Source organism: Devosia sp. Z6_126, from assembly GCF_058133495.1.
The window spans coordinates 895,806-1,006,017 of the sequence record NZ_JBYUNO010000002.1; the positions used below are offsets into that span (position 1 = coordinate 895,806).

The 110,212-nt window shown below is 64.3% G+C and carries 115 protein-coding genes, 1 pseudogene and 1 riboswitch (1 of these 117 running past the window's edge); of the genes and pseudogenes, 44 read left to right on the top strand and 72 right to left on the bottom strand.

Going from position 1 to position 110,212, the window contains the following annotated elements; genetic code table 11:
- The 5 genes from AC3YOG_RS11380 to ccmI form a co-directional block, all read right to left on the bottom strand.
- Positions 1-1,201, bottom strand: partial view of a Do family serine endopeptidase gene (locus AC3YOG_RS11380; protein ID WP_489935141.1) — the 5' portion only. The gene continues 335 nt to the left of window position 1, outside the view; 1,201 of the gene's 1,536 nt are visible here — the first part of the coding sequence; the start codon lies at positions 1,199-1,201; its stop codon lies beyond the left edge, outside the window.
- 112 nt (positions 1,202-1,313) lie between these two features.
- Positions 1,314-1,784, bottom strand: coding sequence for a cytochrome c-type biogenesis protein (locus AC3YOG_RS11385; RefSeq protein ID WP_489935142.1), 471 nt, complete (start codon positions 1,782-1,784; stop codon positions 1,314-1,316).
- Positions 1,781-3,754, bottom strand: coding sequence for a heme lyase CcmF/NrfE family subunit (locus AC3YOG_RS11390; protein WP_489935143.1), 1,974 nt, complete (start codon positions 3,752-3,754; stop codon positions 1,781-1,783). The genes AC3YOG_RS11385 and AC3YOG_RS11390 overlap by 4 nt, the downstream gene beginning before the upstream one ends.
- Entirely contained in the window at positions 3,754-4,233 is a 480-nt protein-coding gene (ccmE, locus tag AC3YOG_RS11395; RefSeq protein WP_489935144.1) for a cytochrome c maturation protein CcmE, read from the bottom strand. Before ccmE ends, AC3YOG_RS11390 begins: the two co-directional genes overlap by 1 nt.
- Positions 4,230-5,315: a c-type cytochrome biogenesis protein CcmI gene (gene ccmI, locus AC3YOG_RS11400; protein ID WP_489935145.1), complete on the bottom strand. Its 1,086-nt coding sequence runs from the start codon at positions 5,313-5,315 to the stop codon at positions 4,230-4,232. The genes ccmE and ccmI overlap by 4 nt, the downstream gene beginning before the upstream one ends.
- Positions 5,316-5,444: 129 nt before the next feature.
- On the opposite strand from ccmI, the gene AC3YOG_RS11405 reads away from it, so the two are divergent.
- Both AC3YOG_RS11405 and AC3YOG_RS11410 read left to right on the top strand, forming a co-directional pair.
- A complete protein-coding gene (locus AC3YOG_RS11405; RefSeq protein WP_489935146.1) occupies positions 5,445-6,527 on the top strand; it encodes an FAD-binding oxidoreductase/lyase in 1,083 nt (360 codons plus the stop codon).
- On the top strand, positions 6,524-8,581 hold the full coding sequence (locus tag AC3YOG_RS11410; protein ID WP_489935147.1) for an FAD-dependent oxidoreductase: 2,058 nt from the start codon (positions 6,524-6,526) through the stop codon (positions 8,579-8,581). Before AC3YOG_RS11405 ends, AC3YOG_RS11410 begins: the two co-directional genes overlap by 4 nt.
- Here the strand turns inward: AC3YOG_RS11410 and AC3YOG_RS11415 are convergent.
- The 11 genes from AC3YOG_RS11415 to AC3YOG_RS11465 all read right to left on the bottom strand — a co-directional run bounded on the left by AC3YOG_RS11415 (position 8,543) and on the right by AC3YOG_RS11465 (position 15,758).
- Positions 8,543-9,754: a hypothetical protein gene (locus AC3YOG_RS11415; protein ID WP_489935148.1), complete on the bottom strand. Its 1,212-nt coding sequence runs from the start codon at positions 9,752-9,754 to the stop codon at positions 8,543-8,545. The two genes, AC3YOG_RS11410 and AC3YOG_RS11415, sit on opposite strands and share 39 nt — an antisense overlap.
- A 77-nt stretch (positions 9,755-9,831) precedes the next feature.
- On the bottom strand, positions 9,832-10,311 hold the full coding sequence (locus AC3YOG_RS11420) for an RT0821/Lpp0805 family surface protein (RefSeq protein ID WP_489890314.1): 480 nt from the start codon (positions 10,309-10,311) through the stop codon (positions 9,832-9,834).
- A 58-nt stretch (positions 10,312-10,369) separates the two neighbouring features.
- Positions 10,370-11,761, bottom strand: coding sequence for a sensor histidine kinase (locus AC3YOG_RS11425; RefSeq protein ID WP_489935149.1), 1,392 nt, complete (start codon positions 11,759-11,761; stop codon positions 10,370-10,372).
- A 3-nt stretch (positions 11,762-11,764) separates the two neighbouring features.
- The gene (locus AC3YOG_RS11430) at positions 11,765-12,424 is read right to left on the bottom strand and encodes a response regulator transcription factor (RefSeq protein ID WP_127752377.1); all 660 of its coding nucleotides are present in this window, start codon (positions 12,422-12,424) and stop codon (positions 11,765-11,767) included.
- A gap of 21 nt (positions 12,425-12,445) precedes the next feature.
- Complete coding sequence (locus tag AC3YOG_RS11435; RefSeq protein WP_489935150.1) at positions 12,446-12,736, bottom strand: PepSY domain-containing protein; 291 nt, start codon at positions 12,734-12,736, stop codon at positions 12,446-12,448.
- A 154-nt stretch (positions 12,737-12,890) separates the two neighbouring features.
- The gene (locus AC3YOG_RS11440) at positions 12,891-13,076 is read right to left on the bottom strand and encodes a hypothetical protein (protein ID WP_489935151.1); all 186 of its coding nucleotides are present in this window, start codon (positions 13,074-13,076) and stop codon (positions 12,891-12,893) included.
- Positions 13,077-13,234: 158 nt separating this feature from the next.
- Positions 13,235-13,567, bottom strand: a complete 333-nt coding sequence (locus tag AC3YOG_RS11445) for a hypothetical protein (RefSeq protein ID WP_489935152.1) — start codon at positions 13,565-13,567, stop codon at positions 13,235-13,237.
- 72 nt (positions 13,568-13,639) lie between these two features.
- Complete coding sequence (locus AC3YOG_RS11450) at positions 13,640-13,762, bottom strand: hypothetical protein (RefSeq protein ID WP_282567733.1); 123 nt, start codon at positions 13,760-13,762, stop codon at positions 13,640-13,642.
- A complete protein-coding gene (locus AC3YOG_RS11455; protein WP_172122753.1) occupies positions 13,759-13,989 on the bottom strand; it encodes a hypothetical protein in 231 nt (76 codons plus the stop codon). Before AC3YOG_RS11455 ends, AC3YOG_RS11450 begins: the two co-directional genes overlap by 4 nt.
- 100 nt (positions 13,990-14,089) lie before the next feature.
- Entirely contained in the window at positions 14,090-15,346 is a 1,257-nt protein-coding gene (locus AC3YOG_RS11460; RefSeq protein ID WP_489935153.1) for a DNA-packaging protein, read from the bottom strand.
- Complete coding sequence (locus AC3YOG_RS11465; protein WP_172122751.1) at positions 15,327-15,758, bottom strand: hypothetical protein; 432 nt, start codon at positions 15,756-15,758, stop codon at positions 15,327-15,329. Before AC3YOG_RS11465 ends, AC3YOG_RS11460 begins: the two co-directional genes overlap by 20 nt.
- 99 nt (positions 15,759-15,857) lie before the next feature.
- Between AC3YOG_RS11465 and AC3YOG_RS11470 the strand changes: the two genes are divergently transcribed.
- Entirely contained in the window at positions 15,858-16,100 is a 243-nt protein-coding gene (locus tag AC3YOG_RS11470) for a KTSC domain-containing protein (RefSeq protein ID WP_489935154.1), read from the top strand.
- Between the two features lie 109 nt (positions 16,101-16,209).
- On the opposite strand, the gene AC3YOG_RS11475 is transcribed toward AC3YOG_RS11470, so the two are convergent.
- The 3 genes from AC3YOG_RS11475 to AC3YOG_RS11485 form a co-directional block, all read right to left on the bottom strand.
- Positions 16,210-17,475 carry an Hsp70 family protein gene (locus AC3YOG_RS11475; RefSeq protein WP_489935155.1) on the bottom strand — a complete coding sequence of 422 codons (1,266 nt, stop codon included), beginning with the start codon at positions 17,473-17,475 and terminating at the stop codon, positions 16,210-16,212.
- Between the two features lie 84 nt (positions 17,476-17,559).
- The gene (locus tag AC3YOG_RS11480; RefSeq protein WP_489935156.1) at positions 17,560-18,180 is read right to left on the bottom strand and encodes a GGDEF domain-containing protein; all 621 of its coding nucleotides are present in this window, start codon (positions 18,178-18,180) and stop codon (positions 17,560-17,562) included.
- 83 nt (positions 18,181-18,263) lie between these two features.
- Positions 18,264-18,719: a YcgN family cysteine cluster protein gene (locus AC3YOG_RS11485; RefSeq protein WP_489935157.1), complete on the bottom strand. Its 456-nt coding sequence runs from the start codon at positions 18,717-18,719 to the stop codon at positions 18,264-18,266.
- 133 nt (positions 18,720-18,852) lie between these two features.
- Here AC3YOG_RS11485 and AC3YOG_RS11490 point away from each other — a divergent pair, with 133 nt between their 5' ends.
- From AC3YOG_RS11490 to AC3YOG_RS11500, 3 genes are all read left to right on the top strand, one after another.
- Positions 18,853-21,012 carry a transglycosylase domain-containing protein gene (locus AC3YOG_RS11490; RefSeq protein ID WP_127752368.1) on the top strand — a complete coding sequence of 720 codons (2,160 nt, stop codon included), beginning with the start codon at positions 18,853-18,855 and terminating at the stop codon, positions 21,010-21,012.
- A 145-nt stretch (positions 21,013-21,157) separates the two neighbouring features.
- On the top strand, positions 21,158-21,733 hold the full coding sequence (locus AC3YOG_RS11495; protein WP_489935158.1) for a DUF1214 domain-containing protein: 576 nt from the start codon (positions 21,158-21,160) through the stop codon (positions 21,731-21,733).
- The gene (locus AC3YOG_RS11500) at positions 21,730-22,284 is read left to right on the top strand and encodes a DUF1254 domain-containing protein (protein ID WP_489935159.1); all 555 of its coding nucleotides are present in this window, start codon (positions 21,730-21,732) and stop codon (positions 22,282-22,284) included. The genes AC3YOG_RS11495 and AC3YOG_RS11500 overlap by 4 nt, the downstream gene beginning before the upstream one ends.
- 6 nt (positions 22,285-22,290) lie before the next feature.
- Here AC3YOG_RS11500 and AC3YOG_RS11505 read toward each other — a convergent pair whose 3' ends face one another.
- Both AC3YOG_RS11505 and AC3YOG_RS11510 read right to left on the bottom strand, forming a co-directional pair.
- The gene (locus tag AC3YOG_RS11505; protein ID WP_489935160.1) at positions 22,291-23,115 is read right to left on the bottom strand and encodes a hypothetical protein; all 825 of its coding nucleotides are present in this window, start codon (positions 23,113-23,115) and stop codon (positions 22,291-22,293) included.
- Positions 23,108-23,278: a hypothetical protein gene (locus tag AC3YOG_RS11510; protein WP_164854748.1), complete on the bottom strand. Its 171-nt coding sequence runs from the start codon at positions 23,276-23,278 to the stop codon at positions 23,108-23,110. Before AC3YOG_RS11510 ends, AC3YOG_RS11505 begins: the two co-directional genes overlap by 8 nt.
- A 192-nt stretch (positions 23,279-23,470) precedes the next feature.
- Between AC3YOG_RS11510 and AC3YOG_RS11515 the strand changes: the two genes are divergently transcribed.
- Positions 23,471-24,601 carry a DUF2336 domain-containing protein gene (locus AC3YOG_RS11515; protein WP_489935161.1) on the top strand — a complete coding sequence of 377 codons (1,131 nt, stop codon included), beginning with the start codon at positions 23,471-23,473 and terminating at the stop codon, positions 24,599-24,601.
- Here AC3YOG_RS11515 and AC3YOG_RS11520 read toward each other — a convergent pair.
- From AC3YOG_RS11520 to AC3YOG_RS11530, 3 genes are read right to left on the bottom strand one after another with little or no spacing between them, the layout of a single operon-like run.
- Positions 24,598-24,933 carry a DUF1491 family protein gene (locus AC3YOG_RS11520; RefSeq protein ID WP_127752363.1) on the bottom strand — a complete coding sequence of 112 codons (336 nt, stop codon included), beginning with the start codon at positions 24,931-24,933 and terminating at the stop codon, positions 24,598-24,600. The two genes, AC3YOG_RS11515 and AC3YOG_RS11520, sit on opposite strands and share 4 nt — an antisense overlap.
- Positions 24,934-26,097, bottom strand: a complete 1,164-nt coding sequence (locus tag AC3YOG_RS11525) for a peptidoglycan-binding domain-containing protein (RefSeq protein ID WP_489935162.1) — start codon at positions 26,095-26,097, stop codon at positions 24,934-24,936. It abuts the gene before it with no gap.
- Entirely contained in the window at positions 26,094-27,869 is a 1,776-nt protein-coding gene (locus AC3YOG_RS11530) for a PAS domain-containing sensor histidine kinase (protein WP_489935163.1), read from the bottom strand. The genes AC3YOG_RS11525 and AC3YOG_RS11530 overlap by 4 nt, the downstream gene beginning before the upstream one ends.
- Positions 27,870-28,202: 333 nt before the next feature.
- Between AC3YOG_RS11530 and AC3YOG_RS11535 the strand changes: the two genes are divergently transcribed.
- Both AC3YOG_RS11535 and AC3YOG_RS11540 read left to right on the top strand, forming a co-directional pair.
- Complete coding sequence (locus AC3YOG_RS11535; RefSeq protein ID WP_489935164.1) at positions 28,203-28,499, top strand: hypothetical protein; 297 nt, start codon at positions 28,203-28,205, stop codon at positions 28,497-28,499.
- Between the two features lie 46 nt (positions 28,500-28,545).
- Entirely contained in the window at positions 28,546-28,977 is a 432-nt protein-coding gene (locus tag AC3YOG_RS11540; protein ID WP_489935165.1) for a SufE family protein, read from the top strand.
- Here the strand turns inward: AC3YOG_RS11540 and AC3YOG_RS11545 are convergent.
- The 10 genes and pseudogenes from AC3YOG_RS11545 to mbhE all read right to left on the bottom strand — a co-directional run.
- Positions 28,974-29,459 (bottom strand): annotated as a pseudogene (locus AC3YOG_RS11545) (DUF6456 domain-containing protein); the annotation flags it as partial. The gene AC3YOG_RS11540 and the pseudogene AC3YOG_RS11545 overlap by 4 nt on opposite strands.
- Positions 29,460-29,496: 37 nt before the next feature.
- The gene (locus AC3YOG_RS11550; RefSeq protein WP_489935166.1) at positions 29,497-29,895 is read right to left on the bottom strand and encodes a helix-turn-helix domain-containing protein; all 399 of its coding nucleotides are present in this window, start codon (positions 29,893-29,895) and stop codon (positions 29,497-29,499) included.
- Positions 29,896-30,049: 154 nt separating this feature from the next.
- On the bottom strand, positions 30,050-30,475 hold the full coding sequence (locus tag AC3YOG_RS11555) for a Ros/MucR family transcriptional regulator (protein ID WP_127752356.1): 426 nt from the start codon (positions 30,473-30,475) through the stop codon (positions 30,050-30,052).
- A gap of 152 nt (positions 30,476-30,627) precedes the next feature.
- Positions 30,628-30,951, bottom strand: a complete 324-nt coding sequence (gene mnhG / locus AC3YOG_RS11560; protein ID WP_489935167.1) for a monovalent cation/H(+) antiporter subunit G — start codon at positions 30,949-30,951, stop codon at positions 30,628-30,630.
- Positions 30,948-31,262, bottom strand: coding sequence for a cation:proton antiporter (locus AC3YOG_RS11565; protein ID WP_489935168.1), 315 nt, complete (start codon positions 31,260-31,262; stop codon positions 30,948-30,950). Before AC3YOG_RS11565 ends, mnhG begins: the two co-directional genes overlap by 4 nt.
- Positions 31,259-31,738, bottom strand: coding sequence for a Na+/H+ antiporter subunit E (locus AC3YOG_RS11570; protein ID WP_489935169.1), 480 nt, complete (start codon positions 31,736-31,738; stop codon positions 31,259-31,261). Before AC3YOG_RS11570 ends, AC3YOG_RS11565 begins: the two co-directional genes overlap by 4 nt.
- Complete coding sequence (locus tag AC3YOG_RS11575; protein WP_489935170.1) at positions 31,735-33,321, bottom strand: proton-conducting transporter transmembrane domain-containing protein; 1,587 nt, start codon at positions 33,319-33,321, stop codon at positions 31,735-31,737. Before AC3YOG_RS11575 ends, AC3YOG_RS11570 begins: the two co-directional genes overlap by 4 nt.
- Before the next feature lies 1 nt (position 33,322).
- Positions 33,323-33,700: a Na+/H+ antiporter subunit C gene (locus tag AC3YOG_RS11580; protein WP_489935171.1), complete on the bottom strand. Its 378-nt coding sequence runs from the start codon at positions 33,698-33,700 to the stop codon at positions 33,323-33,325.
- Positions 33,700-34,125, bottom strand: a complete 426-nt coding sequence (locus tag AC3YOG_RS11585; RefSeq protein WP_127752350.1) for a Na+/H+ antiporter subunit B — start codon at positions 34,123-34,125, stop codon at positions 33,700-33,702. The genes AC3YOG_RS11580 and AC3YOG_RS11585 overlap by 1 nt, the downstream gene beginning before the upstream one ends.
- Positions 34,122-36,443, bottom strand: coding sequence for a hydrogen gas-evolving membrane-bound hydrogenase subunit E (mbhE, locus tag AC3YOG_RS11590; RefSeq protein WP_489935276.1), 2,322 nt, complete (start codon positions 36,441-36,443; stop codon positions 34,122-34,124). The genes AC3YOG_RS11585 and mbhE overlap by 4 nt, the downstream gene beginning before the upstream one ends.
- A 320-nt stretch (positions 36,444-36,763) precedes the next feature.
- Between mbhE and AC3YOG_RS11595 the strand changes: the two genes are divergently transcribed.
- From AC3YOG_RS11595 to AC3YOG_RS11605, 3 genes are all read left to right on the top strand, one after another.
- On the top strand, positions 36,764-38,866 hold the full coding sequence (locus AC3YOG_RS11595) for a S9 family peptidase (RefSeq protein ID WP_489935172.1): 2,103 nt from the start codon (positions 36,764-36,766) through the stop codon (positions 38,864-38,866).
- Positions 38,867-38,938: 72 nt separating this feature from the next.
- Positions 38,939-39,541, top strand: a complete 603-nt coding sequence (locus tag AC3YOG_RS11600; RefSeq protein ID WP_489935173.1) for a superoxide dismutase — start codon at positions 38,939-38,941, stop codon at positions 39,539-39,541.
- Between the two features lie 183 nt (positions 39,542-39,724).
- Positions 39,725-40,279, top strand: a complete 555-nt coding sequence (locus AC3YOG_RS11605) for a response regulator (RefSeq protein ID WP_172122728.1) — start codon at positions 39,725-39,727, stop codon at positions 40,277-40,279.
- Here the strand turns inward: AC3YOG_RS11605 and AC3YOG_RS11610 are convergent.
- The 9 genes from AC3YOG_RS11610 to osmF all read right to left on the bottom strand — a co-directional run bounded on the left by AC3YOG_RS11610 (position 40,276) and on the right by osmF (position 47,940).
- A complete protein-coding gene (locus AC3YOG_RS11610; RefSeq protein WP_127752346.1) occupies positions 40,276-40,836 on the bottom strand; it encodes an LOG family protein in 561 nt (186 codons plus the stop codon). The genes AC3YOG_RS11605 and AC3YOG_RS11610 overlap by 4 nt on opposite strands.
- A 2-nt stretch (positions 40,837-40,838) precedes the next feature.
- Positions 40,839-42,299, bottom strand: a complete 1,461-nt coding sequence (locus AC3YOG_RS11615; protein ID WP_489935174.1) for a helicase HerA-like domain-containing protein — start codon at positions 42,297-42,299, stop codon at positions 40,839-40,841.
- Positions 42,300-42,368: 69 nt separating this feature from the next.
- On the bottom strand, positions 42,369-43,376 hold the full coding sequence (locus AC3YOG_RS11620) for an asparaginase (protein ID WP_489935175.1): 1,008 nt from the start codon (positions 43,374-43,376) through the stop codon (positions 42,369-42,371).
- Positions 43,377-43,428: 52 nt separating this feature from the next.
- Complete coding sequence (locus AC3YOG_RS11625; protein WP_489935176.1) at positions 43,429-43,635, bottom strand: hypothetical protein; 207 nt, start codon at positions 43,633-43,635, stop codon at positions 43,429-43,431.
- 116 nt (positions 43,636-43,751) lie between these two features.
- A complete protein-coding gene (locus tag AC3YOG_RS11630) occupies positions 43,752-44,084 on the bottom strand; it encodes a TfoX/Sxy family protein (RefSeq protein WP_489935177.1) in 333 nt (110 codons plus the stop codon).
- Between the two features lie 3 nt (positions 44,085-44,087).
- On the bottom strand, positions 44,088-44,843 hold the full coding sequence (locus tag AC3YOG_RS11635) for an ABC transporter permease (RefSeq protein ID WP_489890280.1): 756 nt from the start codon (positions 44,841-44,843) through the stop codon (positions 44,088-44,090).
- A complete protein-coding gene (locus tag AC3YOG_RS11640; protein WP_127752340.1) occupies positions 44,840-45,775 on the bottom strand; it encodes an ABC transporter ATP-binding protein in 936 nt (311 codons plus the stop codon). The genes AC3YOG_RS11635 and AC3YOG_RS11640 overlap by 4 nt, the downstream gene beginning before the upstream one ends.
- Positions 45,772-46,962: an ABC transporter permease gene (locus AC3YOG_RS11645; RefSeq protein WP_489935178.1), complete on the bottom strand. Its 1,191-nt coding sequence runs from the start codon at positions 46,960-46,962 to the stop codon at positions 45,772-45,774. Before AC3YOG_RS11645 ends, AC3YOG_RS11640 begins: the two co-directional genes overlap by 4 nt.
- Positions 46,963-47,028: 66 nt before the next feature.
- The gene (osmF, locus tag AC3YOG_RS11650; RefSeq protein ID WP_127752338.1) at positions 47,029-47,940 is read right to left on the bottom strand and encodes a glycine betaine ABC transporter substrate-binding protein OsmF; all 912 of its coding nucleotides are present in this window, start codon (positions 47,938-47,940) and stop codon (positions 47,029-47,031) included.
- A 313-nt stretch (positions 47,941-48,253) separates the two neighbouring features.
- On the opposite strand from osmF, the gene AC3YOG_RS11655 reads away from it, so the two are divergent.
- Positions 48,254-49,525, top strand: a complete 1,272-nt coding sequence (locus AC3YOG_RS11655; RefSeq protein WP_127752337.1) for a DUF3422 domain-containing protein — start codon at positions 48,254-48,256, stop codon at positions 49,523-49,525.
- A 9-nt stretch (positions 49,526-49,534) separates the two neighbouring features.
- Here the strand turns inward: AC3YOG_RS11655 and rhaM are convergent, their stop codons facing one another.
- The 6 genes from rhaM to AC3YOG_RS11685 form a co-directional block, all read right to left on the bottom strand.
- A complete protein-coding gene (rhaM, locus tag AC3YOG_RS11660; protein WP_489890275.1) occupies positions 49,535-49,858 on the bottom strand; it encodes an L-rhamnose mutarotase in 324 nt (107 codons plus the stop codon).
- Positions 49,858-50,853: an ABC transporter permease gene (locus AC3YOG_RS11665; protein ID WP_489935179.1), complete on the bottom strand. Its 996-nt coding sequence runs from the start codon at positions 50,851-50,853 to the stop codon at positions 49,858-49,860. Before AC3YOG_RS11665 ends, rhaM begins: the two co-directional genes overlap by 1 nt.
- Positions 50,854-50,954: 101 nt before the next feature.
- On the bottom strand, positions 50,955-51,929 hold the full coding sequence (locus tag AC3YOG_RS11670) for an ABC transporter permease (RefSeq protein ID WP_489890274.1): 975 nt from the start codon (positions 51,927-51,929) through the stop codon (positions 50,955-50,957).
- Entirely contained in the window at positions 51,926-53,434 is a 1,509-nt protein-coding gene (locus AC3YOG_RS11675) for a sugar ABC transporter ATP-binding protein (protein WP_489935180.1), read from the bottom strand. The genes AC3YOG_RS11670 and AC3YOG_RS11675 overlap by 4 nt, the downstream gene beginning before the upstream one ends.
- 209 nt (positions 53,435-53,643) lie before the next feature.
- Positions 53,644-54,630 (bottom strand): rhamnose ABC transporter substrate-binding protein, encoded by a 987-nt coding sequence (gene rhaS, locus AC3YOG_RS11680; protein WP_127752332.1) that lies wholly within the window; start codon positions 54,628-54,630, stop codon positions 53,644-53,646.
- A gap of 46 nt (positions 54,631-54,676) precedes the next feature.
- A complete protein-coding gene (locus tag AC3YOG_RS11685) occupies positions 54,677-55,483 on the bottom strand; it encodes a DeoR/GlpR family DNA-binding transcription regulator (RefSeq protein ID WP_489890272.1) in 807 nt (268 codons plus the stop codon).
- A 175-nt stretch (positions 55,484-55,658) separates the two neighbouring features.
- On the opposite strand from AC3YOG_RS11685, the gene AC3YOG_RS11690 reads away from it, so the two are divergent.
- A complete protein-coding gene (locus AC3YOG_RS11690) occupies positions 55,659-57,758 on the top strand; it encodes a bifunctional rhamnulose-1-phosphate aldolase/short-chain dehydrogenase (protein ID WP_489935181.1) in 2,100 nt (699 codons plus the stop codon).
- A gap of 98 nt (positions 57,759-57,856) precedes the next feature.
- Positions 57,857-59,146, top strand: coding sequence for an L-rhamnose catabolism isomerase (gene rhaI, locus AC3YOG_RS11695; protein WP_489935182.1), 1,290 nt, complete (start codon positions 57,857-57,859; stop codon positions 59,144-59,146).
- On the opposite strand, the gene AC3YOG_RS11700 is transcribed toward rhaI, so the two are convergent.
- The gene (locus AC3YOG_RS11700) at positions 59,143-60,042 is read right to left on the bottom strand and encodes a LysR substrate-binding domain-containing protein (RefSeq protein WP_489935183.1); all 900 of its coding nucleotides are present in this window, start codon (positions 60,040-60,042) and stop codon (positions 59,143-59,145) included. The genes rhaI and AC3YOG_RS11700 overlap by 4 nt on opposite strands.
- A 117-nt stretch (positions 60,043-60,159) precedes the next feature.
- Between AC3YOG_RS11700 and AC3YOG_RS11705 the strand changes: the two genes are divergently transcribed.
- Positions 60,160-60,345: a hypothetical protein gene (locus tag AC3YOG_RS11705; RefSeq protein ID WP_489935184.1), complete on the top strand. Its 186-nt coding sequence runs from the start codon at positions 60,160-60,162 to the stop codon at positions 60,343-60,345.
- A gap of 41 nt (positions 60,346-60,386) precedes the next feature.
- On the top strand, positions 60,387-60,860 hold the full coding sequence (gene ybaK, locus AC3YOG_RS11710) for a Cys-tRNA(Pro) deacylase (protein WP_489935185.1): 474 nt from the start codon (positions 60,387-60,389) through the stop codon (positions 60,858-60,860).
- 63 nt (positions 60,861-60,923) lie between these two features.
- Here ybaK and AC3YOG_RS11715 read toward each other — a convergent pair whose 3' ends face one another.
- Entirely contained in the window at positions 60,924-61,067 is a 144-nt protein-coding gene (locus tag AC3YOG_RS11715) for a DUF1127 domain-containing protein (RefSeq protein WP_127752325.1), read from the bottom strand.
- Positions 61,068-61,277: 210 nt separating this feature from the next.
- Here AC3YOG_RS11715 and AC3YOG_RS11720 point away from each other — a divergent pair, with 210 nt between their 5' ends.
- The 3 genes from AC3YOG_RS11720 to AC3YOG_RS11730 are packed head-to-tail and all read left to right on the top strand — an operon-like array spanning position 61,278 to position 64,157.
- Positions 61,278-63,551 carry a heavy metal translocating P-type ATPase gene (locus AC3YOG_RS11720; protein WP_489935186.1) on the top strand — a complete coding sequence of 758 codons (2,274 nt, stop codon included), beginning with the start codon at positions 61,278-61,280 and terminating at the stop codon, positions 63,549-63,551.
- The gene (gene cueR / locus AC3YOG_RS11725) at positions 63,548-63,955 is read left to right on the top strand and encodes a Cu(I)-responsive transcriptional regulator (protein WP_127752323.1); all 408 of its coding nucleotides are present in this window, start codon (positions 63,548-63,550) and stop codon (positions 63,953-63,955) included. The genes AC3YOG_RS11720 and cueR overlap by 4 nt, the downstream gene beginning before the upstream one ends.
- Before the next feature lies 1 nt (position 63,956).
- Complete coding sequence (locus AC3YOG_RS11730) at positions 63,957-64,157, top strand: heavy-metal-associated domain-containing protein (RefSeq protein ID WP_489935187.1); 201 nt, start codon at positions 63,957-63,959, stop codon at positions 64,155-64,157.
- Positions 64,158-64,203: 46 nt separating this feature from the next.
- Here AC3YOG_RS11730 and copM read toward each other — a convergent pair whose 3' ends face one another.
- Positions 64,204-64,560, bottom strand: coding sequence for a CopM family metallochaperone (copM, locus tag AC3YOG_RS11735; RefSeq protein WP_489935188.1), 357 nt, complete (start codon positions 64,558-64,560; stop codon positions 64,204-64,206).
- Positions 64,561-64,698: 138 nt separating this feature from the next.
- Here copM and cobF point away from each other — a divergent pair, with 138 nt between their 5' ends.
- From cobF to treY, 10 genes are all read left to right on the top strand, one after another.
- Positions 64,699-65,436 (top strand): precorrin-6A synthase (deacetylating), encoded by a 738-nt coding sequence (gene cobF / locus AC3YOG_RS11740; protein ID WP_489935189.1) that lies wholly within the window; start codon positions 64,699-64,701, stop codon positions 65,434-65,436.
- Between the two features lie 63 nt (positions 65,437-65,499).
- Entirely contained in the window at positions 65,500-66,819 is a 1,320-nt protein-coding gene (gene cobG / locus AC3YOG_RS11745) for a precorrin-3B synthase (protein ID WP_489935190.1), read from the top strand.
- Positions 66,816-67,448, top strand: a complete 633-nt coding sequence (locus AC3YOG_RS11750; RefSeq protein WP_489935191.1) for a precorrin-8X methylmutase — start codon at positions 66,816-66,818, stop codon at positions 67,446-67,448. The genes cobG and AC3YOG_RS11750 overlap by 4 nt, the downstream gene beginning before the upstream one ends.
- On the top strand, positions 67,445-68,170 hold the full coding sequence (locus AC3YOG_RS11755) for a precorrin-2 C(20)-methyltransferase (RefSeq protein WP_489935192.1): 726 nt from the start codon (positions 67,445-67,447) through the stop codon (positions 68,168-68,170). The genes AC3YOG_RS11750 and AC3YOG_RS11755 overlap by 4 nt, the downstream gene beginning before the upstream one ends.
- Entirely contained in the window at positions 68,167-68,928 is a 762-nt protein-coding gene (locus AC3YOG_RS11760; RefSeq protein ID WP_489890260.1) for a precorrin-3B C(17)-methyltransferase, read from the top strand. The genes AC3YOG_RS11755 and AC3YOG_RS11760 overlap by 4 nt, the downstream gene beginning before the upstream one ends.
- A complete protein-coding gene (cbiE, locus tag AC3YOG_RS11765; protein ID WP_489935193.1) occupies positions 68,925-70,130 on the top strand; it encodes a precorrin-6y C5,15-methyltransferase (decarboxylating) subunit CbiE in 1,206 nt (401 codons plus the stop codon). The genes AC3YOG_RS11760 and cbiE overlap by 4 nt, the downstream gene beginning before the upstream one ends.
- Positions 70,127-70,897, top strand: a complete 771-nt coding sequence (cobM, locus tag AC3YOG_RS11770) for a precorrin-4 C(11)-methyltransferase (protein WP_489935194.1) — start codon at positions 70,127-70,129, stop codon at positions 70,895-70,897. The genes cbiE and cobM overlap by 4 nt, the downstream gene beginning before the upstream one ends.
- A gap of 5 nt (positions 70,898-70,902) precedes the next feature.
- Positions 70,903-71,745, top strand: a complete 843-nt coding sequence (locus AC3YOG_RS11775) for a TIGR02587 family membrane protein (RefSeq protein ID WP_489935195.1) — start codon at positions 70,903-70,905, stop codon at positions 71,743-71,745.
- Positions 71,746-71,757: 12 nt separating this feature from the next.
- A complete protein-coding gene (locus AC3YOG_RS11780; RefSeq protein WP_489935196.1) occupies positions 71,758-72,171 on the top strand; it encodes a hypothetical protein in 414 nt (137 codons plus the stop codon).
- Positions 72,172-72,274: 103 nt separating this feature from the next.
- The gene (treY, locus tag AC3YOG_RS11785) at positions 72,275-74,794 is read left to right on the top strand and encodes a malto-oligosyltrehalose synthase (RefSeq protein ID WP_489935197.1); all 2,520 of its coding nucleotides are present in this window, start codon (positions 72,275-72,277) and stop codon (positions 74,792-74,794) included.
- Here treY and AC3YOG_RS11790 read toward each other — a convergent pair.
- The 5 genes from AC3YOG_RS11790 to AC3YOG_RS11810 all read right to left on the bottom strand — a co-directional run bounded on the left by AC3YOG_RS11790 (position 74,791) and on the right by AC3YOG_RS11810 (position 80,852).
- A complete protein-coding gene (locus AC3YOG_RS11790; RefSeq protein WP_489935198.1) occupies positions 74,791-77,133 on the bottom strand; it encodes an EAL domain-containing protein in 2,343 nt (780 codons plus the stop codon). The two genes, treY and AC3YOG_RS11790, sit on opposite strands and share 4 nt — an antisense overlap.
- 128 nt (positions 77,134-77,261) lie before the next feature.
- Complete coding sequence (locus AC3YOG_RS11795; protein ID WP_489935199.1) at positions 77,262-77,738, bottom strand: glycosyltransferase; 477 nt, start codon at positions 77,736-77,738, stop codon at positions 77,262-77,264.
- Positions 77,735-78,196: a glucuronosyltransferase gene (locus AC3YOG_RS11800; RefSeq protein ID WP_489935200.1), complete on the bottom strand. Its 462-nt coding sequence runs from the start codon at positions 78,194-78,196 to the stop codon at positions 77,735-77,737. The genes AC3YOG_RS11795 and AC3YOG_RS11800 overlap by 4 nt, the downstream gene beginning before the upstream one ends.
- Positions 78,193-79,314, bottom strand: a complete 1,122-nt coding sequence (locus AC3YOG_RS11805) for a glycosyltransferase family 4 protein (RefSeq protein ID WP_489935201.1) — start codon at positions 79,312-79,314, stop codon at positions 78,193-78,195. The genes AC3YOG_RS11800 and AC3YOG_RS11805 overlap by 4 nt, the downstream gene beginning before the upstream one ends.
- A gap of 230 nt (positions 79,315-79,544) precedes the next feature.
- Positions 79,545-80,852 (bottom strand): O-antigen ligase family protein, encoded by a 1,308-nt coding sequence (locus AC3YOG_RS11810; RefSeq protein WP_489935202.1) that lies wholly within the window; start codon positions 80,850-80,852, stop codon positions 79,545-79,547.
- 153 nt (positions 80,853-81,005) lie between these two features.
- On the opposite strand from AC3YOG_RS11810, the gene AC3YOG_RS11815 reads away from it, so the two are divergent.
- Both AC3YOG_RS11815 and AC3YOG_RS11820 read left to right on the top strand, forming a co-directional pair.
- Positions 81,006-82,274 carry a polysaccharide biosynthesis protein gene (locus AC3YOG_RS11815; protein ID WP_489935203.1) on the top strand — a complete coding sequence of 423 codons (1,269 nt, stop codon included), beginning with the start codon at positions 81,006-81,008 and terminating at the stop codon, positions 82,272-82,274.
- Between the two features lie 86 nt (positions 82,275-82,360).
- Positions 82,361-83,290, top strand: coding sequence for a glycosyltransferase family 2 protein (locus AC3YOG_RS11820; protein WP_489935204.1), 930 nt, complete (start codon positions 82,361-82,363; stop codon positions 83,288-83,290).
- Between the two features lie 23 nt (positions 83,291-83,313).
- Here the strand turns inward: AC3YOG_RS11820 and AC3YOG_RS11825 are convergent, their stop codons facing one another.
- Positions 83,314-85,044, bottom strand: a complete 1,731-nt coding sequence (locus AC3YOG_RS11825; protein WP_489935205.1) for a hypothetical protein — start codon at positions 85,042-85,044, stop codon at positions 83,314-83,316.
- Positions 85,044-85,307 (bottom strand): spike base protein, RCAP_Rcc01079 family, encoded by a 264-nt coding sequence (locus tag AC3YOG_RS11830; protein WP_127752302.1) that lies wholly within the window; start codon positions 85,305-85,307, stop codon positions 85,044-85,046. The genes AC3YOG_RS11825 and AC3YOG_RS11830 overlap by 1 nt, the downstream gene beginning before the upstream one ends.
- Positions 85,308-85,426: 119 nt before the next feature.
- On the opposite strand from AC3YOG_RS11830, the gene AC3YOG_RS11835 reads away from it, so the two are divergent.
- The 4 genes from AC3YOG_RS11835 (at position 85,427) to AC3YOG_RS11850 (ending at position 90,993) form a co-directional block, all read left to right on the top strand.
- Positions 85,427-87,334 carry an acyltransferase family protein gene (locus AC3YOG_RS11835; RefSeq protein ID WP_489935206.1) on the top strand — a complete coding sequence of 636 codons (1,908 nt, stop codon included), beginning with the start codon at positions 85,427-85,429 and terminating at the stop codon, positions 87,332-87,334.
- Between the two features lie 192 nt (positions 87,335-87,526).
- Positions 87,527-88,879 carry a M16 family metallopeptidase gene (locus AC3YOG_RS11840; protein ID WP_489935207.1) on the top strand — a complete coding sequence of 451 codons (1,353 nt, stop codon included), beginning with the start codon at positions 87,527-87,529 and terminating at the stop codon, positions 88,877-88,879.
- Positions 88,876-90,249, top strand: coding sequence for a M16 family metallopeptidase (locus tag AC3YOG_RS11845; RefSeq protein WP_489935208.1), 1,374 nt, complete (start codon positions 88,876-88,878; stop codon positions 90,247-90,249). Before AC3YOG_RS11840 ends, AC3YOG_RS11845 begins: the two co-directional genes overlap by 4 nt.
- A gap of 132 nt (positions 90,250-90,381) precedes the next feature.
- Positions 90,382-90,993 (top strand): LysE family translocator, encoded by a 612-nt coding sequence (locus AC3YOG_RS11850; RefSeq protein WP_489935209.1) that lies wholly within the window; start codon positions 90,382-90,384, stop codon positions 90,991-90,993.
- A 67-nt stretch (positions 90,994-91,060) separates the two neighbouring features.
- Here AC3YOG_RS11850 and gdhA read toward each other — a convergent pair whose 3' ends face one another.
- The 4 genes from gdhA to coxB form a co-directional block, all read right to left on the bottom strand.
- On the bottom strand, positions 91,061-92,416 hold the full coding sequence (gene gdhA, locus AC3YOG_RS11855; protein WP_489935210.1) for an NADP-specific glutamate dehydrogenase: 1,356 nt from the start codon (positions 92,414-92,416) through the stop codon (positions 91,061-91,063).
- Between the two features lie 109 nt (positions 92,417-92,525).
- Positions 92,526-92,834, bottom strand: coding sequence for a hypothetical protein (locus tag AC3YOG_RS11860; protein WP_489935211.1), 309 nt, complete (start codon positions 92,832-92,834; stop codon positions 92,526-92,528).
- Positions 92,831-95,347, bottom strand: coding sequence for a cytochrome c oxidase subunit I (ctaD, locus tag AC3YOG_RS11865; RefSeq protein WP_489935212.1), 2,517 nt, complete (start codon positions 95,345-95,347; stop codon positions 92,831-92,833). The genes AC3YOG_RS11860 and ctaD overlap by 4 nt, the downstream gene beginning before the upstream one ends.
- The gene (gene coxB, locus AC3YOG_RS11870) at positions 95,344-96,009 is read right to left on the bottom strand and encodes a cytochrome c oxidase subunit II (RefSeq protein ID WP_489935213.1); all 666 of its coding nucleotides are present in this window, start codon (positions 96,007-96,009) and stop codon (positions 95,344-95,346) included. Before coxB ends, ctaD begins: the two co-directional genes overlap by 4 nt.
- Before the next feature lie 12 nt (positions 96,010-96,021).
- Between coxB and AC3YOG_RS11875 the strand changes: the two genes are divergently transcribed.
- Positions 96,022-96,573 carry a DUF2231 domain-containing protein gene (locus AC3YOG_RS11875; protein ID WP_489935214.1) on the top strand — a complete coding sequence of 184 codons (552 nt, stop codon included), beginning with the start codon at positions 96,022-96,024 and terminating at the stop codon, positions 96,571-96,573.
- Here AC3YOG_RS11875 and AC3YOG_RS11880 read toward each other — a convergent pair.
- Together AC3YOG_RS11880 and AC3YOG_RS11885 are read right to left on the bottom strand one after the other, a co-directional pair.
- On the bottom strand, positions 96,554-97,066 hold the full coding sequence (locus tag AC3YOG_RS11880; RefSeq protein ID WP_489935215.1) for a CopD family protein: 513 nt from the start codon (positions 97,064-97,066) through the stop codon (positions 96,554-96,556). The two genes, AC3YOG_RS11875 and AC3YOG_RS11880, sit on opposite strands and share 20 nt — an antisense overlap.
- Entirely contained in the window at positions 97,063-97,818 is a 756-nt protein-coding gene (locus AC3YOG_RS11885; RefSeq protein ID WP_489935216.1) for a cytochrome c oxidase assembly protein, read from the bottom strand. Before AC3YOG_RS11885 ends, AC3YOG_RS11880 begins: the two co-directional genes overlap by 4 nt.
- A gap of 373 nt (positions 97,819-98,191) precedes the next feature.
- On the opposite strand from AC3YOG_RS11885, the gene AC3YOG_RS11890 reads away from it, so the two are divergent.
- Together AC3YOG_RS11890 and AC3YOG_RS11895 are read left to right on the top strand one after the other, a co-directional pair.
- Positions 98,192-98,368: a hypothetical protein gene (locus tag AC3YOG_RS11890; protein ID WP_489890238.1), complete on the top strand. Its 177-nt coding sequence runs from the start codon at positions 98,192-98,194 to the stop codon at positions 98,366-98,368.
- 60 nt (positions 98,369-98,428) lie between these two features.
- Positions 98,429-98,659: a hypothetical protein gene (locus tag AC3YOG_RS11895; RefSeq protein WP_172122677.1), complete on the top strand. Its 231-nt coding sequence runs from the start codon at positions 98,429-98,431 to the stop codon at positions 98,657-98,659.
- Between the two features lies 1 nt (position 98,660).
- On the opposite strand, the gene AC3YOG_RS11900 is transcribed toward AC3YOG_RS11895, so the two are convergent.
- The 6 genes from AC3YOG_RS11900 to AC3YOG_RS11925 form a co-directional block, all read right to left on the bottom strand.
- Positions 98,661-99,965: an LLM class flavin-dependent oxidoreductase gene (locus AC3YOG_RS11900; protein ID WP_489935217.1), complete on the bottom strand. Its 1,305-nt coding sequence runs from the start codon at positions 99,963-99,965 to the stop codon at positions 98,661-98,663.
- Positions 99,962-100,969 carry an ABC transporter substrate-binding protein gene (locus AC3YOG_RS11905; protein WP_489935218.1) on the bottom strand — a complete coding sequence of 336 codons (1,008 nt, stop codon included), beginning with the start codon at positions 100,967-100,969 and terminating at the stop codon, positions 99,962-99,964. Before AC3YOG_RS11905 ends, AC3YOG_RS11900 begins: the two co-directional genes overlap by 4 nt.
- A 2-nt stretch (positions 100,970-100,971) precedes the next feature.
- Complete coding sequence (locus tag AC3YOG_RS11910; protein WP_489935219.1) at positions 100,972-101,721, bottom strand: ABC transporter ATP-binding protein; 750 nt, start codon at positions 101,719-101,721, stop codon at positions 100,972-100,974.
- Positions 101,718-102,515: an ABC transporter permease gene (locus AC3YOG_RS11915; protein ID WP_489935220.1), complete on the bottom strand. Its 798-nt coding sequence runs from the start codon at positions 102,513-102,515 to the stop codon at positions 101,718-101,720. Before AC3YOG_RS11915 ends, AC3YOG_RS11910 begins: the two co-directional genes overlap by 4 nt.
- Before the next feature lie 14 nt (positions 102,516-102,529).
- Positions 102,530-103,138: a YkoF family thiamine/hydroxymethylpyrimidine-binding protein gene (locus AC3YOG_RS11920; RefSeq protein ID WP_489935221.1), complete on the bottom strand. Its 609-nt coding sequence runs from the start codon at positions 103,136-103,138 to the stop codon at positions 102,530-102,532.
- Positions 103,129-103,241: riboswitch (TPP riboswitch) on the bottom strand. It overlaps the preceding gene by 10 nt.
- A 65-nt stretch (positions 103,242-103,306) precedes the next feature.
- Positions 103,307-104,263, bottom strand: a complete 957-nt coding sequence (locus tag AC3YOG_RS11925; protein ID WP_489935222.1) for an AraC family transcriptional regulator — start codon at positions 104,261-104,263, stop codon at positions 103,307-103,309.
- A gap of 110 nt (positions 104,264-104,373) precedes the next feature.
- On the opposite strand from AC3YOG_RS11925, the gene AC3YOG_RS11930 reads away from it, so the two are divergent.
- From AC3YOG_RS11930 to AC3YOG_RS11940, 3 genes are all read left to right on the top strand, one after another.
- Entirely contained in the window at positions 104,374-105,246 is an 873-nt protein-coding gene (locus tag AC3YOG_RS11930) for an NmrA family NAD(P)-binding protein (RefSeq protein WP_489935223.1), read from the top strand.
- 74 nt (positions 105,247-105,320) lie between these two features.
- The gene (locus AC3YOG_RS11935; RefSeq protein WP_172122669.1) at positions 105,321-106,094 is read left to right on the top strand and encodes a TSUP family transporter; all 774 of its coding nucleotides are present in this window, start codon (positions 105,321-105,323) and stop codon (positions 106,092-106,094) included.
- Between the two features lie 151 nt (positions 106,095-106,245).
- The gene (locus AC3YOG_RS11940) at positions 106,246-108,012 is read left to right on the top strand and encodes a DUF6022 family protein (protein WP_489935224.1); all 1,767 of its coding nucleotides are present in this window, start codon (positions 106,246-106,248) and stop codon (positions 108,010-108,012) included.
- A 12-nt stretch (positions 108,013-108,024) separates the two neighbouring features.
- On the opposite strand, the gene AC3YOG_RS11945 is transcribed toward AC3YOG_RS11940, so the two are convergent.
- Positions 108,025-108,897 (bottom strand): LysR family transcriptional regulator, encoded by an 873-nt coding sequence (locus tag AC3YOG_RS11945; protein WP_489935225.1) that lies wholly within the window; start codon positions 108,895-108,897, stop codon positions 108,025-108,027.
- A gap of 222 nt (positions 108,898-109,119) precedes the next feature.
- Between AC3YOG_RS11945 and AC3YOG_RS11950 the strand changes: the two genes are divergently transcribed.
- Together AC3YOG_RS11950 and AC3YOG_RS11955 are read left to right on the top strand one after the other, a co-directional pair.
- Positions 109,120-109,206 (top strand): hypothetical protein, encoded by an 87-nt coding sequence (locus tag AC3YOG_RS11950; protein ID WP_489935277.1) that lies wholly within the window; start codon positions 109,120-109,122, stop codon positions 109,204-109,206.
- A 9-nt stretch (positions 109,207-109,215) separates the two neighbouring features.
- Positions 109,216-110,211 (top strand): aldo/keto reductase, encoded by a 996-nt coding sequence (locus AC3YOG_RS11955; RefSeq protein ID WP_489935226.1) that lies wholly within the window; start codon positions 109,216-109,218, stop codon positions 110,209-110,211.
- Position 110,212: the final 1 nt, after the last annotated feature.

A 110,212-nucleotide genomic window follows, 5' to 3' on the forward strand; every position in this document is an offset into this window, starting at 1 on the left:
TCTCGAGCTGGACGGAAAGCTTGGTTTCAGCGCCATCGCGCCAAATCGTCAGCTCAACCGTGGAGTCCGGAGCCTTGCCCGCAATCGTGCGGCTCAGGTCCAGTGCGTCGTCGATGGGCTCACCATCCACCTGGATGATGATGTCGCCCGAGCGAACGCCTGCCGGGGCGGCTGGACCATCGGGAGCGGCATCACGCACGATCGCCCCGGCAGCATTGGGCAGGCCCACGCTGTCGGCGATATCCTTGGTCACGTCCTGAATGGACACGCCCAGATAACCGCGGGTCACCGAACCGTCCTCGATCAGTTGGCCGACAATGGTCTTGACCGTGGCTGCGGGAATGGCAAAGGCGATGCCGACATTGCCGCCATTGGGCGAGTAGATGGCGGTGTTGACGCCCACCACTTCGCCCCTGGTGTTAAAGGCAGGTCCGCCCGAGTTGCCGGTGTTGACGGCCGCGTCGATCTGCAGGAAATCGCCATAACCGGAGCCGCCGATATTGCGGCCCGAACCGGAGATCACGCCAACGGTCACGGTGCCGCCCAGACCAAAGGGATTGCCGACAGCAACCACCCAGTCGCCAACGCGGCTCGGCTCGCCTTCGAAGTTCACGAAGGGCAGGTCCGTACCCTCGATCTTGAGCACGGCAAGGTCGGTGCGCTCATCGGTGCCGACGATCTCGGCCGTTTGCTCGGTGCCGTCATCGAAAACGACGGTCACCTTGGTGGCATTTTCGACCACGTGATTGTTGGTAACGACATAGCCGTCACCCGAGATCACAAAGCCAGAACCCGCCGCCATATAGGGCCGCGGCCTCGGCATGTTTTCGGAGCCCTGCCCTCGACCATCAGACCCGAAGCGGTCGCTGAACTGGTCGAAGAAGTCACGGAATGGATGCCCTTCTGGCAGGTCCGGCATGTTGAAATTGAACTGACCGCCCCGCTGAGCTGCCTGGCCAGCCGCTTCGGCCTCAACCAGAATCGAAACCACCGCTGGCTTGACCGCTTCCACCAGGTCGGCAAAGCCCTGCTGCGGCTGCTCCACGGGTGGTACGATGATTTGTGCACTGTTCTGAACCTGGGCATTAGCTGCCTGGCCGGTCATCACGAAAGCGGTGGATACGCCGCCGACAGCTACCGTCAGTGCCAGGGCCGAGGCCCCGAGCCAACGCCGCGTCCGAGTAAGAATAGTTGAGCGCATTGGGATTCGTCTCCTTGGAAAGGCCGTTTCATAAGCCCGTGCGATACATATGGAATGCACCGCCTTTCGGCGACGTTGCGCTCGGATTAAACTTTCGTAAGGTGAGAGCTCGCTAACGCTCAGCTTTGGACTGCCGCAGCCGCTCCAGTGCTGCCACTTCGTCATCACTAAGATCGCCGCCCTGCCCTGCACCCCGGTGTCCGCGAGCGGCAAGCCAGACTCCGGCCGTGCCCACCAGCAGCAACAGCGGCCCGGCTGCCCACAACAGCAGCGTATGGGCGCCAAAGCGCGGGGCCAGTAGCACATATTCACCATAGCGATCGACAACGAACTGCCGCACCGCCTCGTCGCTGTCCCCCGCCACCAGCCGCTCACGCACGAGAAGCCGCAGGTCCCGGGCGAGGTCGGCGTCGCTGTCGTCAATGGATTGGTTCTGGCATACGAGGCACCGCAGGCCCGCCGAGATGTCGCGGGCCCGGCTCTCCAACGCCTGGTCGGGTAGAATCTCATCCGGCCCTACCGCAGCTGCGGGCAGTGCCAGCAGCAATCCACACAGCACCATGAGCACACGCACCCAACTCATTCGGCTGGCTCCGGCACTGCCTTGGCAGTACGGCGTGGAGCCCCGATGCGCTGGCGGCGATCGGACAAGGACAAGACCCCTGCCCCAGCCATCAGCACGGCCCCCAGCCAGATCAGGGTGATATAAGGCTTGTGCCAGATCCGAACCACATGCGTGTTGTCCAGCGGCTCACCCAGCTGCAGATAGAGCTGGGAGAACCCATAAGTGCCGATCGCCGCTTCCGTGGTGGTCATACCACTGGCGCTGTAGATGCGCCGTTCGGCCACCAGCGGACGGGTGCCACCATTGGGTGCCGTGATGGTGAAATGCCCCTGCTCGGCGCGGTAGTTTGGACCCGCTAGCTCGGCGAACTCGTCGAACCCGACCTTATAGCCGGACAGTTCGGCGGTTTCGCCCGGGTCAAGGGTGGTGACGAGTTCCGTCTGCCAAGCGGATGTCGCCACGATACCCAGCACGGTCACGCCAACCCCGAAATGCGCGATGGCTGTTGACCAGGCAGAACGCGGCAGTCCTACCAGTCGCCGCACGCTTTCGCGCAGCGGGATGCGTCCGATCCGCCCGCGGTCGACCAGCTCGGCGACGGCCCCGAAAGCCACCCAGAAGCCAAGCAGCAGCCCAAGCGGGGCTAGCGAGATGGAGCGGCCGCTCAGGGAAGCAACCAGGATGGTGACGAAAATCGCTAGTGCCCCGGCGCCCAGCAAGCGCTGTGCGGCGTTCACCACATCGGCCCGTTTCCAGGCCAGCAGCGGCCCGAAAGGCAGGATCAGCAGGAGCGGCGACATCAATGCACCAAAGGTCAGGTTGAAGAAGGGGGCACCCACGGAAATGGTTGTGCCGCCAAGCGCATCAAGCACCAATGGATAAAGCGTGCCGACGAGAATGGCACCCACTGCCGTGGCAAGGAACAGATTGTTGAGGATCAGCGCGCCTTCGCGACTGACCGGCGCAAACAGCCCACCTTGGCGCAGCGTCGAAGCGCGCAGCGCAAAGAGCGTGAATGCGGCACCGATCACAAGAGCCAGCAGCGTCAGGATCACCAGCCCCCGGGTGGGATCGCTGGCAAAGGTATGCACCGATGTCAGAATGCCCGAGCGCACCAGGAAGGTGCCAAGCAGTGACAGGGAAAAGGTGATGATGGACAAAAAGATCGTCCATATTTTGAGCGCGTTGCGCTTCTCCATCACCAGCGCGGAATGCAGCAGCGCGGTGCCAGCGAGCCAGGGCATGAAGCTGGCATTTTCCACCGGGTCCCAAAACCACCAGCCACCCCAACCCAGCTCGTAATAGGCCCAGTAGGAGCCCATGGCGATGCCCAAGGTCAAAAAGGTCCAGCTGAGCATGGTCCAGGGCCGCACCCAGCGGGCCCAGGCCTGGTCAATGCGGCCCGAAATCAACGCCGCAACCGCAAAGGAAAAGCAGATCGAAAAGCCGACATAGCCAGCGTAGAGCAGCGGCGGATGAATGGCGAGCCCGATATCCTGCAGCACCGGGTTGAGGTCGCGGCCCTGCAACGGCGCCGACACCATCCGCGCGAAGGGGTTGGAGGTAAAGAGCGTAAAGCCCCCGAAGGCGGCGGCCAACAGACTTTGCGTAGCCAGCACCAGCGCCAGTAGGTCGGGCGGCAACCCCCGGCCGAAGGCAGCGACGAGAGCGCCAAACAGCACAAGGATCAGGATCCAGAGGACCATGGAGCCTTCATGATTGCCCCATACCCCTGAAATCTTGAACAAGAGCGGCTTGAGCGAATGGGAGTTGTTGACCGCCAGTGCCAGCGAGAAATCGGAGCTGACGAAGGCTTGGATCAGGGCTGCGAAGGCCACTGCCACCAGCACGAACTGCAGCACTGCCCCCTGGCTCAACACCAGCGCCAGCCGCTCTCCGCCCGGACGCAACGCAAAGCCCCCCACCGCCGAAACGGTGGCGATGGCAAAGGCAAGTATTAGCGCGAAATGTCCGAGTTCAATCGCCATCAGTTTGCGACCGCTGGTTCGGGCCGCCACTCGCCCCGTTTTTTGAGCGCTTCGACCACTTCCTTGGGAACATAATTCTCGTCGTGCTTGGCTAGAACATTGCTGGCCTTGAAGGTGCCGTCGGGTCCAAGGCTGCCCTCGGCGACCACTCCCTGCCCTTCCCGGAACAGATCGGGCAAGATGCCAGTATAGTTGGCGGCAATCTCGTTCTGGTTATCGGTTACCACAAAGCTATTGTTCTGTCCGTCCCGCACCCAACTGCCTTCCTTGACTAGACCACCCACGCGGATCGCCTGGCCGGGCTGCACCTGCCGGGCAACAATATCGGACGGCGCATAAAAAAAGACGATCTGGTCGCGCAATGCGACCAGCACCAAGGTGGTTGCGAGCGCGACCACAACAGCCAGCCCCCCAATCACCGCGAGGCGCTTCTGCTTGCGACTCCAGCCTTTTTTGCGCAGGGTTGCGGACACTGTCATCGCGTGGCTCCCGGTGTTGTCAGCCCGGCATCCAGGGCAATGGTATCGAGTTCGCCACGATCAAAGGCTTGCGGATAAGCCGCTACGGCCGCGTCATAGGCGCTCTGAGCCGCCTCGCGGTCCTCCAGCACCAGATAGGCGCGCACCAACTGCGTCCACTCTTCGGGCGAACCGCCATCGGCGTTCAGTCGCGCGGCCAGGCCGGAAACCATTTGCCCGATCATCTCCGATTGAGCGGCCTCGGCCGGAGCTTGTCCGCCGTTCAACGCTACTGCCAGCCCCTGCTGGGCCGCCGGCAGCCACCCTTCGCCGCCTTGGGACAATGCAAGCGCTTCGCGCCAAGCCGCGACAGCTTCCTCGTACTTGGCCGTGCGGGTGAGTTCGGCCGCAAGATAAAGGCGCGAAAGCACATGGTTGGGATCGCTCGCCGCGGCCGCTCGCAGCAGTTGCATCGATTCTGCCGACCCCGCGCCGTCAGCCTGCAGGATCAGCACCTCGGCTAGCTTGGTTTGCACATCGGGCGTTGCTCCGCCTAACTCAAGAACGCGCCGATAGGCCCGCTCCGCATCCTCCAACCGGCCAAGATCAACATAGGCAGGCGCAATCACGGTCCAGCCCCGCAGATCGTCGGGCCGCTGGGCGAGTTGTGCTTCAATGCGCGCGACTGCAGCGTTGATATCGACTGGCTCCGCCACCGGCGCAGCGCGCCCAGCCAGTGGCTGGCTCGGCAGGTTGGGGCTCCCTAGAAATCCATAGGTCCCCAGCGAAATTGCAGCGATTGCCCCGAGCCCGAGCAACAAGGGAGTGCGGGTCAGCTCGCCCCTGCCAGCTGCAGGGCGGCGCGCCTCGTTCTCTGCACGCAGCACTTCTCGCGCCAGTTCCGCCCTGGCGCCTGCCGCTTCGGCAGCGCCGAGCAGACCGGAAGCCTCATCGGCCTCGATGCGCGCCAGAACTGTAGCAAAGTGTGAATCGGCTGCGGCGAATTGGGGCCGCGTCGCGTTGACCCTGTAACCTGCCCCTGCGTAAAACAGCGCAGCGCAGGCAATGGCAGTAACGGCAGTGGCGATGAACCAGAAAAGCATGGGCCCTGGATGCTTGGCGCCGGCACGCGGCACGGGAGAGTCATCTATAAGCGCACTGTGGGGAAAAACCACCAAAACACGCAGGCTTGAGGGGGACGGTTTGCCACAGGCCCTGGTCGGTGACCGCCAATGATCGCTACACAATTCGACATTGCCATCGTGGGCTCGACCCCTTTGGCCATGCTGTTGGCCGGCCTGCTGGCGGGTCAACATGGGCGCCGCGTGATCCAGGTCGGCGAACGACAGTCCGGCCTGCGCCTGCCGCGGGGCTTTGACCTTTCGGCGGGTGCTCTGACCCGGCCAGAAACATGGGCGCTGCTCGACCAAACCGCGCCTGAAACCCTTCGGACGATCAGCAAGGCAGCCGGGCGCGAAAGCTGGTCGCGCGCCAATCCTCTGTTCATCAGCGAGGAGCCCGAAGGAGTAGCGGCGCTCGACCACATCCGGCACATAGCGCAGGGTTTTGGCCACGAGGTCGAGCCGGTGCCCCTTTCGAGCTTGCGTGGCAGCCAGCAAGGCTGGATCTTGCGCGACGTCGCCCTGCTGCACCGGCCGGCGTTGCAGCCGGGCCTTGCGAGTTGGGGGGCAGCGCAAGGGGTGACTTATCTTGAGGCATCGCTCGCCCATATCTCCGTTGACGGGGATGGCGGAGGCACCCTGTGGAGCGAGGAGTGGCAGGCGCGGGCGAATCATCTTGTCCTTGCCGATGATGAAGCCATTTTGGGCAATGTGCCGCCTGCCGAGCTTGCGACCTTCGCGGCTTTGCGTCCGCGCGCTACCCTGCTGCTCCGGGCGCTGCCGCAACTTGCGGCGCCGCTGGTGCTTCAACTGGATCGAGACATGGTTGTGGTGCAAACAGCCGGTGGGGGCGTTTCGGGAGTAGGCGACGGCGGGGTTGATGAGCTTGCCCCGTCCCTGCGCCAGGTCACCGGCCCACAATCGGGCTGGGTACAGGTAGGCCAGGCCCGCTACCATGCTGTCGCTGGCCCCGATAGTGCTCCGCTGCTCGGTCGCATCAGCCAAACCGGACCCACCATCCTGGCAGGGCTTGGCACGGCGGGTGCGTTCCTCGCTCCGGCGTTCGCGCGCTGGCTAGCTGGCGTGGCGAGGCCCCAGGAAGCAAGCTGGATCGAGGCCCGCACCCCGGCGCGCTCGACGCAAAGCTCGGTGGTGACGGAGTTTGGTGTTGCTGCATTGGAGGCGACGTCTTGAGCCAACATCCCAACAGGCTCGACCCTGCAGGCGGCCACAGTTTTGCCGGCACCCAGATCGATCGAAGCCGCCCTGTGCAGTTCCAGCTCAACGGATATGAGGTGGAGGGCTTTGAAGGCGACACCGTGCTCAGCGCGGCCCTCGCGAGTGGCATTGAGGGGCTAGGCCGCTTTGGCGGACGCCCTTTGGGGCTTGGCCCGCGCTTTGCTCCTGCCGTTTCGGTTATCAGTTCCACGGGCTCGCGCGGGCCGGCCGTGCCGATGCAGCAGGCGCCTGCGGTCAGTGGTGCCGAGATGGTCACCGATCCCGCAGGGCCCTCAGGCACGTCACCGCTCGGCAGGGTTCGTCGCCTGCTCGGCCCTTCCCGCTCGCTGGACCTGCAGCTGGATCGCCTGGACGCCTTGCCCGAACCTTGGCGCAATCAGGGTCCCACGCCTGCTGCCCCGTCTGATCTCCTTGTGGTGGGCGGTGGGGTCGCGGGGATGACGGCGGCACTGACGGGCCTGGTTCTGGGCCTTGGCGTCACGTTGTTGGAATCATCGCCTTGTCTTGGCGGTTCGGCGCGCCTGTTTGGCACGCAAGAGGGCGAGGAAACTCCCGACGAGAGCATTTCCCGGCTTGTCGCGGCCATTCAGCAAACCGGCAAAATCCGCATTGTCACCCGCGCCCAAGCCTTTGCCGCAGCACCGGGCCTGGTACGGGCGCATGTGGTGGTGGAGGATGGGGGAAGTTGGACCAGCCATGTGCTGGATTTTGCGGCTCCGCACATCGTGCTGGCCACCGGAACGATAGAACGCCTGCCGATCTTTCCGGGCAACCGGCTGCCTGGCGTCATGACAACGCTTGACGCGTTTGAACTTGCGCACCGCTACGGGGTTTGGCCGGGCCAGTCGGCCCTGGTGGCAACCGTCAGCAATGCAGCTTATCGCTTGGCCATGCTGGCCAGCGATGCCGGTATAACAGTGCGCCGCACGCTTGACGCGCGCCCGCAGCCGCAATCGCGCTTCATCGAATTCTGCAAGGCCTATGGCATCACCATGGCGCCGGGCACCCTGCTCGGGAGCATTGAGCCGGGCGAACGCGAGCGCGGTTTGCGCGCGGTGCCCCAACTCGCCCTTGGCGACTTGGGCCGGCAAGAGGCTCCTTTTGTCGTTGACCGCGTACTGGTCTGTGGCGGCTTCCAACCAGATCTGGGCCTTTGGCACATGGCGGGCGGGGCCAGCACCTGGGATGGAACCAGCGCGCGCCTCGTGCCCAAGGGCACCTTGCCCGGCATCGCGCTTGCAGGTGCGGCAGGCGCATATCTCAGCCGGCAGGCTTGCATGATGAGTGGCGCCGATGCTGTTTATGCGCTGACCGGGCAGCAGCGCCCCAAGGTGGAAGAGCGCCTGATCGACCCCTTGTATGAAACCCCCGATGCGCCAACGCCTATCTCGCTGCAAGCCGCAGCCCTGCCGGACAAGGCTTTCTTGAGCGAAAGTGGGCTGCATGTGGTTGCGCCTGCCGCTGACTCCGCTACCGAAAATTTGCGAGGCTGGCTCCTGCATCGTCCCCGCTCTAAGGGGAGCTTGGCCGATGCCCAGTCTCTTGGCGTGGCGGAAGTCGCGGCCGCGGTTCAGCTCGGAACAATTCCAGCCGAAAGCGCCGGCCACGTCGCCCAAGAGCGCGCGGCGGTGATTCTTTTGGGGGACGCCACACCAGCAGTGCCACCTGGTCGGCAGAGCCAGGCTGGACTTGTACCACCATTCCTTGCCGGGCGCTTTGGCAACGACCCCAAGCTCTGGCTAGTGGCGCCGGGCGAAGCTCGGGCGCTGGATCGGGGCGCCTTGATCCATCTCGCCTCGGACCGGAGCGATCCGCGGAACGCCATCGGCGTTGTCGTGGCCGCACTCGATGGTGGCGCCATCGCCCTGATCGGCAAGCCGGGGGCGCAAGTCGGTGAGTGGGCCAGCCTGCGCGATCATGGCGGGGCCATCCCCATCCGCCTTGTCGCGCCCTATCGCGACGACATGGATCTAGCTGCGGCGCTCGGCCGTGGCACGGGCGCGGCGTAGCGTTTCGGCATAGGCAGGATTGAAACGCACCTGCGCCATGGTGATGGCGCCATCCAGCCGCGCGGCAATGATGGGGTTATGCGGATCTGTCTGCAGCAGTTCAAGATTGTGCTTGCAGTGCAGCTCAAGCGCTTCGCCCGATTGCGCCCAAACCTGATCGAAAAGCGCGTTGACCGCCAGCGACTCCCGACAGGCGCGGATTGCGGCGACGAGATAGATCCCGTTGATCGCCGCCAGCATGCGATCGGCGTCCAGACGATCCGCCCCCGACCGGGCGCGTCGCAGGGCGGAATTCAGGTCCGGCACCACGTCGCGCAGCCGGTCTTCGACCCGCTCGGATGCCAGCTTGACAATGCCGTTCAGCATCCCGCTCCAGCGACTGGCCCGGGCAAATTCGATATTGGCTGTTAAGGCCCGGAGCAAGCGGTGGTAGCGCTCAAGACGCTGACACGCCAGATCCATGTCGGCGAACCCGCTTTGCGGCTGCAGGCCCAGCGCCTGCTGCTGGGCATGGGCGAGCGAGGCTTCCACCAGCGGGGCAAACCCCGCCTGGCTGAGACGCGCCTCTCCTGCCCCGCCCGCGGCCTTGATCGCCGCCAACACCATTCGCGCTGGATTGCTGACCCCGGTTAGGATGGCGTGAAACAGCAGCGCCGCAAGCGGCGGATCGGCGAGCGGCAGCGCCCCAAGGGCCCTCCCCATCGCCCCATCATCGCTGATGGCGTTGATCGCCTGACCTAGCGCGTGCGCCTTGCCGAGCAGCGGCCAGCCCCGCAAGCCTGTCAGCACCAGGGGCAGCGCCGCCAAACCAGCCTCGCCGCCCAACCGCGCTCCAAGGCGCCGGGCCGCTTCGGGGTCGCGCGCCGCTGCCGTCATCGCAGCGCGGATGCGGTCAGCTACCACAGCCACTACCGCCTGGAACTCGTCAGCTCCGTAGGGCTGTCCATCAAGCGCAGCGAGCGGGATCAGGTCGGGACAAATGTCGCGAACAACAAAGCGCCATATCGTGCTGGCGTCTTGCCGCGCAATGCAACTTGATGAGGCAAAGGCCAGCCGATGCTCAACCAGTACCGGATCGAGCAGGCCGCCAAAAACGGGCGCCGGCATGACCGCGTCGCCGCCCAATCGCGATGGCGGGGCCGTGGGGTCGGTGCGCAAAGCAGCTTGGGCCATGAAACGGGCGTGCATTGGAGGAATGACCCTCCAATGCTAACCCCGTTCGGTAAACAATCCCTGTTGCACCGACGCGATCAGGCCGCGCCGCGCTCGACGACCCAGTTACCGTTCTGCTCGCGGCAGGCTGTGCCCTTGCGGGTATAGTCCTGCCCGCCGATCTTGACGGAGTGAGTGAAGTCGCGGCAATCGAGGTTGTTGACCCGCACATAGGGGCCTACGCTCACCGCACCGGTTGCACCCTTGTCGCCTGCCCACTGGCGCGGTGCGCCGGGGCGCCCGAACTGTAGCGCATAGAACTGGGCGCTGTTGGCTTCTGCCGAATCCTTTGAAGACATCAGGGCCAGCGCTGCCGGATCCACAAAGCCATTGGCAATGCTGGTGGTTAGCATCGCCTGCTGGGTAGTCTGCGCCGGGCTTGGCGTGGTTGGCGCGGCGATTACTGGCGCTTGGACAACGGGGGCTGTTTGCACCGCCTGGGTCGTGGTTCCGGTGCTTGAACAAGCGGCAAGGCTCGACAGCAATAACGGCAGTGCCAGGAATGCTAAACGGTTCATCTGCGGGCTCTCGCGAAGGGTGTAAGTGCTTGTTGGGACGCAATGTGGCGGAAATGCGTCAGCCTTTGGCGGCACTCGAGGAGCGCACCGTCGGCAAGCGCAGTTCTGCCAGCAACCCGCCCAGCGCCGAACGCTTGAGCTGCAGGCTGCCGCCATACACATCAACCAGTTCCTTGACGATATCCAGCCCTAGCCCGCTTCCCGGCGTCTTCTCGTCCAATCTGACGCCGCGGCGCAACACTTTCTGAGCATCCTCCTCGGACAGGCCGGGGCCGTTGTCCTCGATGCGGATCAACAGGCTTGTAGCGGTGTCACCCTGCTCGCTGGCCAGCCGAACCCGCACCTGCCCCTTTGACCACTTGCAGGCATTATCCAGCAGATTGCCCGTGATCTCCTCGAGATCGGCTTCGTCGCCGCGGAACCACGGGACTGCCCCACCGGGCGGATCGTAGCGTACATCGATATTGGGGTGGATCTTGCCCATCACCCGCGTCAACCGCAACAGGACGGCCGCCGGGTCGGCCCGCTTGCCAACCACCGAGGTGCGCGCCGCCAGTCGCGCCCGGTCGAGATAAGTGGCCACGAGGCCGCTCATCTTGTCGGTTTGGGCGAGCACCACGTCGGCCAGCGTGCCTTGGCGAGTTTCGGCCTCGTTGCGCAACACGGCGATAGGGGTCTTGAGCCCGTGCGCTAGGTTGCCCACCTGATTGCGGGCGCGCTCGATAATCTGCGTATTGGAGCGCAGCAATTCGTTGACCTCTTCGGCCAGGGGCGCGATTTCCACCGGATAGGTGCCGGTCACCGCTCCGCTCTCTCCAGAGCGCACGGCCTCGATCGACTGGCTCAGGCGCGCAATCGGGCGCATGGCAATGCGCGCCACAATGGCGCTCATGATCGCCAGCATTACGCCAACGGCCCCCAGCACCACAAAGGCCTGGCCGCGAAATTCATCCACCAGCTGCAGGATTTCGCTGAGATTGCCGGTCACCACCACCTGGTAAGTGGTCGGGGCAAGCGTAATCGTGCGCTCCACCACCCGCATATTGGTGCCAAAGGCGTCATCCATCACTGCCGTGCGGCGGCCCAGCGCATCGGGCGGGCCCATCATCACGGGCAGATCAATACCCACGACCGAGGTCGAGAGATTGTACAGGGTGCCGTTGGCATCGCGAATTACCCAGTACCAGCCCGAGCGGGGCCGATCAAAGCGGGGATCGGCCAAAGAAATGGCGTTGCTGGTCGGATCACCTGATTCCAGCAAGGCGCCGGCCAGGCTTTCCAGATGGAAATCGAGCGTGTCCGATAGGCTAGTGTCGAGCGCGCGCGAATACAGATCGGACAGCAAAAAGCCCGTCGCGACCAGCGCCACGACCAGCCAGCCGGCCGACAGCCAGAACAAGGACGCCGTTATCGAGCCCTTGCGCTTCAGCGTTGCCGCAGCCGTGCTCACCCACTAGTCCTCGGCGATCTGATAACCCAGTCCTCGCACGGTCTGGATGCAATCCTCCGGCAGCTTCTTGCGCAGCCGCCCCACAAACACTTCGATGGTGTTGCTGTCGCGGTCGAAGTCCTGATCATAGAGGTGCTCGGTCAATTCGGTACGCGAGATCACCTTGCCTTTGTGGTGCATCAGATAGCTCAGCAGCCGCAATTCATGGCTGGTGAGCTTGACCGCCTGCCCATCCACAGTTACCCGCCCTGAACGTACATCGAGACGCACGGGGCCGGCGGTGATTTCGTTGGAGGCCAGCCCGGCCGCCCGGCGCACCAGCGCTCGCAGCCGTGCCAGCACCTCTTCCATATGGAAGGGCTTGGCCACATAGTCGTCGGCACCCGCATCGATGCCCTGCACCTTGTCGCTCCAGCGATCGCGCGCCGTCAGCAGCAATACCGGCATGGTCTTGCCCCCGCGCCGCCAGCTTTCCAGCACCGAGAGCCCGTCCATCTGTGGCAGGCCGATATCGAGCACCACGGCGTCGTAGGGCTCGGTATCGCCGAGATAATGACCTTCCTCGCCGTCAAAGGCGACATCCACCGCATAGCCTGCGTCGGTCAGCGCTTCCTTGAGCTGGCGATTGAGACTGGTGTCGTCCTCGACCACTAAAATTCGCATGGATTGCCCCTAATGCTGCCGTTACTGCGCTGATACAACCAGGTTCTGCGCGGCGCCATCGGGACTGAGCACACCGATGACATAAACCAGCTTGCCGCCCTGGTCGCAGACCTGCACACTCAGGATTTCGGCATTACGGTCCACCCCGGCCGAGGCGAGCACGGCATTGAGCGACATGATCTGCCCGCTCGACACCGCCTCCTGGATCTCGCGCTTATCAAGGCACGCCTGGGCGCTGGCCGGACCCACCCAGGCAAGCGCAAGCACAACAGCTAAAGCAAGGGCGGCGGACATGGGTGGTTTGGGACTCATGGTTCTCATAACGCCACCTTAAAAACATATAACTGAATGTCACATGAATAGGTCAGCGGTGCCTTGGTTCAATACCTTGCCGATGTTCTGACCCATCGTCCCAATATTAGCGGCGTGGCTGCCGGTGTCCGGGCCCGCCACGCCGCAACGGGCATTAGGTTGATGCGGCATTGGCCTTGAGGCCGCGACGCAACAACAGCACGGCGATCGCCTCCATCATCAAATGGCCCGCCGAACTGCCTTGCAGCGTCGGAACCTCGAGCCCCAGCGCCTGCGCCAGCCCGGTCAGCAGCATGATTGCCGCCACGATATAGGTCTTGTAGCCACTGAGAAACGTCATGCTCGTGCTCCGGTTTTTAGCGGGAATGGGGGCAGCCGGGCTCCAATCGAGCGCCGTCTGCCGGATAGCGGCGACGCGGGCGGTCCAGCCCTTGCCGAACACGCGGAAGGTCGACAGCTCCTACAGGAAGTGGAGGCGGCGGCCGCAAGGGCCGTAGACTAGTCTGGCGACACCGGCGCGCGCCAGCCGCTGGCCGAGTACCGCCCATTGGGCCGCCCGAGCAATCGGGCCAGCGGATGGTCGTTGAGCTTTTGCCCGCCCTCGCTCACCACCAGCGGCACGCGATTGGCCGCTTCGGCGATCAACCGAATGCAGCGATAGACGACGGGATTGCGGGCAAAACCCTGGTTGACGAGGCTGCCAAAGCCGCGCCCGCTCCAATTGGCGGCCCCAAGCTGGCTGAAACTGAGCATGGTGTGCCCACCGCTTTCCTTGCGTTCAGGAGGCGTGTTTGTGCGCCCGCCGGCGAGGCGGTTGAACCAGTTGGCCATCGGATGTCCTTGAAAACAGAAAACCCCGAAGCGGGGCTCCGGGGTCGGCTTAGATCTGCGGTAGTTGGTGGTTTATTTGGTCGGGCGCGGCTCGTGCATGTCTGCATCGCGGCCATGCAGCCAATAGGCCACGCCGCCCATGCCCGCGACCAGCGCCGGCAAGATCAGGAATGCAAAAACTTCCAGAAATGTCATGGCTTCAACCGTCCCAAAGTTAGCCTCGCCACAATATGTAGTATCGCTGCCGCAGAAAGCCAACTGATCGTGCCCAGAACAAACGCCCAACTGGCCATCGCTGTTCCGGTCGCACCATAAACGATCGCCGCCACGGGCGCAAATACGCCGACCGTCAGGCATGCGGTGGATGCCCGATCCATGGCATTGGCGAGCAGTTTCGTCCGCTCGTTGAAGATCAAACTCAAGGCGATTCCTCCCCTTACCCAGATTGCCCGAACGGGGCGGCGACGCAATCACAGCGTCGTGCCTCCCCCGCGGGCTGGCTAATGGTCCGCAACAATCAACCTACAAACCGCGTATCCGTGGCCGCACCCTTTCGGCGAGCAGCAATTCGGTGAGCGCCCACACCAGCGCATCCACCCGATCGGGCGAATGGCCGTTGCTGCGCCCATCGGCGCCAAAGGCACACATCTCGTCCTCAAGCGCGTCCAGCCGCTTGGCATGGCTGACCAGCCCCCGGCCATAGAGTGCGGCCACGGGTTCCGCGCGCAGCCACTTACCCCGGCTCGCGCGCACTTCGCGCACCGGCACCAGGGGGTCGACCTGCGCCAGCACCGAGCGCACGAGATCGCCGCCCTGGTTGACCTCAACCAGGATGGCGTCGGCTCGGCTGGCTTCGTAGGCCGCCACGGCCCGCCGGGCCCAGACCAAGGGCGCCGCAGCCTTCACCGTATGGTCCGCCAACACCACCGCCCCCTCGCCCACCTGCCCCGCCACCACGATGCCGCATGCATCGGAGCGGGCGGTACCGGTCACCGGCGGATCCACCGCCACGATCACGCGGCTGGGTGGCTGTCCGTCAAAGGGGCGAAACATGCTCCGTTGCCACAGCGCATCGGGCAGATCCTCGATCATCTCCCCATCGAGCTCCTGGCGCCCCAGTACCGAGCCTTCGTAGCGCCCCACCACCGCGCTCAGGAATTGCGGGGCCAGATGCGGCGCATTCTCGGCCGTGCGCATCCGCGTCACCACCGTGAGCGGATCGGCCAGCAGGCGTTTCAACAGCCGCGTCGGCTTGGGTGTGGTTGTCGCCAATTGGCGCGGCCAGTCGCCCAGCCGCAAGCCGAACTGCAGCATGTCCCAGGCCGCTTCCGCATCGGGCCATTTGGCAATTTCATCGCACCAGGCCGCTGCCCATTGCGGCCCGCGAAACCGATCGGGATCGGAGGCCGACATCAGATGCGCCTCGCTGCCATTGGGCCAGATGAGCACCGTGCCCTTGAGCACCGGCCGCTCGGCCCGGGCATGCACCGCAAGGAGCCCGCTTTCCCCCTTTACCATCACCGCCATGGCCTCGGTGATGGTTTCACCCACCAGCGCAATGGGAGACACCCCGCTTTGCGCCAGTTGCTTGACCCATTCGGCGCCGGCCCGCGTCTTGCCCGAACCGCGCCCGCCCAGCAGCAGCCAGGTGGTCCATTCGCCGTCGGGCGGCAATTGCGCCATCCGCGCCCAGGCTGGCCAATCCAGCAACAGCTTCATTGTCGAAACGTCGCCCAGCTTGGCCGCGGCTTTTTGCAGCTCAGCCTTTGGTGAGAGCATCGATGCGCTTGGCCAGCTTGCGTCTGAGGTCCTGCATTTCGCGCGTTTCGGCGTCGTCCACCTTGCCGGCGCGTTCGGCCTTTTGCATGGCGATCAGTTCCTTGAGGTTCTTGGCGAGGCCGCCCAGCACATTGACTTCCTTGTCCACGCCGCCACCCATGCTTTGCTCCAGTCCGTCCAGTTGGGCTTCCAGCAGCGCCAGAAGCTTGTTGATCAGGATATTGCGGTCGGTCACCTCACCATCGGGTCGCTCCCAGCGCGACTTCCAGGCCCGCTCCAGCAGCTGCGCCATGGGCACGCCATGCTTGCGGCAGATCGCGTTGCGGGTGAGCGCCAGTTCCTCGTAATCGATCCGCACCGCCGGCCAGTCGATCTCGAGGCCCGGCAGGGCTGCCGTGCTTGGTTCATCCATCAATGACTCATTTGTGAATCGATCTTAACTTTTGTGCGGAACGGCTTGAATCCTCGCTGGATTCACTCGGGCGGAACACACAGGCCCCGGGAGGCTCCGATGTCGTCCGCCATTCGCCATATCCATTACAAACCCGAACTGAGGGAGCTATCGGTGTGGTTCGGCCCCGAGGGACGGCGCCATAAATATGCCGATGTGCCGCCCGAGGTATTCACCGCCTTTGCCGAGGCCCCCTCGCGCGGCAAATTCTTCAACAGCCAGATCCGCGGCCATTACCCCGCGGCCCTCGTGGACCCCAGCGAAAAGCGGATGCGGCGCTGGCAGGCGATCCGCTCGGCCTGAAAGCCTTGCTGCCGCCCCCCGTTCAACCCACTTTTCTGATCATGGCATAACCATACCATCCCAGCGTCACGCGGGGATAAGTTGTTTGGCCGGAGCTATCGAAAAGACTTCAGCGAGCCGGACCGAACCGGCGCGCCGCATCGAGCGCAAGGCCCAGCCCGACGCTGCCCAGCACATTGGTGCGCACCAGTTCGGCCTGCGGAAACAGCGCTTCGAGCCTTCCGGCAATGGCGGGCACCTGGGTGGAGCCGCCGGTGAGGATCAGGCTGTCGATGGCCTCGGCCTCCACGCCGGCCTGGCGCAGCACTTCGGCGATCGCCCGCTCCAGCCGCTCGCCCGAGCCTGCGAGAATGTCGAACAGCTCGCGGCTGCCGATATCGGTTTCGATGCTCCCGTCGCGCACGGGAAAGCTGAACCGCGTTTCGGGTTCGCTCGAGAGCGCAATCTTGGCCGCTTCCACCGCCCCCACCAATTGGTGCCCCAGTCGATCCTCGACTACCCCGATCAGCGCTTCGACCTTTTCGGGCTCGCGCGCTTCGCGGGCGGTGCCGCGCAGGTCGCGCAGGCTTTGGGTGGTGTAAAGTCGGTTGATCCGGTGCCAGGTGGCCAGCTCATGATAGGGCGCCACCGGCAGAAAGCGCTTGCCATCCTTGGTCTGCGTGCCCAGCCCCAGATGCGGCATCACCTTGGCGACGGCCAGCAGGCGGTCGAAATCGGTGCCGCCCAGATGCACGCCGCCGGTCGCCAGAATGTCGTCGCCCCGCTCGGCCCGCCGCGCCCGTTCGGGCCCGACCCGCACCAGCGAAAAGTCCGAAGTACCGCCGCCCAGATCGACGATCAGCGCCAGCTGCTCGCGCGCCACGCCCCGCTCAAAATCGAGGGCGGCGGCAATGGGCTCGAACTGAAACGCGATCTCGGCAAAACCCTGTGCGCGTGCCGCGGCTTCCAGCTGGTCCTGCGCTTGGCGGTCCGCCACCGGATCGTCATCAACGAACTGCACCGGTCGGCCCAGCACCACCTGCTCGACAGGTTCCCCCAGCGCCAGTTCGGCGCGCCGCTTGAGCTCGGCGATGAAGATCCCAAGGATCTCGTCGAACCCCATGCTGCGAGCCTTGATGCGCGTCTTTTCCGCAAAGAGACTGGTGCCCAGCACGCTCTTGAGCGAGCGCATCAGCCGCCCTTCGGCGCCCGACACATATTGCGCCACTGCCGCCCGGCCGAACTGCACCGGCTCGTCGTCGAACGGGAAGAACAGCACGCTGGGGATGGTTTCGTTGGCGCCTTCCAGCGACAACAGATGCGGCACGCCGTCCGCATCCACCCGCGCAAAAGTCGAGTTGGACGTGCCAAAGTCGAGGCCGCAAGCGTGTATCATGGAAAAGGTAACCGAAAGCCGAGCGCGAGGGGAAAAGCGGGGACGGTTTCCTTAAGGGCTTCGTGGGCTGAGGGGAACCCTCCCCTATGCCGCACGCCGGTTGGTCGCACGCAACTCGGCCACCCCAATTCGCGCCAGGCCTCCGCGTTGCGCCTTATGCAAGCCGTTGGCGGCCCGGCGCAGCACTTCGCTTGCCGGCCAATGCTCGGGCGCCGCACTCACCAGCCCGACGCTGGTGGTCACCACGCCGGCATGGCTTTCCTTGTGACTCAACCGGCAGGCGCGCACGGCACCAACCAGATGACGCGCCAGCTTGCGCGCCGCGCGCCGCTCAACGCCGGGCAGCAGCACCAGAAATTCATTGGGTCCAAAGCGGAGGAAAGCAATCTCGCCATGCGGCAAGGCGGAGCTGATTGCCTCGCCCACCAGCAAGGCACAGTTTTCGGCGGCTGCGGGGCCATAAGCGGCCAGAAAATCGTCCTTGCGGTCAATCGCCAGCAGGAGCAGGCTCACCGGCCCGCCTGCACGCTGTGCGGAGCGCCAGGCCCAGTGCAGGGCCGCCTCAGCCTGCTGGTCGACCGCCGGGCGGGACAAAGTGACGAGCTTGCTGCCTTGTTTCGTCGAGGCTTGCGTCAGGCTCTCGAGGGCCGCGCGCACGCGTTCCCAGTAAAACCCTGTATCCCCGCCAGAAAGAAGGTCTGTCATGCCCGGCTCCGTACCAGTTGAACTGCCGCCTTGTTGCACCAGTCATGGTTAAGGCAGCGTCAGCCAGTATGGTGAACGGAGCGTTAAAGGCTTTCCGGCGGCTCCCATTCGGGCCAGTCCACCGCATGCTCTTCCCACTCGTCGGGCGCCACCGAGCGCTCGTCAAAAGTGCGCCCCTTTACCGAAACCCCGACATCCACCACGGTCTGCGGATCGCCCGAGACCAGCGGATGCCACCAGGCCAGCCCCTTGCCCTCGGCCAGCCGCCGATAAGCGCAGGTCGTGGGGATCCACTTGATCTCGGTCACATTGGTCGGGGTCAGCTTGATGCAATCGGGGACGATGGCCTGCCGGCCGGGATAATTGGTGCAGGCGCAGCTGTCGCCATCGAGCAGCTGGCAGCGCACATCGGAGGTTATCAACAGCCCGCTGTCTTCATCCTCGAGCTTGATCAAACAGCAACGACCGCACCCGTCGCAGAGCGCTTCCCACTCGGCGTCGTTCATTTCTGCGAGCGTTTTTTCTTCCCAGAAGGCCATGCGATCCTAGTGCTTGGTTGAGCGTGTTGCGGGTTTGCCCTTGCGGGCGCGGCGACGCAATCATATTCCAGCGATTGTGTTGCCTTGCGGTGCAAAGGCGGACAACACTGCGTGAGCCAGCTGGGGTTGCCTCTTGTCCGATCCATTCTACACCAAGCAGAAGCGTCGCACCAAGGGTGGCATGCTCGCCGCCGATGCTTGGCTGGATTCCTCGCTTTATGAATTCTGGCATTGGCTGGGGCGCGGCTATACGCGCTTTCAGGACTTCATGTCCATTTTCCATGTCGCGGGCATCAAGCGCTTCTTTGTCGAGATCCTTTCGGACGCCTTCAGCTTCGGGGCCATCGGCGCCGTCCTGATGACGGCCCTAGCGCTGCCGGCCTTCAATGCCACCGCTTCGGGTGAATACAACAAGGCCGAGGACTACTCGGTGATCTTCCAGGACCGTTTCGGCAACGAAATCGGTCGCCGCGGCATCCGCTCGGACGATTCCGTGGCTCTCGCTGATATGCCGGACTATCTGATCAAGGCGACCCTCGCGACCGAGGACCGGCGCTTTTACGAGCATTTCGGCATCGATATCGTGGGCACACTGCGCGCCCTGGTCAGCAATGCCGCGGGCGAAAACTCCACCCAGGGCGGCTCGTCCATCACCCAGCAGCTCGCCAAGAACCTGTTCCTGTCCTCTGAGCGCACCCTCGAGCGCAAGATCATCGAGGCCTATCTCGCCCTCTGGCTCGAGTGGCACTATACCAAGGACGAGATCCTCAAGCTTTATTTCGACCGCGCCTATATGGGCGGCGGCAATTTCGGCGTCACCGCCGCCTCCGAATACTATTTCGGCAAGCGGGTGCAGGATATCACCCTCGCCGAAGCGGCCATGCTCTCGGGCATGTTCAAGGCCCCTACCCGCTATGCCCCGCATGTGGATTTGGCCGCCGCACGCGGTCGCGCCAATCTGGTGCTGACCAATCTCGTGGCCTCCAGTTTCCTGACCGAAGGCCAGGTCACCGCGGCCCGTCGCCACCCCGCCGCGCCGATCGATCGCAGCGAGGACATCAACTCGCCCAATTACTTCCTCGATTGGGCCTTCGAAGAAGCCAAGCGCCTGATCGAAGCGTCCAACCACACCTCCAACAATTTCATCGTCCGCACCACGATCGACACCACCTTGCAGAAATACGCCGAAGAAGCGGTGACTTCGGTGGTGCGCGAAAATGGCGAGCAATATGACGTTGATCAGGCCGCCATGGTCGTTACCGACACCAATGGCGCCATTCGCGCCATGGTGGGCGGCACCGATTACGGCAAGTCACAGTTCAACCGCGCCATTGTCTCCACCCGCCAGCCCGGCTCGGCCTACAAGATCTTTGTTTATGCCGAGGCCTTCGAGCAGCTGGGCCTGACGCCCAAGGACACGATCACCGACCGCCCCGTCTGCATCGGCGACTGGTGCCCGCAGAACTATGGCCGCAACTACAAGGGCAATGTGTCCCTGGAATCGGCCTTTGCCCAGTCGCTCAACACGGTGCCGGTGACGTTATCGATCAAGACCGGGCGCGAGCCTATTGCCGACCTGTCCCACCGCATGGGCCTGCGTGCCGATTACCCCGTGACCCGTTCGCTGGCCCTGGGCGTGGCCTCGGTTTCCGTGCTCGACATGACCTCCTCTTATGCGGTGCTGGCCAGCGGCGGGCTCAAGACCCCCGCCTATGGCATCACCCGTATGTCGACACTGACCGGCGAGGTCGTGTTCGAGGCCGATCCCGAAGCGCCGCGCGAACGCATCTTGAGCGAAACCACGGCGGCCAACATGAACCACATGATGCGCACCGTGGTCACTGGCGGCACGGGCCGTCGCGCCGATGTGCCCGGCGTTCCCGCCGTTGGCAAGTCGGGCACTACATCCTCCTATCGCGATGCCTGGTTCTGCGGCTTTACCGGCAATTTCGTTGCCGCTGTCTGGTTCGGCAATGACGACTACCGGCCCACCAATGACCTCACCGGCGGCACCCTGCCCGCCATGGCCTGGCAGAAATTCATGGCCTATGCCCACACCAATATCGAGGTGCTGCCGGTATTTGGCGTCGATTTCACGCCCGAAAACGTGGTGATCGCGGATGCCGACGCCGCGCTCGAAGAGCCGCCCGAGCAGCGCCCCCCGAGCCTCACGCCCGAAGCTGCGCGCAAGCTGATCGACATGGCCGACCGGCTGGGCTCGACCCTGCGGGCCAACCAGCCCGTCACGGACCAGGCAGCCGCGCCAGCGACTGTTCCCACCCAGGCGCTGTAGCGGACGGGTGCCGGCAATCAAATGCCGGGAACGCGACACTATGCGCTTTCGCCGCCCCGGCCTCATTGCTATAGCCATGCAGGTCCTTCGACCCGCACAGGTTCAGCCGTCCATGCCGTCACGTCCCGTTCCGAGCCGCTGACCCGTGCGCTTTGTGTTTCGCTTGCTGCTGTTGTGCGTCATCGCCCTGGGGGTTGGCTTTGGGCTGAGCTATTACGCCTTGACCGATGGGCGCATGTTCACCGTCAGCCAGCTCGGCCCCTGGACGGCCTGGCCCGATGTGGGCTCGCCCAACCCCAATCCCTATACCAGAGCCCATTTGACCCGCGAAGCGGCCCTGCAGCTTGGCCAGGCAGAAGGCCTCCACTTCGTCGCCAATGTCGACAGCGCCGGCGAGCCCTTGTGGCGCAACTGCAGCTATCTCATTGAAGGACGCACGCCGCAGGCGACGTTCTGGACCCTCGTGGCGACCGACCCCGCCGGCATCAATGTTGCCGTGCCCGATGGCCCGCTGGCGCTGCGCTCCACCGGTATCGTGCGCGAAAATGACGGCTCGTTCCGCATCCATGTCGGCACCACGCTTGCCCCTGGCAACTGGCTGGAACTTGCGGGCGAAGGACCGTTCACCCTGGGGCTGACGCTCTACGACACTGCCGTGTTCACCGGCTTTGGTGCCACCGGCGATACCATGCCCGCGATCCAGCGGGGGACATGCACATGATCCGCACCCTGATCTGGGCCATAGCGGGCGTGCTACTGGGGGGCATCATCCATATCGTGGTGATCCTGTCCCTGCCGCTTGTCGCCGAGGAAACCTTGTGGACGCGGCTCCAAGCGCTGGGCGCCGAAAACCGCATCGTCATCCTGCCCCCGGTCGTTGCCGGCCAGCCCAATCCGCTCGAACTCGATCCCGAGCTGGTTTACGGCATCTGCCGCATCGATCTGGCTGACGGCCCCGCCTATATGAGCGGCCTGCTGCCCGACGCCTTCTGGTCGCTGGCCATTTTCAATTCCGCTGGTGTCGTGACCTATGCCACCACCAATCGCGATGGCATCGGGCAAACGCTCGAATTGGGCGTCTTCAATGCCGCCCAAACACGCCTCCTTGCCCAGCAGCAGCTCGATATCGCCGAAGGGCTGCTGGTGGTTGAAGCCAGCTCCGACCAGCTCTTCGTCGTTATTCGCCTCGCCCCACCCCATGGCGTGATGCGGCCGCGCTTTGAAGCCGAGCTCGCCAAGGTGCAGTGCGGCAATCGCGGCACGCCGTCCTAGGCTGGCCTATTTGGGCAGCACCACTTCCCGGTCGATATGCTGGGTCTGGTAGCGCGAGGGGATCGTGCCTTGGCTGCGGCCGACAATCAGCGCTCCGGCGCCCCCGCAGAAATCCCAGCGTTTGGCCCGGCTGACAAAGTCCGCCATCCGGCGCAGCACCGCATCCACTTCCACTGATTGCTCATGGGGCGTTTCCACCAGCAACTGGTTGAGGGCGAAATTGTAGGATTGGAAGCGGTAATCGAGCGCGCGCACGAACCAGTCGATCCGCGCCGTGTTCTCGGCCTTGCGCGCCGCCACATCGGCCCGCTCCCCCGCCCCGACACTGCTCAAGGTCGCCGCAGCAATCGCGCGCTGGCGATCCACCTCGATCACCGCGCAGATCGCGAGGAATGTGCCGGGCACCGTATCCAGATCGGCCTCGATATGCCGGCCCACCGTGCTGTAGCGCACGCGCGATGATTGGTACTCGGTCCGGCGCAGCCAATTGTAATAGCGATCGATGTCGAACCGGGTATCGAGGTCCACCGCGATGCGCGTGCGCTGCAGCTCGGTGGCATAATCGAAGAACCAGTCCTTGGCATGGGGCGCCACGAGGAACCGCCAGACGCGGTTATGCATCTCGGTTTCCTGGTCCGTAAGGTTGAAGCTGGAGACCGGCTCGTCACGCGCGTCGGCCAAAACCTTGCCCGCTTCGGGCAGCAGCACGTCATGGGTATAGCTTGGGCGCGCCCGACCAAAATCGCCCGTGGGCCTCGGCGCACAGCCTCCCAGCAGCGCGGCAACCAACAGGCAGGACCAACCAAATTTGCCGATGGCGCTGCTAGCCACGACGGCGCTTGGGCCGGGACGGATCGCGCAGGTCCGCCGGCGGGCAGGTGGTGCCGCGTTCATAGCGCACGCCGGTAAACAGCAAAATCTGGGCGTTACCGCAGGGTTTGCCCGCCGCCGCCGCTGGTCGTTCGCGCAGTTCGAATTTGACGAGCTTTCCCAAGCTAGCCTCCAATATGTTCGGCTCCCCCGTCCCTAGCGGGGGCAGCATGCACGGCTGAATCTGTGTCGGCGAAACGCCCCTCGCGCCTGGGCCCACTTAGCGAACATCATGGTTAATAGTCCGCTAACGAATTGGGGGCAAAAGTGGAAACACGCCCGATTTGTGCGCAGCAGCAGTTGACGGTCCGCGAACATGCTTGGCTTCCAGCCCTACGAAACCTTTCAGCTCCTGGTCGAAAACGGCGGCATCGAGCGCACCAATACGCTGCTGATTGCCGCCTGCGACGCTTATGCCCGCCGCGGCAAGCCCACCCCGGTTGAACTGGACCAGTTCGAGGCGCTGGCAAGCCGCCTTTTCCCCGCAGCCAGCCCCCAGGCGCGCGCCAAGGGCGCCGCCATCCTGGGCAAGGCCGATCTCCTGTCCCCTGCCCTTGAGCGGCTCGTGACGGCCCATATCGGGGACGACCTGCAGGCCTTTCTCGAAGCGGTGCCGGCGCTGTCCGAAGACACCATTCTCGAGATTATCGCGGACGGGGATGTCGGCGCCGCCGCCATCCTTGCGGGCCGGGACGATCTGTCCAATGCCGCGCTCGCCAAGCTTTTTGGCCTCAATTCGCGCAAGGTCTACCGCGCCCTCGCCGCCAACGCGGCCATCGTGCCGCGCGGCGCTTATCTCAGCGCCCTGGCCCGTTCGGCGCAAATGGACCATGTGGTCGCCCAAACCCTCGCCAAGCGCGAGGATTTTGATGCTGGCCTTTTGGCGCCGGCCTTCTTTGATCTGTCGGACGATGACCGCATCAAGGTCATCCAGTCCTTTGCCAACCGACCCACTCCGCTGGCGCCGATCAAGAAGACCATCGAGCAGATCTCCGTCGCCAACCAGGAACTGACCCGGGCGCTGATGAAGCTGTTTTCCGAAAACCGCCGCCCGGAAGTGACGCGCCTGCTCAGCCAGATCACCGGGCTCGATGAAGTGCGCTGCGGCCAGATCGCCCATGACGTCACGGGCGCCTCGCTGTTCGTGATCCTGCGTGCCTTCGGCTGCTCGGCCTATGAGGGTCTCAAAGTGCTCATCCACGCCACCAGCCACGACAGCGATCGCTCGCGCGCCCTGGGTGATTTTGCCACCCTTTTCAGCACCGTGCCGGCCGACGCCATGGCTTATCTGATGAGTGCCTGGCGCGGTGAAGTGAACCTGCTCGAGCTCAACAGGCCACAATACCAGCCGCAATCGCAGCGCCGCTTGCTGTCGGCCAGCCAATCGTCAGCAGTCAACGGCGCCGTCGAAAGCGCCGCGCGCCTCGGCATTAAGCGGGCAAGCTAGGGGACGATCTCGATCCCGGGATCATCGCCACGCAGATCAAGGCTCAACACCCACAGATCGGGATCGAACCGAGCTTCCTGGGCGATGCGCTCGCGGATCTTGGCGGGCTCCACGCGGCTGAAGCGGCGCTGAAACACCAGCCCGGCCTCGTCGCCTCTGCTGGCCATGGGCGCGGGGGTAAACAGCGAGCCGGTGCCATCGAGATGATCCACCTCGATGAACACCTGCCCGGCAATTGGGTCGCCCCTGCGCGACACTACGCAGATATGGCCCAGATCATTGTGCCGGCGCACAAAGGCTCCACACCATAGATCGCTGCGCAGCGGTCCCACTTAGATCGAAGCGCCCGCTTCTTGCAGCAGGCCGAGCAGGTCGGGATTGACCTGTCCGGTCACGCGGTAATTGTGGAAATTCTCGAATTCGCGGATGGCCTTGGCCGTTTCGGCGCCAGGGTGCCCGTCGATCGGGGCATGGAAAAACCCAAGGCTCGCGAGACCGCGCTGGATCTGGCTCACCAGCTGCTTGTTGTTGGCTGGTGGCAGGCTCGTGGCCGCCATCACCTGGTCGGCTGGGTCGCTGCCAGCCAAAGCCGATTGCGCAGGCGGTGCGATCTCTTCGAGCGAAGCGACCTGGATCGGCTCGGGCATGGGCTGGGCGGGCGGGGCCTGCACGGGAGCGGCGGCCGCCACCTGTGCGGGTGCGGCAACGGCGGTGGGCGCAGGCTGGCTGCCGCCATCGGCGGCGGCAACGATGGAATCGATGCTTTGCGCGGCGGCGGTCACCACCGGATCGGCCTTGCGCGTCACCGGCGCAACAGGCGCCAGCGGCGGCAAGCCGGTTTGCGCCTGCGGCTGTGCCGCAGCAACCTGCACAGGGGCCACCGGCGCCGGCGCGGGCGCGGGCTGCACCTGCGCCGCCGGCTGCACCTTGGGGGCCACGCCGTTGCTGTCGGATTGGAGAATGGCCTCGATCACCGCGCGGGTCATGGCGCCGGTCGGCGTCATGCCGTTGCGTTCTTCAAAGGCGCGAATCGCCCGGGCCGTGCGCGGGCCATAGTAGCCGTCGACCATTCCGTCAAAGAGCTTGAGTTCAACCAGCCGCTTTTGCAGCTCGAACACTTCGGCATTGCCCACCGGCTGGTCGGGCACTTGGGGCGCGGCCACCGGCTTGGACACGGTGCCCGTGGTTTGCGGCACCGATTCGGGTATGGCCTGCAGTTGTGGTTCGGCTCGTGCTGCGACTGGCACCGGCACGGGCACCGCCTCGGCCAGCTCGCCGCCCGCTTCGCCAAAGAACGGCGCAGGATGATGCTTGGTCTGGAAGTAAAGCGCATTGCTGGCCGCCAGCGCCGTCAGGGTGACCAGCGCCAGCAGGCCTGTCGAGGCCAGCGGAGCGCGCATATAGCGAGAAAGTGTCCAGAGCCCCGCGCGACCCAAACTGGTCGCCACGGCGCTGCCCGCCAGGAGAGGCAGGCGCGAGATGGTCGTTGCCGTCATTGCGCTTTTCTTTTTTCGTCTTGCCATGAACTGATTGGGGAAGAGACCGGCTCACGATGGAGGGGCGTTACGGCGGCAGTGTCCTCTACCTTTATTGCCGGACCGTTTACCGGCAGCAAGACCGTAACGGTTGTCCCCGCTCCAATTTCGGAAAGTGCCCGCAGCGTGCCTTCATGCAATTCCACCAAGCCCTTGACGATGGAGAGCCCCAGCCCCGTGCCCTCATAGCGACGGGTCAGCCCTTCATGGGCCTGGAAGAAGGCTTCGCCCAGCCGGCTCAGGGCCTCGGGCGCCATGCCGACCCCGGTGTCACTGACCGACAGGTTGAGGCACTGGCCCTGGCGCTTGAGCGATACGGTGACGGTGCCGCCGTCATGGCTGAACTTGATGGCGTTCGACAGCAGGTTCAGCAGGATCTGCCGGCAGGCGCGCTCATCGCCAACCAGGGCCGGAAGCTTGGGCGCAATATCGGCGACGATCTTGATGCCCCGCTGGCGCGCCGATGCTTCCACCATTTGCATGCAGGGCTCGATGATATCGGCCGCCACGAAGGGCTCGGTCTGCAGCTCGAACTTGCCCGCCTCAAGCTTGCTCATGTCGAGCAGCATGCGCACCACTTCGAGCAGATGCCGCGCGCCCTGGTGGATCAGGCCGGCATATTCGCGATGTGTAGGCGACAATTCGCCGCCGATACCACTGGTCATCATTTCGGAAAAACCAACCACGGCATTGAGCGGCGTGCGCAGCTCATGGCCGATCGTGGCAAGGAAACGCGACTTGGCGGTGGAGGCTTCCTCGGCGATTCGCTGGGCTTCGCGCATGGCCACTTCATTGTCCTTGCGAGCCGTGATGTCGCGGAACAGCGCCACAACTTCATAGCCGCCTTCGCTAGGCAAATCCTCGCGCACCGGCGAAAAGCTGGCTTCCACCCAGATATAGCGAGGCAGCTTGGTGCCACCGACCGGATCGTCCTGGCGCATGCGCACTTCCACGACGCGCGACTTGCCGGCCTTGTTGGCGTCGGAAAATGCCGTGAGGTAGATCGGGCGGTCCAGCACATGAAGCCGTTCGCTCAGCGAAGCGCCGCTCAGTTCATAGCGCCGGCATCCAAACAGCGTTTCCGAGGAGCGCGAAGCGAGCAGCACGTCGCCCTCGCTCGAAAAGCGAATCACCGAATCACGCACATGCTCGATCAGGTGCCGGTAAGCAGTGACCTGGGCCTTGTCGTAAACCTCGAATGCCGCCCCGATGCCGTGGGCGGTATAGGCAACCATCCCGGCGCAAGTGATGAAGGCGAGGCCCGAAACGATCCCCAGCATGGTTTGAGGCACATCGGCGCCACCAAAGCCGGCCACTGAAGCCGCCATCCCGCAAGCCAGCACGCCGGCCAGCAACAGCCAGCTCAGCTTGCGCAGCGAAGAGCGCGCCAGCAGCGAAGCATGGACCGGGGCGATCAAGGCAATGGTGAGCCCCGTATCGACCAGCATCGGGTCGACCAGGGTCAGGATCAGACCAGCGCCCAGAATGCCGAATACCTGGCCGGCAGCGGCCTGCTCATATTGGCGGCTGGCATGGAAGGCCAAGGTTGCCATGCCAATGCCGAGGCCGATCGCGGCCACAACAAAGGGGAGCGCCTGCCCACCGACCAGCCAGAACACGGCGAAGGGCATGGCCAGCACCGAGGCCAGCAGCAGCAGCCGGGCATTGTCGCCAATGGTCTTGCGGCGCAGCATTTCCGGGCGGTGCCCGGATCCGGCAACGGCCAGGCTCATCTCTTTGCTTGCGCCGAAAGAGTAGAGGCTACGCATATACTTACACTCGCACTTAAGGTCCCGGGGAAGGGTACCGGGACACCGCGCCGGGGCAGTTAGCCACTGGCTTGGATACTGACTGCACCCTGCAACCCAAGAGCTAAGAGCGCCTTAAATGACCGGTGTGACGCGGAGCTTTGGCGCCGATCCGGGGCGGCTTTCTCCCGGTAGCGTAAACAAGGTGTGTGCATGGGAAATCTGTTAAGCAGCATTTGCATCAAAGCTTATCGATCACCCCGGCTGTGGTTTAATGGCGCGCGGAGGCAGGCCCTTCGGGCAACCGCGGAAAACATGATGTTCTTGCTGCGCTCAATGTTCTGGCTGTGTCTGGCCTATATGGTGATCAAGCCCGGTGCCGATCTCGCGCGCATGGGCTCGGACCTGTCGGCCACGGCTGCTGCGGCCGGTCGCCAGGCCGCCTCGCACGGCGTCGCACAAATCACCTGCACCAGCCTTGAATGCGCCGGCGGCAAGGCACTGCTGTCGGGGGCCCTCGCGGCTTCTGCACCAGCAACGCCACCCGCGCTGGCCCCTGCCCCGTCGATGGCCGACGCCGTGCCCCTGCCGCGGCCACGCCCGCGCCGCAGCTAGCGCATTGCATCTGGAAAAGGCGCTTGCGGTGCCCTAGTTAAAAGGCATGAGCGAGCCACAAGCCTTCCAGGACATTGCCGAAAACCTTTCCTTCCTTGACGACTGGGAGGATCGGCTGAATTACGTCATCGAGCTTGGCCAAGCCCTGCCCCCCATGCCGGACGCCGACAAGACCCCGGAAAACAAGGTCAAGGGTTGCGCGTCCAATGTGTGGCTGGTGTCGGAGGCCAATCGCGCGGGCGATTCTGCCACCATGACCTTCAAGGGTCAGTCCGACGCCATCATCACCAAGGGTTTGGTGGCGATCCTGATCGCGCTTTATTCGGGCCGTCCAGCCGCTGAGGTCGCGCAAACCGATGCGGTCTCCTGGTTCGAAAAGATCGGGCTGAGCGAGCATCTGGGGATGCAGCGCTCCAATGGGCTCGTTGCCATGGTCAACCGCATCCGCTCCGAAGGGCGGGCGCTGAGCGCACGCTAGCGCGCCGGCGTATCCTCCTCCTCCTCCCCGATCAACGGCAGCCTTTCCGCTAGCCATCCCCGCGCCCGACTTTGCTCCGGCCCGCTGGCACTGCCCGACAAGCCCCACAACCGCGCGAGCTGCTCGAGCCCAATTCGCAACACCAGCTTGGCGCTGCGCCGCGGCCATTGCCGCTCGGTTTCCACCGTTTGCAGCCCCTTGCTGAAGCCGCACACATCGATCACCACGCCCCAGCAATCGCCCGGCATGGCCGCGGCGATCTGCCCGAGGCGCTTGCGTGCGTCCGCGGCCGCATCGGACATCTCGAGCGCGGCGTTGCCCCCACCCCTGCCCCCTCCCACCCGCGCCGGATCATAGGACATGGTCAAGCGCGGGGTGAGCCGCGCGCGGTCCACCAGCCGCATCAGCCGCTCGGCGGCCAGCAGGTGATGAGCCTGGAGAAAGGCTTCGCCATCCTTGCCCGCACCCAGCCGCTGCAGGGGATGGTCCGCCGATCGAGGTGCGCCGGCCTAGCCTGGCTTAGTGCTCATGAGCGGACGCTCCCACCACCAGCCCGGCGATTCGCTGCTCGAGGTCGCAGACCTCGTCGTCGAAACGCGGATCATCGCGCAGATCTTCGATCAACGCACAGGCATACGAGACTGTTGTCCTATCGCGCCCGAACACCGCGCCCACTTGGGTCAGGCTGCGCCCTAGGCTTACATGCGCCAGGTACATGGCCAATTGCCGGGCCCGCGCCGCAGCGAACCGACAGCGCGAGCGGCTGGTAAGCAGTTCGTCTGGCACGTTTTTCCGCCGCGCCACCAAGGCAATCACCTGCTCGCACGCGGGGTCGGGCCGGCCTTGAGTTCGTTGTGCTGTTTGCCCTGACATCTTGCAACCTCCGCGCATCAAGGACTTTATTCCTAGATACTGCATCGGTAAAGCCCGGGCGGGGATAAGTTGGGGCGCACAAACCCCACAAAGTCAAACGGCCGCTCCAGGAGCGGCCGTTTGAGGGGCAGATCATAGCCGCCGTCCTGAATCGCTCGTGAGCGATGCGAACGCGACCAGTCGTAGCGGTTAGCTGGGCTTAGACAGCCTTGCGGCCGAGCCCGTTATCTTTGGCGAGCTTGGAGCGGGTCGCAGAATAGTTCGGCGCGACCATTGGGTAATCTGCAGGCAAACCCCACTTCTCGCGATATTCTTCGGGAGACATATTGTAGTGGGTACGCAGATGGCGCTTGAGCGACTTGAACTTCTTGCCGTCTTCAAGACAAATAATGTAGTCAGGCGCCACAGACTTGCGGACCGACACAGCAGGCTTAAGTTCTTCGGGCGGGGGCGCGGGTACTTCGTTGCTCTGCAACAAGCGCAGGGCACCATGAACTTCCGAGATCAATTTCGTCAGATCAGTAGGACTCACGGCATTATGACTGACGTAAGCCGATACGATATCTGAACTGAGTTCGATTAGATCCGTCTCGTAGCCGCTCGCCGCCTCAGCGGTATCGTTCATTTGTTAACCTTTCTGTTATTGTTTTTGGGTGAGCCTAACTCACCGCCGTACTGTTTACTTATGCGTCTTTAGACGGCGGCGCAATGATACCTACCGCCTAACTGTTGCGACAATTTGGGCGGTCTCAAGGCCTCGGAGCAATTACTACCATACTACTCCGGGGGAGGACTGACCTGCTGCCCGCTTTCCTCGGCGGGCTGGTAGGTGACGCGCGCCAGCAAATGGGCCGCAACCGGGGTGGTCAGCAACAGGAACAGGATGCCCAGGATGGCCCGCAGCGCCACTGCCGCATCCTGGCTCACCAGCGCCACGGCCAGCAGCAGCAAGCCACCACTAACCGCCCCCGCCTTGGAGGCGGCATGCATGCGGGTCAGCAGATCGGGAAAGCGCAGCACGCCGATCGTGGCGAGGAGGCTGAACACCGCCCCCACCAGCATCAGCAACGCCGCAAGATAAAGCGCCAGCTCAACAATCATGGCTCGCTCTCCACCGCGGCGATGGTGGTGGCCTTGCGGCGGGCCAGCAGATAGCGCGCCAGGGCGATGGTTGCCAGAAAGCCCAGCAGCCCCAGAGCGATAGCGATATCGAGATACAGCATCAGCCCGGTGCGGATGGCAATGATGCTGACAAAGCCCAGCGCCACCACCGTCAAGAGATCAAGCGCCAGCACCCGATCGGCCAGGGTCGGCCCGATGATGATCCGCACCACCGACAACAACAAGGCTGCAGCCTGCAGCACCAGCGCCGCCGTAGTGGCATGGGCCAGGAACTCGGTTGCCGGCATCATTGGAACACCTTGCGGATGCGCGCTTCAAAGCCCGAAGCGATATCGTCGATCACTGCCTGCGGGTCGGATACCGACAGCGCATGCACATAGAGATGGCTGCGGTCGGGCGACAGATCGATGCTCAGCGTGCCCGGCGTCAGGGTGATGAGATTGGCCAGAAGGGTGATCTCGGCATCGCTCTTTACCTTGAGCGGCACCGCAACCACCGCCGGGCGGAGCGCCGATTTCAGGTCAGGCGTCAGCACCAGAATGGCCACGCGGATGGCGCTGAGATTGAGTTCATACACGAACAGGACCGCCAGCGAGACGATCCGCCGCAGGCGCTTGAGCGCGCGGGGCGGCGCCACCGAGTCGCGCAGCAGGAACATGGCGCCCGCGGCAATCACGGCGCCAAACACCAGATTGGCGCCACTGAAATTGCCGGTTATGGCCAGCCAAAGCAGCGCCAGGACGATCACCAGCAGTGGCAGCTTCATGGTGCTTCTCCCGCGAGTTCCACCGCCGCGATATAGCGCTGCGGATCAATCATGTCGGCGACCCCGACCCGCGCGGCGTCGAGCAGCGGATTGGGCCAAAGCCCGGCTGCGACGACGAGCAGCACCAGGGCACCGGTGGCTCCAAAGGTCAGCAGGCTCGAGCGGCGAGGCACGATCACAAGCGGCGCATTCTGGTGCTCGGAACCCGCCCCTTCCCAGCCGCCGCGCCAGAACACATGCGCCCACATCCGGGTGCCCGCAATAAGCGTCAGCACCGCATTGCCCAGCAGGGCAAGCATCAACAGCAGCCGCGCCGGATCAACTCCGCCCTCGAACCCCGCCGTTGCGGCTTGCAGCAGCAGCAATTTGGGCCAGAAGCCCAGCAGCGGCGGCACGCCGGCAACGGCCAGCACCAGCAAGAAGAACAGGATCGACATGGGGGTCGAGGCTGCATAAAGCCCACCCATTTGGCGCGTATCGGTTTGCCCGGTACGGCGCTCGATCATGCCCGCCACGAGGTACAGTCCCGTGAGGGTGAAGATGGCGTGGAAGATATAAAGCCCGGCACCGGCAATGCCTTCGGGGGTTGGCATGGCGATGCCGGCCAGCACCGCGCCAATGCCACCGATCAGCATGAAGCCGATGGCGCGGCGCAGATTGGTTTCAGCGATCGCCCCGAGCGGCCCCAAGATCAGGCTCGCGATCGCCGCGGTGGCAAGCAAGGGCTGCAGCAAGCCATAGCTGCCCGGCAGCAGTACGATCATGGTGCGCAACAGGGCAAAAACGCCCACCTTGGTCAACAAGCCGCCCAGCAGCGCCGAAACGGCGGCCGAGGGCGCATGATAGGACGCCGGCAGCCAGGCATTGACCGGAAAGGCCGCGCCCTTGATGGCGAAGGCCAGCATCAGCAAGGCCGCCACCGCTGTCATCGCCGCCGGGTTCGCCCCCGGGGCCGAGCCGATGATGTCGGCCATGTTGAGCGTGCCCAAGAGGCCATGCAGCAGGCCGAGCGCGAGCAGGAAAAAGCTCGCCGCCATGATGTTAAGAAAGCCGTATTTCACTGCGGCGTCGAGCTGCAGCGGCTTGCCGCCCAGCACCAGCAGCCCGAAGGACGCGATCAGCATCACCTCGAACCACACATAAAGATTGAACAGGTCCCCGGTCAGGAACGAACCCGTCACTCCGCCAAGCAGCAACAGCACCAGAGCGTGAAAGCCATCGCGAGCGCCTTCGCCGGGATCCCGCTCCGCTTCGGCATAAACCAGCACGATCAGGGCGACAATTGCGGCTGCGAGGGCAAAGCCGGCACCAAGCAGGTCGGCGGTAAAACTGATGCCAAATGGGGGCTGCCAGCCACCCATGGTCATGCTGACCGGCCCTTCGCGCAGGATGCGCGCGATCAAGGCGATCTCGCAGACGATGATGCCGATCACCACCAGCATGGCGGCAATCGCCGGTGCGCCGGGTGCCCGGCGCAGCACAAGCAGGAATGCCGAGCCCATCAGCGCCAGCACGAGGGGCAGCACCACCAGCCATTCGCTGGCCGGCGTCATCCCGATCATCAGGGAAAAAGGCTCTGCCATCTCAATAACTCAACGGCGGCTGGGGCGCCCCGGGCGGCTCGGCCAGGCGCATGGTGTTGGTGTTGTCCGCGTCCAGCGTCTGATAGGCGCGGAAGGCCAGCACGAGAAGAAAGCTGAACATGGCAAAGCTGATGACGATGGCGGTCAGGATCAGCGCCTGGGGCAGCGGGTTGGCAATCGGCCCGACCGGCACATCGAGGCCGGGCGGCACGATGGGCGCCACTTCGCGGGTCAGCCGGCCGGCGGTGAAGATCAACAGGTTGATGCCGTTCCCCAGCACGGTCAGGCCCAGCAGCATGCGGATCACCGATTGGGACAGCAGCAGATAAACGCCGCAACCGGTGAAAACGCCAACAAGCACGGCAAGAAAGAAATTCATCAGAGGTCCTCCTCCCGACCGGCTTCCAGCGCCAGGGCGATGGCCGAAACACTGCCAAAAACCACCAGATACACGCCGATATCAAAGAACATCGGGGTGGAAAGAGCCACGGACGATTCCCCCAGGTTGAGCTCGTACCAGATGCTGGTCATGAAGGGTGAGCCGGTAAACAGCGACAGCACGCCCGTGCCCGCGGCAAGCAGAACCCCAGCGCCCGCCAGCGCCAGCGGATCGATCCGCATGGCGCGCCGCACCCGATCCACGCCCGCAGCCATGCCATAAATGGCGATGGCAGACGCCGCGATCAGCCCACCGATAAAGCCGCCACCCGGCTCGTTATGCCCGCGCAGGCAAATAAACACCGAAAACACCAGCATGACGGCAATCACCACCGGGGCGGTGGTGCGGAAGATAACGGTGTTCATGCCTCGCCCTCCAGGCCGTCTTCAACGGGTTTGGCGGCCCGGCGCTTGGCGCCGCTGCCGGCCTTGGCCGTGCCGCGGATCAGCGCCAGAATGGCAATACCGGTCGCCATCAGCACCGAGATTTCGCCCAGCGTATCAAAGCCGCGATAATCGACCAGGATCACGTTGACGATGTTGTGCCCATGCGCAATCGGCACGCTCGTGGCGGTGAAGAAATCGCTGAGCGTGGGGTCGAGCGTGCCGGTCAGCACCAACAGCAGCGTCAGGCTCACGCCAACAGCGCAGGCGAGCGCCACCGCGCCATCGCGCAGCGCCTCCCCGAGCGGGCGGTGATCGCGCTCATCGAGCCGCAGCCGCGTCATCACGAGGGTGAGGATCACGACCGAAAGCACTTCCACCATGAACTGGGTAAAGGCCAGATCCGGCGCGCCGAACAGCAGATAAAGGAGCGCTACGGCCGTGCCCTGGATGCCCAGCGCCAGGATGGCGACCAGCCGACTGGGGGCGAGCAGCACCGCACCCAGCCCGGTCACCGCCAGCGCCAGCACCACCCATTCATGCAGATAGGGCATGGTCGGCTGCAGATTGGCGGGCCAATTGCCCTGCGCCCATGAACCCAGAACATCGAGCCCACCCAGGCCGATCACCGGCACCAGCAATACGAGGGCCAGGCTGGCAAACACGACCAGCAGGTAAACCTCAAGCCGGCCGTGATGCAGGAAGCGGGTGACGTCGGCCGCGAAGCGGATCAGGCCGAACATGGCGTGGTCGAACACATGGTCGGCGGTCCAGCCCATCGCCCGCCCGCCGCGCCGCAGCACGGTGCGGATGGTGGCGGCCTGCCAATACACGGCGACGCCCAGTCCCCAGGTCAGGATGGACAACCACACGATGGGGCTGCGCAGATCGATGGCGAGCCCCAGATGGCTCAGCGCCGGTTCGCCCAGGATAGTGCTCGCCGCGGGTGCGACGATGTCATGGCCCAGCCATTCCACCGCCACTGCGCCCAAAATGGCCACCCCGCCCAGCAGAATGGGGCCAGCCAGCATGGCAATGGGTGCCTCATGGGGCGATTTGGGCGTGGGCAGCAGCGGCCCGAGAAACGGCTTGATCATCACCACCATGGCGACGCCGGCCAGCAGTGCATTGCCCAGGATCAGCACCACCAACACCAGCAGCGAGTCGAGCCGTGGGGTGAACAGGGCCAGATACATTTCTTCCTTGCCGAAAAAGCCCAGCGTCAGCGGCAGGCCGATCATGGACAGGGCCGCCAGCGCCGCGCCGATAAAGCTCACCGGCATCTGGTCGGCAAGGCCACCTAGCGCGGGCAGATTTCGGGTGCCGGTGCCATGGTCCACCGCGCCCGCCACCATGAAGAGGCCCGCCTTGTAGCAGGCATGGGCGAGGAAATAGATCACCATGGCCGAGATCGCCGCCTCGTTGCCGATGCCGATCAACAGCACCAGCAGCCCAAGCGACGCGATCGTGGACTGGGCCAGCATCTGCTTGAGATCGGTTTGCCGCAAGGCGCCAAAAGCGCCCCAAAGCAGGGTCACGCCACCAAAAACGATCAGCAGCAAGGTCCAGATCGGGGTCTCGCCCAAGGTCGGGGACAGGCGCGCCAGAAGATAAACGCCGGCCTGCACCATGGTTGCCGAATGCAGGAAAGCCGACACCGGAGTGGGCGCTTCCATGGCATTGGGGAGCCAGAAGTGGAACGGAAACTGCGCCGATTTGGTGAAGGCGGCAAGGAGGATACAGCCCAGGATCGCGCCATAAAGCCCATCCGCGCGAATATCCGTTCCGGCCAGCGCGCTCAGCTCCCAGCTGCCCGTCGCCTGCCACAGCAGCAGCACGCCGATCAGCAGCGCCAGCCCGCCAATATTGGTGATCACCAGTGCCTGGATGGCCGCCCGCCGCGCCGCCTCGCGCCGATGATCGAACCCGATCAAAAGGAACGAGGTGACCGAGGTCAACTCCCAGAAGGCAAACAGCGCCAGCGTGGAATCCGCGAGCACCACGCCGAGCATGGCCGACATGAAAACAAGGATAAAGGCGAGAAAGCGCCCTTGATGGGGATGCCCGTTGAGATAAGCGCCGGAATACAGCACCACCAGCGTGCCCACCGCCGCAATGGTGAGGCTGAACAACAGGCTCAGCCCATCCAGCGCAAAGGACAGGCGCAGCCCCAGGGTCGGCACCCAGTCAAAGCCTTGGCGCAGTGGCAGACCGGCCGCCACGGCTTCGAGCCCGCCCAACAGCAGCACGAACACGCCGGCAGGCACCAGGGCCAGCAGCCAGCCGGCCGCCCCCCCCATCCAGCGCACGAGCAGCGGCGCCAGGAGTGCGGCCAGGGCGGGCGCCCCAACTGCCAGATACAAGCTTGCCGGTGTCCAGAACTCCAAGTGTCCGCCCCAGTTGAGTGCCGATTCCGGCGGTTTGTTTGGGCGGCGACCTTAGCGGATGGACTTGCTGGGACAAGTTAAAATCACGGGAGCGTGACAATTGGCCCTGCAGAGTTGCTGCAGCTTTGCCGTTGCGCTCTGGAAATCACCGGGCGGGAGCCCTACCTTGCCTTCATCTCCCCGCGAAGGCAGCCGCCACCTTGGCCGATGCTTTCGCCCCATCTGGAATTTTCATGCCCAAGCTTTCCCCACCTGTCGCCGCCCGCAAGCCCTTCTTCGCCACGCACCACAATGACCGGCGCGAGGACCCCTATCACTGGCTGCGCGCGCCCAATTGGCAGGAGGTGATGCAGCAGCCCGAAACGCTGGATGGGGAAATCCGCGACTATCTCGAGGCCGAGAACAGCTTTTTCGAGGCGGAATTCGGCGGCCCCACCGCAGATCTGCAGGAGGCGATTTATCGCGAGATCCGCGGCCGCATCAAGGAAGACGACAGCGGCATCCCCTCCCCCGATGGCCCCTTCGCCTATAATTCGCGCATGCTCGAGGGCAAGCAATATCCGCAGGTCGTGCGCACCCCGCGCGATGGCGGGCCCGAAACCGTGCTCCTCGACTGCAATATCGAGGCAGGCGACGGCTATTTTGGCTTTGCCGGGGCCGAGCACGACCCCTCCCACCGCTATCTCGCCTGGGCCGCCGACCGCGCCGGCTCGGAATATTACGACATCGTGGTGCGCGATCTCGATACGGGCACGGACAGCCCGGAAGTGATTGCCGAAACCGCCGGTTCCTATGTCTGGAACAACGACAGCACGGCCATCTTTTATACCGAATACGACGACAATCACCGCCCCTTCCGCGTGCGCGAACATCGCATCGGCACGCCCCAGGAGAGCGATCGCATTGTTTTCGAGGAAAGCGATCCCGGCTTTTTCGTCGGGGTCGGGCGCACCTTGTCGGGCAAGTTCATCGTCGTTGATGCCCATGACCACCAGACCTCCGAAGTCTGGCTGCTCGACGCGAGCGGCACGGGCGAACTCCGCTGCGTTGCCCCGCGCGTAACCGAGCGCGAATATGACGTCGATGAGCGAGACGGCGTGCTTTACATCCGCACCAATGCCGATGGCGCGGAAGACTTCAAGATCGTCACCGCCCCCGCCGACAATCCGGGCCCGGAGAACTGGACCGATCTCGTGCCCCACCAGCAGGGCGTGCTGATCCTCGATACCACCGTCATCCGCAATCACCTGCTGCGCCTCGAGCGCTTCGAGGGTCTGCCCCGCATCATCGTCCGCGACCTGCGCACCTCAGCCGAGGACACCGTTGGCTTCGACGAAGAAGCCTATTCGCTGGGCATGTCGGTGGGCTACGAGTTCGACACCTCGACCTTCCGCCTCACCTATTCCTCGCCGACGACGCCCTCGCGCACCTATGACCTCGATCTCGAGACCGGCGAGCGCACGCTCCTTAAGGAGCAGGAAGTGCCCTCGGGCCACAACCCCGCCGATTACGTGACGCGGCGCCTGTTTGCCACCGCCCCCGATGGCGAGCAGGTCCCGGTCACCGTCCTTTATCGCCAGGGCACCCCGCTCGATGGCACTGCCCCGGCCCTGCTTTACGGCTATGGCGCCTATGGCATGTCCATGCCCGCTGCCTTTTCCGTATCCGCCCTGTCGCTGGTGGATCGCGGCTTCATTCACGCCACCGCCCATATCCGGGGCGGCATGGAAAAGGGCTATCGCTGGTATGCCCAGGGCCGGCGCGAGCACAAGACCAATACCTTCACCGATTTTATTGCCGCCGCCGAAATGCTGATCGCGCAAGGCTATACCGCCAAGGGCCGGATCGTCGCGCAGGGCGGCTCGGCCGGCGGCATGCTGATGGGCGCCGTCGCCAATATGCGGCCCGATCTGTGGGGCGGAATCCTCGCGCAGGTCCCCTTTGTCGATGTGCTCAACACCATGCTCGATGGCACCCTCCCCCTCACCCCGCCCGAATGGCCCGAATGGGGCAATCCGCTGCTTTCGGCCGACGATTATCGCCGCATTGCCAGCTACGCGCCCTATGAGCAGGTCGCGGCCCAGGATTATCCGCCCATCTTTGCCCTGGCGGGCCTCACCGATCCGCGTGTGACCTATTGGGAGCCCGCCAAATGGGTTGCCAAATTGCGTGCAACCAAAACCGGCGCGGCGCCGCTTTACCTCAAGACCAATATGGGCGCAGGGCATGGCGGCGCTTCGGGACGGTTCGACCGTATCAAGGAGACCGCCATGTGCTATGCCTTTGCGCTCGATTGCGTAGGGCTGGCGCAATCAACTCAATCAGCGCAGGGCTGATTGCAGCAATGCCGGCAAGCTCTTATAGGCTTGGACCCGGCCCGGACTTATCGATTCAACAGGAGGCTACTCATGGCTTTTGAACTGCCCGAACTGCCCTATTCCAAGGACGCGCTTGGCCCCTATATGTCGGCCGAAACGCTGGAGTTTCACCACGACAAGCACCACCAGGCTTATGTGACCAACGGCAACAAGCTGCTGGAAGGCTCGGGGCTGGAAGGCAAGAGCCTCGAGGAAATCGTGCAGGCGAGCTTTGGCACCAATCAGGGCCTCTTCAACAATGCCGGCCAGCACTACAACCACGTGCATTTCTGGCAGTGGATGAAGCCCAATGGCGGCGGCAACAAGCTGCCCGGCACGCTGCAGGCAGCCATCGACTCCGATCTGGGCGGTTTTGACAAGTTCCGCGCCGATTTCATCAATGCCGGCACCACCCAGTTCGGATCGGGCTGGGCGTGGCTATCGGTGAATAACGGCAAGCTCGAAGTCACCAAAACCGCCAATGGCGAGTCCCCGCTGGTGCATGGCGGCAAGCCGATCCTGGGCGTCGATGTGTGGGAACACTCCTATTACATCGACTACCGCAATGCCCGCCCGAAATATCTCGAAGCCTGGTTCGATAACCTCGTGAACTGGGAACATGTCGAGCAGATGTTCACCGAAGCGCGCGGCTGATCGCTTCCGCTTCCAGCCAATGGGCCCGTCGCTTGATTGCGGCGGGCCTTTTGCTTTGGGCCGCGCCCCGCCCCCAAGCCTTCATCTGTGCTTTCCACAAGAAATGCTGTGGGCGCTGCGGCTTTGCTTCGCCCGACTCAATGTCACCTGCTAACCCTTTGTTTACCATTAGGGGTTGTGTGCGTGTCTTCATCAGGCAAACTTGTCGCTGTTTTTGCAGCCAATGACGCGCTGTCATCCCTGCTGGCGATGGTTCTGGCTGGTGACCTGCGGCTGCGCGTGCGCCAGTTCGATTGCGAAGCCGCGCTCTTTGCTTATATGCGCCTTGCCCCCATTGATGTCTTGATCGTCGATTTCGATCGGGAAGGCCGCCCCGCCTATGAAATGGTGGAAGCGATCCGGCTCGACCTCACCATTCTCTGCCGCGAGGTGCCGGTGATCGCGCTCACCCGTGCCATCACCCCGCCCATGCGCCATCAGGCCATCAGCGCCGGCATTGATGAAGTGGTGATCAAGCCAATGTCGCCCCGCCATCTGCTGCAGCGGGTGCAGGCCCGCCTGCGGGCCGCCGCCGGCACCGGTTATAGCCCCGTGCCTGTTTACCGCGGCCCGGAGCGCCGTAAAAACCTGCCCGGCATCTCGCCCCAGCCGCTTTTTAACCGGCGCGCTTCGGACAATGTGGTGCAGCTGTTTCCCAAGCGAGCGCAGCCCAGCGCGCCCCAGCTCTCGCCGAACTAGCGCTCGCCCACCAGCCGGCTCGCCCGCGTCCAGACATCCTCGACCGAGTCGGAAAACTGCAGCAGGCGATCATGGCCCTGCAGGCTGTGCGAGAGCACATCGGCCGCATAACCGCGCACCACGTCAAAGGCCTTGTGCCGGTTGAGCATGACCACGGGCCGCACCAGTCCCTTTTCCTTGGCGGCGGACCAGGTGGTGAAAAGGGCCGAAATCGAAGCCAGCGACCCCGGCAGCGCCACGAAGGCATCGGCAAGCGCCCCGACCCGGGCCGCCCGTTCGCTGCGATCGGCAATGATCTCAAGCGGCACGCCGTCAAGCGCTGGCGGCAGCACAATGGTGTCGTCCCCAATGATCTGCACCCGCCCGCCAGCAGCGCGCGCCGCGGTGATCAGCGGCACCGGCAGTACGCCTTGCTCGGCCAGGCACACGATCGCGGCGCCCCGGCGGGCAAACAGGCTTCCCGCCTGGCTCATGATGCTCGAGCGCTCGGGATCGCCCGGCCCCCGGTCAGACGCGAAAACCGCCAATGTCACTGTGGGGGAAACCGAATCCGCCATCATCACCATCCCCGCTTCAGGCTGCCAAGCACGCCGCGCACCAGCGCACTGCCCAGCCGGTTGGCCACGGTGCGGGCCAGTGAATTCATCGCCGCTTCCGCCGGAGTCTGGCGCGACGAACGGCGCGGTGCCTGCGTTTCCTTGCGCTCTCGCTCGGCGCCCGCCTCATCTTGGCGGCGCTCGGCCTTGCGCGCCAAAACTTCAAAGGCTGAATCCCGGTCGATCACCGCATCATAGAGCCCCCCGACCGGCGAATCGGCAATCACGGCCTGCCGCTCGGCCGGGGTCAGCGGACCGATGCGGCCGCTTGGCGGGCGGATCATGGTGCGCCCAACCATTGAAGGAACGCCCTTTTCGCCTAGCGTCGAGACCAGCGCTTCGCCGGTCCCCAGCTGGGTAATGGCTTCCTCGGTGGAAAAAGCCGGGTTGGCCCGGAAAGTTTCGGCTGCTACGCGCACCGCCTTTTGCTCGCGCGGCGTATAGGCGCGTAGCGCGTGCTGCACCCGGTTGCCCAGTTGCGCCAGCACCGCTTCGGGAATATCGGCAGGGTTCTGGGTCACGAAATACACGCCCACGCCCTTGGACCGGATCAGCTTGACCACCTGCTCCACCTTGTCGATCAGCGCCTTTGGCGCGTCATCGAACAACAAATGCGCTTCATCGAAAAAGAACACCAGCCGGGGCTTTTCCGGGTCGCCCACTTCGGGCAGTTCCTCGAACAGCTCCGACAGCAGCCACAACAGGAACGTGGAATAAAGGCGCGGCGAGCGCATCAGCTCGTCGGCGGCCAGCACCGACACAAAGCCACAGCCGTCGCGGTCGGTCCGCATCAAATCGGCAATTTCGAGCGCGCGCTCGCCGAAAAAGCTCTCGGCCCCTTGCTGCTCGAGCACCAGCAGGTCGCGCTGGATCGCGCCGATACTGGCCGAGCTCACATTGCCATAGCGCAGCGAGATCTCCTTGCTGCGCTGCCCGAGATCAGTCAGCAGCGCGCGCAAATCCTTGAGGTCGAGCAGCAACAGGCCTTCATCATCGGCCACCTTGAAGGCGATGTTGAGCACGCCTTCCTGGGTGTCGTTGAGATCGAGGAGGCGGCTCAGCAGCAGCGGCCCGATCTCGGAAATCGTGGTCCGGACGGGATGGCCCTGCTTGCCGAACAGGTCCCAGAAAATCGTGGGCGAGCCCTCGAACACCAGCCCGCCGGGCAGCCCGATCTTGTCCGCCCGCTCGATCAGCGCCGGCTTGGCCTCGCCCGCAACGGCGAGCCCCGATAGATCGCCCTTGATGTCGGCGCAGAACACCGGCACCCCGGCGCGCGAAAATCCTTCCGCCAGCACCTGGAGGGTCACCGTCTTGCCGGTGCCCGTCGCCCCGGTGATCAGCCCATGCCGATTGGCATAGCGCAGCGCCAGGGTTTCTGGCTGCGTGCTGGCCCCGAGAAAGATTTGATCACTGTCGCGCATCGGCCTCGCCTTGACTAAGGTGGGTCCTTATAGCGGTGCGCCGGCGGCAGGGACAAGCCGCGCCATGGTTTAAGCCAGGGGACCGGCCGGGCGCAGCCACCCCACCTGAGCACCCCGGACGCTGTTGATCGGCCGGTTGGCAATGGATTGCAGCACGGCCAGTTGGTCGGCCTCGGGATCGGAATAGTTCAGCAACAGGCCTGCCAGCATGGATTGCGACGCGGCCATGTTGCCGTCATCGCATTTGAGGGCATAGCCCCAGCCCTTGTCGCGAATGGCGCCGCACTGCACCCCTTCGGCGCCGATCTTTTGCATCACCCGCCCGCCAAAAGCGGCCATGATGCGGGTATCGGCATGGCCCGTTCCCGCCACCAGCAGCGGATACTGCGTGGCCGCATCAAACAGCCGCCGCGCGCCCGCCGCCATGTCGGGCGTCAGACCCCGCCCCGTCGCCATGACGGCAAATCCACGGGCAAAGGCGCGCAAGGGCGCGGCAAAAGTGGGGATGGAACAGCCGTCGGTGCCGCAGCGCTCTTCGCTCAGCGGCTCGCCGATCACCATTTCGATGGCATCGCGTACCGCGCGCTGCACCTGGTGCTCGCGCTCCACATAGCCCTTGGTCGGCACGCCCATGGCAAGCGCCACGCTCAACATGCCGCCATGCTTGCCCGAACAATTATTGTGCAGTGCTGGGGGCTTGAGCCCCGCCTGGCGCAGCGCCTCGCGCGCCGCCGGGTTGGTGGGCGGATGGGCGCCGCATTCCAGGTCATCCACCGACAGCCCCAGTCGCTCCAGCAGATGGGCGACGCCTTCCACATGCGGCTCCTCGCCATGGTGAGAAGCGCAGGCCAGCGCCAGCTCCTGAGGGGTGTGATGGAACTCGCCAATGGCGTCGCTGCCAAAGATGGCCAGCGCCTGCATGGATTTGATGGCGGAGCGGGGAAAGATGGGAAAGTCGATATCGCCGGCCGAGGCGATCACCGTGCCATTGGCATCCACCACGGCAAAGGCGCCGCGATGGCGGTTCTCGATCCAGTTGCCGCGGGTGGTTTCGGCAAGAACGGGATTGGCATCCATCGCAACGCACTCCAACTGACCACTTCTTGCGAATAGCCGCCAGCCGGAAATGTCAATGCCAGAGGCCGGGAGGCGCCAGCGGCTGCGTCGGGACCTGCAGCGTTGGCGCGCTCGGCAGCGCCACCGGTTCGCCGGCAAGATCGGTCACCTGCACTGGCTCACTGGCCGCATTGGCCGGCTGAATCACAAAGCCCGCTGCCGCGGTTACGACCAAGCCGCACAGCGTCGCGATCAACACCTTTTCCTGTCGCTTGTTCATGGTGGTTCGGCTTTCAACTGGCTGGACATGAGCACTTTAGCGCAGACCATTGAACTCATGATTAAAACCCCGTTCAGCTGGGGTTCATCTTTGTGGCTGCGGAGTGGCAAAAACCCTCAGCTTTTGGGCGGTAGCGCGCCCACGAAAGTAACCGCCGCATCGAGCAGGCGCCGCCGCAATTGCTCGTCGGCACAGGCCCCGATGCCCGCCCGCACCCAGCCCGGCATCGGCTTGCCAGACATCACCACCACAGCAATATCAGGCTCTTGCAGCGCCCAGGCATCATTGCCCTTGCCCAGCCGCACCATCAGCCCCTCGCCGGTGGCCGCACACAACATGTGCCCATCGAGTAGCCAGACCAGCCCGCCAAACATGGCTTTCTCACTCAACCCCGGCAGCGGTCCGAGATCGTCGAGCACCCGCTGCTCCAATTCGTGATCGCGCGCCATCCTTCACCCCTCCGCCCGGCCCGCCTGCCCCGTCCGCACCATCAGCATCCGCTCGAGCGCCGAAAGCCCATCATAAATCAGCACCGCAAGAACAGCGACGATCAGCCCGCCCTGCAGCACGAAGGCAGTATTACCCGTTAATAGGCCGGCGATGATAACTTCGCCCAACGTGCGCGCCGCCACGGTCGAGCCGATGGTCGCTGTCGAGAGCGAAATCACTGTCGAGAGCCGAATGCCCGCGAGGATCACCGGCAGCGCCAGCGGCAGCTCGACCTTCATGAGCCGCTGCCAGCCCGTCATCCCCATGCCCTTGGCCGCATCGGTCACCGCGGCGGGCAGATTGGTGAGACCCGTGAGGGTATTTTCGAAGATGGGCAGCAGCCCATACAAAAACAGCGCCAGCAGCGTCGGCGCCGTGCCGAAACTGTTAAGCGCCGGCACCGCCAGCGCCAGCACCGCCACCGGCGGAAAGGTCTGGCCGATATTGGCCAGCGAACGGCAAAGCGGCAGGAACTCGGCCCCGAACGGGCGGGTCACCACGATCGCTAGCCCGGCCGCCGCAATGGTGGCGGCTATGGTGGCCGCCAGCACGATCGCCAGATGGTTGAACGTGATGTCGAGCAGACCGCCTTGGTTGTAGATCGCCGGCTGCCCCGGCTTGGTGAACAGCGCAAAAAACGGGCTGAACAGCTCAGGCTGGATCAAAAACAGCACCAGCACCGCCAGCGCCAGCAGCCGCACCCCATTGCCCGCTGTCATTGCGGTCGCGCCGCCAGCCGCGACAGCGCCTCGCGCGTCACCTGCCCCACGATCTGCCCGTCCCGGCGCACCGGCAGCGCCGCCCGCCCCGACCATAGCAATTCAGCCAAGGCGTCCCGCAGCGAAGCGCCCGCCTCGATCGGCTCGCCCGTTCCGGTGCCGGGCTCGAGATGATCGCCCACCCGCTCAAGCGACAGCAGGCGGAACGGGCGCTCGCTGGTGCCGATCAGCTCGGCTACAAAGGGGCTCGCGGGACGGGCGATGATTTCGGCGGGCGCGGCGCATTGCAACAGCTGGCCCTTGTCCATCACCGCGATCGTGTCGCCCAGGTGAATGGCTTCTTCCATGTCATGGGTCACGAGCACGATCGTGGTCTTGAACCGCCGCTGGATCGCCAGCAGATCCTCCTGCGCCTTGGCGCGGATCAGGGGATCAAGCGCGCCATAGGGCTCGTCCATCAGCAAGATATTGGGCTCAGCCGCCAGCGCCCGCGCCACCCCGATGCGCTGTTGCTGGCCACCCGACAGTTCATGGGGCAGCCGGTCGCGATATTGGCCGGGATCAAGCTGGAACAGCTCGAGCAATTCGTCGACCCGCGCGTTGCGGCGCGCCTTGTCCCAGCCGAGGAGCTTGGGCACGGTGGCGATGTTCTGCGCCACCGTGCGGTGAGGAAACAGCCCATGCCCCTGGATGGCGTAGCCCATGCGCCGGCGCAGCTGATAGGCCTCGATGCTGCGCGTATCCTCGCCATCGATGCGGATCGTGCCGGCGCTGGGCTCCACCAGCCGGTTGATCATGCGCAGCAGCGTCGTCTTGCCCGAGCCCGACGTGCCCACGATCACGCAGATCGTGCGCGGCGCCACGGTCAGCGTCACCGCATCCACCACCGCAGTGCCGTCATAAATCTTGGAAACATTGTCGATCTCGATCATGCCGGCCGCCCCCGCCCCCCGCTCATTTCGATCAGCGCGTCGAGCACCACTGCCGCCGCAAAGGCCAGCGCCACGGTTGGAATGGCGCCCAGCAGCACCAGGTCCATGGCGGTTTGCCCGATGCCCTGGAACACAAAGACGCCAAAGCCCCCGCCCCCGATCAGCGCGGCGATAGTCGCAAGGCCGATATTTTGCACCAGCACAATGCGGATCCCGGTCAGAATAACCGGGAAAGCCAGCGGAAACTGAATACCGAGCAGGCGCTGCCTTACCGTCATGCCCATGCCGCGCGCTGCATCCACCGCCGCCGGTGGCACGCCGACCAGCCCCACCACGGTGTTGGAAACGATGGGCAGCAGCGCATAGGCAAACAGCGCCACCAGCGCCGGCGCCGCACCAATGCCCGAAATCCCCAGCCGCGCCGCTCCTGGCACTGTTGCCGCCACCCAGGCGAGCGGCGCAATCAGGAGGCCAAAAAGCGCGATGGATGGAATGGTCTGGATGATGTTGAGCACGCCCAGCACGCCCGCGCGCAGCGGCTTGACCTTGAAGCACAGGACGCCCAGCGGCACGCCCACGGCAATCGCTGCCGCCACCGACCCAAAAGCCAGCGCCAGATGCGTGCGCCCCTCGTTCCAGAAGGCGGCGGCGCGGGTGCTGTATTCCTTGAGCAATGCCAGATCGTTCCAGGCCCCCGACCACAGCCACGCCGCCATCGCCAAGGCCACGCCGGCGAGCACGGCGATGCGCAGCCAGGGCTGGAGCCGCAATCGCGTCAGGCAATCGGCCAGCAGCAGGGCAAAAGCAAACACCAGCAGCCAGAACCCGGCACCCGGGGACACCCGGGCAAAAGTGTTCTCCGGCGGCGTCAGAAACTCCGCCGAGCGCCCGATCATCACCGCCAGCGCTACCAGCGCCAGCGTCGCCGCTCCCAGCTTGATCCGGCGCGGCAGGCGCAGCAATGCCGCGACGATCCCGCCCACCAGCACAGTGAGCAGCAACGCACCCTCGGCGGGCGGCAGGGCCTCGAGAATCCCGCGCGCCTCGCCCGGCACGATGCGATTGGCGCGAAACAGCGCGAACGGCAAAACCGTCCCCGCCGCGGCGATCGCCGCGATGAGAACGCCAAGCTTGTCGAGGCCGAGCCAAATGGGCCGGCGCGCTGGAGCGGCAGTGGCAGTGCTCATGCGGCTCCCTTGCGCCATGGCAGGCCAGAAGTGGGGTGCATGCGCATCCCCACTTCCCGCACGGGCCTAGTTCAGGAACCCGCCCTGGGTCAGGAAGTCGGTGGCCACCGCAGATGCGGCTTCACCACCCACCTGCACGCGGCCATTGAGCTCCTGCAGCGTTTCGAGCGTCAGCGCTTCAAACACCGGCGTCAGCAGTTCCTCGATCTGCGGATACTCGGTCAGAACTTCCTCGCGGATGATCGGGGCGGGCTGATAAACGGGCTGCACGCCCTTATCGTCTTCCAGCACCACCAGGCCCGAAGGCGCGATGCCCCCATCGGTGCCATAAACCATGGCAGCGTTGACGCCATTGGTCTGCTGGGCTGCCGCCGCGATCGTGGCCGCCGTGTCACCGCCCGAGAGGGTAATCAGCTGGTCAGGCGACAGGGTAAAGCCATAGACCTCCTGGAACTTGGGCAGAGCTGCGGGCGAGTTGACGAATTCGGCCGAAGCGGCGAGCTTGACCTCGCCACCACCAGCCACCCATTCCCCGAACTCGGAGAAGGTTTTGAGGTTATTGGCTTCCGCCAAATCGCCCCGCAGCGCCACCGCCCAGGTATTGTTGGCCGGCGACGGGCTCAGCCAGACGATCTTGTTGGCGTCATAGTCGAGCTTTTTGACCTCGGCATAGGCCTTGGCCGCATCGTTCCAGAGCGCGGGATCGGTCCCCTCGAAGAAATAGGCGCCATTGCCGGTATATTCGGGATAGATGTCGATTTCGCCGGCAATGATGGCTTCGCGCACGATCGGCGTGCCGCCCAGCTGCGTGCGATCTTCCACGGCAATGTCGTTATTCTGCAGCACCTGGAGAATGATGTTCCCCAGCACGCCCCCTTCGGTGTCGATCTTGGAGGACACCACCACCTGCGCCTGGGCGGCGGTGATGGAAACAGCAAGCGCGGCGGCGGCGCTCAGGAGTTTGACGGCAAGACGCATGGCGATTCTCCGTGTGTGCGGGCGCTCGACCCATTCGGGTTAACCTAGCGCGCCTGCGAAAATGAGCTAGGGCGAAATTGCGGCAAGGGAAACAGCTCGGAAAAACTCACCCAATCTTCCTCGTATCCGGGCAAAACCGAGCGCAAGCGAAATCACGGCTCTGCGCCGGGCTTCTAACCCATGATAAGCGCTACCCCCGCCCTCGCGTTCCCGCCTCTTCGACCAAAGTAGCGCGCCCGAACGCCTCATTGCCAAGCGCGGCCGGGTAGCGCCACATGGCCGACCGGCATTCGGGCCGGGCCGGAGCCCTTTTATGGTTCAAACCACCATTGCTGATCACCCCTACCGCGACGCTATCATGGCGGAGGTCCATGCCCGTCCCGTCGAGATCGTGCCGGAGACCTGCCGATTGCGCCGCCTCGTCGTGGTGATGCCGCCCGTGGCCGGCGCCATGCTGGCCGTGTTCGAGCGCTTCGCTGCGTTTTGCGCCGAACAAGACCTGCCGCTGCCCCAGCCCGATACGCGCCAGCACAGCTTTGGCGGCGCCGGACGGCAGGTCACCTGGGAGTTTCACACCGAGTTCGTCACCGTCACGTGGCGCAGCGAGCTGGATGACAACGACAATCGTCCCGATGGGCTTGGCCTTGAGGTTCTGGCCGATGGGCTCCTGATCGGGGCGATGCGGCTCGATGTCATTGCCGAAACCACGATCCCCGACCGCCTGGTGCCCGGGTTCAGTCTGCCCAGCCTGTGCCTCGCCAATGTGGAAGCGGGTAAAGCCCAGATCGCCACCGATTTCGTGCCCGATGCGGACCGCTTCACCCGGTTCGAGCTGGCGGCCGGCGGGCTGACGCCGCTGCGCCGCTCCATCATCGTGCGCCGCATTCTCGAGATCGAAACCTATCGCACCATGGCCCTGCTCGGCCTGCCGCTGGCGCGCAGCACCGCCCCGGAATTGCGGCGTATCGAAACCGAACTCACCGCGCTGATGGAAGAGCTTTCCGAGGCGACTACGCCCGCTGCGGTCCAGGCGGCCCTTGATGCCCTCCATGCGCTTTCAGTGCGCTCCAGCCAGATGTCGGAACGCCTCGGCTATCGCTTTGCCGCCGGACACGCTTATGGCGACATTTTGCGCGTGCGGGTGCAGGGCATCCGGGAATCGGGCACCGATCGCGGCTCGACCCTGGGCAGCTATATCGGCAACCGCGTCGATCCGGGTCTCGCCACTTGCGCGGCGATGGAAAAGCGCCTCGCCGTACTGTCGGCCAAGCTCGAACGCGCCATCGGGCTGCTCAATGTGCGCATCGGCGTCGACATGCAGGTGCAAAACGCCGCCGTGCTCGACAACATCGCCCAGACCTCGCGCAGCCAGTTCCTGCTGCAGCGCACGGTGGAAGGGCTGTCGACCATCGCCATCAGCTACTACCTTTTGGGCATCCTGAGCTATCTCCTCGCCGGGCCGCTCGAGGAATTGCACCTGCACAAGACCATGGCGCTCTCCATCGCAGCGCCCTTCGTCGTGCTCGCGGTCTGGCTAATGGCGCGGGCCGTCCGCAAAGCCCACGCGCCCGCGTCCCTCCACTAGGGCGCGCGGCTACTCCATCCAGAACATGGGCTTGAGGTCGACCGAAACCGGCTCGTTCCGTTCATTGGTGGCCATCACATCGGCCATATGGGCCCACCAGCGCTGCATCACCGGATGGTCGGGCAGCGCGTCCATGGTGTGATCCTTGCGCCGCCACAGCACGCCAAAGAGGATGTTGGTTTCCTCATCGAGATGGATGGAATAATCGCGCACGCCGGCCTGCTTGAGCAGGTCAACCAGTTCGGGAAAAATCTCGTCATGCCGCTTTTTGTATTCGGCCGCCATGCCGGGATTGAGCTGCATCTTGAAGGCGTGTTTTTCCCAGTCGCTCATTAGCTGCGCGTTCTCCACAGGCGGAACAGGATGGGCAGCGCGATCACCACGATCAGCAGCGTGCCGATAAAGATCGACATGACGATGCCCGGAACATTGAGCAGCCCAAGCCCGAAGGTCACCAGCCCCATGATTACGGCGGCCAGTACGACGCCAATAATCGAGCCGCCGCCGCCCAGGATATTGACCCCGCCCAGCACCACCATGGTGATGGCCTCGAGCTCGAAGCCTTCGGCAATGGATGGCCGGGTGGAGCCCAGCCGCGCCGTCAGCAGCACGGCGGCAATGCCGCTCATCAGCCCGGTCAGGCAAAACAGCACGAACTTGATGCGATCCACCCGCACGCCGGTAAAGCGGGCCGCCACGGCATTGTTGCCGATGGCATAGATCTGGCGCCCGAACACGGTGCGATGCAGCATGAACCAGAAGATCACTGCCGCCACAACAAACAGCACCAGTTCAAACGAGATCACCCACCACACATAGCCCTGCCCGAAAAAGCTGAAGCTGGCCGGGTAACCCTTGAAGCTGCCATCGCCCAGGATGATGAAGGCGATGCCGCGGAAAAGGCTCATCGTGCCGATGGTAACGACGATCGAGGGCAGTTTGAGCCCGGTCACCAGCGCCCCATTGAAGGCGCCGCACAAAAGCCCCACCCCAACCCCGATCGCGACCAGCCGGGGCGTGTCCACGCCCCATTGCAGCGCCAGGCCCATCAGCGTCGAGGCCAGGGCAATGATCGCCGCCACCGACAGATCGATCTCGCCCGAAATGATCAGCAGCGCCATGGCCAGCGCAATCAGCGCCTTTTCGGTGAAGTTGAAGGTCAGGTCCGACAGCGACCATTCATTAAGAAAGTAAGGCGAAGCCAATGAATTGGCGATGAAAATCCCCACCGCCACCAGCACCAGCAGCGACTCCCAGCTCAGCAGCGCCGAGCGCAAGGGATGGTCTAGCCGGTCCGGCAATTGGCGGGTTGTTACGGTGTCGGTCATCTCATAGCTTCCGATAGTTGCAGGTCCAGAGACCCACTGCACCCCCCCATCCCGACCCTCCCCCAGGGGGGAGGGAGCGCCAGAACCCGACATGGAAGCCATCACGCCTCCGCCTTTCGCAAGATCACCCGACCTGCCGAGCGCTCGCCCCGGGCATTGAGCACCACGGCCAACAGGATCGCGCCACCGGAGATCGCCATCTGCCAGAACGGGGAAATATTGATCACCGGCAGCGCATTGTTGATCACGCCCAAGAACAACGCCCCCAGCAACGTGCCGCCCACGGTGCCGATGCCACCGGCAATCGACACGCCGCCGATCACGCAAGCCGCGATGATCGTCAGCTCATAGCCGCTCGCGACCTCCGTCGAGGCGATCACATAGCGCGACACCCAGAGATAACCGCACAGCCCGGCAACCGCGCCGGCAATGGTGAAGGCGAGGAACTTGGTGCGCCCCACATCGATCCCGGTATAAACCGCCGCGGTCGGATTGACCCCGATGGCATAGATTGCGCGCCCGAGGGGGGTGCGCGTCATCAGCACGTAAAACAGCGCCGCCACCGCAATGGCGATCCAGCTCAGCACCGGCAGCCCCAGCACCACGGCGCGCTGCAGATTGATGAAATCGGGGCTCATCTGGGCGGCATTGACCCAAGCCCCGCCCGAAAGCACGAACACCAGCCCGCGAAAGATCGTCAGCGTCCCCAGCGTCACGACGATGGAGGGGATATTGAGCTTCCACACCAGGAGCCCATTCACCCCGCCCAAAACTGCACCCACAAGTAGGCACATCGCCATCACCGCGGGGATCGGCACCCCCGGAAACGCGGCATTGAACATGGCCGCGATCATGCCGGTCAGCGCCAAATTGGCGGCCTGCGACAGGTCGATGGAGCGGGTCAGGATCACCGCCATCTGCCCGAGCGCCAGCATGATCAGGATGGAGGTGTCGTTGAAAATGGTCAGCAGATTGCCCGGCAGGGCAAAGCGGGGAAAGCGCAGCGTCACCAGCACAATCACCAGCACGATCGCGCCGGCCAGCCAGATCTCGCGCTGCTTGGCGATGCTCCTCATGCCGCCGCTTCCTCTGGCGCGATCCCAGCCGCAAGGCGCACCAGGGTTTCGGGCTGCAGCCCCTTGTTGTCGAGCACGGCCACCACCCGCCCTTCGCGCATCACCACAATGCGGTCGCTCATCCCCAGCACCTCAGGCAGCTCGGACGACACCATGATCACGCTCAGCCCGCCGCTCACCAGCTCGCCCATGAAGCCATGCACCGCGGCCTTGGAGCCGATATCGATGCCCTTGGTGGGCTCGTCGAGAATGATCACCCGTGGCCCGGTCGCGAGCCATTTGGCGATCACCACCTTTTGCTGGTTGCCGCCCGAAAGGGTCGACACATCCTGGCTGAGCGAGGAGGCGCGCAGATCGAGCCGCCCGGTGAACGAGCGCGCCAGCGCAAATTCTTGTGCCAGCTGCAGCACATGGCTCTTGCTCGTGCGGCGCAGCGAGGGCAGTGACACATTCTGGAAAATGGGCAGGTTGGTGATCACCCCCTGCCGCCCGCGTTCCTCGGGCACATAAACAATGCCCGCTTCCACCGCATCGGCGGCCGAGCGCGGCTTGATCGGCTTGCCATCCAGGGTCAGCGTACCGCCCGACAGCGCCGTCATGCCGAACACCGCCTGCATCACCTCACTGCGCCCCGCGCCCACGAGGCCATAAAACCCGAGGATTTCGCCGCGGCGCAGGCTGAACGACACATCCTCGAACTCGGTGGGGTGCGACAGCCCCCTCGCCTCGAGCACCACCTCGCCGATCTCGGGCGTGCGGGCGGGAAAGATCTGGTCCACCGCCCGCCCCACCATCATCTGCACGATCTGGTTCTGGCTGGTGTCGCGGATCAGCCCCTTGCCCACCATTTCGCCATCGCGGAACACGGTGAAGCGGTCGGCAATGCGATAGATCTCGTCAAATTTGTGGGAGATGAAGAGGATCGCCTTGCCGTCTTCCTTGAGCAGCTCGATGAGCACATAAAGCTCCTCGATCTCCTTTTGGCTGAGCGCGGCGGTGGGCTCATCCATGATCACCACCTGCGCGTCGATCGACAGCGCCCGCGCCACCGCCACCAGGTGCTTTTTGGCGATTCCCAGTTCCTTGAGCTTGAGATCGGGTTCGATCCCTGCCGCCATGGCATCGAGCGTTGCCTTGGCCTCACCGCGCATGGTGCGCCAGTCGATCAGCCCCAGCCGCGTGCGCGGCGCATGGCCCAGATAGATGTTTTCAGCCACGGTCAGCTCGTCGAACAACACCGTTTCCTGGTGAATCGCCGTCACCCCCGCGGCAAAGGCCGCATGGGCCGTGGACAGCACCACCGGCTTGCCGGCAATGGCAATTCCCCCCCCATCGGGCTGGTAGATTCCGGTCAGGATCTTGACCAGGGTGGATTTGCCCGCCCCGTTCTCCCCAATCAGCGCCGTCACCTCGCCCGGATAAAGCTCCAGCGCCACGCCATTAAGCGCCCGCACGCCGGGAAAGCTCTTGCCGATGCCGGAAAGGGTCAGGATGGGCTGCGTCATCTACGTTCCCGATGGTGGCGCCGGGGGTACCCGCCATACGCGGAACCACCGGCTTTGAGCTTCCCTCCCCCTTGAGGGGAGGGATCGAGGGAGGGGGTCGGCTGGTGATCACTGAAGGACCCCACCCCGGCCCTCCCCTCAAGGGGGAGGGAGGGCAGACTGCAGCCACCCTGCCCTTGACGCGTGCTATCGCCCTGCGCGCATGGAGCTCAATAGATCTTGGAGAACTCTTCGATATTGGTCTTGTCGAACTGGAACGGCACAGCCATCGCCGCCGCGTTGGTGTCGTCGAGCGTGACTTCCCCGACCCGGCCGATGGAGAATGTTTCGCCCGGCGCCGCTTCCTTGCCATCGATCAGCTGGTCGGCCAGCATCACCGCCGAATAGCCCAGATCGATGGGGTTCCACAGCGCCACGGCCTGGGACGCGCCATTGTCGATGAACTGCTTGAATTCGGAGGGCAGCGCGAGGCCCGTCACATTGATCTTGCCGATCAGGTTCTGGTCGGTCACCACCTGGGCCGCCGCGACAACACCCACCGTAGTGGGGGCAATAATGGCCTTGAGGTCGGGATGGGCGGCGATCAGGCCCTTGGCTTCCTCGGTGGATTTGACCGAGTCATCATCGCCGTAAACCGTCGCGACGAGATTGATATTGGGGAATTTCTCGGGCAGTGCCGCCTTGGCCGCCTCGATCCAGGCATTCTGGTTGGTGGCGGTGGATGCGGCCGACAGGATCGCTACATCGCCGCCCTCGGGCAGGTGATCAGCGGCCAGCTTGATGATGGTTTCGCCGATCAGCGCGGTGTCGGACGGGTTGAGGTGGATCTGGCGGCCTTCCTCGGCAACGCCTGAGTCAAAGCTCACCACCTTGATGCCGCGCTGCATGGCGCGCTGCAGTGCCGGCACCAACGCGTCGGGGTCATTGGCCGAGATGGCAATCGCGTCGACCTGCTGGGCGATCAGCGAATTGACCACTTCGATCTGCGCTTCGGCCGTGGCGGCGGTTGGGCCGGTATAGATCACCTCGACATCGCCCAATTCGGCGGCCGCTTCCTGCGCGCCTTTGTTGGCGGCATCGAAAAAGCCGTTGCCCAGCGACTTGACCACCAGCGCAATGCGCGTCTGGGCATAGGCTGGTGCGGCGAGCAGCACGGCGACAGCCGTGGATGCGGCCAGGATCTTGATCAGTTTCATGCGGTATTCCCTCCCTGGAATGCTTTGATATCAGCTAGTTGTTGGCTCAGGCCCTGCTGGATTGCGCTTGGACCTGAGTAGTTGTTTCGGCCACGATCAACCGCACGCCTGCCGTTTCGAGCATCTGGCGGTCTTCGTCACGGATGCCGCTGTCGGTGATCACCGCGGCGATCTTGTTGAGTTCACACAGGATCAGGCTCGAGCGGCCCGAAAACTTCGATGAATCGGCGAGCACGATCAGCTCCTCGGCCTGCCCGATCAGGGCCAGTTCCGATTGCACGACCATCGGGTCGGCTTCCATCAGCCCGTGCTCGCCAATTCCCTGGCAGCCGATAAACATGCGCTTGGCGTAGAAATGCGAAGCCACCACCCCGCCAAAGGGCGACAGGATCACGTTCTGATCGCGATAGATGGTGCCGCCCGGAATTACCACGCTGTTGCGCGAATTGTGGATCAGGTGTTCGGCGATGGCGAAGCTGTTGGTGAACACGGTCAGCCGCTTGCCCGTCAGATGATGCACCATCTGATAGGTCGTGGTGCCGCCATTGATGATGATCGGCTCGCCGTCGCGGCAAAGCTGGGCTGCTGCCCGGGCGATTGCCTGCTTTTGGGCGATGTTGAGCGTTTCATTGACCGAGAAGGGCCGCCCCATCAGCGCGCCTTCCTCGGGCGGGTTCACCGCTTCCGCGCCACCCCGCACCCGTCGCAACTGCCCGCTCAGATGGAGCGCCGCAATGTCCCGGCGGATCGTGGCTTCGGAAGCGCCGGTGACGTCGCAGAGTTCAGCCACGCTCACGAAGGAACGCGTCCGCAGCGCTGCTCCGATCACTCTATGGCGCTCTGTTTCATGCACGGCAGCACTCCTCCCTTCAGCATTCCTTGCGTGCTTTTCAATCAGTGTCAATCATTGACCCACCTGAATTACTCAACATTGCGCAGTTCTGCTTGCTGCTGATCGTTTGTGATTGACAGCGCATTTCAATCATGGCCAGTTCGCCAGGAGTTTTGCCCAATCTGAGAGGAACCCCATGTCCGCCCCCGCCCCCAAGCGCCTCCAGAATTTATGGGATGATGCTAAGGCCGCCGCCATGAGCGAGCCCGAGCGGCTGGTTTACCGCTCCAACATTTTGGGCAGCGACAAGCGGGTCACCAATTATGGCGGCGGCAATACCTCCTCCAAGATCATGCAAAAGGATCCCCTCACCGGCGAGATGGTCGAGGTGCTTTGGGTCAAGGGCTCGGGCGGGGACAGCGCCTCGATCAAGCTCGATGGCTTTGCCACCTTGTATATGGACAAGCTGCGCGCTCTCAAGAACCTCTACCGCGGGGTCGACTTCGAAGACGAGATGGTGGGCTATCTCCCCCAGGCCACCTTCAACCTCAACCCGCGCGCCGCCTCGATCGACACCCCGCTCCACGCCTATGTGAACCATCCCTTTGTGGATCACATGCACCCCGACGCCATCATCGCCATCGCGGCTTCGAAAAACTCGCGCGAACTGACGCGCCAGATTTTCGGCGACACGATCGGCTGGTTGCCCTGGAAAAAGCCGGGCTTCGAGCTTGGCCTCTGGCTGGGCAAGTTCTGCGAAGAAAATCCCAATGCCAAGGGAGTGATCCTCGAATCCCACGGCCTCTTCACTTGGGGCGACACCCCTCGGGAATGCTACGAAACCACGATCGGCATCATCAACCAGGCCATCGAATGGTTCGAAGCGCAAACCGCGGGCAAGACCATCTTTGGTGGCGCGGCCGTCCAGGCTCTGCCGTCCGAACAGCGCCGCGCCATCGCCGCCCGCCTGATGCCGAAAATCCGCGGCTTCATCTCCGAAGACAGCCATAAGCTCGGCCATTTCGACGATTCCCCGGCCGTGCTGGAATTCGTCAACTCCAACAATCTGCGCCCGCTCGCGGCGCTGGGCACCTCCTGCCCCGACCATTTTCTGCGCACCAAAATTCGGCCTCTGGTGATCGATTTCGATCCTACCAACCCCGATATCGACGCCGTTATCGCCGGCCTTGGCGACCAGATCGCCGCCTATCGCGCCGACTACGCCGCTTATTACGAGCGCTGCAAGCACGACAATTCTCCGGCGATGCGCGACCCCAATGCCGTGGTCTATCTGATGCCGGGCGTCGGCATGTTCACCTTCGCCAAGGACAAGGCGACCGCCCGCATTTCGGGCGAGTTCTATGTCAACGCGATCAACGTCATGCGCGGCGCCTCGACCGTCTCGGAATACCAAGGCCTGCCCGAGCAGGAGGCCTTCGACATCGAATATTGGCTCTTGGAAGAAGCCAAGCTGCAGCGCCTGCCCAAGCCCAAGTCGCTGGCCGGCAAAATCGCCCTCGTCACCGGTGGCGCCGGCGGCATCGGCAAGGCCACTGCCGCCCGGCTGCTGCGCGAAGGCGCCTGCGTCGTCCTCGCCGATATCGACCAGGCCGCGCTAGACGCCGCCACCGCCGAACTGTCGGGCGCGTTCGGCGCCGACTTTGTACGCCCCGTCAACATCAACGTCACGCGCGAGGAACAAGTCATCTCCGGCTTCGCCCATGCCGTGGTGGAGTTCGGCGGCCTCGATATCCTCGTCTCCAATGCCGGCCTCGCCTCCTCCGCGCCGATCGAGGACACGACGCTCGAGCTCTGGAACCGCAACATGGACATCCTGTCCACCGGCTATTTCCTCGTCTCGCGCGAAGCCTTCCGCCTGTTCCGCGCACAGGCGATCGGCGGCAATGTGGTCTTTGTCGCCTCCAAGAACGGCCTTGCCGCGTCCCCCAATGCAGCGGCCTATTGCACCGCGAAAGCCGCAGAAATCCACCTCGCCCGTTGCCTAGCCCTCGAGGGCGCTGAAGCGCAGATCCGCGTCAATGTCGTCAATCCCGACGCCGTGTTGCGCGGCTCGAAAATCTGGGTCGGCGAATGGCTCGAACAGCGCGCCTCAACCTACAAGACCGACAAGGAGGGCTTGGAGGACATGTATCGCCAGCGCTCGCTGCTCAAACGCTCCGTGTTCCCCGAGGACATCGCCGAAGCCATCTATTTCTTTGCCAGCGAAGCCTCGGCCAAATCCACCGGCAACATCCTCAATGTCGACGCCGGCAACGCCCAGTCCTTCACGCGCTGATTCACGCAGAACAAAAACAACAAAACACGCGGCTCCTGCCCTTCCCTCCCCCTTGAGGGGAGGGACCGAGGGAGGGGGTCGCAGGGGAGGCACAACAAATGACCGATCACATCATCGACCCCACCGCAATCGAAGCCGACAATGCCCGCTGCCAAGCCGATCTGCGCGCAGACTACGACTCGCTGGGCGAGCGGCTCGACCGGCGGGGCATAGCGATCGAAGCGATCAAACAAAAGGTCGCCGGTTTCAACATTGCCGTGCCCTCCTGGGGCGTCGGCACCGGCGGCACCCGCTTTGCCCGCTTCCCCGGCCAGGGCGAGCCGCGCGACATCTTTGACAAGCTCGAAGACTGCGCCGTCATTGCCCAGCTGACCCGGGCCACCCGCACCGTTTCACTCCATATCCCCTGGGACAAGGCCGATCCCAACCGCCTCAAGCAGGCTGCCTCGCGCTTCGGCCTCGGCTTTGATGCGATGAACTCCAACACCTTTTCGGACGCCCGCGGCCAGCTGCAAAGCTACAAGTTCGGCTCGCTCTCCGCCGCCGACCCGGCCACCCGGCAGCAGGCCATCGAGCACAACATCGAATGCATCGAGATCGGCCAGACCCTGGGGTCCAAGGCCCTCACCGTCTGGATCGGCGACGGCTCCAACTTCCCCGGCCAGGTCAATTTCGCCACCCAGTTCGAGCATTATCTCGATGCCATGAAGGCGATCTATGCCGCCCTTCCCGCTGACTGGCGCGTCTACACCGAACACAAGATGTATGAGCCAGCCTTTTATTCGACGGTCGTGCAGGATTGGGGCACCAACTACCTCATCGCCACCGAGCTCGGCGACAAGGCCTTCTGCCTTGTCGATCTCGGCCACCATGCGCCCAACACCAATATCGAAATGATCGTTTCGCGCCTCGCCCAGTTCGGCAAGCTCGGGGGCTTTCACTTCAACGACAGCAAATATGGCGACGACGACCTCGATGCCGGCTCGATCGATCCCTACCGCCTGTTCCTCGTCTTCAACGAGCTGGTGGATGCCGAAGCGCGCTACCCCGACTTCCACCCCGCCCATATGCTCGACCAGTCGCACAACGTCACCGACCCCATCGAATCGCTGATGCTCTCGGCGGCTGATGTGCAGCGCGCCTATGCGCAGGCGCTCCTCGTCGATCGCGCCGCGCTCGCAGCAGCGCAGCAGGGCAATGACGCGTTGGGCGCCACCCAGGCCCTGCGCCTCGCCTATCGCACCGATGTGGAGCCGATCCTGGCCATGGCCCGCCTAGAAGGGGGCGGCGCCATCGACCTGCTCGGCGCCTACCGGACCTCTGGCTATCGCGCCAAGGTTGCCGCCATCCGCCCGGCGGTGGAAGGCGGCTCGGGCGGCATCGTCTAGCTCTGCTCGAGCGCCCGCAGCGGCGCGGTCGCCTCGAGGATCCAGTCGCGAAAGGCGCGGATCTTGGGGTTGTTGCGCCGCGCTTCGGGGTAGACGAGATAGTAGTAGTGCCCGTCCCAGCCCACGGTCGAAAAGGGCTGCACCATGCGGCCGGCGCGGATTTCCTCGGGGTAGAACTGGGGCGTCAGCATGGCGACGCCCCGCCCGGCCATCACGGCCACCGCTTCCATGGATTGAAAGCCCAGCCGGGCAAAGGGTCGCTCGGGCGCGGGCGGCACCGCCACCCCTGCCCGCTTGAACCAGGCCGCGACCCACGGGTCATCGGGGGTAATCTGGGGCACGCGCAGCAGATCGGCGGGTTCGCGCACCCCATATTCCTCCACCAGCCGCGGATGCAGCATCGGGGCATATTCCACCTTGGTCAGCCCATGCGCCACCAGTCCCGCCGCCACCCGCCCCGTGGCGCGGATCGCCACATCGATCTCCGTGCCGGCAAAATCGATGATCTCGGGCGCGCTTTCGATTCGCACCGCAATATCGGGATGCCCGACCTGAAAGAGCCCGAGATTGGCCGCCAGCCACTGGCTGGCGAAAGTGGGCACCGCGCTGATCGCGAGCGTCGCATCGGCTCGCCCGCCCAGTTCGGCAAAAGCCGCCCGCAGCACCGCAAAGCCCTTGGCCACTTCAGGCGCCAGCTGCGCCCCGGTTTGGCTGAGCTCGATCCGGCGCGGCTTGCGCAGGAATAGGGGCGTGCCCACCCGCTCCTCGAGAATGCGGATCTGGTAGCTTACGGCGGCCTGGGTCATGCCCAGTTCCTCGGCCGCACGGGTAAAGCTCAAATGGCGCGCCACGGCCTCGAAGGCGCGGATCGCCGGCAGTGGTGGCAAGGGGCTCATGCATCAAACCTCCTTATGGAAGCCTTGGCAGCTTTAGTTGGAAGCGCGCCGGCCTGCCAGCAATAATCGCGGCTATCCCGATCACCCCGGAGGCAGCCGCATAAGGCTGGTTATGCCATGAGTGTTGTTTCAAGCTGCGAAGGAGCGCGCGATCCCGCCCCACGTCGCCCGTGGAACCCGCTGCGCAACTGGCTGATCCGCCGCCACAGGCGCCGCGTCACCCTCGATTTGCTGCATGCCTCGCCCCATCTGCTGCGCGACATCGGCGCCGAAACCATTCTGGGCGATCATTGTCCGCGCTAGGCCCGCTTGCCAGCCAATATGGGAGCGGTAAACTCGGCTCCATGTCCAAGACCACGCCTGCCACCACAGCCCTTCTCAAAGCGGGCATCCCCTTTGAGCTCGCGACCTATGCTTACGATCCTGATGCCGAGCGGGTGGGGCTGCAGGCTGCCGAAGCCATGGGCATCGATCCCGGCTGCGTGTTCAAGACGCTGATGGCCGAGGTGGATGGCAAGCCAGTCTGTGTCGTCGTCCCGTCGGACGAGGAAGTGAACATGAAAAAGCTTGCCGCCGCCTTTGGCGGCAAGACCGCGCAGATGATGAAGCCCGCCGCCGCTGAGCGCCTCACCGGCTACAAGGTCGGGGGCATCAGCCCCTTCGGGCAGCGCAAGGCCGTGCCCACTTGCGTGGAAGAACTCGTCGCCTTGCAGGACCGGGTTTATCTCAATGGCGGCCAGCGCGGGCTGCAGATCAATCTGGCACCCGATGATCTCGTCCGCGCCCTGGGCGGCAAGACCGCCGACCTCATCCGCTAGTTCCTGAAAAGACAAAAGGCGCCCAAGTGGACGCCTTCTTCTTAGACTGCTGCTGGAAAGAGCTTAGAAGCCCTTGCCCTGCGCAATGTTCTTGATGTCGCCCTTGGTAATGCCCAAATCATTGAGCTGGCGAGCGTCAAGCGAGTTCAGCTCGCGCAGGGTGCGCTGGTACTGGACATAGTTGCGGATCGACTGACGGATGTTCATTTTCTTGGGGTCCTCTCTTTTGCTGAGCCTTATGTAGTGGCACCCCCGGCTGATGAGAACCGCGCCTTGCTGCACACCTCTTATGCACTAGGTGCAAACAAAATGAGCACGGGCTTCACAATCCATTCATTCTGATGGCGCGAAAGCGGCAGAAGCCCTTGACCTTCCCACGATGGGAAGCCTTACATGGGGTGGGACGAGGTGAAAATCATGACTGACCAGGCACTCCAAACCCGACCCGTTTCCATCGATATCGAAGGCATGACCTGCGCCTCCTGCGTGGCGCGGGTGGAACGCGCATTGCTCAAGACCCCCGGCGTCAAGGCAGCTTCCGTCAATCTCGCCACCGAGCGGGCCACTGTCGAGCTGACCCCCGATGCGCAACTCGCGCCGGTTCTCGCGGCCATCACCAAGGCCGGCTATTCCGGCCAGCCCGCGCCCGAACAGCGCGGCACTCATGCCGGCCACCACCATGACGAGGACGCCGCCGTGCTTCGGCGCGACGTGATCCTTGCCGCGGTTCTGACGGCGCCGATGTTCGTGCTCGAAATGGGCAGCCACCTGATCCCCGGCATGCATATGGCGGTGATGCATCTGGTGCCCACCCAATGGCTCTACATCGCCTATTTTGTCATCACCACCATTGTGCTCTTCGTCCCCGGACGCCGCTTTTTTGCGCATGGCATTCCAGCCCTGTTGCGCGGCGCCCCCGAGATGAATTCACTCGTCGCCCTAGGGGCGGGCGCGGCCTATCTTTATTCCACCGTCGTTACCTTCGCGCCCGGGCTCGTGCCGGCCACCAGCCGCTATGTGTATTTCGAAGCGGCGGCCGTGATCGTGACGCTGATCCTCCTCGGGCGACTGCTCGAAGCCATGGCCAAGGGCCGCACCGGCGCCGCCATTGCCCGGCTGGTGCAGCAACAAGCCAAGACCGCCCAGGTGCAGCGCAATGGCAGCTTTGTGCAATTGCCTATCGACCAGGTGGTTGTCGGCGATATCCTCTTGGTGCGCCCCGGCGAAAAGATCGCCGTCGATGGCGAGATCGTGGGCGGGCAAAGCCATGTCGATGAATCCATGATCTCGGGCGAGCCCATCCCGGTGAGCAAGGCCGAAGGCGCCAGTGTGGTCGGCGGCACCGTCAATGGCGAAGGCAGCTTCACCTTCCGCGCCACCAAGGTGGGGGCCGATACCATGCTGGCCCAGATCATCCGCATGGTCGAGGACGCCCAGGGCGGCAAGCTGCCCATCCAGGCGCTGGTTGATCGCATCACCTTCTGGTTCGTGCCGGCGGTGATGGCGGCAGCACTCGCCACCTTTGTGGTCTGGCTGCTCTGGGGGCCTGAGCCGAGCTATCTCTTTGGGCTCGTCAATGCGGTGGCCGTCCTCATCATCGCCTGCCCCTGCGCCATGGGTCTGGCCACCCCCACCTCGATCATGGTGGGCACCGGCCGCGCCGCAGAGCTGGGCGTCCTTTTCCGCCGCAGCGAAGCCCTGCAAAGCCTGCGCGACGTCGACATGTTCGCCTTCGACAAGACCGGCACCCTGACCGAAGGGCGTCCCGTGCTGACCGATCTCGTTGTTGCCGAGGGCTTTGCCGAGCCCGAAGTGCTGGCCCTGATGGCAGCGGTGGAACATTACTCCGAACACCCCATCGCCACCGCCATCGTTGCCGCCGCCACCGAGCGCGGCCTGCCCATTGCCGAGGCCGAGCAGTTCGCCTCCTCGGCCGGCCACGGCATCAGCGGCGTCGTTGGCGGGCGCCAGGTGCTGGTAGGCAATGCCGGCCAGCTGCCCGGCATCGACAAGGCCGCATTTGCCGATCAGCTCACCACCCTCGCCGGCCAGGGCAAGACGCCCATTCTGGTGGGCGTCGATGGCAAGCTTGCCGCCGTCGCCGCTGTGGCCGATCGGGCGCGTCCGACCAGCAAGGCCGTGATCGCCGAACTGCACCGCTTAGGCATTCGCACCGCCATGATCTCGGGCGACAACCAGCGCACGGCCCAGGCCATTGCCGACCAGCTCGGGATCGATGAAGTGCGCGCCCAAATCCTGCCGGCCGGCAAGGTCGAGGCCATCAATTCGCTACGCCGCGGCGGAGGCAAGATCGCCTTTGTTGGCGATGGCATCAATGATGCGCCCGCGCTGGCCGCCGCCGATATCGGCATTGCCGTGGGCACGGGCACCGATGTGGCCATTGAAAGCGCCGATGTCGTTCTCCTGGGCGGTGACCTCAAGGGTGTGCTCAATGCCCTCACCATCAGCCGCGCCACCATGCGCAATATTGCCGAGAACCTCTTCTGGGCCTTCGCCTACAACGTCATCCTGATCCCGGTGGCCGCAGGCGTGCTCTATCCCAGCTTCGGCATTCTCCTGTCCCCCATGATCGGAGCGGGTGCCATGGCCCTCTCGAGCGTGTTCGTGGTCGGCAACGCCCAGCGGCTGCGCACCGTGCGGCCCGCAACCCTGCAAGGAGCAAACCCATGAATATCGGGGAGGCCGCCCAGGCCTCGGGCGTTTCGGCCAAGATGATCCGCTATTACGAATCCATTGGCCTGATCGAGCCGCCCGGGCGCACTGACAGCAATTACCGCGTCTATGACCCCGATCAGGTGCATGTGCTGCGCTTCATCAAGCGGGCCCGCACCCTGGGCTTCTCCGTCGAGGAAACCAGCCGTCTCCTCAGCCTCTGGCAGGACAAGAGCCGCGCTAGTGCCGAGGTCAAGGCGGTCGCCTCGGCCCATATCGCCGACCTCGAAACCAAGATTGCCGAACTGCAGGGCATGGTCGGGACGCTCAAGCATCTCGTTCACTGCTGCGGCGGCGACGACCGGCCCAATTGCCCGATCCTGGATGATCTGGCCGGGCCGCAACCCGTGAAAGGACATTGAAATGAGCCAAACAACCACTCTGCGCGTTGAGGATATGAGCTGCGCCCATTGTGTGGGTACCGTGCGCAAGGCGCTCGAGGAAGCGCTGCCCGGCGCCGAGATCGCCGTTGATCTCGATACCCACCGCGTCAGCTTCACCGGCGACCGCGCCAAGGCGGAAGCCGCCATTCGCGATGCCGGCTACACACCCGAGCCCGTATAACCATCAAGGGCCACGCTCCCATCCCGGAGCGTGGCCCTTGCTTATGTCAGTGGCCGTGTTTGGCCAGCCATTCCTGCATCTGGGCGATCTCGCCTTCCTGGTCGGCGATGATCTTTTCGGCCAGCGCCTTGATCTCGGGATCGCTGCCATGCTCGAGCACGATCTGCGCCATCTCCACCGCGCTTTGGTGATGCGGGATCATGCCGCGCACGAAATCCACATCCGCGTCGCCGCTATAGTCGAGGTCCATGGCTTCGTGCATGCGCATGTTGGCCGCCTTGAAGGCCTCGGTCGCCGCGCTATCGCCGGCAGCCATGCCATGGCCGGCATGATCCTGCGCCGCCACCGGCAGGCTCAAGGCCGCAGCCACGCACAGGGAAAGAGCCAGACACTTCATTTTCAAACCTCCTGATTGATCGGGGCACGAGCTATGCGGCGTTCCAACATGGGAAGGTCAAGCCCCGTTCCCCATCCGCGCGGACGCGGTGGCTTGTTCGCCCCGCCCCTTCATGCCATCTCCCCCACAGTCAGGAGAACGCGCGTGAAAACCATTATCCTTGTGGGCATCGGCACCGGCAATCCCGAGCACCTGACCGTGCAGGCCATCAATGCCCTCCAGCGCGCCGGCACCCTCTTCATCCCCGACAAGGGCCAGGACAAGGCCGAACTCGCCCAGGTCAGGCGCGAGATCTGCGAGCGCTATCTCGACGCCCCCAATCTCGTGCCCTATCGCGTCCCCACCCGCCGCAGCGGCCCCGATTACAACCAGACCGTGGCGGAATGGCACGCCACGCTCGCCGGCATCTTCGCCGAGCTCATCGCCACCCATGTGCCCGATGGCGGCTCCTGCGCCTTTCTCGTCTGGGGTGATCCGGGGCTCTACGACAGCACCCTGCGCATCATCGCGCAATTGCCCCAGCCCGAGACGTTCAGCGTCGAGGTGATCCCGGGCATCACCTCCATCCAGGCCCTCACCTCGGCCCATGCCATTGCCCTCAACCGCATCGGCGAGCCCGTCCAGATCACCACCGGCCGCCGCCTGGTCGAATCGGGCCTTCAGGGCGACAGCGTCGTCATGCTCGACGGGCAAACCGCCTTTATCCATGCCGATCCGGAGCTCGAGATCTTCTGGGGCGCCTATCTCGGCACCCCCGACCAGCTCACCATTGCCGGCCGCCTGGGCGACGTGCGCGACACCATCATCGAGACGCGCCGGGCCGCCCGCGCGCGCCATGGCTGGATCATGGACATCTACCTGCTGCGACAACGCGAACCATAGAGCGCTTTGTGCCGCCCGAGGGATCGTATAAGGACAGGGCTTCACGCAACACGAAGCCCGAACTTGCTCCAGCTGCTGCCCATCACTGACCCCTCAGCGCCCGCGCGCCGCGGTGCCTGCCCCAGCCTGCGCCAGCCGATGGCGACCGGCGACGGGCTCCTCGCGCGCCTGCGCCTGCCCGAGCGGCGTGTCAGTCCGGCCCAGCTGGTCCGCATTGCCGAACTCGCCGCCCGGCACGGCAATGGCCAGCTCGAGATCACCGCCCGCGGCAATCTGCAGGTGCGGGGCCTCTCCGAGCAGTCCGCCCCTCCGTTTGCCGAGGCCATCGAAGCCTTCCTGCCCATCGAAACCGGCGTCGTGGTGGAAACCCCGCCCCTTGCCGGCCTTGATCCCACCGAACACGCCGATCCGCGCCCCCTCGCAACCGCCGTCCGCGTCGCGGCCGCCCCGCTCGCCCGCCGCCTCGGCCCCAAGGTCACTGTCGTCGTGGATGGCGGTGGCGCCATCACTTTGGCGCGGCTGGGCGCCGATCTGCGCCTCACCGCCCTCGATGCCGATCGCTGGCTGCTGGCGCTGGGCAAGACCCCGCTCGGCACCCTCGCGACCAACGCTGCGCTCCCCGCCACCAGCCTGATCCTGCAGCGCCTGGCCGAGCTGGGCCCCGCCGCCCGCGCCCGCGATCTCGATCCCGCCGCCATCCGGGCCGAACTCGCTGCCCTCCTCTCCCCACCGGCCCCCCTTCCCGCGTCCCCGCCCTCCGCCAGCCTCATCCCCCTGCGCGAAGGCGCGGCCCTTCCCGTCGCCCTGCCCTTTGGCAGCATTGCCTCCCCAGTGCTCGCCGCCCTCGCGCAGGGCGCCACCTCGGCCGGCATCACCGAGCTGCGCCTTTCCCCCGGCCACGCCCTCCTCGCCCTGGGCGCGACAACCGCGCTCGCCGCCTTCGGGCGCGCTGCCGACGCGCTGGGCCTCCTCACCGATTCGGCCGATCCGCGCCTTGGTGCCCATGCCTGCATCGGCAATGAAGGCTGCGCCTCGGGCCTTGCCGCCAGCCGCGCCTTGGCATCGCAGCTGCTCGACGAGTTCCCGACCCTCTTTGATGGCACCGCGACCCTCCATGTTTCGGGCTGCCCCAAGGGTTGCGCCCATCCGCGGCCAGCCGACATCACGCTCGTCGCCCAGCCCGGCGGCTGGGCGGTGGTGCTATCGGGCCGCGCCAGCGACGCATCCCTGCTCCTCATCCCCCATGCCGATGCGAGCGCGGCCTTTGCCCGCCTTGCCGGCCTTCTCCATGCGCATCGCGCGCCTGGCCAATCCAGCGCCGCGGTTCTGGCCGCGCTCGGCCCGGTGCGCATCGCCGCCGCTCTTGGACCCCACCTGCCATGATCGAATACGACTACATCAAAGCGGGGGACGCCATTTACCGGCAGTCCTTCGCCATCATCCGCGCCGAAGCGGATCTGCGCCGCTTCACCCCCGATGAGGCGGAACTCGCCGTGCGCATGATCCATGCCGCCGGCATGGTGGAAGCCGCCGAGCGTTTCGAGTTTGGCCCTGGCTTTGTCGAGGCCGCCCGCGACGCGCTCGAAGCCGGCGCCCCCATTCTCTGCGATGCAGAAATGGTGGTGCGCGGCGTCACCGCTGCTCGCCTGCCCGCCAACAATCCGGTGCTCTGCACCCTGCGCGATCCGCAGACGCCCGCCATTGCAGAAGAGATCGGCAATACCCGCTCGGCCGCGGCGCTCCATCTTTGGGGCGAGCGCCTGGCCGGCGCCGTGGTCGCCATCGGCAATGCCCCGACGGCGCTGTTCCACCTCCTCGAAATGCTGCGCGACGGCGCCCCGCGCCCCGCCGCGATCCTGGGCATGCCCGTCGGCTTTGTGGGCGCCGCCGAATCCAAGGCCGCGCTCGCCGAGCACTCCTATGGCGTGCCCTATGCCATCGTGCGCGGCCGTCTCGGCGGCAGCGCCATCACCGCCGCGGCGCTCAATGCGCTGGCAAGGCCCGGTCTATGACCGGCACCCTTTACGGCGTCGGCACCGGCCCCGGCGATCCTGAACTCCTGACCCTCAAGGCCGTGCGCGCCATCCAGGGCGCCGATGTGGTCGCCTATTTCGCCAAGTCGGGCAATCGCAGCAATGCGCGCGCCATCGTGGCCGATCTCCTTGCGCCCACCCAGCACGAGGAAGCCCTGCTTTATCCCGTCACCACCGAGATCGACCGCCACCACGCCGATTATCGCTCCGCCACCGCGCAGTTCTATGCCGAAGCGGCCGAGCGCATCGCCGCCCATCTCGATGCCGGGCGCAAGGTTGCGGTCCTGAGCGAAGGCGATCCGCTGTTTTACGGCTCCTATATGCATCTGCATGTGCGCCTCGCCCATCGCTACCCCACCGAGGTAGTCCCCGGCATCACCGCCATGTCGGGCTGCTGGTCGATGGCCGGCCTGCCGCTGGTGCAGGGCGATGATGTGCTGGCGGTCCTGCCCGGCACGCTAGGGGAAGCCGAACTGCAGCGCCGCCTAGGGGACACGCAAGGGGCCGTGATCATGAAGGTCGGGCGCAACCTGCCCAAGATCCGTCGCGCCATTGCCGCGGCCGGCAAGCTCGAAACCGCCGTTTATGTGGAGCGCGGCACCATGAGCAACGGCCAGTCCATGCGCCTGCGCGACAAACCCGACGACGCCGCCCCCTATTTTGCCCTCGTTCTGGTTCCCGGCTGGAGCGAGCGGCCATGACTGGCAAGATCAGCGTCGTCGGCCTTGGGCCCGGCAATCCCGATCAGATCACCCCCGAAGCCCTCAAGGCGGTGGCCGAGGCCCGGCTGTTCTTTGGCTATGGCCCTTATCTCGATCGCCTGGCGCTGCGCCCCGACCAGCAGCGCGTCGCCTCCGATAATCGCGAAGAGCTTGATCGCAGCCGCGCTGCGCTCCAGGCGGCTGCGGCGGGGGAGACGGTGTGCGTTGTGTCGGGTGGCGATCCCGGCGTTTTCGCCATGGCCGCCGCCGTCTGCGAAGCCATCGAGGATGGCCCCGAGCCCTGGCGGCATCTCGAGCTCGAAGTCGTGCCCGGTGTCACTGCCATGCTCGCCGTTGCCGCCCGCATGGGCGCCCCGCTCGGCCATGATTTCTGCGCCATTTCGCTATCCGACAATCTCAAGCCGTGGACGCTGATCGAGCAGCGTCTGCGTGCCGTTGCCGGCGCGGGGCTCGTGATCGCGCTTTACAATCCCATCAGCCGCGCCCGCCCCTGGCAGCTCGGCACCGCCTTTGCCATCCTGCGCGAAGTTCTGCCCTGGAGCACCCCGGTGATCTTTGGTCGCGCCGCTGGCCGCCCTGACGAGATGTTGCGCCTCGTCACCCTCGCCGATGCCGATGCCAGCACCGCCGATATGGCCACTTGCGTCATCATCGGCTCGCCCGAAACCCGCGTTATCGAACGGCCCGGCCGCACGCCGATCGTTTATTCGCCCCGTTCCGCCGGGGGACCCCGATGAGCTGGCTGACCATTGTCGGCATCGGCGAAGACGGCATCGCGGGCCTTGGCGATGCGGCGAAATCCGCCATCAGCCAGGCCGAACTGGTGTTTGGCGGCGAACGCCATCTGCGCCTTGCCGCCCCCTTGATCGCTGGCGAACAGCAACCCTGGCTCAGCCCCTTCTCGCGCTCCGTTGATGCCGTGGTCGCCGCGCGCGGCCGCGCCGTCTGCGTGCTGGCCTCGGGCGATCCGTTCCAGTTCGGCGTCGGCGCCACCCTCGCCCGCCGCATCGATCCCGCCCAGATGCGGGTCCTGCCGCACCCTTCCGCCTTCAGCCTCGCCGCCGCGCGCCTCGGCTGGCCTTTGGGTGAGATCACCACCCTGTCGCTGCATGGGCGGTCGCAGGATCTGTTGCGGCCCCATCTGCAGCCCGGCGCGCGCATCCTCGCGCTGACTTCCGACGGAGATTCCCCTCTCCAGCTCGCTCAACTGCTGCATGACAGCGGCTTTGGCCTTTCCATTCTCACCGTGCTTGAAGCCCTGGGCGGCCCCGATGAGCGCGTCCGCTCCCAGCCCGCCAGCGCCTTTACCCTGGCCGACATCAATCCGCTCAATGTCGTGGCCATCTCGGTCGTCGCCCTGCCCGAAGCGCGCGTCCTGCCGCTGGCGCCCGGGCGCGACGATGCCCTTTTCGAGCATGACGGGCAGATCACCAAGCGCGAAGTGCGCGCCCTGACCCTTGCGGCCCTCGCTCCCCGCCAGGGCGAATTGCTCTGGGATATCGGCGCGGGTTCGGGCTCCATTGCCATCGAATGGATGCTGGCCCATCAGAGCCTCCGCGCCATTGCCATTGAAAGCCATCCCGAACGCGCCCTCCGCATTACTCGCAACGCCGCCCAGTTCGGCGTGCCCGGCCTGCAGCTCATTGAAGGCACCGCCCCCGCGGCGCTCGACGGCCTCGAAACTCCGCATGCCATCTTCGTCGGCGGCGGCGGCAGCGACCCGGGCGTGCTGGATGCAGCTCGAGCGGCGCTCCGCCCCGGCGGCCGGCTCGTTGCCAATGCCGTCACACTCGAAATGGAAGCCGTGCTGCTCGCCCATCACGCCGCCCATGGCGGCAGGCTCACCCGCATCGAGCTCAGCCGCGCGTCTTCCATCGGCACCATGACCGGCTGGCGCCCGGCCATGCCGCTGCTGCAATGGTGCTGGAGCAAGCCATGACCGTCCACTTCATTGGCGCCGGCCCGGGCGCTGCTGATCTCATCACCGTGCGCGGCCGCGACCTCCTTGCCCGGTGCCCGGTCTGTCTTTATGCCGGCTCCATCGTGCCGAGCGAGATGCTCGATTACTGCGCCCCCGGCACGCGGCTGGTCGACACCGCATCCCTTTCGCTCGATGACATCGAGGCCGAATACATCACCGCCCATGCAGCGGGCCTTGATGTGGCGCGGCTCCATTCGGGGGACCTCTCCATCTGGAGCGCCGTCGCCGAGCAATTGCGCCGGCTCGATCGCCACGCCATCCCCTATACACTCACCCCCGGCGTGCCCGCCTTTGCCGCGGCAGCCGCGAGCCTTGGGCGTGAGCTCACCATTCCGGCCCAGGCGCAAAGCCTGGTGCTGACCCGCGTTTCCGGCCGCGCCTCCCCCATGCCGGCGGGCGAAACCCTCGCCGCCTTTGGCGCCACGGGCGCGACGTTGGCCATTCACCTTGCCATCCATGCGCTCGAGCGGGTGGTCGCTGAACTCACCCCGCTTTACGGGCCCGACTGCCCCGTCGCCATTGTCGTGCATGCCTCCTGGCCGGGTGAACGCATTCTGCGCGGCACGCTGGGCACGATCGCTGCGCAAGTGGCCGAGGAACCCATCGAGCGCACTGCCATCATCTTTGTCGGCCCCTCCCTTGCCAGCAACGATTTCCGCGATAGCGCCCTTTATGATGCCGACTACCAGCGCCGCTTCCGCGGCGGCCTGCCTGATGCGGGGTAAGCAGAATGAGCACAGCAGCGGCCAATGAGGCGGATGCCGGCGGCCACGAGCTTCGCGATCTCGTCACCGGCCTGGGCCGCGCCTTTGGCGGCGCCCTCGTTTTTTCCCTCCCCATGCTGATGACCATGGAAATGTGGGAACTCGGTTTTTCCATGGATCGCTGGCGCTTGCTGCTCCTGCTGGCCTCCAGCCTGCCCATGCTGATGTTCCTGTCCCACTACTCGGGCTTTGAGCCGACCTGGGGCTGGAAGGACGATCTGCGCGATGTCGCCATTGCCTATGGCATTGGCCTCTTCAGCACCGCCATCCTTCTCGCCGTGCTCGGGGTCATCGGGCCGGGCATGAACCCGCCCGAGCTCGTGGGCAAGATCGTCATCCATGCCATTCCAGCCGCTCTCGGCGCCCTGCTCGGGCGCAGCCAGTTCGGGCAAAGCGAGGACGACAAGGAGGAGCGCGAACAGAGTTATGGCAGCGAACTGGGGATCATGGCCGCCGGCTCGCTCTATCTCGGGCTCAATGTCGCTCCCACCGAGGAAATGATCCTCATCGCCTTTCGCATGACTGATTGGCAGTCGCTGGCGCTGATCGCCCTGTCGCTGCTGCTCATGCACGGCTTTGTTTTTGCATCCGAGTTCAAGGGCAGCGAAGCGACCCCCGACACGCCCTGGTGGAGCGCCTTTTTGCGCTTTACCGCCGTAGGCTATGCCATCGCGCTCGCCATCTCCTGCTATGTGCTCTGGACCTTTGGCCGTTTCGATGGCCTGTCCTTCAGCACGGCGCTGGGGGTTCTGGTGGTGCTGGGCTTTCCTGCCGCCATTGGCGCCGCCGCCGCGCGGCTGATTTTGTAAGGGGCTCCCGCCGTGTCCGACCAAGCCAGCAACCCGCCCCTATCCCCCGCAGCCCGCAAAGCGGGCACCATCGAGTGGATTTTCGCCGCCATCTCCGCCCTCGTGATCCTGGGGCTCGCCGGCTTTCTGCTGGTGGACGCCCTGACCAAGACCGGCAGCCATCCCGAGCTCACGCTGCGGCTCGATGCCGTTCGGCAAACGTCCGATGGCTTTGTCGCTGATGTCACCGTGCTCAATCTCGGCCACGCCACCGCTGCGGAAGTGGGCATCGAAGGCACTGTGGGTTCGGGGCAAGACGCCGTGAGCGGCAGCGTGACCCTTGATTACGCCCCCGCCCAGTCGCAAAGCCCGGTGGCGCTGGTGTTTGACCGCCCGGTCACCCCCGACAATCTCACGCTCAGAGTGCTAGGTTATCGCGATCCCTGAGCGGGGAACAAAGGTTGGCAAGGGCCGTTGACCGGGGCACTTTCCCCGGCCCCGCGGCCCCTTCACCGACGCGCGCCCTCCGCGCCGCCAGCAGTTGAGCCCCATGAGCGATAGTTCCACCATTCCTCTTTCCACCTATCGGCTGCAGTTGAACAAGGGCTTCACCTTCGCCCACGCCAAGGCCCTCGTGCCCTATCTCGCCGATCTGGGCGTCAGCCACGCCTATCTCTCCCCTATCCTCAAGGCGCAGCCGGGCAGCACCCATGGCTATGACACGGTCGATCACACGCTGATCAATCCCGAGATCGGCACGATCGAGGAGTTCCGCGATCTCGCCCAAACCCTGCGCGCCGCCGGCCTCGGCATCCTCCTTGATTTCGTGCCCAACCATATGGGCGTGGGTGGCGCCGATAACCCGCTCTGGCTCGATGTGCTCCGCCACGGCCCGGGCAGCCGCTATGCCGACTGGTTCGACATCAACTGGTCCCCCGCCAACCCGGCGCTCGAGGGCAAGCTGATGATCCCGTTCCTCGGCACCTCCTATGCCCAGGCGCTCGAAGCGGGCGAGATCGTGCTCAAGGCCGATGCCGATGGACTCGCCGTTTGGGCGCACGGCACCCACAAGCTCCCCCTCCGCCCCGAGGACGAAGCGCAGCTCCTCGCCCATTACGGCGCCCCGGAAGCCGCCATCGCCGCCCTCAACGGCGAGCCGGGCCATTTCGGCAGCTGGGCGGCGCTCGACAGCCTCATTGCCACCCAGCACTGGCGCCTCGTCCATTATCTGGCGGCAGCCGACGACATCAACTATCGCCGCTTTTTCATCAATTCCGACCTCGGCGCCATCCGCATCGACCGGCCCGACGTGTTCGACCATGCCCACGCCCTGATCTTTGGCCTCATCGCGGAAGGGCTCGTTGATGGCCTGCGGATCGACCATGTCGATGGCCTCCTTGATCCCAAGGGCTATCTCGAGGATCTGCGCGCCAAAGCGCCCCGCCCCATTTACCTGCTCATCGAAAAGATCCTCGCCCCGCACGAGGATCTGCGCGCCGATTGGCCCACCGAAGGCACCACCGGCTATGAGTTCGGCGCCCTCCTCACTCGCGTCCTCACCAATCCCGCCGCCGAAGCGCCGCTTTCCGCCACCTACGAGCGCTTTGTCGGCGATGTCGTCGACCCCGTCGAGGAAGCCTATCAGTGCAAGCTGCGGGTGATGGACAATGAACTCGCCGCCGAGCTCTTCAGCCTGGCGCACCGCGTCTTTCTTGTCGCCCAGTCCGTGCCGCAAACCCGGGACCTGACGCAGAACGCCATCCGCAAAGGCCTGCGCGAGATCATCGCCTGGCTGCAGGTTTATCGCACCTATATTGATGGCCCCGAGGCCGACGAGCGCGACATCCGCGAGATCAACTATGCCGTTGCGAAGGCGCGCCGCTCGCTGCCCTTTTTCGATCCCTCGCTTTTTGACTTCCTCGGCCAGTTCCTCACCGCCGGGCTGCCGCACCAGTATGATCCCTCCGAGACCCTCGCAGCGCTCGGCAAGTTCCAGCAATATACCGGCCCGGTGATGGCCAAGGGCCTCGAGGACACGGCGCTTTATCGCTTCAACCGGCTGGTGTCGCTCAACGAAGTGGGTGCCCATCCGCAGAACTTTTCGGTGGGGATCGATGCCTTCCACGACGCCAACCGGCGCCGCCTCCTGCATCACCCCGCCGCCATGCTGACTACCTCGACCCATGACACCAAGCGGGGCGAGGACACCCGTGCCAATATCGGCGCCATCACCGATCACCCCGAAATCTGGGATGCGGCCGTGTTCGGCTGGCGAGGCCTGCTCGCGAACAGCACCGAGCTGGCCATCGACAACAACGACATCTATCTCTTCCTGCAACTGCTGCTGGGCGGCTGGCCCCCCGCCAATAGCAGCGAGTCCCCATCGCTCGATACCCTCACCGAGCGCCTGCAGGCCGCCATGCTCAAATCGGTGCGCGAAGCGCGGCTCCACAGCGATTGGAGCGTCAACAACCCAGCCTATGAGCAAGCCATTCAGGACTTTGTCGCGGCAGCGCTGCGCAACGAGGCGTTCCTTGCGAGCTTCCGGCAGGTGCAGCAGCAGCTCGCCGATAGCGGCCGGCGCAAGAGCCTCATCCAGGCGGCGCTCAAGCTTTCCGTCCCCGGCGTGCCCGATATCTATCGCGGCGCCGAAGATTGGGAGCAAAGCTTTGTGGACCCCGACAACCGGCGCGATCTCAACTTTGCGGGACTGCGCGAGCGGCTGACGCGGGTTGCCGCTGGCCCGGGCGCCGCGGGCGACGACAAGATCGTGCTGACAAGGGCGCTCCTGCAGTTGCGCAAGGCCCATCCCGAGCTCCTGCTCCGGGGCAACTATGAGCCCCTCGCCACCGGCAGCGAGCAGGTGCTCGGCTTTGCCCGCAGCCATGGGAGCGAGCGCCTTGTCGTGATTGCCGATCTGTCGCCCCGCCATGGCGGCCAGGCTGCAGCAGGGGTGGCCCTGCCGCCCGGTCAATACCGCGACGCCATGACCGGCCAACCCGTAGCTGGCACGGCCGGGGCCGCCGGCTCGCTGGCGACGCACGGCTTTGCCGTGCTGATCGGCGCCTAGGCGCTGGCGGCCTGCGGCAAAGGCAGGTTTGTTTCCACCAATGCGCGCATGGTCGGCCCGTCGACGGGCCGGCCGAAATAATAGCCCTGCCCGATCGAGCAACCCATTGCCGCAAGCGCGCTGGCCGCGGCTTCGTCCTCGATGCCTTCGGCTACGGTGGTTTTGCCCAGGCTGCGCCCCAGCCCGATAATGCTGGAAACGATCACGTCGCCCGCCGCCCCATCGCCCATGGCGCGCACAAAGCTCTGGTCGATCTTGAGTTTGTCGAAAGGCAGGTCCTTGAGATAGCTCAGCGAACTATAGCCGGTACCGAAGTCATCCAGCGCCACATCGACCCCGATCCCCTTGAGCGCGGCAAAGGTGCGGATAATCCCGCCGATCCCCGCAACGAGACTGCTTTCCGTGATCTCGATATCAAGCCGTCCCGGCGGCAAGCCCGAAAGAACCAGCGCTCCGGCCACCATTGCCGGCACATCCGACAATTGCAGCTGCACCGGCGACACATTGACCGACATCCGCCCTTCCCAGGGCCAGGCCATGGCCTGGCTGCACGCCTCCTCCAGGATCCAACGCCCGAGATCGACGATGAGACCGGTTTCTTCGGCAAGGGGAATGAACTGGGCCGGGGAAATCATCCCCAGTTGCGGGTGGCGCCAACGCAGCAGCGCCTCAGCCCCTACAATGGTGCGGGTGCGCAGGTCGATCTGGGGCTGGAACACCACTTCGAGCTGCCCGTCTTCAACGGCATGGCGCAGATCGAGATCGAGCTGGCGCCGCTCCTCGAGCCGCTGCTGGTCGGTCGGGCTATAGCCCACAAATGGCGCGCGCTCGGCATCGGCTTGCAGCAGCGCTGTTTCGGCTTGGTTCAGCAGGTCGTCCACGCTGAGCGGGCCAGCTGAATATCCGCATCTGACCTCGACATGGATGCGGTGACCGATCGTGTCATAGATCCCGCCGAGCCGGGCGGAAAGGCTGCGGCAGGCCTCGTCCATCACCGCCATGTCTGGGCGCTCCAGCCGGTAGGCCCAGGCAAAACTATCGTCCGCCACATAGCCGACCAGCCCCGGCACCTGGCCGGACAGGCGCTCCCCGATGGCGTGCAGCAGGCTGTCGGTCACTTCGTGCCCAAGCGAAGCGCGCAACAGGTTGAGGCGCTGCACGCGCACCAGGATCACGGCCTTGGGCGCAAAGCCCCATGGCGCGGCCGCCTCGATCAGCCCGGCGCGCGACAGTGCCCCGGTGGTCTGGTCATGGCGCGCCAGATGGCTCAGCCGGCGCAGGGCGGCGATGCGACCGCGATATTGGACAAAGGCCTCGTCCACGACAGCCAGCACCAGCAACACCACGACGCCGCCATGGAAAAAGCCGGTATCAAAGCTCACCGCCATGGTGCGGTAGGTCACGAGCGCCGCCACTTCCCAAACGGCACCGAGCCCGGCCGCAAGGAGCCCGATCTGCCACAACCGCAACCGCGACCGCAGAAACAGCAGGGCCAGCGCCATCAGGACGAGCGCAATAGCAGAGGGGCCAAGCCGCAAATCGGTGATGATGCGCCCCGATTTGAGTGTCTCGACGGCAACGGCCTGCAACACCGGCCCCGCGACAATGCCGAAACGAGGAATGGAAAACAGGTCGCGCAGTTCAATGGCGCTGGCGCCGATGATCACCTGCTTGCCCTGCAGCAGTGTTGGATCGGCCCGTCCCGCCAGCACATCGGCAAAGGGGATGCGCGGAATGGTGCGCGCATCGATGCTGAAATCGATGTTGACGCTGCGCGGCAGGGCTTGCCCACTCGGAACCAGTTCCACCGGCAGCGCCCGTACCTCACCCTGGTCCGTTTCGACGCGCGACAGGAATGACTTGGCCTGCCCCGATGAATCAAGAAATACGTTGACCAGCACTGGGCTTGTTTGCTCCAGCAAGGGCGCCATGGGCATGGACAGGGCGAGTTCCCCCTCTGCCCCACTCAACTGCTGGAACGCCGCAAGATAGGCATAGCCACCAGCGCGCTCGAGTGCTTGGGCCAGTTGCTGATCCTCGGCCGGCGTGCTGGCGCTGCTGAAATCAATATCGAAAGCCACCTCGGCGGCTCCGGCCTCGACCAGCCGATCCAGCGCCTGGGCATAAAGGCTGCGGGGCCAGGGCCAAACGCCGATCTCGGCCAGGCTTTCGCTGTCGATATCGACCACCACCGTGCTGCCGCTGGCCGGCACGGCGTTGAGCGCCAGCCTTACATCGCGCAAGCCGGCATCGATGGAGCGCAAGCCGCCGCCGGCTGCCAGCGCATAAAGCAGCACCAGGCAGGCCAAAGTGACCCCAAATCGAACCGCTGCGCCCATCAGGGGTCTCCAAGCCTTCTCCAACCATGCCACAGGGTCGCTGATAGCAGGTTAACCGGCCCCGCCCCGGCTTGGCTTAGGGCTAGGCAAAGCGGGGGAGCGGTCCTGCACCACAAAGGTGCAGCGGGCTAACTCCATCGGCGCAATTGCTGGCGCAGCCCCTCGATCAAGCCTTGCCTGTTGTCTGCGTCGTCCTCGTTGCCCGATGGCAGCAAGGGCTGGCCAAGCAAGCCGGCCAGTTCCGCTGTTTGGCGCGCAATATAGATGCCGGGCCGCCCTTCAAGTTCGGCGCAGGTTGCCAGCTGGTGGTCGTTGCGATGTTCACCCAGCCGGGCGCGCCGGGGCACGAGGATAATCGGCTTGCGCCAGCGCTGCGCCATCAGCACCGTGCCAATCCCGGCATGCGCCACGATCGTGCTCGCGGCAGCAAAACGGCGGGCGAACTCGTCGGACGAAAGCACAGGGGCCCATTCCATGTTGCTGGGCACGTGCGCCGCGCGGCCGACTTGCCCGAACACGGGTACGCCAAGGCTCGGCGCCAGCTCGTCCACGGCAGCGACCAGCCGGTCAAAGGGCAGCTGGGTCCCCACCGTTAGGAGGATCACAGCATCCGCCCCAGGAACCTGGTGCGCCCCCCGTCCGCCAGGTGCTCCCATTGGCTGCAATGGAGCTGCACAAAGCGCCGCGCCAGCCAGCCACTCATGCTCAGGCGCTCGGCATTGGCGACACTGTCCACCCACACAGTGGGCACGCCCAGCAGTCGCCCCGCCAGCAGCACCAGGAGGCCTGGCCCCGCTCCGGTGCTGACAATCACCGCTGGCCGCAGCCCCCGCACCAGCAGCAGCGCTTCCCAAAGGGCGGGTAAGGCGAGCCAAGGCTGGGTGCGGTTGACCTCGCGCAGCCTCAGGCTGGTTCCGCCATCGGCCGGCCGGCCCTCGGCCACTGTGCTGGCATAAACCACGTCGAAATCGGCGAACGCCTCTTCAAGCAACACCAATTGCTGCCAATGGCCTCCGCTCGAGGATACGGCCAGCAGCCTTTTGCGGGAGCCGGGTTCGCTCATCTGGTCGCACCTTCCCAGGCTACGCGCGAATGCGCCTCTTGGCCGAGTAAAGGCCGTAACAACTCGCGGTAATCCGCCACCATCTGCGCTTCGCTGCGCACCCGTGACGCTAGTTGGGCGCGCAGCTGCTGCTGTCGCGCGGGATCGCGCAACAGTTCGGCAATGGCGCGCGCCACATCATCGGCGTCGTGCGGATCGCAGGTAACACCCGCCAGTTCGCCGGTCGGCGTCTTGATCACCTCTCGTTGCACCGCAATGTCACTGACGACAATCGGCGTTCCGGCACGCACCGCATCTAGCAGTGCCAGGCTCTGCCCTTCAAAGAAACTGATCTGCACAAAGGCGTCGCAGGCAAAGGTCAGGTCGACCACATCTTGATGACCCAGATGCCCCAGCACATGCACCCGCTCGGCCACCCCCAACTGCTGCGCAAGCTGCCGCACCTCCTCGCGCAGGGGGCCATCCCCCGCCAGCGCCAGATCCACGCCCTCAAGTCGTGCCACTGCCTTGACGGCCGTCAGCACATTCTTCTGCCGCGCCAACCGCCCCGCCATGAGCACGACCGACGCATCCGCCGGCAGGCCGAACCGGGCAAAACACTGCGCTCGGCCCATCGCGGGCGGCACCTCTGCCACGCCGTTGGCGATCACCCGCAGCGGCGCGCGGTAAGCCTTGGAATGCCCAGGAAAACTATCCGCCACCGCCTGGGCCACACAGACGATCTGCCGGTAGCCACCCAGCCCCCCGACCATCCGGTCCAGCCAGCGCACGATGCGCCCGTTCTCCCGATACGGGCTGTGGTGGGTCGCGATCACCGGCGTGCCGGTAAGCAGGCTTACCAGCCCCGCCGCGACCCCCGCCAGCGGCATAACCGTCACCACCGCAGCGGGGCGCTCGCGCAGCACCAGCCGCAGCAATCGGAACACCGCCCCGGCATAATCGAGCGGCGACATCCGCCGCTTGCGCACGAGCACCTGCTCATAAGCTCCCGGCTGCGAGATGAACGCCTGGTAGAGCGCCACGCTGCGGCAAGTCTGCCCCCCGGCCTCGAGCCCTGCCCGCAACGATCCGATGAAACTGGTGATCCCGCCCTGCGTGTCATGCCCGCTCAGCAGCAACAGGCCTTTTTCAGCGCCACCACAACGGACAGCAGTTACGTGGGAGCACGCTCCAGTAGAATTGGTCGAATGCCGCGACCAGCATCTAGATGCTTGTGCAACGGCACCTGCAATTAACCTGCGATAACTCGAACCAGAACTGCCGGACACACCCAACAACTTATATCCTGCTTGAACTCATCAGCCCCGCAGAGTGAGCTTAGCACGATATTTCAACCGGTGAATAAGAATTACTGGATTAATACTGATGCTGTAGCGGCTACCCCTCGCGGGGCCATCGCACCCGCCGCAACCCCGGCCGGGAAGCCGTTCAGAACCCGTTCATCAACATGGCGGAAACCCGGCAAAGCGGCTGTTTGGCGCTCCCATCGCAGCTGGCAGACCAGCGCCACCGCCACAAGGAACAACACCCAGCCGGGATGATCGCGGTTCAGCAAACTCGATTCCGTCAGGTTGTGCCCCAGGGTAAAAACCAGCACCCCCACCACTAACCCCCCGTCTCGCCTCGCAATTCCGCTCGCCCCCAGGATGCGCGAGAGCGGCGCGATGGCAAACGCCAGCACCGCCAGGGCCAGTCCCGGCCAGCCCAGCTGCACCAGAACATCCAGATACCCATTGTGCCCCGAGAATATCCCAGCCACCCACCCCTCCACCAACTCCCCCACCGGCCCGCTCGCCCCCACCCCCCAGAACGACCCGAACCCCGCCCCCAGCCAAGGATGATCCCCGGCATAGCGCAGCAGCAGCGACCAGACTTGGGTCCGCCCGGTAAGGGCCTCAGGTTGCGCCAAATATAGGTTGAAGGCGGCAAGAATTTCAGCCCAAAATGGAAGGGAAAACAACAGGATGGAACCGGCAGCAGGCAGGATCCAGACCCGTTGGCGGCGTCCGAGGGACATGTAAACCAGCGCGCAAAGGAGGGCGGCGGGCAGCAGTGCCATTGCGGTTTTGGACTGCGTGCGCCACAAAAAGTATGCTGCGCCCGCGAGGAGTGGCCAGCGCAGGCAGACATTTACCGGGCGGCGATCCAACAGCAGCACCAGAACCGTCAGTGCACAAATGGGACCGGCAAAATTCTTGTGCATCGTCGCGCCCCGCCAACTGCCGGCCAAGGCAAGATCGCCGGTTTCGCCCGCGTGGTGGACCCCGGCGGGGCTCAGCAGGACGGCCGCGTAGTTGACGGCAAGCACCCCCACCAGCGCCCACCATAGGGCGGCAAAGGAGCGGCGCGCCCCTGCGCAATGCACTGCGGCAAAGACCAGCACGGCAAGCACCGTGGTGATGCCCACCCGCCGCAGGGCAATGCCTGGCTCGATCGCCCACAGCAGGCTGAGCCAGCACCATCCGAACACGAGAAAAAAGCTCCACGGCACAATCGAGAACCAGGTTGGGCGGCGCGTCACCACCATGGTCGCCGCGAAAAGGGCGAGATAGCTGACCTGCCGGATAAGATCGCCTTCCGCGCCCGCCGCATCCCCGCCGCGGGGGAGGGGCTGAAGCCCTATGCAGACCAGCAGCAGCACCGTAAAAAGACACACCGCCGCGCAAAAACCGGTGCGACCAGCCGGGCACGCAGCGGCAGCGCTTAAGGGTTGAACTGTCAAAGGCCGTAGGTACATGGGCCAAGGCGCTCGGGTTGATCGGGATGGAGTGTGCCATCGCGCGGAGTGTGCAGCAAATTGAATCGTGCCTTGCTTCCACCCCAGACCCGCCAGAATAGCACTCCGTCCCGCGCCCGCTCCTATGGCCTGGCCGCGATGGGCTCGATCGCCTCGGCGGGGGCGCAATTCCTCTTGTCCCTGCAACTGCTTCACGCGGTTGAACCGGCGCAGTTCGGCGGCTTTGCGTTTTTACTGGTGTGCTCACAGCTTAGCCTTGGGATTGCGGTGGCACTGCTTTGTGCGCCCTACCCTGTGGTTTTGCTGCGCCAGGGAGGCGCCACGACCACAGTGGTGGCCTCGATGTTTGCCGTTAATCTGGTGCTGGCGATTGCGACTGGGCTGGCGCTGGGCGTCATTGCCGTGTCGCTCGCCTTGGGGACGTTCGAAGCGGGTCTGTTTGCCGCCTTTGGCGCGATCAACGTCCTGCGCTGGTTCGGTCGCGCCCATGCCTATGAGCAGCAGCAAAATCGGGTGGTGCTTTCGGACATGGCCTATGGGCTGGCCCTGGGCGGTGGGATAGTCCTGATCCAGTTGCTGGATGCAGCAAGCCTGCTTGCCGCCGGTTGGGCCCTCGTCGGCAGCGCCACCATTGGCCTGCTCGCCTTGGCACCCGATTTCCTGCGCAGCCAATTCGCCCAGCTCTCGCTTCGCGCAATGCCTGCTTATCGACAGATCTGGCAGGCCCATTCACGCTGGTCGCTGCTCGGGGTTGTCACCACTGAGGGCACCGCCAATGCCCACGCCTATATCGTGACGCTCGTGGCAGGGTCGAGCGGCTTTGCACCCCTCGCGGCGAGCGCCCTGCTGATCCGCCCCATGGCCTTGGCGATGAATGCTCTGAGTGATCTGGAGCGACCGCAACTCGCGCGTATCCTGGCTCAAGGCGGCAAGCCTTGGGCGGTGCGCGGCGCCTTGGGTTTCTTCCGGCGGGCATTGCTGCTGATCTGGGTCGTCTGCCTCTGCGCGGGGTTGAGCATTCTTCTTTGGCAGCCTCATCTCTTGTTTCCACCCGAGTATGGCTTGCCTGTCATCTGGGCGGGAGCCTTGCAATGGCTGGCCATTGCCCTGCTGCGCAGCCTCCGAATGCCCGACAGTGTATTGCTGCAGGCAGCGGGGCAGTTCCGCCCCCTCGCTGCCGCCAGCGTGGTTTCCTGCGCCATTTCCATTGCAGTGGTCGCCGTCTTTGTGGCTCAGGGTGAACTGGTCTTCAGTCTCGTCGGCATTGCACTGGGGGAAGCGGTGTTCGCCATGGGCATCTGGATGCGGGCACAAGGGCTGCTGCGCCAGCTTCCCGGTTAAGGCTGAAGCGACAAGCCTGTTGCCGCGGGGGCAAGCGGCTGGCTAGGCTCAGCGCCAGCGCATCCTTTTGCCAAAATGGAGACAACATGCCGACCGTCAGCGTGGTTGTTCCAACCTTTGGGCGCAGCGAACTGGTGCTGCGGGCCGTCCGGAGCGTCTTGGCGCAGACCATGGCTGATCTGGAACTGCTGGTCGTGATCGACGGGGAGGACGGGGCGACGCTTGCCGCTCTGGACTCGATAAAGGAGCCGCGGCTGCGCGTTTTCTCCAACCCCGCACAGCTGGGCGCGGCCCGAACCCGGGATCGTGGCGCAGCCCTGAGCACCGGAGACTGGCTGGCCTTTATCGATGACGACGACGAATGGCTGCCCCACAAGCTCGAAAAACAACTGGCACTTGCCGCAAATCGTCCGGCAGTGGTGATGACCATGTCCCGGGTCGTCACCCCGCACTCCAGCGTTCTGCTGCCTGAGCGCCCTTATCATGGCGCAGTGCCCTTTGACGAATGGCTGTTTGATCGGCACACCTGGCTGGGACGCGGGGCGGGGTTCCTCCAAACCTCCTCGCTGCTGGTGCCGCGGGCGGTGTTCGAGCATATCGGCTTTGCAGCACGCCAGCACGAAGAATGGGAACTGGTGCTGCGCGCGACCAAGCAGCTGAACTACCCGTTGCTGACTGTTCCCCAGCCTCTGGTGGTGCATTACCGCGATGAGCCACGGCCTTCGCTCTCGGGCCAATATCGCTGGCAACAGTCCGTGACATGGGCGCAGAGCTTGGGATCGCTGCTGACAAGGCGCGCCCATAGCGGCTTCCTGCTCGGTTACCTTTCCCGCGACGCTCAGGGCAAAGAGGCGTACCGGGCCGCCCTGCCGCTGCTTGCCGCCGCGTTCCGCCATGGCAGTCCGACCCTGCGACAGTTGTTTGCCTACGCTTCGATCTGGAGTGTTCCCCGTAGCTGGCGCCGCCAGATTCGTGGCTTGCTTGACAAAGGGGTGGCAGCTCGGCTGCGGCCATGATCGGCTTGCCGCAGCCTTGTGGTTCAATAAAGGGCGATCGTGCCTCCACCGCTGACGAGCGTTTGGAAGGCTGCGATCGCGCCCATATTGCGCAATCGGAGTCCGGCTCCCTTGTGCGCCTGCAGATCGGCGGTGTTGCCCAGGCTTTGGCAGCCATCCAGCCACATCTGCGCGGTTTCATTGCTGTTCGGCTCTAGCCCGGCGGTAAAAGCCGCGCTCTGCACCCCGGTTTGGCGGCAACTCTCTCCAACACAGCCTAAATTCCAGGAACGGGCATTGTGGATGTCATGGAAGGCGCGGTTCTGCGTGGACAGCGCATGGCTGTTGATGCGCAGGCCGGTGCAGTTGACATGGGCCGAACTGGCATTGCGGGAGGTGTCGAACTGGCTGTTGTTGCCGCACCAGCGGAAGCGGCAATCGAGTTCATGAAAGCGGGCGCAACCCAAACCACCGGTGCCGGTCATGGCTGTGCTTGGAACGCTTTGACTTTGATCGAGGAGGTAGGTGCCAACGCCACCCGTGCCGCTGCCTTTCCCGATGATACGGGTACCGGCTGCGACTCCCGCACCCGCGATCACCATGCCGATATCGAGCACCCCTGCGGCTGACCCTGCCATGGCGGAAACCGTTAGGCTGGCGCCGATGATCGCGCCGGTGAATGCCGCGTCGGGGTTGTAGGTGCCGAAGCCGGGCTGATCATAAGCCACCCCATCATTGAGGCAGTAGGCCGCCCGGCAGCGATGCAGGATTACATTGGTGGCGTCATAGGCAAGAAAGCCCATATTGGCGCTGTAAAGTGCGTCGCACTGGTCGAGGACCACACTGGTGCGGCGGTTGCCGCTCCAATCTGGATAGAGATAAAAACCGCCGCCGCCCAAGGCATCGAGCCGCGTCGCCCAAAGCGTTGCCAGAGTTCCATGGATGCCCCCGTAATATATGTTCCAGTCCGCAGGGTTGGCTACGCTGTCATTGGTGCCACGGCCCACGATCATGTTGGCGTCCGGGGCCCGGCCGTCCCGCAGGCGCACATAGAGCTTTTTCCCCGTGGCATCGAGCCAGCAGGCGCCTTCGCCCTCGGCCGCATTCATGGCCTCGAGCCCCGCTACAACCGCCGCTTCATTGGCATAGGCGCCGCTAGGGGGCGGCGCATTGTGGGCGCAAAGCGGATTGCCCCACGCGTCGGCATAAGTCCGATCCCAAACGCAGGAGGTGACGCGTTCGCTGGTGAAAACGGACGCGTAAACGGTGCTGGAGCCGGCAACGGGCAGGAATGGCGGCATCACCTGATCATGGACTGAACGGATCCGGCCCATCATGGATGGCGATCCGAACCCATCGCAGGGTTCAATGATAAGATTGCGCTGGCAGGATTGGCCCGCCCAGCTATCGGGAATGCCACTGACATCCTGTTCGGAAAAGCGATACTCCCCGGCCTGGACCAGCAGCCGGACGCGCGTCGAAGCGCCGGGACTGCCCAGGCCTGCGGCGCGCACCAGGCCCTGCTTGATGGAGCGAACGCGGCTGGACCAGCTCAGGCCGTCAGCGGTGTTGTCACCGCCCTTGCCGACATAAACGGTATGCGTGGGCGCAGGCTTGCGGGCCTGGGCATCAAAATCGTGAGTATAGGCGCCGAATTGATCCCGAAAGACCGCGATATCGGGCGTAAAGGACAGGCCCACAGGTGGCGGAACGGGAACCGGCAACGCAGCACCCGTGCGCTGGTGAATGGCTGCACTGAGGGATATGCCAAGCATCACACCAGCCCCAGGATCTGACTGGCGGTGGTGCCGCTCGCCTTCACCTGAACCACCCGGACGGGCAGCACACTCCCGCCGGACAGATTAACGAAGACGACCTGTGCGCCCGACAACAGCGTGACGCTGAGCGCTCCACCAGCGCCGATATAGATGGCGCGGGTAGCCTCGATCAGCGGCTCGCTGTCGTTGGGAGTAATGGCGAAGGCATGGCTGGCAGGGCTGTCGAGGCCCTTGGCATGGTGTTCGAAGCGGTCGGTCATGTGCATCCTCCAGGAAAGCCGAGAGGAGCGTTATCCACCCGCGTAAACCACCCGGGGATAAGTTCAGCCCGCCTAAGGCGCCGATGATGGACAAGGCCCTGGGCTTATGGACTAGTACAATGGAGCTCAATCCAGCCCATTCCGGTGCGGCCATCCAGTACAAACCCCATATCGACGGACTGCGGGCCCTCGCCATTGTCCCGGTGGTGTTGGGCCATTCCGGCGTGACTGCACTGGGCGGCGGCTTTGTTGGCGTCGACGTATTTTTCGTGATCTCGGGCTATCTGATCACCTCGATTATTGCGGCCGATCTCGAACGCGGCCAGTTTTCTTTTCTGGAGTTTTACCGCCGCCGCTTTCTGCGCATCGGGCCGCTGCTCCTTTTTGTTATCCTGGCGGTGCTGGTCGCCGCGCAACTCGTCTTGTTTCCCTTCGAGTTGCGGGCGCTTGGGGAAACAGCGGTTGCCGCAGCGCTGTTCGTGTCCAACATCTATTTCTATCTCACCACTGACTATTTCGACGCGCCGGCCCGCAGCGTGCCGCTTCTCCACACCTGGTCCCTGGCGGTGGAAGAACAGTTCTACCTCGCCTTTCCGGCGCTGCTATGGGCGCTGCATCGCTGGGCGCGGCGATATCTCGCCGCCATCCTGGTGGCGTTGATGTTTGGCTCCTTTGTGCTGAGCCTGTTTGGTGCCGAACAGGCGCGTTTCTTCACCTTCTACCTGCTGCCTACCCGAGCCTGGGAACTTGGCGCCGGCGCGCTGCTGGCGCTCAAACCCGCGCGATCGATCCCGTCACGTTTCTGGCGTGAAGCGGCTGGCTGGGTTGGGCTCGCTCTTGTGGTCGCGCCCGTGTTGTACCTGAGGGAAACCAGTGTGTTCCCGGGTCTCAACGCCTTGCCCCCGGTGCTCGGCGCTGTCGTCTTGATTGCCTGGAGCGAGGGCACCGCGGTTGGAGCGATGCTCAAGTGGCGGCCACTGGTTTACCTCGGGCTCATCTCCTATGGGCTGTATCTCTGGCATTGGCCGGTGATCGTGTTCGATCGGGCCGTCACCGGGCCCGACATGAACGCCCTCGATCTGGTGCGGGTGGTTGCGATGTCGCTGGCGCTAGCGGCGCTGTCACGTCCCTTGATCGAAATGCCGGCGCGCCGGGGACTGCAGCACATGCCGCCATCTCGCGTGCTGGCGAGCGGGGTTGCGGCACTGCTGGTCATTGCGGGCGCGGGCTTCACCCTGACACGGATGGACTTTGGGGCTCGCGACTATTCCGGCGAAGTCCTGGCACTCGCAGATTATGCCCGCTATCCGCAGACGGCAGAGTATCGAGCGCACTTCCAGGCGGGGCATTGTTTTCTCGACGACCGCGACTTGCCTGGCACGGTGCTGGATAGCGAAGCATGCCTACGGCTTGATCCAACGCGGCCCAATATCCTGCTGCTGGGCGATAGCCATGCCGCCCATCTGTCCGGCGGGCTGCGCGCTGCCTACCCGCACTACAATTTCCTGCAGGCCACCGCGGCAGGCTGCCGACCGCTTGAAGGGGCTTGGCAGGATAAGCGTTGCGCTGATCTGACCGAGTTCGTGCTCAAGCGGTTTCTGCCAAATGCCCGCCTGGACGGCCTCATCATCGCTGGCCGGTGGCGCGAAGGGGACGTCGACGGCATTGTTGCCCTCGCCAACTCTGCCGGCCAGCACAGCCCGGCGGTGATGATCGTCGGGCCCAGTGCCGAATATGGCGGTGCGGTGCCCAATATTCTGGCGCGGGCACAGGTCTGGGGCGGGACTGCCGGCGTGTTGTCGCGCGCGATGCTGCCGGAGCCCGTGTCAGTCGACCATGCCCTTGCGGCAAGATTGGTGCAGACCGGAATCGCTTACCGCTCACCGCTCAGCATTATTTGCCCGGACGGGAACTGCCGCGAAACTGCTCCAGACGGCATACCTATGCAGTTCGACTACGCGCACTTAACGCTGGCAGGCGCCAAAGTCGTGGCTGCCGGCCTGCTGGATAACTGGCTCGAGAACTAGGTCACGTCCTCCCGGATTCTTGTTTCCCGTAACCGCCACCGCGGGGAATTTACCGGCAACCAAACCGCCCACCAAGCTGTTGCATCTGTTCGACGCCGCCGGTCCGGCTCCTGCGCTGCAGTGTGAATGCGCGCGGCAGGCAAGCGTACCCCTCACCTCAAAACCCCGCCTTTATCCAAGGGAACCAGCAATATGCATCGATCCGCATTGGGGCTGTTCACAAGCCTGATGCTTGCGGCACCGGCTTTGGCGCAGGAAGAGATTCCGCCGCCGGTGATCAGCGAGTTCACCCTCGACAATGGCCTGCAGCTGGTGGTGATGCCTGACACAAGGGCGCCGATCGTGACCCATACCGTCTGGTACCGCGTGGGCGCTGCTGATGAGCCTCCTGGACAATCGGGCGTAGCGCATTTTCTCGAGCACCTGATGTTTCGCGGCACCGAGACCTATCCCGCCGGTGCGCTCGACCGCCTGGTGAGTGAGCTGGGCGGCAACATGAACGCCTTCACCAGTTGGGACGTAACCGCCTATTTCGAGACCATTCCCCCCGATGCATTGGGAGAAATCATGGCGATCGAAGCGGACCGCATGCGCAATGTGGCGCTGCCGGCCGAAATTATCGATGCGGAGCGATCGGTTGTGATGGAGGAGCGCCGGCAGGTCATCGAGTCCAACCCCGATGGGATCCTCGCGGAAGAACTGGCTGCAACCCAGTTCCAGAACCACCCTTACGGCTCGCCGGTGATCGGCTGGGCCCATGAGATCGAAGAGCTCAGCCGCGACGACGCGCTCAGCTTCTACAACCAGTACTATGCGCCCAACAACGCGCTGGTGGTGGTGGCAGGGGATGTTGAACCGGAAGCCGTGCGCGCCCTCGCCGAGCAGACCTATGGCGCAGTTCCACGCGGCCCCGATCTGCCTGAGCGCGTCCGCCCCCAGGAGCCGCCGCAGGACACTAGCCGCACCGTCACCCTGACCGACCCGCGGGTGGCGCTGCCCAGTTTCACGCGCGGCTGGGTCGTGCCCAGCTATCGTACCGGAGCGGCGGGCGAAGCCGAGGCCCTTGATGTTCTAGCTGGGCTGTTGAGCGACGGCACGAGGAGCATCCTTTACCAAAAGCTTGTGGTGGAGCTGGGCATCGCTGCCCAGGCCAATGCCAGCTATGATGGCGCCGCCTTTGACATGGGCACTTTCACGCTTTCGGGCGCGCCACGGCCAGACGCAACACTTGAAGAATTGATCGCGGCGATCTCCGCCGAAATCGAGGACATTATCACCAATGGCGTCAGTCAGGAGGACGTGGACCGCGTGGCTGACCGTTTTGCGCGCGATACCGTATTCCAGCGCGACGACCCCACACATTTGGCGATGAGCTACGGGCTGTGGCTCGCCAATGGCGGCACGATCGAGGGCCTCAACACCTGGCCAGATCGGATCCGCGCCGTGACCCCGCAAGCCGTGCAGGACGTCGCTGCTCGCTATCTCGGCTCCGACAATGCCGTCACCGGCTATCTGCTGCCCCCTGCCGAGGAACCCGCACCATGATCGTTTCACCTCGACCTCAGCGCCGCGCCTTGACCCTCCTGCTGGCGCCGTTGGCGCTGCTTGCCTGGATCCTGCCAGCCAATGCACAGACCGAGTTCGTGCCCATCACCTCGCCGGGTGGCATCTCCGCCTGGATGGTGGAAGACCACACCATTCCGATCATCACCCTTGGCTTTGCCTTCAAAGGTGCCGGTGCCACGCAGGATCCGAACGACCAGCTCGGCCGGGCCAATTTGATGTCGACCCTGCTCGACGAAGGCGCGGGCGATCTCGACAGCGAGGCCTTCCAGACGCAGTTGGACGAGGTGGGCCTCGAAATCCAGTTCTCGGCCGACCAGGATAACTTCTCGGGTGCCGCGCGAATGCTGTCAGAAGCGCGAGAAGACGGAACCGAACTTCTTGCGCTGGCCGTCAACGAGCCTCGCTTCGACCAACCTGCCGTGGACCGCATGCGTGCCCAGATCATGGCCGGGCTCGTCGCCCAGTCGCAGGACCCTGGCTATGCCGCCAGGCTGATGTGGAATGAAGCCTTGTTTGGCGATCATCCCTATAGCCGCCCGGTGGAGGGGACGGTTGAAACCCTTCCTGTGATCACGACCGAAAACCTGCGAGCCTTCCACAATGCCGTTTTTGCGCGCGAGAACCTCAAGATCGGGATTGTAGGGGCCATCACTCCCCAAGAAGCTGGCGAGATGATCGACGTGGTGTTCGGTGGCTTGCCTCAGGCACCCGAGCTCATACCGATCCCCGACGCGCAACTCAGTTTTGGGCAGGAGTTGGCGGTCAGCTATCCCCTGCCACAAACCACGATCAACATGGCCTTTCCCGGCATTGCCCAGGAGGATCCCGAGTTCTTCCCCGCCTATGTGATGACCGAACTGCTCGCCGGAGGGAACCTGCTGTCGCTCCTAAATGTGGAAGTGCGCGAGAAACGCGGGCTCAGCTATGGCGTTTCGGGGAACATGGTCGATCTTGCCCATGCCCACGCGATTACCATCGGAACCTCGACCAGCTCCGATCAGGCGAATGAAACCATCGAGGTGATCAAGACGACCTTGGCGGCTTTGGCGGAAAATGGCCCGGACCCCGTCGAACTCGAACGTATCCAACGCTATTTGATCGGCGCCTACCCCATCAACCAACTCCGCTCGTCGGTATCTATTGCCCGGGCCATGGTGGGTCAGCAGTTGCGCGACCTGCCGGTCGACTACATCACGGAGCGCGCCGGGCTGATCGAAGCGGTTACAGCGGCGGATGTGCAGGCCATGGCCCAGCAGATCTTTGCCACTGAACCCAGCCTCATGCTGCTGGGTCCAGAAGCTGACGTGGACGACCTTGCCGCGACGACCCCCGAACCCGCCAGCCCCTGAGCCGACCAGCCAAGCGGCGAAGGGTTTGCCGAAGTGGGAACTTGTGCGAGATAGCCGTCATCTAGGGCCACGGGCGATGATGAAGACCGCCCTGGCCGATGACTTTTCCTGCTGACTTTCCCCGGCGTGATCATGGATCTTTGGACCCTTCTCACCTTTACCCTCGCCTATGGCATCGCGGTGCTGGTGCCTGGACCTGGTGTTGCCGCAGTCGTGGCCCGGGCACTGGGTGGGGGCTTTAGCGGAGCTTTCCCGATGGTGCTGGGAATTCTCGCCGGCGACATGGTGTATTTTATTTTTGCGGTGTTCGGCCTTGCCGCTATCGCCACCTATCTCGGGCCAGTTTTCACCTTGGTGCGCTGGGCCGGCGCGGCTTATCTGCTTTACATCGCTTTCAAATTTTGGACGGCCGCACCGGGCGCCGAACAAATGAAGCCGCGCAGCGAAACTTCATTTAAGACCTTTCTCGCCGGCTTCTCGCTAACCATGGGCAACCCCAAGACCATTGTGTTCTATCTGGCAATCCTGCCCACCGTTATCCCGCTGGATCAGATGAACCCGCTGGCTTTCGCCGAGTTGACGGCCATCGTTGTCGTGGTGCTGATGATCGTGGGCTGCGGCTATGCGCTGCTGGCCTCGGCGGCGCGCGACCTTTTCAAGAGTGAGCCGGCGCTGCGCCGGCTCAACAAGACTGCCGGGTTGATGATGGCCTCCGCCGCCGGCCTCGTCCTCTGGCAGCACTGAGCGCGTTGCCGAGCCGCCTTGCGTCAGGCGCCCGGGCGCGTCCAACTCCGTTGCTGGTTGTTGTGACTCAGACGACGCCGAGGGCACGCATGGCTTCGGCAACCCGCACAAAGCCCGCGATATTGGCGCCGAGCACATAATCGCCCGGAGCGCCAAATTCGTCGGCAGTGCTGGCGCAATTATCGTGGATCGTACGCATGATCTCGGCGAGGCGCGCTTCTGTCTGCTCGAAGCTCCAGCTGTCGCGCGAAGCGTTCTGCTGCATTTCGAGCGCGGAGGTGGCCACACCGCCGGCATTGGCTGCCTTGCCGGGCGCAAACATCACATTGGCTTGCCGGAACACGCCGATGGCTTCGGGCGTCGTGGGCATATTGGCCCCCTCGCCCACGGCGATCACCCCATTGGCGACAAGCGCGCGGGCATCCTTGCCGGTCAATTCGTTCTGGGTGGCTGATGGCATAGCGACATCACATGGAATATCCCAGATGGAGCCTTGGGCTGCCTCGACGAAATAAGCGCCGCCCCCTCCACCCTTGAGCTGGAGATAGTCGGAGATGCGGCCACGGCGCACTTCCTTGACCTGCTTGAGCAGCTGGAGCTCGATCCCCTGCTCGTCAACGACATAGCCGGAACTGTCCGACACCGCGACGACCTTGCCGCCAAAGGACTGCACCTTTTCGACGCTATAGATGGCGACATTGCCGGAGCCGGAAATCACCACCCGCTTGCCGTCAAAGCTCTGCCCCTTGGTGGCGAGCATGGACTGGATGAAATAGGTGTTGCCGTAGCCGGTCGCTTCCGTGCGGGCGCGCGAGCCGCCGTAGAACAGCGCCTTGCCAGTCAGCACGCCTGCCTCATAGCGATTGGTCAGCCGCTTGTATTGCCCGAACATATAGCCGATCTCGCGGCCGCCAACGCCGATATCGCCGGCCGGCACGTCGGTATATTCGCCCAGATGCCGATAAAGCTCGGTCATGAAGGACTGGCAGAAGCGCATGATCTCGCCATCCGAGCGCCCGCGCGGGTTGAAATCGGAGCCGCCCTTGCCGCCACCGATCGGCATGCCGGTCAGCGCGTTCTTGAAGGTCTGCTCGAAGCCGAGGAACTTGATGATCCCGACATTGACCGAGGGATGAAAGCGCAGCCCGCCCTTATAGGGCCCGAGCGCCGAGTTGAACTGCACCCGGAAGCCGCGGTTGATCTGCACCTGCCCCTTGTCGTCCACCCACGGCACGCGGAAGATGATCTGCCGCTCGGGCTCGCAGATGCGCTCGATGAGGGCGTGCTCGAGATAATCGGGATGCTTGGCAATGACGGGCCCGAGGCTTTCCAGCACTTCGCGAACAGCTTGGTGGAACTCGGGCTCCCCTGCATTGCGCAGCAGCACTTGATCAAGCACAGGTTGCAGCTTCTCGACGATCATTGGAGTCCCCTCACAGTCAAAACAAAGCTGGGCAATGCTCTAGCCCAGCCCGGCATGCTGTTGAACACAAAACAAGCAGCCTGCCTGTTATTTTTGCGCAGGCTTTAACTCAAATGCAGGTGGAGGCGAAAGTGACGGGCAGGAACACCAATATTGCCGCCCCGAGCGCGGCCCTGTTGGCCCAAAGGGCGGCCGTGGCTAGGCTAGACGCTTCAGGCCCGGTGCGAAGGGGGCGCCAAGCCAGCCAGGCCAGCGGCACCAGCACGGCAACAAAGGCTGATATCAGCCACAAGCGGTGCTGGCTCCACCCATAGGCGCAGCCCAGCGCCTGAAGTCCATAGAGCAGCACAAAGCCAAGCGACCAGACGACAAAGCCGGCAACGAGATGGAGCAAGGCGAGGCGGTTGGAAGCGCTCATGCGGCACCTGCAAGCAGGAGGGCAAGCCCGATCCCCGGCACCGCGGCAAGGCCGGCATAAAGGTTCCACAGCAGCGCCAGGTTGGGATCGGTCTGGCGCCGCGCGGAGACAAAGCCTTGCACATGGCGCCAGATCGCGTGTCCGGCAATGAGCGCGGCGATGCCACAATGGAGTGCGCAATAGCCCAGCGTGGCAAATACCACGGCCGAACGGGCATGAAGGGTTGCGTCCCCCACCCCCGCCATGATGGCAAGGAGGGCCGCCGCGGCCAGAAGTTGCAGCGCAACGGCGCCGCCCTGCAGTGGGACCGGACTGCGGCCCGCCTGGTTACGGCGTTGCGCGGCAAAGGCCAGTCCTGCCGCCAAAAGGGCGCTCGCACCCGCCAGCCCAAGCAGCAAGGGCGATAGCGCGAGTGGTGGAACCGCCTCCCAATTCTGCGCCACCACCAGAAGAAACAGGCCGCCAAACAGCAAGGAGGCAAACAGGGTCCCATTGGTCACAAGGCCGGTGGCATTGGCGAGCACGGTGACATTGGCTGCCACTTCGCTGTCGAACGGCGCGGCCTCGTTCATGCCGATCTCGACCGGGCCGTGATCGCGCTTCTTCCCCAGGCTCTTCGGCCAGACAAGGAACAGCCCGACCACCAGCAGCGCGCTGATCGGCGCCAGCCAATATTGCCCGAACAGAAGCGCGAGGAAAAAGCTACCGGTCGCCAGCGCCGTCCAGAGCGGCAGGAAGGATCGGTGCGGCAGCACCATCACATGCTCGGCCGCGCCAGTGACGATATCGACGCCCAGCGTCTCCATATGGTCATTGCGCACGAAACCGAGATAGCCATGGCCACCGGCCAGCTTTGGCCCGATCACTGCCGGCTCGAGCAGGTCCGCGCGCTGGTCGATCTGCGGGAGCGAGGCGAAGTTATAGCTTGGCGGTGGCGTCGGCGTCGCCCATTCCAGTGTTTGTGCCGACCACGGGTCACGCCGGCACCGCTTGCCGAAGCGGAATTGCAGCACGAGGTCGGCCAGCACCAGCATAAAGCCACTGGTGAGGATAAAGCCCCCGATCGAGGACAGCAGGTTCAGCCAATCCCAGCCCCAGTGGGAGGGATAGGTCGAGATGCGCCGCGGCATGCCCATCAGCCCCGTCAGGTGCATCAGGAAAAAGGTGAGGTTGAAGCCGATCAGGATCAGCCAGAACGCGGGCACCGAAAGCCCATAGAGGCTCTTTCGCCCGGTCAAATGCGGCAGCCAGTGGTAGAGCGCGGCCAACATGGGGAACACAAAGCCCCCCACCAGCACATAGTGCAGATGCGCCACCACAAAATAGCTGTCATGGGCCTGGGTGTTGAACGGCACCATGGCCAGCATGACCCCCGTCAGCCCGCCGATCACGAAGACGAAGAAGAACCCGCCCACATAAAGCATGGGCACGTCCCAGCGCGGTTTGCCCGAGGCCAGCGTGCCGATCCAGGCAAAGATCTGGATCGCCGTCGGCACCGCGACCAGCGCGCTTGCGGCCGAAAAGAAGGCTAGCGCCAGATGGGGGATGCCCACCGTATACATGTGATGCACCCAAAGCCCGAAGCTCAGGAACGCCATGGCCACAATGCCGGCGATGATGGCGCGATAGCCCAGGATCGGGCGCTGCGCAAACACGGGAATGATGGTTGACAGCGCCCCGGCAGCGGGCAGGAAGATGATGTAGACTTCGGGATGGCCGAAGAGCCAGAACAGGTGCTGCCAGAGCAGCGGATCGCCCCCGCGGGTGGGATCAAAGAACGGCAGGTCGAAGGCGCGTTCGAGTTCGAGCAGGATCGAGCCCAGGATCAGCGGGGGAAAGCCGATGATCATCATCCCCGACGTCACCAGCATATACCAGCCAAAGAGCGGCATCCGCGCCAGCGACATGCCGGGCGCGCGCATCTTGAGGATGGAAACGAACATCTCGATGGCGGCTGTGACCGCCGAGATTTCGACAAAGGTGATGCCCAGCAGCCAGACATCGGCATTGATGCCGGGCGTGTAGGGGCGCGACGATAGGGGCGTATACATGAACCAGCCGCTATCGGGCGCCACACCCAGTAACATGGCGATGATCAGGATCGAGCCGCCAAAGAGGTAGCACCAGAAGCCATAGGCGGTAAGGCGCGGAAACGCCATGTCCCGCGCCCCCAGCATCTTGGGCAGCATGTAAAGCGCAAAGCCCTCGAACATGGGAATGGCGAACAGGAACATCATCACCGTGCCATGCATGGTGAAAATCTGATTGTAGATTTCCGGGCCCACAAAGGCGCTGTTGGGCGTCGCCAACTGAGCGCGGATCAGCATGGACAAGAGGCCGCCAATGGCGAAGAAGGTCAGCGCCACGACCATGAACCGCTTGCCCAGCACAGTGTGGTTGACGCTGGACAGGCGCCCCCAACCGGGTGGCGTGCCCCAGATGCGCTCCAGGGCCTTATGGAGGGCGATGGGCGAGAGCTGATGCCGATGGTTCTGCTGCTGATGATGGTTCATGGCGCGCGCCCTTCCAGCAGGGCGGCAAATGCCTCTGGCTTATGCGCTTCCACCCGGAAGCGCATGCCGTCATGGCCCTCGCCACAATATTCGGCGCATTGTCCCCAATAAACACCGGGCTCATCGGCCTGGAGGCGGATGATATTGACCTTGCCGGGAATGGCGTCGATTTTGCCCCCAAGCCGCGGCACCCAGAGCGAATGGATGACATCCAGGGAGGTCACGGCGATGTCGACCGGCTCTCCAGCGGGGATATGCAGGATCTGGCTGGGCGCAAGGGCGCTCTCGGGATGGGTGAAGTGCCAGTTCCATTGCTGCGCCCGTCCTTCGACGCGTACCGGGGCCTCGCCCTTGGGCAGCAATTGCTCGCCCAACACCAGAGCCGTGCCGGTCAGCACGATCAGAATGGGGATGGGCAGCACGAGCCCCCCACCCACGATCCATTGCGCCGGCGTCACCCGCGTGATCCAGGCGGGGCGTCGATAAGCCAGTGCGAACAGGGCCATGACGAGCCCGAACAGCACCGCCGCGCCGATCAGCATCACCCACCACAGGGTGGCAAGATTGGCCGCGCGCGGTCCGGCGGGATCGAGCGCCGACAAATCGCCGCTGCAACCCCCCAGCAATGCTGGCGTTGCCCCCAGTAACAGCCTCTTGAACAAGGGAAGTCTGCGGTGAGCCAAGCGAGCGAAGAAGAGCAGGAAGCCCAGCGGGAAGAAACGCCGCCCGAAGCCCGCTCTGATCACCCCAATCCCTATATTCGCTCCATTGCCGACAAGGATATCGGCTCGGCCATTGCCGTCGCCGGCCATCCCATCCACGCCATGATGGTGCACTTTCCCATCGCGTTCATTATCGCAACCTTGGGCATCGACATCTTTTACTGGTGGGGCGCCGACCCGTTCTGGGTGCAGGTCGGCACCTGGTCGGCTTCCGCGGCCTTTGTCTTCGGGGTCCTGGCAGCGCTCGCCGGCACGGCCGAACTGCTGGCCGTACCCGGCATCCGGGTGCGCGTTGCCAGCTGGAACCATGCGGTTGCCGCCATGGTGCTGGTCGCCATAGCCGGCGCTAATGCTGGCCTGCGCATTTTCTACCCCGAACAGATCCTGCCTAACGGCCTGATGCTTTCGGTGCTCGCGAGCATGGCCACCGCTTTTGCAAGCTGGCATGGCGGCAAGCTGGTGTTCGATCATGGGGTTGGCCTCATCATATCCACCCGGCAATGAAGGGGCCGACCATTTCGGACAGGGCGCCGGGGGCGAAAAACGCCTGCAGGCCTTGCGGCCATTGCAGGCGTGGCTTGCCCAGCACGAGCGCCAGAATTGCGCAGACGACGGTGAGGGTCAGGGGCACGACCACCATGAAGCGGGCCGTGGGATAGTGGCCGTTGCGCTCAAAAATGCGCAGGATCACCAAACCCGAAAAGATATGGATGCCTGTCAGCACTGCGACCCCGACCAGTTTGGCCGAGAACCAGTTTTGGTAGGTGCCCTGCATCAGGATCAGCGCAGTTCCCGAAGCAATGGCTACGAAAGCTCCGGGCGACACCAGCTTGACGTACAAAAAGCGCGTAAAGGCGTGCAGCCGATGGAGCGCATCGTCTTCCAGCCCCCGCCGCTGCCGGTAAAGGAAAGGCAGTGCCAGGAGCCCCGCCGACCAGAGCGCGATCCCCCCGACATGGATGAATTTGAGCCAGGCGACGAGAAAACCCCAGGTCATTGCACCGCCGGGCGGCGTTCCGGCCGCAGCGCATCAACCAGCCGCCAGATCACAACGCCCAGCAGCGGCAGATTGGCAGGCACCCACATGATGAGCCCACCCAATTGCTGGTCCTCGATCGGCGAAAAGCCAAAGGCGAGGGTCGTGGCCAGATGCGGCAGGTAGAGCGGGCCGGAGGCAAACACCAGCAGCGCACCTAGAAAGCCCATCTGGATGGCGCCGGACAGCGCCGTCAGCCCGGCGGCCATGGCATTGTCGGCCCGCAGCATGCCCAGCCACAGCCAGGTGAAAGCCAACAGCAAACTCACCTGCATGGCCCAATAAATCGCAGGATGGGTGAACGCCGCAGCATAGAAATCGGGCGCATGCCAGAGCCAGAGCGCCACGGTCGAGACCAGCAGCGCAGGGAAGAGTTTTGCCCGCCGCCCCCACTCAGGCGGCAGCGCCAGCGCCAGGAGCGGCGCCACGACCATGGTGAGGAGGATGTGGTGACCCACCCGGGCGGAGAACAGCGCCACGGTCAACGCACATAAAGGGGACCCGAAAAGCGTCGCCGCTAGTGCCCAGCTCGCCCCTCCTGCCAGTTGGCGCTGCCGGGACGCCGTCCGCAAGCTGATGGCGGCAAGAGCGGCAACCAACGCCAGCGCGATCAACACGAAGGGATCAAGGTTCCAGCGCCCCCACAGGGATGCCAGCGTGGGTGGCGGCCCGCAAAAGCTCATATCGAAGGAAAAGGACGACGCTGGAATCATTGATGTCCTTGGTTGAAAGGCGGTTCAAGGCTGGCTGGATCGACGGAACACCTCCCAGGACGCTCCTGCCGGGAGCACCGGTCTTTATGGGACTTCAGCGGAGCGTCCCACATCGCTGCCGGTGGCGACGGTCGCGCTGCCATTAGTTCCCCTCTAGTTTACCCATGCTAATGGCCAACGCCTCGATCTCGCCACGGTTCCGCAATGGGACAATGCGCCCTATGCAGCAGTTTTCAGTCGCCCTCGGCCATCTGCTCGCATCCATTCTCCACATCCCGGCTTCGGCGCGGCGATAAGGGTCGCCATGCCATTGTCCCGGGAGGATAGGACGGGCTAGACTAGCGGCAATCACCAAGTGCGAAGAAAAGCTGGTATGAGCGACAAGATCAAGGATGTACCCAATGGTGAGCTGGTGCCCGAGCAAAGCGAACTCCAGCTGGCAGATATAAGGATCGCTGACCTGGAGCGGCAGCTTGAAGCTGCCCAGCAGGAGATCGAACGGCTCAAACAGGAAGTTGCTTCCTTGAGCTTGTCAGCAGGTCCTCGGTGACAGTCCCAACAGCAATGGTCAATACGAAGGGAGCCGCCGATATGCGTCTGAGTGCTGGGTTTGAGTAAGAAATATCGCGTCGTAGATTGCGCCCCGACAGAAGGCGCACCGGAAGAGTTTATCCAGGTCGCCGCGACGCCCGAGGAAGCAGCGCGGCTGGCGCTGGGACTGGTGCTGCAACGCGGCGGGCAATTGCGGGACCTGCGGGCCAAGGTTTACCTTGAAGCCGCCGGAACGTTGTCGATGTACCGGCTCTACACCAAGAGCCTGCACCGGCAGGCGGTGGACTGACCTATGCCGGACCGAGTTGGACGCGCTGCCGCAGCAGCGTTTCCCCGCTTGCGGTAAACAGGCCCGATGCCGTGAGCTCTGGTATCACCAGATCCACAAAGCTCTGCAGATCGGCCGGCATCAACGGTGCCATCACGTTGAAGCCGTCCGCGGCCCCTTGGTCGAACCAGTCTTGCATGGTCGCCGCGATCTCGGCGCCCGTTCCGACCGCCAGCAGGTGCCCTCGACCGCTGGCAAGGCGCATCAGCAACTGCCGCAGGGTGAGCCCCTCTCGTTTGGCGATGCCCACCAAAACAGCCACGCGGCTTTGGCTCGACTGGCTGGGAGCCCCTGCCCCGACAAAAGGAGGCAGGGGGTCATCCAGCTGTGCCGCAGACAAGTCGGTGCCCAGGAACTCGGAGAGCTTGGCCAGCGCGTGCTCAGGCACCATGAACCCATTCAACTGCACCAAGCGCTCTTCCGCCTGCGCCCGCGTCCGGGCAGCAATAGGCACGATGCCAGGGTAAATCAGCAGGCTTTCCGGTGGCCGGCCGTGGCGGGAAGCCCTTGCCTTCATGTCGCGATAAAACAGTTGCGCCTCGGCAAGATCGGCCTGAACCGTGAACACCAGATCGGCATAGCGCGCCGCGAAATCACGCCCGGCCTCAGAGGCGCCGGCCTGCGCCAGCAAAGGGCGGCCCTGCGGCGAGCGCGGCACGTTCAGCGGCCCGCGGGTTCGCACGAACTGACCGTGATGATCTACTGTCCGAACCTTTGCGAGATCAAGATAGCGGCCCGCCTGCTTGTCCGCGATCCGGGCATCGGCCTGCCAGGAACTCCAAAGTGCCAGCACAGCCGCGGTGACATCTGCGGCCCGCGCATAGCGCTCGCCATGGTCAGGCATGGCGTCGAGCCCAAAATTGTGGGCCTCAAGCGCATTGGAGGAGGTGACGATATTCCAGCCCGCCCGGCCACCGCTGAGGTGATCGAGGGAAGCAAAGCGGCGGGCGAGATGAAAGGGATGATCAAAGCTGGTCGAAGCCGTGCCGATTAGCCCGATCCGCTCGGTCACTGCGGCCAGCGCCGAAAGGATGATGAAGGGGTCCATCGCGTCCGAGAGGTGCCGGTCGGCGCTTTGCTGCAGCGCCAGCACATCGCCCAGAAACAAAGCATCGAACCCACCCGCTTCAGCCCGACAAGCGATGTCGGTCCAATAGCCCAGATCGGTCGAGGCCAACGCATTGCTTTCAGGCATGCGCCAGCCTGCTTCGTGACTCCCCAGCCCAAAGATCACCGCGTTGAGCCCCATGCGCCGCCTTGCCGTCACGGCGCAGCTTCCACATAGGCGCTGGTATAGTAGCCGGAGAAGTCGGGCTTGGCGGCTAGAGGATTGCCGTCGCCATCCTTGAGGATGCCGGCTTCAAACAGGAACGTGCCCATCGCCTCCATCTTGGCGGGGTTGATGACGCCCACGGCCCCATTCTCGGCCTGCAGGTAGTGCCCATCGATCAGCGCCTGCAGGGACGCGCGCACAAAGTCCCGGTCCAGCAGCGCGTCGCTATTGGCTGCGACCAGAATATCGGTCGCCTCGTCGGGATGGGCGACGGCATAGGCGTAACCGCGCTGGCTCGCGCCAAGGAACGCCTGGGCCGTGTCCGGGTGCTCAGCCAAAAAGGCGCCAGTGGTGCCGATGAAGTTGGTGTGCTGGTCGGGCACGCCCCAATCGGCATAGCGAAAGGCACGTTGTGGGCGACCGTCTCGCTCCGCCTTGACGCCTTCCCAGGTATAAACTTCGAGGGTGAAATCCACCGCGCCGTTGGCCAGCGCTTCATAGGCCGAAGTGCCCAGGGTGACCGTCTGGAATTCCCCCCGGCCGCCATCGGCGCGGATGATCGTGCTAATCAGGGCATTCTCCCAGTCGCTGCCAAAGCCGGCATAAGTCTTGCCGTCGAGGTCCTTGGGGCTTTGGATATCCTGCCGGTCGCCGTTGAACACCAGGCGCCCCGTTTCGGTCTGCACCAGTGCATAAGTCGCGACCAGATCGACCCCGGCCGTGTGCTGGGTGAACAGCCCGATGGAGCCAAGAATACCGAAATCTGCCACCCCATTGGCCACGAGCGTGCCAGCGGAAGTGTCGGAATAAGGCAGGATCTCAACTGCGACCCCCGCCTCCTCATAAAAGCCCTTGGCTTGGGCAACAAACAGGCCGACATGGTTGGTGTTGGGCGTCCAGTCCAGCGCCATGGTCACCGGCACCGCCTGGGCCAGTGCGGGTGGACTGGCGAGGGCGGCGGCAAGGCCAAGGATCAGCAGCAGGCGCGAAAGCGGCATGATTATTCCTCCGGTTCAAACAAAGTCTGCAGGATATCGGCTTCGATTTGAGCGATGACGGGCGACCCTGCTGGGGGTCGCGGATGCTCGAGCGGCACGTCGATACGGCGCACGATCTGCGCCGGGCGCGGCGACAACAGGTAGATCCGGTCGGACAACAGCACTGCTTCGCGGACATCGTGGGTGATCAGCAACACGGTCCAGCGATGGCGCGTCCACATCCCAGCCAGCCAGCGCTGCATTCGCGTGCGGGTCAGGGCATCCAGGGCCCCGAAAGGCTCGTCTAGCAGCAGCATGGATTTATGCTGCACCACTGTGCGCAGCAGCGCTGCACGCTGCCGCATGCCGCCGGAAAGCTGCGCGGGGTAATGGTTTTCAAATCCGGCCAAACCAAACTCAGCAAACAGCGGCTGGACTGCCGCCCGCGCCGCCTTGCGCGTCATGCCCGCCACCTCAAGGCCAAGCGTGGCATTGTCGATGATCCACCGCCACGGCATCAGCGCATCGCGTTGCGGCATGAAGGCAAAGGGGTGGCTCTTCGGGGCGAGTGGCGCGCCATCAAACAGCATTTCCCCACCATCAGTGGACACCGCTCCGGTCAGCAGCTGTAGGATGGTGGATTTACCAGCGCCGGAAGGGCCGAGGATCGAAACGAACTCTCCTGCTCCAACGCTCAAGTTGATGTCGGCCAGAACTTCGGAATCGCCAAAGCTCTTGCCCAAGTTGCGCAGTTCAAGCCTGGGCGTGGTCATGGGCGCCTCTGCGCCAAGCGGGTCCAGGGCATCGTCAGCCGCTGCACCAAGACGGTAGCGCCAAACAGGAGCAGGGTCAGCGTCGCGCTGACGAGGACGGCGGCCAGCACCAGGTCGGGGCGAAAATTGTTCTTGGCATTGAGAATATAGATGCCCAAGCCCCGGACCGCCCCGGCATATTCGGCAAAGATCGCCCCGACTACGGCATAGGTGATGGAAATGCGCAGCCCGGCAAAGAAATAAGGCAAGGCCGAAGGCAGCCGCGCCATCCTGAACCGGCGCCAGCGCGAGGCTCCCATGGACGCCAGCAGCGCCTCGATATCGCGGTCGGTGGAGTCATAGCCCTGCACCAGCGCCACCAGCATTGGGAAAAACGTGACCAGCGCGACCAGCACGATCTTGGGCGTCAGCCCGAAGCCGAACCAGAGCACGATCAGCGGCGCGATGGCGACCAGCGGCAGGGTCTGCGTGATGATGAACACCGGAAACAACGCCCGCCGTACCGGGCGAAAGAAGTCCACCACGACCGAAAACAGCAATGCGGCGCAGAGCGAGCAGCCGAAACCCAGAATGGTGGCCTGCAAGGTCGCTAATGTGTGCTCGGCCAGCGCGTCCCGGTTCTGGTAGCCCTGAACTACAATGCGGGATGGCGCCGGCAACGCCGTTGGCGAGATGCCGGAAAGCTGCACATAAGCTTCCCAGGCCAGGATCAGGGTCACCACCGAAAACACGGCGGGCCCTGCGTGACTGAGAAACCGGGCGACAAGGCGCCCGAAGGAGAACAACTGCGCCATGCCAGACCTTCCGCTCAGCGCGCGCTGGGGCTGTTGGCCGACACGGTCAGGTCGATGGTGACATGTCCCTCGGGCGGTCCAAACCGGCAAAAGGCCTGCTCGATCGTGGCGAACAGCGCACCGGTGTCGCCATTGAGCTTGGTGGCGAAATGCTTGGACTTTTCGAAGGTGCCCGACTGTTTGAGGAAGTCGACGCAGCCATAGATTTCGTCCATGTGATGGCCCTGTCCCATCACATAGAGAGACAATTGGGCCACCCCGAAGACGCCGATGTCGGGCGCATCCTGCACTGCCGTAAGCGCACTGGCGCGCCGCTCCTCAAGAGGCGCAGCCGGCCCCTCGAACAAGTTGGACTGACAGATGGCATCATCGGGCTCACCCGGGCAGCCGCGCGAGATTGTCGCCGAAAGCACGCAATGGGTGCCGGCACGCGCGGCGGCACTGAACAGATCGCGCATGGCCGGAAACAGCACTTCGGGCGGACCGACCAACAGGGTCGAGATGTCATCGGTCTCGATGCGCAAGCGTTCACGATAGGGATCGAGCGCACCCAGCGCGTTCATGATCACGCCGACAAAGTCGCCGGTCATTGGATAAAGGGAAATCTGTGCGCCTGAGAACATGGCCCGCCTCGCTCCGCTGGTATTACCCAGATCAGCTATAGGGTCCGAAGGCTTGCCGCCCTCATCTCAGCCCCGACCATACGGAGCACCCCTGTGGATAGGGCCAGCATAGGGCAGCATCGCCGGCAAATGCAAGCACATGTCTGTATTGGCGGAGTTGATCTTGGATCAGGCGCTTTGCGATGCTTGACGCAGTTCCTGGATTGCTTGTCCATCAGGCAAGCGCGCGCCACTTTGGAGCGTCTGCAGATAAGCCCGGGGGGCGAGGCCGTGATAGTCCTTGAACGCCCGCGTGAAAGCCGCCTCCGAGGCGTAGCCGGCTTCGCTCGCCAGTGACCCTACCGAAGTGGGGCCACTGGCGAGCTTTCTGGCGGCCAGAGTCAGCCTCCAGCCTTTGAGATAGGTCAATGGCGGCTCTCCCGCCCGGTCATGGAATCGTCTGGCAAAGGCAGCGCGCGACAGCCCCGCCACCTTCGCCATGCCCTCGACAGTCCATTTGGCGGCGGGATCGGCATGGATCGCCCGGAACACCTTGGCAAGGTTGGGATCCTTCATTGCCGGCAGCCATCCGGCGGAATGCCCGGCGCGCTCGGCTGCACGGCGCAGCACGTAAACCAGCAGACTGTCGGCAAGACTTTCCACCAGGCTTTCATTGCCCAAGCCCTGGTGCTCCAGTTCCTCGGCCAGCAGCAGTACGATCGGGAAAATGCCATGGTCCTTGCGGAGCTCCGCCGCGGGCAGGTGAATGCAGGGCGGTAGCGCCGATTGTCCCAGCCGCCGCGTGCCATCCACCTGGAAGCGCCCGCAAAAGATCACCGCGTCAGGAGACTGGCTGGTGACATCAAATCCTTGTTGCACGAACTGGCTGACGGGGGGCGCCTCGCCCTTGGGGCTGGCCACGAGATCGTGGGCCTTTCCATCACTCAGGACCACCAGATCACCCTCTTCCAGCCGGAGTGGCGCTTCGCCAGCCCGGCGAAGCCAAGCGGTCCCCTGCCAGACGAGGTGAAAGGCGATCATTGCCCCCGGATCGAGCCGGAAGCCCCAAGGCTCAACCATCCGGCTGCGGACGAGGGTCATCCGGCTGCGGGCGTACATGCGGATCCATTGATCAAGCACATTCATGCCGCTCTCCTGCACCTTTTCAAGACGATCTGCAAGAAAGGGGAGATCGGCTCACATGGCTTGTCCTCTCAGGGCGCGCCATCTTTCTCCTGGTTATAAAGGAGAACGCGATGTTCAAGACCATACTTGTTGCGGCCGGAACCGGCACAGTTGGGCAGCACCTGGCCAATCGGCTGCTGATCGCCGGGCACAGCGTCAAAATTGGCACAAGGCGAGGAGGTGACGCCAACACAGTGCTGCTGGACTATAGTCAGGCCCGGACTTTTGAAGCGGCGCTTGCCGGAACCGATGCGGCTTACCTCGTCGTTCCGACCTCGGCCGAACCACATTTACTGCTTGGCCCCTTCGTCGAGGCCGCAGCGCGGCGCGGCATTAAGTTGGTGTTGCAATCAGCTCTGGGGGTGGATGCCAATGACGCCATTCCGCTGCGGCAACTGGAGCGGCAGATCGAAAGCTCAGGCGCGCCCTACGCGATCCTGCGCCCAAACTGGTTCCTCGACAATTTCCACGGGCGCTGGCACGCCGGCATCATGGAGCTTGGCCGGCTTGCGCTTCCCGCGGGCGATGCCACGACCAGCTTGATTGATGCGCGCGACATCGCCGAAGCTGCCGCTGTCGCTTTGACCCAGGCAGTTGCGGATGGGCGGGCTTTCAACCTGACTGGCCCCGACAGCCTGGGCTATGCCGAAGCCGCAGCGGCGCTTTCCGCGATCAGCGGCCGCACCGTCACCTACGAGGGTGTCGACAAGGCGCAGTTCAAGCGCGAGTCGGGGCGCATGAAACTGGCGCCAGCTCTGGTCGAACAGATGCTGCCGATCTTTACTGCCACTCTCGCGGGTCATTTCAGCCAGGTTACTGACGATTTCAGCCAACTCACCGGGCGACCGGGCCGGCGGCTCGTCGATTATCTGGCTGACAATGCCTGGCGCTTCGCCGTCCCAGTTGCGCAGAACGAAGTCCAGAGAGCAGCGATCAGTCGGTGATTTGCCGCCTCACGGCGCCACGCCCGGGGAATGCAGCTATTATCCCGGGCGTTGATTCTGTTTGCAGGCTGGTAATGGACCCGTTGAATGTCGCCATGCTCTTGGTCCTTGCCGGCGCTGCCGCTTATGTGCAGACGCTGACGGGCTTTGCCTTTGGCCTGTTGATGATGGGCGGTATCGGCATTCTCGGGCTGCTGCCCCTGCCCGAAGCCGCGGTGATCGTGAGCATCCTCACGGTGGTCAATGCAACTCAGGTGTTGGCCCGAGGCTGGCGTAACGTGGCCTGGAGCGAGTTTCGCCTCGCCATTGGCGCCAGCCTCCTTTTGGTGGTGCTGGGTTATTTCATGCTCGAATGGCTGGCGGACGCCAATCTGGACGGACTACGCCTGCTGCTGGGCGCCGTCATTGTTGGTGCCAGCATCCAGTTGATCCTGCAGCCTCATCCGCTGCCCAACCGGTCTTCTTCGGGTTCGTTCGTCCTGGTGGGTGCATTGGGCGGCTTTCTGGGCGGGATGTTCTCCACCGCCGGACCGCCCTTGATCTATCACTTCTATCGCCAACCCCTGCCAGCGGCCGCCATCAGGGACACCTTGGTGCTGATCTTTGGCGTCAACGCCTTGTTCCGGCTCTCCTTGGTCGGCTTGACCGGCAGCTTCCCCTATGAGGCAAGTTGGTGGGCGCTGTTGGCGGCGCCCGTGGTTACCGCCACCACCTATGCCGCAAAACGCTGGCCGCCGCCATTTGCGGTTCTCACGCTGCGCCGCGTGGCGTTCTCGCTGCTGCTGCTATCAGGTGTATCCCTGGCGGCGCCAGCCATTTGGCGACTGGGGTTTGCCGCGGCCGGCTGAACGTTGATCCTCGGCGTGCTAAGTTGGGCCTCGGTACACACATCGGCTTCAACCCCTCGCCCACTCCGATATGTAGATCACAAGCGGCTTGCTTCAAGCCTCGGGACCTGCCGTAAAACCCTTGCCGTATCCAAGCAAAGGGAGTGCATCGATGCGGGTACTTTTGTCGACCTATGGGTCGCGGGGTGACGTCGAACCTATTGTGGCGCTTGCAGTCGCGCTCGAGGCGGTCGGTGTGGAAGCGGTGCTGTCCGCTCCGGGCGACCAGGAGTTTGTGGAGCTTGCCGAACGTGCCGGCGTTGAGTTGGTCCCCGCCTTCATGCGCGTGCGAGAGTGGATTGCGCTCGCTCAACGATTTCCCAGCGATATCCCGGGTTACGGGATGAGGATGATCGCCGCCCAGTGCCGGACCATCGACGCGGCAGCCGCCGGCTGCGATGCAATCCTCGCGACCGGTCTTATGCCTTCGGTTGGCGCGGCTCAGTGCGTGGCCGAAAAGCGCGGCCTGCCCTTTATGCACGCATCGTTCTGCCCGATGTACCTGCCATCCGAGCACCACCCGCCACTTTCCTATCCCGGTCATTCCCGCCCAACGGGAGAGACCGACCACCGCGCACTGTGGAACCACAACCTCGAGGTGATGAACGCCCTTTTCGGCGGCACGATCAACCGACAACGGATCGCCATGGGCCTGCCGGCAGTGACCGATATTCGCCAGCATGTCTTTACGACGCGCCCGCTCCTGGCTTCGGAGGCGGCGCTCTGCCCCTGGGAGCCAACCGATCTTTGTGCACCGGAGCAGACCGGGGCCTGGATCCTGCCCGACACGCGCCCGCTGCCACCCGAACTGGAGGCCTTTTTGAACGCTGGCACTCCGCCCGTTTATTTTGGCTATGGCAGCATAGCGGCGCCCAATGCCGACCGCTTGGTCCAAACCGCGGTAACCGCTATCCGCGCCCATGGGCGCCGCGCAGTTCTGGCGCGGGGCTGGGCTGGGCTCACGCTGCCCGACCAACAAAGCGACTGTTTTCTCGTCGGTGAGGTCAACCAACAGGCACTTTTCAGACGGGTTGCCGTCGTGGTGCATCATGGCGGCGCCGGCACCACGACCACCGCTGCACGGGCGGGTGCCCCGCAGGTGATCGTGCCCCAAGGCGCTGACCAACCGTTTTGGGCACGACAGATCGAGCGGCTCGGGATTGGCGTAGCGCATCCTGGTGCCGCACCAACAATGGAGTCCCTTTGCGTCGCCCTCAACACAGGGCTCCAACCCGAAAACGCCACCCGGGCCCGGGCACTGGCCAGCACCATGGACAGCAATGGCGCTGCCCGAGCGGCAAGATTGTTGGAGGCAATCGTTGCGCAGCAAAGCTCAACCCTAGTACCGGCGCGGGTTCCATTGCTGACGGACTGGGCCGGCACTGACATTCATGCCTTGGCCCGGCGCGCCCAGGCGATGGTCGACCTTGAACTTGCCCGCATCTTGCCCGTGCGGCTGCAGGAGTTCCAGCAGCAATTCGATGAAGTCGGCGATCTTGCCTATGGCACGCTCAATGCCGAGCTGTTCCGTCCTGTGCACGCCGCCCTGCGCGAAGCTGGCCTCAAGGCAATACCCCGATTGCCGGGAAGCTTCCAGCGCAGCCGGGAATGGGGCAATGCGGACGAAACCCATCAGCAACGCTGGATGTGGTCGATCATCAGCGGTGCCGACGGCAAGCCAATCGGCTCCCTCGCCGTCGGCAGTCACCACGATCACTCCTGCTTCCGGCTGCCCCGCAGCCCCGAGATCATCGCGCTGCGCGCCACCGTCCCGAGCAGGATTGTCGCGGAGATCGCCCAGACCTACCCACAATACGCCGAGCAAGAGGATTTCAAGCACTGGTACGCCGCCTATCTTGGGCGGCAGTCGTCGACTTGACCTTTATGCCATTCAATTGGTCCGGCTCTGCTGGCCACGGAACAAGGCGCCATGCTCGCGCATCAGCGCCGCAATGCGCTCGCTGACGGTACGCACGGCAAAGCTGTGGCGCTCCTCGTGATGGGCCACGAGCCACTGTTCGGTTTCGAGTTCGGGGATAGCCTCCGCCAGGCGCGCAAGCCGCGGATCGCTGTCACCGACGAAGCAGGGGAACACGGAAATGCCGGCGCCTGCGGCCACGAGTTCGAGCACGCTCAAGGCATCATTGCCGCGCACGGCAATGCGGTCGCCGTGACGGGCATGCAGCCATCGGGCAGAATGGGTCTGGCTGGCTTCCCCGGCCACGCCGACAAAGTAACCGGCCGCAACCCCGCTGACGAGTTCTGGCCTGGCATAAAGCCCATATGCCACCTTGCCGATCAGTCGCCCCACCAACCATTGCTCGGCGGGGCGCTGGTTGCGGATGCCCAGATCGGCATGGCGCCGACCAATATCGACCTTCTGGTTGGCGGTCACCAGTTCAAGCCCGAAGCGATCCGTGGCTGTCCATACCCGGCCGATCTGCCGACCAAGAAAAGCGGAGGTCCATGGTCCCGCCGAAACCTGCACCACCCGTTCCCCGATGGCCCCATCCTTCCAGCGCTTGAGCGCGAGCATGGATGCTTCAACCTCTTCGGCCCGCACCAGCAGCTCTTCCCCAACTGGCGTCAGGCGATAGCCGGTCTGGGAGCGCACGAAAAGCCGCTCGCCGACCTGCCGCTCCAGCGCCGTGATCCGGCGTCCCAGGGTTGCCGCAGATACGCCAGTCTTGCTCGTGGCCGCCGTCAGCCCGCCCAAGCGGGCAACATCGAGGAACAGTCGTAATCCGTCCCAGGACAGGTCCATTTTTCAATCCTGCAAAGCCCTTTGCAGCGTCGATCGTAGCCGATCCCGGGGAAGACGCGCAATAAACACAGCCGTAGCCGGCGCTACAGAGCGCGTCAGGGCTGCGCATCACCGCAAAACTGCAACATCAACCGCTTCGCAACATGATCGGAGGCTTGGATGTTTTGACGACTTCTTTGCAAGATCAAAAACTGGAGAAAGCAACAGATTGCCCGGCGCAAGCTGGCGCTCCTTGACGATTGGCTGCTCGCCGATCTTGGTGCCGAGCGAGGGTCGCTCAACCAATTTGTTGCTCACCACACTCACTAGGGGGTCGGCATGACAACCACACGTATTTTTGGGCGCACGGGCTGGAAGGTCGGCGCGGTCGGCCTGGGCTGCTGGGCTATCGGGGGCGAGTTCACGCTTGATGGCCGTAGCGACGGCTGGGGCGCCGTTGACGACAGCCAGTCCGTTCGCGCTATCCACCTCGCACTCGAGCTTGGCGCCAATCTCTTTGACAGCGCCGATGCCTATGGCACCGGCCATAGCGAGGAAGTGCTGGGCGCCGCACTGCAAGGTCGCCGCGACCAAGCCGTGATCGCGACCAAGTTCGGCTTCACTTATGACGCCGAGCGCCGCGCTTTAGGCGCCGTAGATGTAAGTTCACGCTATATCCATTGGGCCGTGGCGCAATCGCTCAAGCGACTGAAGACCGATGTGATCGATTTTTACCAGATTCATCCCGGTACACTTGGCGATCAGGAGGCGGAGCAGGCCGGCGAGGCCTTGGAGCGCCTGGTTGAAAAAGGGCAGATCCGAGCCTGGGGCTGGAGCACGGATGATGCCGCGGCGGCCCGCCGCATGCTGAAGTTCCCCAACTTTGCCGGTGTGCAACAGGAACTCAACATCCTGCACGACGGGCCTGCCATGCTGTCGCTCTGCGCGGAAGCCGGACTGGCCAGCTTGAACAGGTCGCCCTTGGCCATGGGCCTGCTGTCGGGCAAGTTCATCTCTGCCAGCCGGATGGATGCTACCGATGTCCGCGGCGCCGGCCATCCTTGGGTGCGGCACTTCGAAAACGGCGCCCCAACCCCACAAGTGTTGAGCCGCATAGACGCGCTGCGGGACCTGCTCACCCAGGGCGGCCGGACCTTGGCCCAGGGCGCGTTGGGGTGGAACCTGGCCAGGTCAGCTAATACCTTCCCTATTCCCGGCTTCAAGACGGAAGAGCAGGTGCGCGACAATCTGGGGGCGCTTGAAAAAGGACCGCTGCCGGCAGCCACCATGGCGGAGATCCAGAAGCTGCTGCATGTGCAAACTGAAGGCGCCTGAC

What these genes read in the sequence shown, in the direction of transcription:
- AC3YOG_RS11575 (WP_489935170.1), bottom strand. Translation starts at nt 33,321, where the DNA reads ATGGCAGAGCCTTTTTCCCTGATGATCGGGATGACGCCGGCCAGCGAA.
- AC3YOG_RS11610 (WP_127752346.1), bottom strand. Translation starts at nt 40,836, where the DNA reads ATGGCGGATTCGGTTTCCCCCACAGTGACATTGGCGGTTTTCGCGTCT.
- treY (WP_489935197.1), top strand. Translation starts at nt 72,275, where the DNA reads ATGAGCGATAGTTCCACCATTCCTCTTTCCACCTATCGGCTGCAGTTG.
- AC3YOG_RS11445 (WP_489935152.1), bottom strand. Translation starts at nt 13,567, where the DNA reads ATGGCCAACTGGTTCAACCGCCTCGCCGGCGGGCGCACAAACACGCCT.
- AC3YOG_RS11440 (WP_489935151.1), bottom strand. Translation starts at nt 13,076, where the DNA reads ATGACGTTTCTCAGTGGCTACAAGACCTATATCGTGGCGGCAATCATG.
- AC3YOG_RS11465 (WP_172122751.1), bottom strand. Translation starts at nt 15,758, where the DNA reads ATGGATGAACCAAGCACGGCAGCCCTGCCGGGCCTCGAGATCGACTGG.
- AC3YOG_RS11645 (WP_489935178.1), bottom strand. Translation starts at nt 46,962, where the DNA reads ATGAGCACTGCCACTGCCGCTCCAGCGCGCCGGCCCATTTGGCTCGGC.
- AC3YOG_RS11920 (WP_489935221.1), bottom strand. Translation starts at nt 103,138, where the DNA reads ATGTTCTCAGGCGCACAGATTTCCCTTTATCCAATGACCGGCGACTTT.
- AC3YOG_RS11535 (WP_489935164.1), top strand. Translation starts at nt 28,203, where the DNA reads ATGTTCTTGCTGCGCTCAATGTTCTGGCTGTGTCTGGCCTATATGGTG.
- AC3YOG_RS11935 (WP_172122669.1), top strand. Translation starts at nt 105,321, where the DNA reads ATGGACCCGTTGAATGTCGCCATGCTCTTGGTCCTTGCCGGCGCTGCC.
- AC3YOG_RS11415 (WP_489935148.1), bottom strand. Translation starts at nt 9,754, where the DNA reads ATGGCCCAAGCTGCTTTGCGCACCGACCCCACGGCCCCGCCATCGCGA.
- AC3YOG_RS11755 (WP_489935192.1), top strand. Translation starts at nt 67,445, where the DNA reads ATGACCGGCACCCTTTACGGCGTCGGCACCGGCCCCGGCGATCCTGAA.
- AC3YOG_RS11775 (WP_489935195.1), top strand. Translation starts at nt 70,903, where the DNA reads ATGAGCACAGCAGCGGCCAATGAGGCGGATGCCGGCGGCCACGAGCTT.
- AC3YOG_RS11430 (WP_127752377.1), bottom strand. Translation starts at nt 12,424, where the DNA reads ATGCGAATTTTAGTGGTCGAGGACGACACCAGTCTCAATCGCCAGCTC.
- AC3YOG_RS11515 (WP_489935161.1), top strand. Translation starts at nt 23,471, where the DNA reads ATGCTTGGCTTCCAGCCCTACGAAACCTTTCAGCTCCTGGTCGAAAAC.
- AC3YOG_RS11825 (WP_489935205.1), bottom strand. Translation starts at nt 85,044, where the DNA reads ATGCTTGGCATATCCCTCAGTGCAGCCATTCACCAGCGCACGGGTGCT.
- AC3YOG_RS11690 (WP_489935181.1), top strand. Translation starts at nt 55,659, where the DNA reads ATGTCCGCCCCCGCCCCCAAGCGCCTCCAGAATTTATGGGATGATGCT.
- AC3YOG_RS11705 (WP_489935184.1), top strand. Translation starts at nt 60,160, where the DNA reads ATGAGTGTTGTTTCAAGCTGCGAAGGAGCGCGCGATCCCGCCCCACGT.
- AC3YOG_RS11390 (WP_489935143.1), bottom strand. Translation starts at nt 3,754, where the DNA reads ATGGCGATTGAACTCGGACATTTCGCGCTAATACTTGCCTTTGCCATC.
- AC3YOG_RS11730 (WP_489935187.1), top strand. Translation starts at nt 63,957, where the DNA reads ATGAGCCAAACAACCACTCTGCGCGTTGAGGATATGAGCTGCGCCCAT.
- AC3YOG_RS11385 (WP_489935142.1), bottom strand. Translation starts at nt 1,784, where the DNA reads ATGAGTTGGGTGCGTGTGCTCATGGTGCTGTGTGGATTGCTGCTGGCA.
- AC3YOG_RS11880 (WP_489935215.1), bottom strand. Translation starts at nt 97,066, where the DNA reads ATGACCTGGGGTTTTCTCGTCGCCTGGCTCAAATTCATCCATGTCGGG.
- AC3YOG_RS11640 (WP_127752340.1), bottom strand. Translation starts at nt 45,775, where the DNA reads ATGATCGAGATCGACAATGTTTCCAAGATTTATGACGGCACTGCGGTG.
- AC3YOG_RS11955 (WP_489935226.1), top strand. Translation starts at nt 109,216, where the DNA reads ATGACAACCACACGTATTTTTGGGCGCACGGGCTGGAAGGTCGGCGCG.
- AC3YOG_RS11835 (WP_489935206.1), top strand. Translation starts at nt 85,427, where the DNA reads ATGGAGCTCAATCCAGCCCATTCCGGTGCGGCCATCCAGTACAAACCC.
- AC3YOG_RS11630 (WP_489935177.1), bottom strand. Translation starts at nt 44,084, where the DNA reads ATGGCGCGCGATCACGAATTGGAGCAGCGGGTGCTCGACGATCTCGGA.
- AC3YOG_RS11700 (WP_489935183.1), bottom strand. Translation starts at nt 60,042, where the DNA reads ATGAGCCCCTTGCCACCACTGCCGGCGATCCGCGCCTTCGAGGCCGTG.
- rhaS (WP_127752332.1), bottom strand. Translation starts at nt 54,630, where the DNA reads ATGAAACTGATCAAGATCCTGGCCGCATCCACGGCTGTCGCCGTGCTG.
- AC3YOG_RS11830 (WP_127752302.1), bottom strand. Translation starts at nt 85,307, where the DNA reads ATGACCGACCGCTTCGAACACCATGCCAAGGGCCTCGACAGCCCTGCC.
- AC3YOG_RS11625 (WP_489935176.1), bottom strand. Translation starts at nt 43,635, where the DNA reads ATGAACAAGCGACAGGAAAAGGTGTTGATCGCGACGCTGTGCGGCTTG.
- AC3YOG_RS11800 (WP_489935200.1), bottom strand. Translation starts at nt 78,196, where the DNA reads ATGAGCGAACCCGGCTCCCGCAAAAGGCTGCTGGCCGTATCCTCGAGC.
- AC3YOG_RS11860 (WP_489935211.1), bottom strand. Translation starts at nt 92,834, where the DNA reads ATGAGCGCTTCCAACCGCCTCGCCTTGCTCCATCTCGTTGCCGGCTTT.
- osmF (WP_127752338.1), bottom strand. Translation starts at nt 47,940, where the DNA reads ATGCGTCTTGCCGTCAAACTCCTGAGCGCCGCCGCCGCGCTTGCTGTT.
- ctaD (WP_489935212.1), bottom strand. Translation starts at nt 95,347, where the DNA reads ATGAACCATCATCAGCAGCAGAACCATCGGCATCAGCTCTCGCCCATC.
- AC3YOG_RS11885 (WP_489935216.1), bottom strand. Translation starts at nt 97,818, where the DNA reads ATGATTCCAGCGTCGTCCTTTTCCTTCGATATGAGCTTTTGCGGGCCG.
- AC3YOG_RS11635 (WP_489890280.1), bottom strand. Translation starts at nt 44,843, where the DNA reads ATGACAGCGGGCAATGGGGTGCGGCTGCTGGCGCTGGCGGTGCTGGTG.
- AC3YOG_RS11655 (WP_127752337.1), top strand. Translation starts at nt 48,254, where the DNA reads ATGGTTCAAACCACCATTGCTGATCACCCCTACCGCGACGCTATCATG.
- AC3YOG_RS11585 (WP_127752350.1), bottom strand. Translation starts at nt 34,125, where the DNA reads ATGAACACCGTTATCTTCCGCACCACCGCCCCGGTGGTGATTGCCGTC.
- AC3YOG_RS11595 (WP_489935172.1), top strand. Translation starts at nt 36,764, where the DNA reads ATGCCCAAGCTTTCCCCACCTGTCGCCGCCCGCAAGCCCTTCTTCGCC.
- cueR (WP_127752323.1), top strand. Translation starts at nt 63,548, where the DNA reads ATGAATATCGGGGAGGCCGCCCAGGCCTCGGGCGTTTCGGCCAAGATG.
- AC3YOG_RS11720 (WP_489935186.1), top strand. Translation starts at nt 61,278, where the DNA reads ATGACTGACCAGGCACTCCAAACCCGACCCGTTTCCATCGATATCGAA.
- AC3YOG_RS11435 (WP_489935150.1), bottom strand. Translation starts at nt 12,736, where the DNA reads ATGAGTCCCAAACCACCCATGTCCGCCGCCCTTGCTTTAGCTGTTGTG.
- AC3YOG_RS11460 (WP_489935153.1), bottom strand. Translation starts at nt 15,346, where the DNA reads ATGCTCTCACCAAAGGCTGAGCTGCAAAAAGCCGCGGCCAAGCTGGGC.
- ccmE (WP_489935144.1), bottom strand. Translation starts at nt 4,233, where the DNA reads ATGACAGTGTCCGCAACCCTGCGCAAAAAAGGCTGGAGTCGCAAGCAG.
- AC3YOG_RS11925 (WP_489935222.1), bottom strand. Translation starts at nt 104,263, where the DNA reads ATGAATGTGCTTGATCAATGGATCCGCATGTACGCCCGCAGCCGGATG.
- rhaI (WP_489935182.1), top strand. Translation starts at nt 57,857, where the DNA reads ATGACCGATCACATCATCGACCCCACCGCAATCGAAGCCGACAATGCC.
- AC3YOG_RS11550 (WP_489935166.1), bottom strand. Translation starts at nt 29,895, where the DNA reads ATGCAGTATCTAGGAATAAAGTCCTTGATGCGCGGAGGTTGCAAGATG.
- AC3YOG_RS11675 (WP_489935180.1), bottom strand. Translation starts at nt 53,434, where the DNA reads ATGACGCAGCCCATCCTGACCCTTTCCGGCATCGGCAAGAGCTTTCCC.
- AC3YOG_RS11530 (WP_489935163.1), bottom strand. Translation starts at nt 27,869, where the DNA reads ATGAGCCTGGCCGTTGCCGGATCCGGGCACCGCCCGGAAATGCTGCGC.
- AC3YOG_RS11760 (WP_489890260.1), top strand. Translation starts at nt 68,167, where the DNA reads ATGACTGGCAAGATCAGCGTCGTCGGCCTTGGGCCCGGCAATCCCGAT.
- AC3YOG_RS11500 (WP_489935159.1), top strand. Translation starts at nt 21,730, where the DNA reads ATGATCCGCACCCTGATCTGGGCCATAGCGGGCGTGCTACTGGGGGGC.
- ccmI (WP_489935145.1), bottom strand. Translation starts at nt 5,315, where the DNA reads ATGCTTTTCTGGTTCATCGCCACTGCCGTTACTGCCATTGCCTGCGCT.
- rhaM (WP_489890275.1), bottom strand. Translation starts at nt 49,858, where the DNA reads ATGAGCGACTGGGAAAAACACGCCTTCAAGATGCAGCTCAATCCCGGC.
- AC3YOG_RS11715 (WP_127752325.1), bottom strand. Translation starts at nt 61,067, where the DNA reads ATGAACATCCGTCAGTCGATCCGCAACTATGTCCAGTACCAGCGCACC.
- AC3YOG_RS11470 (WP_489935154.1), top strand. Translation starts at nt 15,858, where the DNA reads ATGTCGTCCGCCATTCGCCATATCCATTACAAACCCGAACTGAGGGAG.
- ybaK (WP_489935185.1), top strand. Translation starts at nt 60,387, where the DNA reads ATGTCCAAGACCACGCCTGCCACCACAGCCCTTCTCAAAGCGGGCATC.
- mbhE (WP_489935276.1), bottom strand. Translation starts at nt 36,443, where the DNA reads ATGGGGGGGGCGGCCGGCTGGCTGCTGGCCCTGGTGCCTGCCGGCGTG.
- AC3YOG_RS11840 (WP_489935207.1), top strand. Translation starts at nt 87,527, where the DNA reads ATGCATCGATCCGCATTGGGGCTGTTCACAAGCCTGATGCTTGCGGCA.
- gdhA (WP_489935210.1), bottom strand. Translation starts at nt 92,416, where the DNA reads ATGATCGTCGAGAAGCTGCAACCTGTGCTTGATCAAGTGCTGCTGCGC.
- AC3YOG_RS11845 (WP_489935208.1), top strand. Translation starts at nt 88,876, where the DNA reads ATGATCGTTTCACCTCGACCTCAGCGCCGCGCCTTGACCCTCCTGCTG.
- AC3YOG_RS11570 (WP_489935169.1), bottom strand. Translation starts at nt 31,738, where the DNA reads ATGAAGCTGCCACTGCTGGTGATCGTCCTGGCGCTGCTTTGGCTGGCC.
- AC3YOG_RS11450 (WP_282567733.1), bottom strand. Translation starts at nt 13,762, where the DNA reads ATGACATTTCTGGAAGTTTTTGCATTCCTGATCTTGCCGGCGCTGGTC.
- AC3YOG_RS11665 (WP_489935179.1), bottom strand. Translation starts at nt 50,853, where the DNA reads ATGACCGACACCGTAACAACCCGCCAATTGCCGGACCGGCTAGACCAT.
- AC3YOG_RS11485 (WP_489935157.1), bottom strand. Translation starts at nt 18,719, where the DNA reads ATGGCCTTCTGGGAAGAAAAAACGCTCGCAGAAATGAACGACGCCGAG.
- AC3YOG_RS11565 (WP_489935168.1), bottom strand. Translation starts at nt 31,262, where the DNA reads ATGATGCCGGCAACCGAGTTCCTGGCCCATGCCACTACGGCGGCGCTG.
- AC3YOG_RS11420 (WP_489890314.1), bottom strand. Translation starts at nt 10,311, where the DNA reads ATGAACCGTTTAGCATTCCTGGCACTGCCGTTATTGCTGTCGAGCCTT.
- AC3YOG_RS11555 (WP_127752356.1), bottom strand. Translation starts at nt 30,475, where the DNA reads ATGAACGATACCGCTGAGGCGGCGAGCGGCTACGAGACGGATCTAATC.
- cbiE (WP_489935193.1), top strand. Translation starts at nt 68,925, where the DNA reads ATGAGCTGGCTGACCATTGTCGGCATCGGCGAAGACGGCATCGCGGGC.
- AC3YOG_RS11890 (WP_489890238.1), top strand. Translation starts at nt 98,192, where the DNA reads ATGAGCGACAAGATCAAGGATGTACCCAATGGTGAGCTGGTGCCCGAG.
- cobM (WP_489935194.1), top strand. Translation starts at nt 70,127, where the DNA reads ATGACCGTCCACTTCATTGGCGCCGGCCCGGGCGCTGCTGATCTCATC.
- AC3YOG_RS11790 (WP_489935198.1), bottom strand. Translation starts at nt 77,133, where the DNA reads ATGGGCGCAGCGGTTCGATTTGGGGTCACTTTGGCCTGCCTGGTGCTG.
- AC3YOG_RS11915 (WP_489935220.1), bottom strand. Translation starts at nt 102,515, where the DNA reads ATGGCGCAGTTGTTCTCCTTCGGGCGCCTTGTCGCCCGGTTTCTCAGT.
- AC3YOG_RS11620 (WP_489935175.1), bottom strand. Translation starts at nt 43,376, where the DNA reads ATGGATGCCAATCCCGTTCTTGCCGAAACCACCCGCGGCAACTGGATC.
- AC3YOG_RS11945 (WP_489935225.1), bottom strand. Translation starts at nt 108,897, where the DNA reads ATGGACCTGTCCTGGGACGGATTACGACTGTTCCTCGATGTTGCCCGC.
- AC3YOG_RS11910 (WP_489935219.1), bottom strand. Translation starts at nt 101,721, where the DNA reads ATGACCACGCCCAGGCTTGAACTGCGCAACTTGGGCAAGAGCTTTGGC.
- AC3YOG_RS11405 (WP_489935146.1), top strand. Translation starts at nt 5,445, where the DNA reads ATGATCGCTACACAATTCGACATTGCCATCGTGGGCTCGACCCCTTTG.
- AC3YOG_RS11615 (WP_489935174.1), bottom strand. Translation starts at nt 42,299, where the DNA reads ATGCGCGACAGTGATCAAATCTTTCTCGGGGCCAGCACGCAGCCAGAA.
- AC3YOG_RS11580 (WP_489935171.1), bottom strand. Translation starts at nt 33,700, where the DNA reads ATGAATTTCTTTCTTGCCGTGCTTGTTGGCGTTTTCACCGGTTGCGGC.
- AC3YOG_RS11480 (WP_489935156.1), bottom strand. Translation starts at nt 18,180, where the DNA reads ATGACAGACCTTCTTTCTGGCGGGGATACAGGGTTTTACTGGGAACGC.
- mnhG (WP_489935167.1), bottom strand. Translation starts at nt 30,951, where the DNA reads ATGATTGTTGAGCTGGCGCTTTATCTTGCGGCGTTGCTGATGCTGGTG.
- AC3YOG_RS11930 (WP_489935223.1), top strand. Translation starts at nt 104,374, where the DNA reads ATGTTCAAGACCATACTTGTTGCGGCCGGAACCGGCACAGTTGGGCAG.
- AC3YOG_RS11940 (WP_489935224.1), top strand. Translation starts at nt 106,246, where the DNA reads ATGCGGGTACTTTTGTCGACCTATGGGTCGCGGGGTGACGTCGAACCT.
- AC3YOG_RS11540 (WP_489935165.1), top strand. Translation starts at nt 28,546, where the DNA reads ATGAGCGAGCCACAAGCCTTCCAGGACATTGCCGAAAACCTTTCCTTC.
- AC3YOG_RS11850 (WP_489935209.1), top strand. Translation starts at nt 90,382, where the DNA reads ATGGATCTTTGGACCCTTCTCACCTTTACCCTCGCCTATGGCATCGCG.
- AC3YOG_RS11475 (WP_489935155.1), bottom strand. Translation starts at nt 17,475, where the DNA reads ATGATACACGCTTGCGGCCTCGACTTTGGCACGTCCAACTCGACTTTT.
- AC3YOG_RS11670 (WP_489890274.1), bottom strand. Translation starts at nt 51,929, where the DNA reads ATGAGGAGCATCGCCAAGCAGCGCGAGATCTGGCTGGCCGGCGCGATC.
- AC3YOG_RS11600 (WP_489935173.1), top strand. Translation starts at nt 38,939, where the DNA reads ATGGCTTTTGAACTGCCCGAACTGCCCTATTCCAAGGACGCGCTTGGC.
- AC3YOG_RS11525 (WP_489935162.1), bottom strand. Translation starts at nt 26,097, where the DNA reads ATGACGGCAACGACCATCTCGCGCCTGCCTCTCCTGGCGGGCAGCGCC.
- AC3YOG_RS11750 (WP_489935191.1), top strand. Translation starts at nt 66,816, where the DNA reads ATGATCGAATACGACTACATCAAAGCGGGGGACGCCATTTACCGGCAG.
- AC3YOG_RS11820 (WP_489935204.1), top strand. Translation starts at nt 82,361, where the DNA reads ATGCCGACCGTCAGCGTGGTTGTTCCAACCTTTGGGCGCAGCGAACTG.
- AC3YOG_RS11905 (WP_489935218.1), bottom strand. Translation starts at nt 100,969, where the DNA reads ATGCCGCTTTCGCGCCTGCTGCTGATCCTTGGCCTTGCCGCCGCCCTC.